Genomic DNA, 115,038 nt, shown 5'->3' on the forward strand with positions numbered 1-115,038 from the left:
ACGAGCAGGGGCGCCGCGGTGAGGATGAACAGCGCCGAGGCCAGTGCCGCGAACTTGGCGCGGACGTAGTCGGCGGTCTCGATGGGTCGCGAGAAGTACAGCGGCACGGTCTTGAAGCGCAGGTCCCGCGAGACCGACTGGGGTGCCTGCGAGGCGACATAGAGGCTGATGACCGCCTGCATGACGATCGCGTTGCGCGTGTAGTCCAGCGGGAGGGCGTTGGCCTTGGTGGCGACCGCGACGGCGACGATGATGGCCGCGGGCACGCACATCACCACGAAGAGCAGCATCGGCAGCACCTTGGACTTCACCGAGCGGCCGAGGCCGTAGGAGCCGCGCAGGGACTGCGAGTACAGGGAGCGGCGGGCGTAGGCGCGGCCGAGGCGCGGGCCGTCGTAATTGCGGTAGCCGATGTTGTGGATGCGGGTCTGGTCGCCCGGTGCCGGGGCGGATGTCCCCGTGGAGTGCTCAACCGCCATGGCCGACCGCCTCCTTCCGCTGCTCGCGCTCGTCGCTGCTGGTGAAGACCTCGGAGATGTGGTGGCGGCGCTGCTCCATGCGCACCAGGCCGAGTCCGAGGTCCGCGATCACGTCCCGGACGAGGTCGTACGTCTCCTCGCCCTGCGCGGTGAGCAGCAGGACGTGGCCGGCGCCCGGCAGGCCGCTGCCGTCCTCGACGGTCACTCCGCGCGCGTGCAGCGCCTCGCGGACCGCTCGGGTGCCGTCCGGGTGCTCGTCGGTGTCGGTGACCTCGATCGCGAGGGTCGTGGTGGTCTGCGTGAAGTCCGTGGTGGAGCTGGAGCGCAGGAGCTTGCCGCCGTCGACGACGACGACGTGGTCGCAGGTGCGCTCCAGTTCGCCCAGGAGGTGGGAGGTGACCAGGACCGAGATGCCGAAGTCGGTGTGGATGCGGCGGATCAGGCCGAGCATCTCGTCGCGTCCGACCGGGTCGAGGCCGTTGGTCGGCTCGTCCAGGAAGACCAGCTGCGGGTCGTGGACGAGGGCCTGCGCGAGCTTGACGCGCTGTTTCATGCCGGTCGAGTAGCCGCCGATGGGCCGGTAGCGCTCCTCGTACAGGCCGACGTGGCGCAGGGTGTCGGCGGTGCGCTCGCGCGCGGCGGTGGGCGGCAGGCCCGACATGCGCGCCATGTGGACGACGAACTCGGTGGCCGAGACGTCCGGCGGCAGGCAGTCGTGCTCGGGCATGTAGCCGACCCGCTCGCGGATGGCGGCGCCCTTGGTGGCGACATCGAGACCGAGCACTTCGGCGCGGCCCTCGGTGGCGGGGGACAGACCCAGCAGGATCTTGATCAGTGTGGACTTGCCGGCTCCGTTGGCTCCGACGAGTCCGGTCACACCGGGTCCGACGTCCACGGAGAGCCGGTCAAGCGCGGTCACCCGGGGGAACCGCTTGCTCAGGCTTTCGGTCGCGATCACAGTCACCCCTCGAAGGTAGGGGCCGTGCGCGTGGCGGTCGTCACTCCGCAGAGCTGTATTGGGATCAGCCCTGAGTATTACGGGCCCCTAGGGGAGCTGGTTCTCGGGAGTTACCACGCCCGGGAAGACCCTATTGACGAACTCTCTAACAACTGCAAGATTCGCCGGATGACGTTGCTGACGGGCGCGCGGGAGCGCTGGGTGCGGACCGGCGAAGTCGAGCTGTGTGTGGCCGAGATGGGTGACCCCGGGCGGCCGACGGTCGTCCTGGTGCACGGCTACCCCGACAGCAAGGAGGTGTGGTCCGAGGTCGCCGGGCGGCTCGCCGGACGCTTCCACGTGGTCGCCTACGACGTCCGCGGCCACGGCCGGTCGACGGCGCCGCGGCCGCTGCGGGGCGGGTTCACCCTGGAGAAGCTGACGGACGACTTCCTGGCCGTCGTGGACGCGGTGAGTCCGGACGCGCCGGTGCACCTGGTGGGGCACGACTGGGGCTCGGTGCAGGCCTGGGAGTTCACCACCGTGCAGCGCACCAAGGGGCGCATCGCCTCCTTCACCTCGATGTCCGGGCCGTCCCTCGACCACTTCGGCCACTGGATCGCCCAGCGCGTGAAGCGGCCCACCCCGCGCCGGGTCGGTCAGCTCCTCGGGCAGGGCGCCCGGTCCTGGTACGTGTACCTGCTGCACACGCCCGCGCTGCCCGAGCTCGCCTGGCGCGGCCCGCTCGGCACGCGCTGGCCGCGGATGCTGGAGCGCGTCGAGAAGGTGCCCCGGGGCGACTACCCCACCGCGTCCCTCCCGTCGGACGCGGCCCACGGGGCCTGGCTGTACCGGGACAACGTCCGGCCCCGGCTGCGCGCGCCACGCCCGGACGCGCACGCCCACGCGCCCGTGCAGGTCATCACGCCCCTGGAGGACCGGTTCCTCTCACAACGGCTGGACGATCAGCTGGAGCAGTGGGTTCCGCACCTGACCCGCAGGACGATCCAGGCGGGGCACTGGATCCCGCGCACCCGCCCGGACCACCTGGCCTCCTGGGTCGAGGAGTTCGTGGCGTCCGTCGAGAGCGGGCGGTCCCCGGTGGTGGCGAGCGGTGAGCACGCCGAACGCTTCGGCGGGCAGCTGGTGCTGGTCACGGGGGCGGGCAGCGGCATCGGGCGGGCGACGGCGCTCGCGTTCGCCGAGGCCGGCGCGCGCGTCGTGGCCGTCGACCGGAACGCCGAGGCGGCGGTCCGCACCGCCGAGAAGGCCCGCGCGCTGGGCGCCCCCGAGGCCTGGGCGGAGACCGTCGACGTCTCCGACGAGCAGGCCATGGAGAAGCTCGCCGAGAAGGTCACCACCGCATACGGAGTGGTGGACGTCCTCGTGAACAACGCCGGGATCGGACTGTCCGGTTCCTTCTTCGACACCACGACGGAGGACTGGAAGCAGGTCCTCGACGTCAACCTGTGGGGTGTCATCCACGGCTGCCGGCTCTTCGGCCGGCGGATGGCCGGACGCGGGCAGGGGGGCCACATCGTCAACGTGGCATCGGCCGCGGCGTACCAGCCGTCCCGGGCGCTGCCCGCCTACAGCACCTCCAAGGCGGCCGTGCTGATGCTCAGTGAATGCCTGCGGGCGGAGCTGGCGGGCCGGGGGATCGGTGTGACGGCGGTGTGCCCCGGGTTCGTCAACACGGCCATCACCTCGACGGCGCACTTCGCCGGGGTCGACGCCCAGGAGGAGAAGCGGCTGCAGAAGCGCGCCGCCCGTTTGTACGGGCTGCGCAACTACCCCCCGGAGAAGGTCGCCCGTGCGATCCTGCGGGCGGTGACGCGCAACGAGGCGGTGGTGCCGGTGACACCGGAGGCGCGGGGTGCGCGCTGGCTGTCACGGTGGGCGCCGGGGGCGCTGCGGGGCCTGGCACGGGTGAAACCGCCGGTGTGAAATGAGGCCCAAACTCCCTGCGAGGGCGGCCAGTTGTCCACAGAACCGCCAATTCCGCTGTGGATAACCATACTTGGCTGTGGATCAAACCTCCGAGGTGAAACTCGATCGCGTGATGCGCATCTCTCCCGCACCCTGGGGGCATGGACGAAAGACGCACCGTGAAGGTGTCGAAGTACCTGTCGAAGCATCTGCGCCACCAGCCGGAACGCATCGGACTCGCGCTCGACGAGGCCGGCTGGGTCGAGATCGACACATTGATCGCCGCGGCCGCCGCGCACGGCTTCCGGTTCACCCGCGACGAACTGGACCATGTCGTCGCCACCAACGACAAGCGGCGTTTCGCCGTCGAGGGCTCCCGGATCCGCGCCAGCCAGGGCCACAGCGTGGACGTCGACCTCGGACTGGCGCCGGCCACCCCGCCCGCGCACCTCTACCACGGCACAGTCGCCCGCAACCTGGATGCGATCCGGGCCGAGGGACTCCGTCCGATGAACCGGCACGCCGTCCACCTCTCACCCGACCGGGAGACGGCGACCCGTGTCGGAGCCCGCCGGGGGCAGCCGGTCGTGCTCGGAGTGGACGCGACCGCCATGCACGCCGCCGGCCACGTCTTCCACGTCAGCGCCAACGGGGTGTGGCTCACCGAGGCCGTGCCGCCGCGCTACCTGCGCTTTCCAGGACCGCACTGACCTGGTGGTGTGAGCAGACACTCAGGGTGACTGGTTTCACGTGAAACACGGGTGACCCACCGGGCTCCCTTAGGCTCGATCTCATGAGTCTGCGCCTGAGCACCGTGATCCTCCCGTACCGCCGCTGGCACGAAGGCGGCCGCGCGGCCTGGACGCGCGCCGAGCAGCTCGGCTTCCACACCGCATACACCTACGACCACCTGTCCTGGCGCACCTTCCGGGACGGCCCGTGGTTCGGCGCTGTGCCGACCCTCACGGCCGCCGCCGGCGTCACCGACCGGCTGCGGCTGGGCACCCTGGTGACCTCCCCGAACTTCCGGCACCCCGTGACACTCGCCAAGGAACTGATCTCCCTCGACGACATCTCCGGAGGTCGGGTCACGCTGGGTATCGGCGCGGGTGGTTCGGGCTTCGACGCCACCGCGCTCGGCCAGGAACCGTGGACACCGCGCGAGCGCGCCGACCGTTTCGCCGAGTTCGTCCCGCTGCTCGACCGGCTGCTCAGCGAGGACGCCGTCTCGTACGAGGGTGACTTCTACTCCGCCCACGAGGCCCGGAACATCCCCGGCTGTGTACAGCGGCCCCGGCTGCCGTTCGCGGTGGCCGCGACCGGGCCGCGTGGCATGCGGCTCGCCGCCCGGTTCGGCCAGGCGTGGGTGACCACCGGCGACCCGAAACTGTTCGACAACGGCACGCCTGAACAGTCGATTCAGGCCATTCGCGGGCAGGCGGAGAGGCTCGACGACATCTGCGCCGAGGTCGGCCGGGACATGACCGGCCTCGACCGGGTCCTGCTCACCGGCTTCACACCGGACCGCAACGGCCCGCTCCAGTCCCTGGACGCGTTCGTGGACTTCGCCGGACGGCATGCGGAGCTGGGATTCACGGAGATCGTGATCCACTGGCCGATCCCCGACTCGCCGTTCGCGGCGGAGGAGAAGGTCTTCGAGCAGATCGCGATGGAGGCGCCGGCGCAGCTGCGCTGAGCGTCGGCGGACGGGCCGGGGATCCTCTGGTCAGGGCGGTATCCACTCACCTGTGCGGAGCCCCGCACGCCCGTGCAGGCATGTGCGGGACAATGGCCGGGTGACCTCAGCGACCCGACAGCCCGAGACCGCGGCCGAGACCCTCCCGCCGCGGCTGATCGCCACCGACCTCGACGGCACCCTGCTGCGCGACGACAAGTCGGTGTCCCCGCGTACGGTCGCCGCGCTGGCCGCCGCCGAGGAGGCGGGCATCGAGGTCTTCTTCGTCACGGGCCGCCCGGCCCGCTGGATGGACGTCGTCAGCGACCACGTGCACGGCCACGGCCTGGCCATCTGCGGCAACGGCGCCGCCGTGGTCGACCTGCACGGCGGCCCCGGCGCCCACCGGTTCGTGAAGGTGCGGGAACTGGCGCGGGAGAACGCCATGGACGCCGTACGGCTGCTGCGCGACGCGGCGCCGGGCACGGTGTACGCGGTGGAGCAGACGTACGGCTTCTACCAGGAGCCGGCGTACCCGAAGCTGCACATGGAGATCCCGGACAGCCTCGCCCCGGCCGAGGAACTGCTGGGCCCGGACCACCCGGCCGCCGCGGAGCCGGTGCTGAAGATCCTCGCCTACCACCCCGAGATCGACCCGGACGCCTTCCTGACCCTGGCCCGCCTCGCCATCGGCGACCGTGCCAACGTCACCCGCTCCAGCCCCAGCGCCCTGCTCGAGATCAGCGGCCCGGGCGTGTCCAAGGCCAGCACCCTCGCCCTGTGCTGCGCCGAGCGCGGCATCTCGCACGAGCAGGTCGTCGCCTTCGGCGACATGCCGAACGACGTCGAGATGCTGACCTGGGCGGGCCGGTCGTACGCGATGGGCAACGCGCACCCGGACGTGATCGCCGCCGCCTCGGGGCGGACGGTCGCGAACAACGAGGACGGGGTGGCCCTCGTGATCGAGCAGCTGCTGACGGAACTGCCGTAGCCGCCGGGGCCGGGGTGTCTCAGAGAGACACCCCGCGCGCCGCAAGCCACGACACCGGGTTCACCGCCGAGCCCGTCTCCGGCGTGACCCGGGCCTCGAAGTGCAGGTGCGGCCCGGTCGAGTTGCCGGTGGTGCCCGACTGACCGATCCACTGCCCCGGGCTGACGTGCTCTCCCTGGTCGACCGTGAGGGAAGCGAGGTGGGCGTACTGCGTGTAGTAGCCGCCGGCGTGCTTGAGCACGATCTCCATGCCGAAGGGGCCGCCGCAGGACACCTTCACCACCCGGCCCGCGCCCACGGCCCGTACCGGCGTGCCGATCGGCACCGCGAAGTCCTGCCCGGTGTGCCTGCTGGACCACCGCGCACCACCGCTGCCGTAGGACGCGGACAGCTCGTACGTCTCGACCGGCGCGACCCACTCGCCGTCGCTGAGCCCCGTCTCCGGCTGGTCGAGCCGGACGGCTCCGCGGCACGCCCCGGCGGCGACCGCGGCGTCCGCCTCTCCCTGGAGCCGCGAGCTGGCCGCCTCCAGCGTCTGCTCGATGTCCGCCTTGAGAGCGGCGAGTTGCGTGTTGCGTCTCTCCAGCGCCTGCCACTGGTCGGCGGCCCTGGCCTCGTCCGCCGCGAGCCGCGCCTCGGCGCGCTGGTTCTTGGTGATCGCGTTGTTCACGGCGAGATGCGCCTGCGAGAAGGCGTGCTGACCGCGCATCAGGCCTTCGGGGCTGTCGGCGAGGATCATGTGCGCGGCCACCGGCAGGCCACCGCTGGTGCGGTACTGGGCCCGGGCGATCCGGCCCAGGTCCTCGTGCAGGGCGGCGATGTGCCGCCGCTGCGCGTCCAGGAGCGCCTCCGCCCGCTGGGCTTCGGACCGCTGCTTCTCGGCCTCCTCGCGCCCTGCCTCGTACTGCCGTGTCGCCACCGCGGCCTCCTCGTACAGCCGCGCCACCTCGGCGCTGAGGCTCGTGTCCGCGCCGCTCCCGGTGCCGCTGCCGGATTCTTCGGGCGCCGCCGTCGGCCGGGCCGCGAGCACGGTCAGCGCGCACAGCAGGACCGAAACGAGCAGCCGATGACGGCGAAATGAGCGCATGTCAGCGATCGTCGCCCAGCACCGCGGGCCCGGTCCTGTTCACGTCGTACGGCTGGGGGACCGGCTGCGCCGAACGGCCCAGTGGCCCCGGCCCCGGCCGCTACCGCGCGCCCGCCGGCGCCTCCGCCGCCGCCTCCCGCCCGGCCATCTCCCGCAACGGCCCGTCCGTCGCCAGCAGCTCCGCGTAGGGACCGCGCTGGACCACCCGCCCCCTGTCCAGCACGAGCACCTCGTCGACCGCTTCGAGGCCCGCCAGCCGGTGCGTGATGAGCAGCGTCGTCCGGCCCTCGGTCGCGGCCAGCAGATCAGCGGTGAGCGCGTCGGCGGTCGGCAGGTCGAGGTGCTCCGCGGGCTCGTCCAGCACCAGGACGGGGAAGTCGGCCAGGAGTGCCCGGGCCAGCGCCAGGCGCTGCCGCTGACCTCCCGACAGACGCGCCCCGTGCTCCCCCACGAGCGTGTCGAGGCCGTCGGGCAGGCCGTCGGCCCACTCCAGCAGCCGGGCGCGGTGCAGCACGGCCCGCAGGTGGTCCTCGGTGGCGTCCTTCCTGGCGAGCAGCAGGTTCTCCCGCAGCGAGCTGTCGAAGAGATGCGCGTCCTGCGCACACAGCCCGACGAGCCCCCGCACGTCGTCACTGTCGAGCGCGCAGGCGTCCACGCCGGCCAGCGCGTACGAGCCGGCCTGCGCGTCGAGGAAGCGCAGCAGCACCTGCGCCAGCGTGGTCTTGCCGGAGCCGGAGGGTCCGACCACGGCGATCCTGCGGCCCTCGTCGAGGGTCAGGTCGAGCCCGGTGAGCGCGTCCCGCTCCTGGCCGGCGTACCGGGCGGTGAGCCCCTTGAGCACGACCGGGAACGGTGAGGCGGGCGCCTGCCGGGGCCGCTCCGGCTCCCCCACGGGCTCCGGGGCGTCCAGCACCTCGTACACCCGCTCCGCGCTCCGGTGTACGCGCTGCCGGTACTGCACGGCCAGCGGCAGCCCGAGCACGGCCTCGAAGGCGGCGAGAGGCGTCAGGACGACGACGGCCATGGTCACGCCGTCCAGCCGCCCGGCGGCGACCGCTTGCGCACCGGCCAGGGCGGCGGCCGTGACGGTCAGTCCGGAGACCAGCGCGGTGAGACCGTCGCCGAGGGCCGTGGCGGTGGCGGCGCGCGAGGCGATCCGGGTGAGCACCCGGTCGGCCTCGCGGGCCTGGGCGGTCCGTGCGGGCAGGGCACCGGCGACGGTCAGTTCCGCGGTGCCGGTGAGCAGATCGGCCACCCGCGTCGCGAGCACCCCGCGGGCGGGCGCCAGCCGGTGCTCGGCCCGCCGGGCCACCGCGCCGGTGATCAGCGGCACGCCGACCCCCGCCGCCAGGAGCCCGGCCGCGAGGACCGCACCGGCCTCGGGCAGCAGCCAAGCCGTGAAGCCGACCGACGCGGCCGACACAACGACGGCCGCCCCGGCCGGCAGCAGCCACCGCAGCCAGTAGTCCTGCAGCGCGTCCACGTCCGCGACCAGCCGGGAGAGCAGATCGCCCCGGCGGACCCGGCTCAGCCCGGCCGGCGCCAGCCGCTCCAGCCTGCGGAACACCGCGACCCGGGTGTCCGCCAGCATCCGCAGCACGGCGTCGTGCGACACCAGTCGCTCGGCGTAGCGGAACACGGCCCGCCCGATCCCGAACGCCCGCGTCGCGGTGACGGCCATCATCAGATACAGCACGGGCGGCTGCTGCGAGGCCCGTGAGATCAGCCAGCCTGAGGTGGCCATGAGCCCCACGGCACTCCCCAGCGCGAGGCTCCCGAGCAGCAGCGCGAGTCCCAGCCGCCCACGCCGGGCACCGGACAGGGCGCGGACCCGGGCGAGGACGCCGCCCGAAGCCGGCTGCCCGACGGTCTCGGCCGGGGCGGGCGGCCCGGCCTCGACGGGCCGCGATCCGGCGCTCCGGGCCATGGCGGACGCCACGGGCGTCCCGGCGGCGGTCTCGGGCTCCGCCAGCCGCACGACCCGGTCCGCGACGTCCAGCAGTGCCGGCCGGTGCACCACCAGCAGCACCGTCCGGCCGGCCGCGAGGCGCCGCACCGCCGCGACGACCTCGGCCTCGGTGGCCCCGTCCAGCGCCGCCGTCGGCTCGTCGAGCAGCAGCACGGGCCGGTCGGCGAGGAACGCCCTGGCCAGCGCGAGCCGCTGCCGCTGCCCGGCGGACAGCCCGGTGCCGTCCTCACCGAGCACGGTGTCCACGCCCGCGGGCAGCGCGTCGACGAACTCCAGCGCCCCGGCGTCCCGCAGTGCCTGCCGTACGGCGTCGTCACCGGCGTCGGGCCGGGCCAGCCGTACGTTCTCGGCGATCGTCCCGGCGTACAGATGCGGCCGCTGCGGAACCCAGGCGATCCGGGAACGCCACGCCTCCAGGTCGGCACCGGCGAGATCGACTCCCCCGGCCAGCACCCGGCCCTCGTCCGGTCGCACGAACCCCAGCAGGACGCTCAGCAGCGTCGACTTGCCGGCGCCGCTCGGTCCGACCAGCGCGACCGTCTCCCCGGGCTCGACGCTGAACGTCACGTCCGAGACGGCGTCCACCGACCGCCCCGGGTACCGGAGGGTCACGCCCTCGAAGGACAGCGCACCCTCCGGCACGGCCGCGGAACCGGACGCCGGGACGGGCGTCTCCAGGACGTCGAAGATCTCCTCGGCTGCGGCGAGCCCCTCGGCCGCCGCGTGGTACTGCGCCCCGACCTGCCGCAACGGCAGGTACGCCTCAGGCGCGAGGATCAGGATGACGAGGCCGATGTACAGGTCCATCTCTCCGTGCACGAGCCGCATGCCGATCGTCACGGCGACCAGCGCCACCGAGATCGTCGCGAGCAGTTCCAGGGCGAAGGAGGAGATGAAGGCGATCCGCAGCGTCCGCATGGTCGCCCGCCGGTACTCGCCGGTGATCCGCCGGATCGACTCGGCCTGCGCCTTGGCCCGGCCGAAGACCTTCAGCGTCGGCAGCCCCGCGACGACGTCCAGGAAGTGCCCGGACAGCCGCGACAGCAGCTGCCACTGACGGTCCATCCGGGACTGGGTCGCCCAGCCGATGAGCACCATGAAGACCGGGATGAGCGGGAGGGTGCCCACGATGATGGCCGCGGAGACCCAGTCCTCGGTGACGATCCGCGCCAGTACCGCCACCGGAACGACCACCGCGAGACCCAGCTGCGGCAGATATCGCGAGAAGTAGTCGTCGAGGGCGTCCACGCCCCGGGTGGCCAGGGCGACCAGCGAACCGGTCCGCTGGCCGCTCAGCCAGCCCGGCCCCAGCTCGGCGGAACGCTCCAGCAACCGCCCCCGCAGCTCGGACTTCACCGCCGCGCTCGCCCGGTGCGCGGCGAGCTCGGTGAGCCAGCCGACCAGCGCCCGGCCGACCGCGACGGCGGCCAACAGCAGCAGGGGAGTGCCGAGTTCGGACACCGCCATGCGGTGCTGGAACGCACCGACCACCACCTCGGCGATGAGCATCGCCTGCGCGATGACCAGCCCCGCCCCGACGGCCCCCAGAGCCACGACCGCCGTCAGGAAACCTCGGGTGGCACGGGCGTACCGGAGCAAGCGCGGATCGATTGGTTTCACGTGAAACACACCTCAGTGCACGGTCTCGGCGATGTGCTGAGTGCCGATCCGCTTGCGGAACACCCAGTACGTCCAGCCCTGGTAGAGCAGGACGACCGGGGTGGCGATCCCGGCACACCACGTCATGATCTTCAGTGTGTACGGGCTGGACGAGGCGTTGGTGACCGTCAGGCTCCAGTCCGGGTTCAGCGTCGACGGCATGACGTTCGGGAAGAGCGTCAGGAAGAGCATCGCCACCGTGGCCACGATGGTGAGTCCCGACAGGGCGAACGCCCAGCCCTCGCGCCCGGCCCGTGCCGCGGCCAGGGCGACGAGGAGCGACGCCACGGCCGCGACCATGGCCACCAGCGACGAACCGTCACCCCGGTCGGCCTGTGTCCACAGCAGGAAGGCGAGCGCCAGCAGGGCGGTCACCAGCCCGACGCGCAGCGCCAGCTTCCGCGCCCGCTCCCGGATCTCTCCGACCGTCTTCAGCCCGACGAACACCGTCCCGTGGAAGGTGAACAGCGACAGCGTGACCAGCCCGCCCAGCAGCGCGTACGGGTTGAGCAGGTCCAGGACGCCGCCGGCGTAGTTGAAGTCCTGGTCGATCTTCACGCCCCGGACGATGTTCGCGAAGGCCACACCCCACAGAAACGCGGGCAGCAGTGAGGCCCAGAAGATCGCCGTCTCCCAGTTGCGCTGCCACTTCTCCTCGGGCCGCTTCACGCGGTACTCGAAGGCCACACCCCGGACGATCAGGCAGACCAGGATGAGCAGCAGGGGCAGGTAGAAGCCGGAGAAGAGCGTGGCGTACCACTCGGGGAAGGCGGCGAAGGTCGCGCCGCCCGCCGAGAGCAGCCACACCTCGTTGCCGTCCCAGACGGGGCCGATGGTGTTGATCAGCACCCGCTTCTCGGGCCGGTTGCGGGCGAGCAGCTTCGTGAGCACGCCCACCCCGAAGTCGAAGCCCTCCAGGAAGAAGTAGCCGGTCCACAGGACGGCGATCAGGACGAACCAGACGTCGTGCAGTTCCATGACTGTGCAGCTCCCTCGGCCTAGTACGAGAAGGCCATCGGCTTGTCGGCGTCACGGGAGTCGCCGCCGATCTTCGTGGGCGGGTTGAGGTCGGCCTCGGTGAGCTCCGGCGGGCCCGCCTTGACGTACTTGACCAGCAGCTTGACCTCGACGACGGCGAGGATCGCGTACAACGTGGTGAAGACGACCATCGAGGTGATGACCTCGGCCTGGGAGACACCGGGGGAGACCGCGTCACGCGTCTGGAACAGGCCGTAGACGACCCACGGCTGGCGGCCCATCTCGGTGAAGATCCAGCCCCACGAGCTGGCGATCAACGGGAAGCCCAGGGTGAGGATCGCGATGCGCCAGTACCACTTGGTGAGGGTCGGGCCGAGCGCCTTCTTCGGCAGCAGCACCAGATGCGGCACCTCGTCGTCGCCCACCCTCAGGTGCTGCGGCAGCATGAACTTCTTGCGGGTCAGCCACAGCCCGGCCAGGCCGATGGCGAACGACGTCATGCCGAAGCCGATCATCCACCGGAAGCCCCAGTAGGCGACGGGGATGTTGGGCCGGTAGTCACCGGGCCCGTACTTCTCCTGCTCGGCCTTGTTGACGTCGTTGATGCCGGGCACGTACGAGGTGAAGTCGTCCTTTGCGAGGAAGGACAGCAGGCCGGGGATCTCGATGGCGACCTTGTTGTGACCCTTGTCGACGTCGCCGACGGCGAAGACCGAGAAGGGAGCCGGCTTCTCGCCGTCCCACAGCGCCTCGGCCGCGGCCATCTTCATCGGCTGCTGCTCGTACATGATCTTGCCGAGCACGTCGCCGCTGATCGCGGTGAGGAGGCCGCCGATGACGACGGTGACGAGGCCCAGCCGCAGCGAGGTCTTCATCACGGGGACGTGCTTCTTGCGGACCAGGTGGAAGGCGGCGATGCCGACCATGAAGGCGCCACCGGTCAGGAAGGCCGCGGTGAGCGTGTGAAAGACCTGGGCGAGTGCGGTGTTCTGGGTCAGCACCAGCCAGAAGTCGGTGAGCTCGGCCCGGCCCTTCGCCTCGTTGATCCGGTAGCCGACCGGGTGCTGCATCCAGGAGTTGGCCGCGAGGATGAAGTAGGCCGACAGGATCGTGCCGATCGAGACCATCCATATACAGGCCAGGTGGATCTTCTTCGGCAGCTTGTCCCAGCCGAAGATCCACAGGCCGATGAAGGTCGACTCGAAGAAGAAGGCGATCAGGGCCTCGAAGGCCAGCGGCGCACCGAACACGTCACCGACGAAGCGCGAGTAGTCGGACCAGTTCATGCCGAACTGGAACTCCTGCACGATGCCGGTGACCACGCCCATCGCGATGTTGATCAGGAAGAGCTTGCCCCAGAACTTCGTCGCCCGGAGGTACTTCTCCTTCTCCGTCCGCACCCACGCCGTCTGCAGACCGGCCGTGAGCGCGGCCAGCGAGATCGTCAGGGGGACGAACAGAAAGTGGTAGACGGTGGTGATGCCGAACTGCCATCGCGCCAGGGTCTCCGGCGCCAAAGCCAGGTCCACGTCGCCGCTCCTTACCTACGCTTGTGAAAGCGTTCACATTCACAAGCCATTATGCAGCACGCACTTTCGAGCCCCGGAGGGGACCCCCTGTCGCGCCGGTCACAGCCGACCCCTTGGCTCGAACTTCAACATCTTGTTGAATCGACGGCATGCAGACACCGACACCGCTACGGATACGGATCTCCTGGCCCGCCGGCCATCTCACGGCATCGCTCGACGACACCCCGACCGGTCAGGCCCTCGCCACAGCGCTGCCCTTCGTCTCGACAGCGCGCACCTGGGGTGAGGAGGTGTACTTCGACACAGGGGTGTCGGTTTCACGTGAAACAGGCGCACGCGAGGTCGTCGAGCCGGGCACCGTCGCCTTCTGGACCGACGGCGACGCCCTCGCCCTCCCCTACGGGCCCACCCCGATCTCACAGGGCGACGAGTGCCGCCTCGCAAGTCCGTGCAACGTCCTCGGCCGTCTCGACGGCGACCCCGGTGTGCTCGCGACTGTGCGGGACGGCGACCCCGTACGCGTGGAACTGCTGGACGTCTGATCTGACTCTCGGAGACGAGGGCTACAGCTCCTTACGGAACCCTTCCGTCACCTTCAGGAAGATGTCGTTCGCCTCGGTCTCCCCGACCGTCACCCGCACACCCTCACCCGGGAACGGCCGGATCACCACCCCCGCCTGCTCGCATGCCTGCGCGAACGCGACCGTACTCTCCCCCAGCCGCAGCCACACGAAGTTGGCCTGCGTCTCGGGCACCGTCCAGCCCTGCGAGCGCAGCCCGTCGACCACGCGCGTGCGCTCGCACACCAGCGAGCCGACCCGGCCGAACAGTTCGTCCTCGGCCCGCATCGAGGCGATCGCCGCCTCCTGGGCGAGCTGGCTCACGCCGAACGGCACCGCCGTCTTGCGCAGCGCCGCGGCCACCGGTTCGTGGGCGATGGCGAAACCGACGCGCAGGCCGGCCAGGCCGTACGCCTTGGAGAAGGTCCGCAGCACACAGACGTTGGGCCGGTCGCGGTAGAGCTCGACGCCGTCCGGCACCTCGGGGTCGCGGATGAACTCGCGGTAGGCCTCGTCGAGGACCACCAGCACATCACGCGGGACCCGGTCCAGGAAACGCTCCAGCTCCGCCCTGCGCACCACCGTGCCCGTGGGGTTGTTGGGGTTGCAGACGAAGATCAGCCGCGTCCGGTCGGTGATCGCGTCGGCCATCGCGTCGAGGTCGTGCACATCCCCGGGCGTCAGCGGCACCTGGACCGACGTCGCGCCGCTGATCTGCGTGATGATCGGGTACGCCTCGAACGACCGCCAGGCGTAGATCACCTCGTCCCCCGGACCGGAGGTGGCCTGGATCAGCTGCTGGGCGACACCGACCGAACCGGTACCGGTGGCCAGGTGGGAGAGAGGCACGCCGAACCGCTCGGACAGCTCGTTCATCAGCGCCGTACAGGCCATGTCCGGGTAGCGGTTGAAATTGCCGGCCGCCGCCGTGACGGTCTCCATCACGCCGGGCAGCGGCGGATACGGGTTCTCGTTGGAGGACAGCTTGTAGGCCACCGGGCCACCCGCCGCAGCGGGCTTGCCCGGCTTGTAGGTGGGGATCCCCTCCAGCTCGGCGCGCAGCTTGGGGCTCGTCTCGCTCACCGCAGTCCTCCTCGTGAAGACCGGCGGCCCATGACCGCCGCCGACATCCAATACTCCTCACCTTATGAGGATTCGGCGCCGCTGCGTATAGCCACGACCGAGCGGACTGACCCGGCCTCCCCCGTCCCACCGGCATCAGGGGCATCGCCGCCCCAAGGCGTACGAATCCGGGGGCGCGCCTCACATATATCTACGCGCCGGTGGTGCACGCCGTGGCGCGCATCCCTCGTGCAGGTGAGTTGAGACCTCTTCGCAACATCACCCACTTGGCAGGCCCGTACGCGCCGACAAGACACGTACTGCCATGAGAGCGCTCAACGCCCTTGTTTTCCACGGCAATTGCCAGTAAATGATCATGCAGAAACGTGCCTGTCAACGCGTGCATATGCGTCCGCACTACCCCACCGCATGAGCCCTACTATCGGCTCGCCATGACAGCAGCAGGGAAGCACCAGGTGAGCCGCGCGGAAACCTCACGGCGAGGCAGCAGGCCGGGTCGGGCCGGCATCAGAGACGTGGCCGCCGCAGCCGGAGTCTCCATCACGACCGTCTCCGACGCCCTCAACGGCAAGGGCCGGCTCCCGGACGCCACCCGGCGCCATGTCCGCGAGGTCGCCGACCGGCTGGGCTATCGCCCCTCGGCCGCCGCCCGGACCCTCCGTACCGGCAAGTCGGGACTCATCGGCCTGACCGTGACCACATACGGGGATGAACCTTTCACCTTCACGGAGTTCGCGTACTTCGCGGAGATGGCGCGGGCCGCCACCTCCGCCGCGCTCGCCCGCGGCTACGCCCTCGTCATCCTGCCCGCGACCTCCCGCCACGACGTGTGGTCGAACGTCGCCCTGGACGGCACCGTCGTCATCGACCCCTCCGACCAGGACCCGGTCGTCAGCGAACTCGTCCGGCAGGGTCTGCCGGTCGTCTCCGACGGCCGCCCGGCCGGCGCGCTCCCGGTCACCGCCTGGGTCGACAACGACCACGAGGCCGCCGTCCTCGGCATCCTCGACCACCTGGCCGGCGCCGGCGCCCGCCGCATCGGCCTGCTGACCGGCACGTCGACGGACACATACACCCACCTGTCGACCACGGCGTACCTGCGCTGGTGCGAGCGGGTGGGCCAGGATCCGGTGTACGAGGCCTACCCGGCGCACGATCCGTGCGCGGGAGCCGTGGCCGCCGACCGGCTGCTCGCCCGGCCCGACCGGCCCGACGCGGTCTACGGACTGTTCGACCCGAACGGCACCGACCTGCTCGCCGCGGCCCGCCGCTACGGCCTGCGCGTCCCGGACGACCTGCTGCTGGTCTGCTGCAGCGAATCCACCGTGTACGCCAACACCGAGCCGCCGATCACCACGCTCTCCCTGAAGCCGCGCCGCATCGGAACGGCGGTGGTGCAGCTCCTCATCGACGCCATCGAGGGAGTGGAATCCGACCGGCCGGTCGAGCAGGTGATACCGACGGAGCTGATCGTGCGCACCTCGTCCCAGCGACGCTCGCCGCGCACGACGGTCAGCCCGCCGCGATCATCCGAGCAGACGTAGGCCCCGCACCCGGGTAAAGGGAAGGTCGTACTCCTGGGGAGAAACGGGGCCGGTCCCCCGGAGAGAAGGGATCGTTCTCGCGAAGAGCAGAAGAGCGAGGACGGTCACACGGTGGTCAAAGCCCGGCCCAATCGGGGCGAAAGCCGCGGCGAACTGGACTCTTGCTCTGATTCACCACCCCTGGGTCATCACATGGCGCGATCCGCATTCCTATGATGGGCCCACGACACCCGCGGGCCGCTACGACCAGGCAGTCCGATGCGGTGCAATGCGGCGCGATGGTGGAGGGGTCGATGACTCAGGGGGCCGGTCAGGGACCCGAGGTGGAGCGGACGGCGACGTTGCGCGACTTCCGGGTGCCCGCGTACGTCCACGAGACCGGTCCGTACGTCCACAGCGTCCACCCCGGTGACGTCGCCCCGCCGCCCGAGGATGCCTACCCCGAGGGGTACACGCCGACCGAGCGCGACCTCCCCGTCATCAACCGGGGTGACACTGTCCAGGTGACCGTGGACCCCGAGAACGCCGCCGCCCCGCAGGCCACCACCGGGCAGGGCCCGCTGTACGTCGTGGGTGACGTGCACGGCTACCTCGACCAGCTGGTGTCGGCCCTCCAGGAGAAGGGCCTGCTCGACGCCGCCGGAAACTGGTGCGCGGGCACCGCCCGGCTGTGGTTCCTCGGCGACTTCACCGACCGCGGGCCGGACGGCATCGGCGTCATCGACCTCGTGATGCGGCTGTCCGCCGAGGCCGCCGCGGCCGGCGGGTACTGCAAAGCGCTCATGGGCAACCACGAGCTGCTGCTGCTCGGCGCCAAGCGGTTCGGCGACACCCCCGTCAACTCCGGCGCGGGCACCGCCACCTTCCAGGCGGCGTGGCTCCTCAACGGCGGTCAGAAGACCGACATGGACCGCCTCCAGGACCACCACCTGCAGTGGATGTCGCGTCTGGACGCCATCGAGGAGGTCGACGGCCACCTGCTCGTCCACTCCGACACCACCGCCTACCTCGACTACGGCCGCTCCATCGAAGAGGTCAACGACACCGTCCGCGAGACGATCACCCGCAACGACGCGGACGAGGTCTGGGACCTTTTCCGCAAGTTCACCAAGCGGTTCTCCTTCCGCGACGAGGGCGGCGCGGACGCCGTGCGCTCCCTGCTCGATACGTACGGGGGCACCCGCATCGTTCACGGGCACAGCCCGATTCCGTATCTGCTGGGCGAGGTCGGCTCCGAGGACGACGAGGACAACCGCGACCCAGTGATCGAGGGACCGCACGTCTATGCCGACGGACTCGCCATCGCGATGGACGGTGGCGTGACCATGGCCGGAAAGCTACTGGTCCAGCAACTGCCGCTGGATACGTGAACGTTCACCGGGCAGGCGTTCCCCTTCGGAGGACTGGGCCGGTGAGGGGTCAATTTCGGTAAACCCCCTGTCACCGCATACCGTCACCGCTCTACCATCGGCTTATCCGTAGCAGGCTCCCCTCCGTTTCTGCCCGACGGCTCGTCAGCATGCCGAGCCCCAAGCCCTACGGAGCATCGGGGGATGCACATGAACAGCGTTCCGCAGCACCTGCTGAGCGAGGACCGCCAGGAGTACGAGCGGATCCTCGATGAGGCGCTGCGCTCCGCACCACACCGTCCCGAACTGGCCGCTGTCGGTCAGCGGCTCGACCCCGAACAACTGCGCACCATGGCGCTGAACGCGACCGCGCTCATCACGGCGGCCGCGTCGACCGAGTACCAGCACTACGTCAAGGTCCGCGACGAACTGCGGCAGCCGGCGTCGGCCGGCCCATCGGCCGTGCGCGAGTCCGCTTCCGCCGAGCCGGGTACGGGCGCGTCGGGGCTCGCCGCCACCATGGGTGGGGTCGCCGAGACCGCCGGCGCGGGCGCCGTCGCCGTCGTCGCCGTCCTCGCACCCGTCCTGGCCGGAACCGCAGCGGCGATCTTCCTGCTCGTCGGCTACATCCTGCGGATGCTCGACCCGGAGCAGGGATTCGCCCGGACCATGCTCACCACGGGCTGGGTGTTCGGCGCCGTGACCGCGGTCGCGATCCTCGTCGCCGCGGTGGGACTGCTGCTCACGGCTCTGCGGAACAAGCCCACGGCCGAAGGCGGACCGTACGGCGAACTGCAGGGCGAAGTCGCCCAGGCCAAGGAGGCCTGGCACGAGGCCCTGCTGGAACGCGGCATCCTGCCCTTCCTGCGGGAGGCCCTCGTCGACCCCGACGCGGCGGCCGCGCTGCACCACACGCCCTCGTCCACGCCGGTCAGCCGCATGCCGCACCTCGGCTACGGCCGCCCGGGGTTCACCAGCCCGGACGACGGCGACCGCGGCTCGCGCCCCAGCTTCAGCAGCCCGGACTACACCAGCCCGGACTTCGGAGGGCCGGAGCACCAGCCGGAGTAGCACCCATCGGAAGAGCACCCGTCAGAGCCCGTCCGAGCGGGCGGATCCGAGCGGGCGGACCCACAGGCCGGGGGACCATCGGCCCCCGGGCCTGTGCGCGGCGGGCTCAGTCCGCGATGGGCAGGTACACGCGGTTCCCGCTCGCCGCGAACTCCTTCGACTTCAGGGCCATGCCCTCCTCGATCTCGGTCCGTGTGCCGCCGTGTTCACGGCGGATGTCCTGCGAGATCTTCATGCTGTAGAGCATTACTAGAACCTCCACATGCGCTACGGTCGTTCCAGCAGCCCAGACATGACCGAGGGGGAACACGTGGGCAAGCGCGAGGAGTTGGTCAGCAAGCTGCGAGGTACGCCCGAGGGGCTGCCGTCCGTCGAGGAAGTGCGCGCCATGCTGGCTTCCGACCCGGAGCTGAAGTGCGTCGTCTGCTACGCACGGATCTCGTTCGACGGCCGGGTGAAGGACGCCCACGGCGTCGAGGACCAGCACCGGGACATGACCGAGACCGCCCGCAGGTTCGGATGGCTCGTCGTCTACCGCTACACGGACAACGACAGGAGCGCGAGCAAGGAGAACATCGTTCGCGATGACTTCGAGCAGTTGCTCGCCGATCTTGCTGCCGGGACGACGCCTGACGGGTACCCGATCCACGGCGTCATGGCAGTCAACGACGACCGGCTGTACCGGCGCCCGAGTGACTGGGAGCGGTACCTGAAGGCGTTCACCACGCAAGAAGGACGCGTCTACCACGACTCGAACGGCATCCAGGACCTCTACGCCGAAGGCTTCGAGATCAAGGGGCTTCTGGGAGTCGCCATGTCTCTCAGCGAAACGAGGAAGAAGGAGCGTCGGAGCAGGAACAGCCACCGCAGCCGGGCGATCCGTGGGCAGTCGGTGGCAGCATGGCGCCCCTTCGGATGGGAGGACGACAAGGTCTCGTTGCGCCTGGACGAGGCAGAAGCCATCCGTCAGGCGGTGAAGGACGTGATCGCAGGTGCCTCCATTTCCGAGATCACGCGCCGGTGGAAGGAGGCCGGGTTCATCACGAGTCGCGGGAACGCCTTCCAGTACCAGACCGTCAAGCAGGTCCTGGTGAACGCGCGGCTGTGCGGATATCGCGAGATCAAGGGCGAGCTCGTACGTGACGGCGACGATCAGCCCATCGTGGGCGAGTGGGAGCCGATCATCACTCCGAAGGAGTGGTTCGCGGTCACGGCCAAGATCAGGGAGCGTGGCCGCGGAACCGGGATGCCGCGCGGTGGCCTGGTCCACAAGTACCTGCTGACCGGCATCCTGCGATGTGGCCACGTGCTGGAGGACGGCACGGTCTGCAACAACAAGATGATCGGAATCAAGGCGAACGACTGGCTCAAGTACCGGCACGCCTACATGTGCAAGAAGACCGTGGACGGCGGCTGCAACAAGACCTACAAGCGGGGCGACAAGACGGACATGGCCATCGAGGAACTTGTCATCGCCAAGCTGGAGCGCGATGCGGCGAGCAAGGCCCAGGACGTTCCGGACTGGGACAAGGCCGATGCCCTGGAGCGAGCCGTCAGGAGCCGCAACGAGCTGGAGCGGCGTTGGCACGACGACGAGGACACGGACATCGACGATGAGACGTTCTTCCGTAATCTCCCGGTCCTCGAACGGCGGATCAAGGAGCTTCGTGCGGATCAGCGGGCGCACGAAGCTCTGAAGGCGGAGGCCGAGGAGGCCAAGGAAGACGTCAGGAACTCGTGGGGGTCGAAGACGCTCACGCAGAAGCGCGAGGCGATCAAGAAGGTTCTGAGCGCCGTGATCGCAGTGCCGGGTGGCAAGGGCAACAAAACATTCGACCCTGAGCTACTCAAGCCTGTGTGGCGGGACTTCCGAATGAGCTGAAGTCCGAGGATCTCCCCCACGCTCCGCAGCTGGTCATCGGAGAGTGGGTAAGAGTCGCGCCACTTCCAGCAAGAGCCAGCTCCTGAACGGAGAGTTGGAAGCCGCCGTCACCACAGCCAGCCTTGCCGTGGACGGCGGCGACTCCCTCCAGTCCTCCCGCTTCCAGCGCTATGTAACCGACTTTCGGGCGGAGGTCAGTGCGTACGCGGCCAACCCCGCCGTCGTGGCCTTCAACGAGCAGGTGAACGAAGCGCTCGCCCGTCTGGACGAGGACGAGTAGCAGCTAACAAGGACGCCAGTCGCGCGGTGCATCATCGTTCCGCAAGGCAGCAATGAGCCGGCGGTACTCGGCCGCCGTCCCTTCGTCCTCCTGCACGTTCTGCATCAGCCACGTGGTCATGCCGAACTCTTGGAGCCGCCGGAGCGTGTCGTAGCCGTGCCAGTCGTGCAGGTCCCGCCCGTACGCCCGCACGAAGTCGGCGTATTGCTCGTCGGTCTGCCACCCCAGGCTGTGGTGCTCCACCGACATGACCATCAGGTCCCACTCAGGGTGATCGAAGCAGAATGCCTCGAAGTCGATCAGGATGACTTCCTCTCGGTCGTTCACCATGAGGTTCTGGACGTGAGCGTCACCGTGAGCCGGCCCCTTGGGCGTCTCGAACCGCAAGTCCTCGAACTGGTCGCGCAGCTCACCCCACCGCTTGCGGAGGAAGACCCTGTCATCTTCCGGGATCGCTGCCTGGGTGATCTGTCGTCCAACCCGGCCGCCCGACATGCCGCCCTCATGACCTGCACGGCCCTAGTCGATGTGAACCCCTCTTGCGACCGAGCAGGGCAGAGCTGATCCGTCTGGGAGAGAACGCGCTCTTCCGCCTGGAAGCAGAGCCAGTGATCGTACGAGTGGCGCGGGGCGAGCCGTGGCTGCCCAAGGCTCGCGTCGAGGTGGCCGTATCAGAGTGGTTGGCCGAGGAGGGGTTCCCTGCTGCGCGCCTGGCCGACGGGCTGGAGCAGCCGTTCCTGATCGATGGCCACCCGGTGACCTTCTGGCGGCTCATCGTCGAGGGCAGCCGTAAGGCCACGTATGGGGAACTCGGCGGCATCCTGCGGGACTTGCACTCCATGACGTTGCCCGTTGGCTTGGAGCTGCCCTCGTTCAACCCCGTCGACAAGCAGGAACTGCGGTCAAGCGCCATGCCCGTACCAGCTCCCCTAGTCGCGTGCGATCAACCAGTGCACGCCTATGGGTGACCAACCCGACGTGCGCCAGACACGACCATGACCGTACCGAAGGCGCAGTTACTTGTGCGATAGGTGATGGCGTGCAACGTCCTGGATCTACGGCCCCCGCCGCCTGAGAGGGGAACCCCGAGACGACATGTGCGGCGCCTTTCTCTAACTGAACTACTGCACACCCCGCCTCCAGGAGGCCAGCGCGAGAATCCTTGGCAACGCTTCTCATCACTGCAATGCATTTGCGCCAATGGCTGAATTCCCTTTACGAGACAGGAGAACCTCAAATGATCCTCAACTTTCGAGTATGTCGATTGACGTGCTCTTCATTCACCTCATAGCTTGAGCATGTCAACGCAAAACCAGGGAAGCGAATCCTAAAGAGCGGAGATCCGAGTGCGCACAGCAGCGAGAATTATGCTTGCAGGATCCGCAATGTTCGGCCTTATGCTCTCGGCGCCCGCCACGGCGTCAGCAGCCGCCCAGGCGCATCCGTCGGGATGCACGTTCGAGGTCGTTGACTCGAAGATGACTGTGGCACGGTGCAGCAAGTCGAATGGCGGCCACTACCGCGCCCAAGCGATGTGCAAGGACACAGACACTGGCGCCATCAAGTTCTTCGACGGCGACTGGCGGAATAATGGCTCACACTCCAGGGCCTATTGCCAGGGCTCGACTAGAACTGTGTCCGCTGGCATCACGACCAAGGCATCCTGAATTCCGGGGCTCCAGCCCCATGGAAACAGCACACCTCTAATCACTGCGCAGCGGAGGGATCTACGTTGATGAAGAAATGGTCAATTATCGCCGCAGGTGGCGCAGTAGCCGCCTTCACGCTCGGCTTTCAAGGGACGGCCTCTTCAGCGCCCACGGGACCACAGGGTCACCCGACCGGCTGCACCTTCCAGAGCAACTTCAACAACGGTGCGATGGCCAAATGCGAGAACAGTAACGGCGGCCACTACAAGGCCGCCGTCGACTGCACACGCTGGGACGGGGGCGGCGTTGTCACCATCGAGGCTCCCAGGTGGCGCACCAGCGGCTGGTCGCAGGTCTACTGCCCGGCACAGACGACGTTCCGCTCTGCGGGGATCACCACCAAGTCCACCTAAGGGCGACTGCCTGGGGCGCGTGGGCCGACTTCCCTGCAGATGCCTTCCCAGGACAACCACCTGCACCAGCTAGCCGGGGCAGAACTGGAAGCTGGTCAACAAGATCAAGTGCAAGCCCAAGGGGAAGTGCGTGCAGCGGGGCAGATCCTTGGATCTGCCCCGCTGCCCTGTCAGTCGGCGATCGGCAAGTACACCCGGTTCCCGCTCGCCGCGAACTCCTTCGACTTCTGGAGCATCCCCTCGGCGATCTCCTCGGACGAGGCTCCCTCAGCCACCGCACCACCGAACCGCTCTGTGATGCTTTGACTAATCTTCATGCTGCAGAACTTGGGACCGCACATCGAGCAGAAGTGAGCCGTCTTGGCGGGCTCGGCGGGCAGGGTCTCGTCGTGGAACTCCCGGGCCGTGTCCGGGTCGAGGGCCAGGTTGAACTGGTCCTCCCACCGGAACTCGAAGCGGGCGTCGGACAGGGCGTCGTCCCACTCCTGCGCACCCGGGTGTCCCTTGGCGAGGTCGGCTGCGTGGGCGGCGATCTTGTAGGTGATGACGCCGGTCTTGACGTCGTCACGGTTCGGCAGGCCCAGGTGTTCCTTGGGCGTGACGTAGCAGAGCATCGCCGTGCCCCACCAGGCGATCATCGCGGCACCGATGCCGGAGGTGATGTGGTCGTACGCCGGCGCGACGTCCGTGGTCAGCGGGCCGAGCGTATAGAACGGAGCTTCATCGCAGATCTCCTGCTGAAGGTCGATGTTCTCCTTGATCTTGTGCATCGGGACGTGGCCCGGGCCCTCGATCATGGTCTGTACGTTGAAACGCTTCGCGATCCGGTTGAGTTCCCCGAGCGTGCGCAGCTCCGCGAACTGTGCCTCGTCGTTGGCGTCCGCGATCGATCCGGGCCTGAGGCCGTCTCCGAGCGAGTACGTGACGTCGTACGCGGCGAGGATCTCGCAGAGCTCCTCGAAGTTCTCGTACAGGAACGACTCCTTGTGGTGCGCGAGGCACCAGGCGGCCATGATCGAGCCGCCGCGGGAGACGATGCCGGTCTTGCGGTTCGCGGTCAGCGGCACGTATGCCAGGCGCACGCCCGCGTGGACCGTCATGTAGTCCACGCCTTGCTCGGCCTGCTCGATGACCGTGTCCTTGTAGATCTCCCAGGTCAGCTCCTCGGCCCGGCCGTCGACCTTCTCCAGGGCCTGGTAGAGCGGCACGGTGCCGATGGGGACGGGGGAGTTGCGCAGGACCCACTCACGCGTGGTGTGGATGTTGCGGCCGGTGGAGAGGTCCATGACCGTGTCGGCGCCCCAGCGGGTCGCCCAGGTCATCTTCTCGACTTCCTCCTCGATGGAGGACGTCACGGCCGAGTTGCCGATGTTGGCGTTGACCTTCACCAGGAACCGCTTGCCGATGATCATCGGCTCGATCTCGGGGTGGTTGACGTTGGCCGGCAGCACGGCCCGGCCTGCGGCGATCTCGTCGCGCACGACCTCGGGCGCCACGTTCTCCCTGATGGCGACGTACTCCATCTCGGGCGTGATCTCTCCCCTGCGGGCGTACGCGAGCTGCGTGACCGCCTGCCCCGGCCTGCCGCGGCGCGGCTGGCGCGGCCGGCCGGGGAAGACGGCGTCCAGGTTGCGGAGGCCGCCACGGGGCGAGGTGTGCTTGATGCCGTCGTCCTCGGGGCGGACGGGGCGGCCCGCGTACTCCTCGGTGTCGCCGCGGGCGATGATCCAGTTCTCGCGCAGCGGGGAGAGGCCCCTGCGGACGTCGGTGTCGACGAGTGGATCGGTGTACGGGCCCGACGTGTCGTACAGCGTGACCGACTGGCCGTTGGTGAGGTGCACCTGACGGACCGGCACGCGCAGGTCGGGGCGGGTGCCCTCGATGTACGCCTTGTGCCAGCCGATGGACTTCCCGGCCTCCTCGGACTTCTCGTCCTGAACGGAGGCAGGCGTGCGTGCGTCCTTGTTGGTCATCAGACCTACTCCCTACGCCGGCATTACCCGGTAACAGGTTCGGCGGTCGACGCAGCGGTTTCCGTCCGGCGACGTTCCGTGTGAAACATCACTCGACTCCGGCGATGTTTCATGTGAAACATCGCTGGGACGGAGGTCAGCGCCCTCTCAGCCCGGTGCTCCGAGCTCCCGCGTGTGCAAAAGGTGCCTCCACGCTAGCGGCAATTCTGGCGCGGTGAACAGAGGGCCCCCCTCGTTCTTGCGATGATCGGTCGGTGACCACGACGCAGCGTCCCTCCTACCCACCGCCCGAGCCGCCCCGCGGATCCGGCGCCGGAAACGGCAACGGCCGTGGTGACGGCCATGATTTCGCCGCCGGAGGCGGGCAGGGTCAAGCCAGGCGGCAGGGCCCCGGGCCCGGATACGGCCGTGACGGACGTTTCGGCCCTTCGGGCGGCGGTGAGTACGGACCGGGCGTCGGTGATGGCCAGGCTGCCGGTTCTCACGGTGGTCATGGTGCTCCCACGGGCGGGCCGGGCCCCGGCTACGGCCCCGCTGGTGGGCCCGGTGGCGGCGACGGGTCTGGCCATGGTCACGGCGGTGGGCACGGCCCCGGTCACGGTTCCGGTGGCGGCAATGGACGTGGCGGCGGTGACGGTCACGGTTCCGGTGGGGGCAATGGACGTGGCGGCGGTGACGGTCACGGTTCCGGTGGGGGCAATGGACGTGGCGGCGGTGACGGGCACGGTCACGGCTCCGCCCCGGGCGGCGGGCACGGCCATTCGCACAGCCACGGTCCGGCCACGCCGGTCTCCATGCATCTGCGCAAGGTCATCGCGGCGGTCCTGATCCCGTTCGCCGCGGCCGTGCTGGTCGGTCTCGTCGTGCTGTGGCCGGGCGGCGCCCCGGCTCACGAGCGCACCGGCGTCGGATTCGACCGGCAGACGCAGGATGCCACGGTCACCAAGGTGGTCGAGGTGAGCTGCAAGGAGGCCGGCGCTTCGGGCGTTCCGCCGACCGGTGACACCTCCACCGCGGAGGGTTCCTCCGCGGTGCAGCAGGAGCAGGGCACCTGCAAGCGGGCGACGATCCGGGTCGACAGCGGCGACGACAAGGGCCGTACGTTCACCGAGATCGTCCAGCCCGACCAGTCCCGCCAGCTGCACGAGGGCCAGAAGGTCGTCGTCGCGTACGAGCCGTCGGCGCCGAAGGACCTGCAGTACTCGGTCACCGACGTCAACCGCCGGCTTCCCATGGCTCTGCTCGCCGGCATCTTCGCCGTAGCCGTCGTGGTCGTCGGGCGGCTGCGGGGTGTCATGGCACTGATCTCGCTGGCCATCAGCTTCATGGTGCTGAACTTCTTCATCCTGCCCGCGATCCTGCAGGGCTCGAACCCGCTGGTTGTGGCGGTGGTGGGCGCGAGCGCCATCATGCTCATCGCTCTGTACCTCTGTCATGGGCTGTCCGCCCGGACATCCGTGGCGGTGCTGGGGACCCTCATCTCGCTGCTGCTGATCGGCATCCTCGGCTCGGTGTTCATCGACTGGGCCGCGCTCACCGGCAACACCGACGACAACACCGGCCTGATTCACGGCCTCTACCCGACGATCGACATGAGCGGTCTGCTGCTCGCGGGCATCATCATCGGCTCGCTGGGCGTGCTCGACGACGTGACGGTCACCCAGACTTCGGCGGTCTGGGAGCTGCACGAGGCCAATCCGTCGATGGGCTGGCGCGGGCTCTACCGCGCGGGCATCCGGATCGGCCGCGACCACATCGCCTCGGTCGTCAACACGCTCGTCCTCGCTTACGCGGGTGCCGCGCTGCCGCTGCTGCTGCTGTTCTCGATCGCGCAGAGCAGTGTGGGGACGGTCGCCAACAGCGAGCTGGTCGCGGAGGAGATCGTGCGCACGCTGGTCGGTTCCATCGGCTTGGTCGCCTCCGTGCCGGTCACCACGGCCCTGGCGGCGCTGGTGGTCTCGGCCGACCGGTCCGCCACGGAGCCCGCCCTGGAGGCCTCTGCGGTCCCCGCACGCGGGGGGAGGGGCCGGCGCCGCAAGCGCTGACGCCTCCGCTGCTCTGCGGGCGCCTGCGAAGGCCTGGACCCCCGGCGTCCGGCGCAGGGCCTGGTCGGCATGACGCCTGGCCTCCGGCGCGTTGACCCCGAGCTTCTCGGCGTGGGCCGCCTCCGAGCGCGAGAAGATCGCCCGGTCATACGAAGATCGCAGAAAGAAGCGTTCCTGCACAGCTCGACGGCATCCGGTGAAGCGTTACTCCACCGTGCCGCCGGGCCATGTCTCAACCAGCGCTCTGCTCGGCGAGGATGCGGTCCAGGGCCTCGTCGAGGTGCGCGTCGAAGTCGGCGAGCGAGCCCTCCTGGCCCAGCGGCACCAGCTTGTCCGTACGGTCCAGGAAAGCGACGAGCGGTGCCGTCGATGACCGGAACAACGCCTGGTCGCTGCCCACCTGAAGCCGGATCAACACCTCGCCCAGCGCATCGGGTTCCACGGGCGTGACCCGCACATCGCCCTCCCCGCACGGCCGGCCGACTCCGTCGATCAGCAACTCCCGCCCGAAAGCCCACGTCACCGGGGCATCACCGGGCAAGTGGAACGTCAGCCGGACGGCATAGGGATCACTGGACTCATAGCGCAGCTCCACCGGAATGCGGAAGGAGAGCTCCTCGGACACGAGAAAGCTCATCATGACCTCTGCTTGTACGGACTCGCGCATCGATAACCCCGTCATTCGCCGTTACTGGCCGGGTACGAACCTCTGACACTTGGTGGAATCTTGCTGAACGTACACAGCAGATCACAAGGAGTGAGTTTTCACATACTGATAGAGAGTGCGAGCGAGCCGAGCAGCCGCCCGATCTCGGTCTGCAACTGACGGGCTGCGGGGAGCAGTCGGTCGGCCTGGTGTGCGGGCAAGGAGATGGCCATCGTCGCGGCCGTGGTGCCGAGGGTGAGCGGAATGGCGGCGCACACCGCACCCAGGGCGTACTCCTGACGCTCGGTCACGGGTTCCATCCGGCGGATCCGCTCCAGGCGCCGGAGCAGACTGTGGTTGTCGCGCACCGTGTACGGCGTGAGGGGCTGCACCGGGTAGCGGTCGAGGTGGTCACGGCGTGCGTCCTCGTCCAGCTGGGACAGCAGGCACTGCCCGACGGCGTGCGCGTGCCCGGTCTCGCGGAAGTCCGCCCACTCCTCGACCGCCGGGTTGCCCGGGGTGTCGGAGACGCACATGACCTCGATCTCGCCCTCGCGGTACACCGCGTAGTACACGGGCACGCCCAGGACATCCCGCCAGTGCGCGAGGGCGTCGACGACGGTGCTGCGACGTTTCTGCCGCGCCCCGCTGCTGCTCAGCCGCTCGGCCGCCTCGCCGAGGAAGAACAGACCCTTGTCCCGGCGCAGATAGCCCTCGTGCACGAGTGTGCGCAGCAGGTGATACGTCGTGGGCAGCGCCAGCCCGGTCTCACGGGCCAGCTGTTTGGCGGGGGCGCCGTACTCGTGTACGGCGACGGTCTCCAGCAGGCGCATCGCGCGCTGCACGGACCCGATGAGGGTCGGCGGAGGCGGCGGTGTGGAGGGGGGCGGTGGTCCGGACGGTGCCGCCGAGCGCGGTTGCGCGGGAACGGTGTGGAGCTGGACGGGTGCGGTGTCAGCCGGGACCAAGGGTCTCTCTCCCGAAGCGCGAGGGGGCAGACCGTGCGGGGGAACACGGGTGGAGGTGAATGCCGCCCGCGGGGAAGTCCCCGCGTCGAGTTCCGGACTCTATTCGTCTGCCACCGCACGCAGACCGCCCGGACGGGAAACTTCCCTCGGCCGAGGGAACGGGTGATTCCCGGTGTTTCCCGCTACCCCCACCGGTTTCCCACCGGTCTCACCAGTCGCTGCGCGACGAGGAGCTCGACGTGAACTTCCGTACGACGTAAATCAGTCCACCGACCAGCGCCACGAAGACCAGCACCTTGAAGAGCAGTCCGATGACGAAGCCGACCACACTGGCGATCAGCCCGCCGAACACGACCAGGGCGATGACCGGCACCGCGATCCACTTCACCCACCACGGCAGTCCCGTGAAGATCTCTCGCATCGCCCTCGTCCTTACCTTCCCACCCGTTCGAGTGCCGGGCCCTGTCGGTCCTTCTGGATCTCTGATGTCCTGCACTCGATGCTAGGTCCGGGAGGGGGTCGAACGGGGGCCTCGCACCCCTTGTCCTCCCCTGACCGATCCCCTAGGGAACCCTGAGGCGGTCCGTCAGCTCTCGGGCGGAGAGAAGACCACCAGCACCCTCAGGTCCTCGGTGATGTGGTGGAACTTGTGCGCGACGCCCGCCGGCACGTAGATCACGCTGCCGCGCGCCACCTGGGTCGTCTCCAGGCCGACGGTGATCGCGGCACGGCCGCTCACAACGAAGTAGACCTCGTCCTGATTGTGCGGCTTCTGTGGATCCTGTTCGCCCGCGTCCAGGGCGTACAGACCGACCGACATGTTCTGCTCCCGCAGAAACTGCAGGTAGGCGCCCTCGTTGGCGGCGCGCTCCGCCTCCAGTTCATCCAGCCGGAATGCTTTCATCGCCTTGTCCGCCCCTGCCTCTTGTGCCCGTGTCCGATCAGGTCTGCCACGATCAGACACATGATGAATTTCGTAGTCAAGACGATCGCCAACGCGGGCGCCCTGGCGGTCGCCGTATGGCTGCTCGACAAGATCACCCTGACCGGTGACAGCACGGGCAAGAAGATCGGCACCCTGATCATCGTGGCGCTGCTCTTCGGCCTGGTGAACTTCCTGGTCAAGCCGCTGGTGAAGCTTCTCAGCCTGCCGCTTCTGATACTGACGCTCGGCCTGTTCACGCTGGTCGTCAACGCGCTGATGCTGCTGCTCACCTCGTGGCTGGCGGACAAGCTCGACCTGAGCTTCCACGTGGATGGCTTCTGGACGGCCGTCCTGGGCGGCCTGATCATCTCGGTCGTCTCCTGGGCGCTGCACGTCGTCCTGCCCGACGGGGACTGAGCAGACATGACGTACCGCGTCTGCTTCGTCTGCACGGGCAACATCTGCCGGTCCCCGATGGCCGAGATCGTCTTCCGCGCACGCGTGGCGGAGGCCGGTCTGGACGGGCAGGTGGAGGTCGACAGCGCCGGCACGGGCGGCTGGCACGAGGGCGACGGCGCCGACCCGCGCACGGTGGCCGTCCTGGAGGACAACGGCTACGCCGGCGGCCACACGGCCCGGCAGTTCCAGCCGTCCTGGTTCTCCCGCCTCGACCTGGTGATCGCCCTCGACTCCGGCCACCTCGGGGCGTTGCGCCGCCTCGCGCCGACCGAGCAGGACGCCCAGAAGGTACGGCTGCTCCGCTCGTTCGATCCTGCCGCCGGCGACCACCTCGACGTACCGGACCCCTACTACGGGGGCATGGACGGCTTCGAGGAGTGCCTTGAGATGGTGGAGGCAGCGAGCACCGGTCTGCTCGCCGCCGTACGCAAGGACCTGGAAGGACGGGCGGCATGAGCGATTCCGCGACGGATGGCGCGGGCGGGGCGACGGGCGAGCCGGCCCGGGCGGCGGCCGAGGCGGAGAAGACGAAGGACGTGGCGGGCCGGGTGACCAGGGCTGCGGGCCGGACGGCAGATGCCGTGGACGAGGTGGCGAACGCCGTGGACAAGGCGGCCGGCGCCGTCGACGAGGTGACGGATGCCGCGGGACGGACAAGCGCGGGCGCCGGTGACGGCACGCGCGCGGTGCGGGCCGGGCTGCCCGAGCCGGTCAAGTACGAGCCCACCCTGCCCGGCCCGGTGTTCGCCGCCCACTTCCACCTGCCGGGCGACCCGACCGGCCCCTACACCTACGGCCGCGACGAGAACCCGACCTGGACGCTGCTGGAGCGCGCCGTCGGCGAGCTGGAGGCACCCGGCCGGGCCGATGCCGAGACGCTCGTCTTCGCCTCGGGCATGGCCGCGATCTCGGCGGTGCTCTTCTCCCAGCTGCGCACCGGCGACGTGTGCGTCCTGCCCGACGACGGCTACCAGGCGCTGCCGCTGGTCCGCGCCCAGCTGGAGGCGTACGGCATCGAGGTGCGCACCGCGCCGACGGGCGGCGACGCCCAGCTCGACGTCCTCGACGGCGCCAGGTTGCTGTGGATCGAGACACCCTCGAACCCCGGCCTCGACGTGTGCGACGTGAGGCGGCTCGCTGAGGCGGCACACGCGCGTGGTGCCCTGGTGGCCGTCGACAACACCCTCGCCACGCCGCTCGGCCAGCGTCCGCTGGAGCTCGGGGCCGATTTCGCGGTGGCCAGCGGCACGAAGCAGCTCACCGGCCACGGTGACGTCCTCCTGGGCTATGTCGTCGGCCGGGACCCCGAGGCCATGGCGGCCGTGCGGCGCTGGCGCAAGATCGTCGGTGCGATCCCGGGGCCCATGGAGGCCTGGCTGGCGCACCGCTCGATCGCGACGCTCCAGATGCGGGTCGACCGGCAGAGCGCGACGGCCCTGGCGGTCGCCGAGGCGCTGCGCGAGCGGCCCGAGGTGACGGGGCTGCGCTACCCGGGGCTCCCCGGCGACCCCTCGCACGAGATCGCCGCGCGGCAGATGCGGCGCTTCGGGTGCGTGGTGTCGTTCACGCTGCCCACGCGCGCGCGTGCCGACCGGTTCCTCGACGCGCTGCGGCTCGTGGACGACGCGACGAGCTTCGGCGGGGTGCGGTCCACGGCCGAACGGCGGGGACGCTGGGGCGGGGACGCGGTGCCCGAGGGCTTCATCCGGCTGTCGGCCGGTGCCGAGGACCCGGAGGACCTGGTCGCGGACGTGCTGCGCGCGCTCGACGCGTCGGCCGTCTGACCACCCCCACGGACGGTCCGAGCCTCCCCCCTCGTGGCTCGGACCGTCCCCCGGTTCCGCGCGCAAGAACCGCGCGACCAAGGCTAGTTGACTCTCTGTCAGTGTCCAATCACGGTAGCGACAGAGACCTATCGACTTATTTATAGTTGGGCACGGCCATGGGCGGGTAGCAAGGGCCGAAGAGGGGAGTGTGCGCGGTGGATCTGGCCTTGCTGCGGACCTTCGTGACCGTGCACCGGGCCGGCTCCTTCACCCGCGCCGCCGCTCTGCTCGGTCTCTCCCAGCCCGCCGTCACCTCGCAGATACGGACGCTGGAACGGCAACTGGGCCGCCCCCTGTTCCTGCGGCAGGCCCGCGGCGTGACCCCGACGAGCATCGGCGACGAACTCGCCCACAAGGCCGCGCCCCATCTCGACGCCCTGGTGGAGATCACCGAGACCGGCCTGGACGACGACTCCTCCTTACGGACGCTGCACCTCGCAGGCCCTCCGGAGTTCACCGCCGAACGAGCCCTGCCCGCCCTCACGGAACTGACCGGTGAGGACGGCCAGGGCTTCGCCTTGCGCGCTTCCTTCGGAACGGCCGAGGAAACCCTGGAAGGGCTTTCCGCCGGGCATCATGATCTGGCCATCAGCACGGCCCAGCCGCGCGGCGCCCTGCTCACGGCGACTGCGCTCTGCGACGAGGAGCACGTCCTGGTCGCCGCCCCGCGCTGGGCCGAGCAGTTGGGCACCGAGCGGCCTGATCGCAAGCCGGAACCGGCCCTTGAGAAGGTGCCCGTGGTGGAGGTGCACGAGTCGCTGCCCTTCGTCTCCCGCTACTGGGCCTCCGTTTTCGACTCGCACCCGGCTGCCCCGGGCACCGTGATCGTCCCCGACCTGCGCGCGGTCCTGGCCTGCGCGGCCGCCGGCGCCGGCCTGGCGGTGCTGCCCCGCTATCTGTGTGCGCCGGCGCTGGAGCGGGGCGATGTCGTCGCCCTGCACGAGCCGACGGTGCCACCGCTGCGGACGTACTTCCTGGTGGTCCGTACCGGGACGCTGGCGATGCCCCACATCGCTCGGGCCCACGAGTGGTTGCAGCGGGCTTCGGCCGACTGGTGCTGAGGCCCTCCTGGGCAGGCGCGGGGCTGCCGTGACGTCGGTTTCGAGGACGCTTCGGCGGGGCGCCGGGGGTGACTGGCGCGGGTGCCGGGGGCGCTTCGGCGCGGCCTCAGGGGCGCTCGGGACCGTGCCTCACTCTGGGAGCTCGGCCGGTGACGATTCGCGATGTTTCACGTGGAACCAGCCGGGCCACATTTCACTCATGACCGTCCGACCCGTGGTCAAGCGCACCGCCCGCGCCGTTCTGCTGGACGGTGCCGACCTGATCTTGATCAAGCGCACCAAGCCGGGCGTGGATCCCTACTGGCTCACCCCCGGCGGCGGGGTCGAGCCCAGCGACTCGACCGTGATCGACGCCCTGCACCGCGAGGTGTACGAGGAACTCGGCGCGAAGATCACCGATGTGGTGCCCTGCTTCGTGGACACCATGGAGCACATCGGAGAGGACGGCGGCGCTACCGGTGTGAAGGTGCAGCACTTCTTCGTCTGCCGTCTGGAGTCCATGGACCCCTCCCTGCGTCACGGCCCCGAGGTGGACGAGCCGGTCGGCGAGTACGAGATCGTGCGCGTGCCCTTCACCCGGGTCGGGATCGCCTCCGTCCATCTCGTGCCGCTGTCGCTGCGCCACTACCTGGACGGCAACATCGAGGGCGTACTCGCCATGCACGCGCCCGACCTGGGCTGAGACGCCCGGTCAGCTTCCGGCCGCGACCAGTTCCTCCACGGAGTCGTGCCGAATGCGGTCCGACGGGATGCCGATGTCCCTCAGGGCGTCCACACTGCTGCGGATCATCCCGGGCGGCCCCGAGAGGTAGGCGTCGAACTCGTTCCACGGCCCATAGGCGCGTATCGCGTCCGGCAACTGCTGGTTCGCCTGCTGGTCGATGATGGCCCGGACCGAGAGCCAGGGGTGGCTCTGCTGCAGGCGGAGCATGGTGTCGATGTCGTACAGGTCGTGGTCCGTTCGGGCGCCGTAGAAGACCTCGACCGGCCGGCGGTCCCCGTGCTCGGCGACATCCTCGACCAGGGCCTTGATGGGCGCTATGCCCGTGCCGCCGCCCAGGCAGAGCAGACCGCTGTCGGTGGTGTGGTCGACGGTCATGGAACCGGCGGGCGGGCCGAGCCGGATGATGTCGCCGGGGCGGGCGCGGTGCACCAGGGCATTGGAGACCCAGCCCGCCGGAACGGCCTTCACGTGGAACGACAGCAGACCATCGGACCGGGGTGCCGAAGCGAAGGAGTAGTGCCGCCATATCCGCGGCCACCAGGGCGTCTCCACACTCGTGTACTGCCCGGCGAGGAAGGGGTACGGCTGGTCGGGCCGGATGGTGACGACCGCGACGTCCGGGGTTCTCAGGTCGTGCGTGACGATCTCGGCGTACCACCAGGCCGGGGCGCGCAGTTCGTCCGCGGCCGCCGCGTCGATCATGACCTGGGAGATCGTGGTGTAGGCCCTGACCCAGGCCGCCTCCATCTCCGCGTTCCAGACACCGGCGGCGTATTTGCTCAGCGCACCGATGAGGCACTCGCCGACGGCCGGGTAGTGCTCGGCCCGCGTCCCGTACTTCCGGTGCCCCCGGCCGAGATTTTGCAGGTAGTCGACGAGGACTTCCTTGTTGTCGATGTGCTCGGCGGCCGTGAGCAGCGCTCTGAGCAGCCGGTCCCGCTGGGTGTCCATCGCGGCCGGGAACAGCGACCGCAGGTCGGGGTGGCGGACGAAGAGCAGAGCGTAGAAGTACGACGTGACCTTGTCGGCGACCGGCCCCACCTCGGCCATGGCGCGGCGGATGAGGAGGGCGTCCGGGGAACCGGCTTCGGCCGGGGCGGTGGCGGCCCCTTCCGGGGGCGACACCGGCTCCTGCCGCTGGGCGGGGACCTGCTGCTCGGCAGCGGCAGTCGAGGGCGGAGCCAGGGTGGAGGCGAAAGGCGCGGGGGTCAGCGCGGTCGGTGCGGGACCCGGCGACGCTGCGGTGGCGAGGCTCGAGACCGTGGGGGAAGGGGCGTGCTGCGCGGCTTGAGGGGCGGGCGGGGGTATCGGCCCCGGGGCCTCACGCCCTTGCTCCGGCCCACCGGTGCTCACCCTGCCGGGCGTCGAGTCGGGCGGCGCGGATGTGCCCTCTGGCGGCGCTTCCGGGATGGTTCCGGGCCTGCCCACCGGGCGTATCGCGGCCGGTCGACGTCCTTCCGCCGTCCTGTCGGGCGTTCTGGCGTCGCTGTCCGGCGGCGTCGTCGGGTCCTTGCGGGGTGTGAACCAGCCGCCCCCGCCGCCAGAAGTGCCGTTGTCGGCCGACGTGGTGGTCGGAGCGTCCATGGTGTGCCTCGCCTCGAGCATCTTTCGGTCGGTCTGCGCACTTCCCAGTCGGAAGGTGCCTGCTTTCCCCCGTGGACGGTCTGCGTTCCCATCCTTGTCGTGGCCAATGCGGCCACATTCAACCCGTATTCCGCTTCCGTACGGACAAGTAAGGCGAGAGTGTGACATTGGCCGCAGTAACTCTCATCGAGCTTCTCACCCGCCTGGACGCTTCCGACACATAACCGGAAACGCGGGTCTTCGATCTCTCCGTCCCGTTAGGCTGCATTGCCCTGCACTGAGCCCACGCGGGGCGGGTCGTGCCGTCCCGGATGCGAACCGGAGTCGACCCTACCGGCCACCGCCGTGCACACAAGTCCCCCCTTCCCTCGCCACGAATGCGGGCACCCCGCGAACCATCACGTCGGTCAACTACGGTGCGGTACAACCCCGTTCCCCTCCTGGATCGAACACGCAGTGTTCTTACGCGTTTCACGTGAAACATCCAGCACCGGCCCGCGCCGTGTACGGGTGGCGACAACTGGCCAAAAGCTCGTATGTCTCCGCTGAAAGAGGTGGACGTCAGGGGCCCGCGTCGGACAGCCTGACCTGCGTGCCGACTCCTTCTCTTACCTCCCTGCCCATTCGCCGTCTGACGCTCCGCGATCTCACCGCTTGCGCCGACTTGTCCGAGGACCGGGGGTGGCCACGGGAGGAGCACAAGTGGGGCTTCCTCCTCACAGCCGGGAAGGGCTACGGCATCGACGACCCCGACGGCGGTCTGGTCAGCGCCTGCGTCGTCACCGAGTACGGACCGCATGACCCCGCCCTCGCCGCGATCGGCATGGTTCTGGTCGCCGGACGGCATGCTCGTCAGGGCGTGGGACGCCGGCTGATGCGCCATGTCATCTCGGCGATGGGCACCACCCCTCTCACCCTTCATGCCACGCCGTACGGCCGCCCCCTCTACGAAGAACTCGGCTTCAAAGTCACCGGGCGGGCCGAGATGGTCTGTGGGCACTTCACTCCCGGCGGGCCGGAGCCGAGGATCGCCACTCGCGCAGCCACCGCCGAGGACCTCACCGCGATCCTCCGTCTCGACGAGCAGGTGTTCGGGGCCGATCGCACCCACATCGTCACCCGCCTCCCCGCTTTCGCCGACCAGTTGCGTGTGGCCGAGGAGAGCGGGCGGATCATCGGGTACGCGGGCGCCTGGCCCAACATGGACACCCACGTCGTGGGCCCGCTCATCGCACGCGACACCTCGGTGGCGCAGGCGCTCATCACCTCGCTTGCCGCTCACACCGACCGTCCGCTGCGCACCGACATCGATGTGCGGCACGAAGAACTCCTCACGTGGGTGAAGGAACGTGGCCTGGAATCCATCGCCTTCAACTCGGTGATGTCGAACGGGATCACCGAGTTGCCCGGAGACTGGAGCCGGCGGTTCGCGCCGGTCACGGTCGCGGCGGGCTGAAGAGCCTCGACACGACGATGCGGCTCCCCGGAAGACCGGGGAGCCGCACGTCATGTTGGAGAGGCCTGGTCAGGCGAGGGTCTCCAGGGCGGCCGTGGCGAAGCCGTGGTCCTGCTCCGGGGCACCGCCGCCGACGCCGATCGCACCGATCAGACGGCCGTCGCGGTGCACTGGAACACCGCCGGCGATGAACAGAAGCGGCCGGTCGAGCGCGGTCGGCAGCGTGTGGAAGAGGCCTCCGGGCTGCACCGCGTCGACCAGGTCGGCGGTGGGCGCGTTCAGCTGGAGAGCCGTGTAGGCCTTGCGGGTGCTGGTCTCGCCGGAGATCAGCACGGCGCGGTCGTCCCGCCGGAAGGCGAGCAGATGACCGCCCGCGTCCAGGACGGTGACGCTGACGTGGACACCTGCGGCCGCGGCGGCACCCTGGGCCGCGGCGACGAGCGCGTCGGCGTCCTGGGTGGCCAGCGGGGCGACAGTGGTGGCGGTGTTCATGAGGGAGTTCTCCTGGACGTGCTGGTGGTGCCGGGTCATGAGGTCGGTCGGGGTGGTGCGGCTGGTCAGTGGTGGACGGCGGCCCGCTGCTCGGCCGGTGTGCCGCCCGTGACGACGATGCTGGGCTCACCGGTACGGCGCTCCAGGGCTGCCGAGAGAAGGGCCAGGGCCAGGGCTCCGGCTGCCAGAGCGGCACCGACCCAGTTGGGGGCGGTGTAGCCGAGGCCCGCCGCGATGACGAGGCCGCCGAGCCAGGCGGACAACGCGTTGCCGAGGTTGAAGGCACCGATGTTCACGGCGGAGGCCAGGGTCGGAGCGCCGTGCGCCTGGTCGAGGACCCGCTTCTGGAGCGGCGGCACGGTGGCGAAGCCCAGGGCACCGATCAGCGCGATGGTGATCGCCGACAGCAGCTTGTGGTGGGCGGTGAAGGTGAACAGCGCCAGGACGACGGCCAGGGCGCCCAGGGAGACGTACAGCATGGGCATCAGGGCGCGGTCGGCGAACTTGCCGCCGACGAGGTTGCCGCCGACCATGCCGACGCCGAAGAGGACCAGCAGCCAGGTGACCGAGCCGTCGGCGAAGCCTGCGACGTGGGTCATCATCGGCGCGATGTAGGTGATGGCCGCGAAGACACCGCCGAAGCCGAGGACGGTCATGGCCATCGCGAGCAGCACCTGCACGTTCTTGAAGGCGGCCAGTTCGTGGCGCAGGCGCACGCCTTCTGCCTTGGGCATGTCGGGAACGAGCCGGGCGATGCCGCCCAGGCCGACGACGCCGAGTGCGGCGACGATGGCGAAGGTCACCCGCCAGCCGACGGACTGCCCGACGAGCGTGCCCAGCGGGACACCGACCACGTTGGCGACGGTCAGGCCGGTGAACATCATCGCGATGGCTCCGGCCTTCTTGTCCGGGGCGACGAGGTCGGCCGCGACGACCGAGCCGATGCCGAAGAAGGCACCGTGGGCCAGTGAAGCGACGATCCGGCCGATCAGCATGACGGAGAAGGCCGGGGCGAGTGCCGAGAGCAGGTTGCCGACGATGAACAGGCCCATGAGCAGCATCAGCATCCGCTTGCGGGAGATCTTGGTGCCGAGCACGGTCATCAGCGGGGCGCCGAACATGACGCCGAGCGCGTAGCCGGTCACCAGGTATCCGGCGGTGGGGATGGAGACCCCGTAGTCGCCCGCGACCTCGGGCAGCAAGCCCATGATCACGAATTCCGTCGTTCCGATCCCGAAGGCCCCGATCGCGAGGGCCAGAAGCGCGAGAGGCATGGAGGGGTTACCTTCCCAGACGATTGCAGGAGCGCTTTGCGTGCGTCCACAATAGTTGCAGACGCGGGCTATATGCAACCGCCGTCAATTGCGCATCTGCTCTATCCTGGGGTGGCAGCCGCTCCGGGACGGAGGAAACGCCAATGACAGCGACGGACCCCGCGCTCACCGCTCTCGCCCAGAGCTGGTGCGCCCTCTCCCTGCTCCACGGGAGGATCGAGGCCCACATCGAGCGCGCCCTACAGGCGGGGCACGACCTCAGCGCGCGCGAGTACTCCCTGCTGGACGTGCTCAGCCGACAGCACGACGGGGACGGCGGCCATCTGCAGATGAAGCAGGTCGCCGACGCGGTCGTCCTCAGCCAGAGCGCCACCACACGTCTGGTCACCCGCCTGGAAGACCGCGGGCTCCTGGAGCGCTACCTGTGCCCCACGGATCGCCGGGGCATCTACACGAACGTCACCGAAACGGGCCTCGAGCTGCTGGAAGCCGCGCGGCCGACCAACGACGCCGCCCTGCGCGAAGCCCTCGACGAAGCGGCGAAGAACCCCGAACTGGCTCCGCTGGTCCGGGTCGTGGAGACGCTGAAGGCTCCGGTGCCCGCCTAGGGCACACCCGCACAGGACGTGCGCCGCGCGGCATCTGCACCGGCCGGCTCTGCGTAGGGTGCAGCCATGGGAGATCTTGAGATACGTGCCGCCATCGCCGACGACGTCCCGGCGATCGTCGCCATGCTCGCTGACGACCCGTTGGGCGCACAGCGCGAGTCGCCGGACGATCTCGCCCCTTACCTGGCCGCACTGGAGCGGCTCAGCGCCGACCCGAACCAGCGTCTGGTCGTGGCGGTACGGCAGGGCCGGGTCGTGGGCACGCTCCAGCTCACGATCATTCCCGGGCTCTCCCGGCGGGGTGCCACCAGGTCGATCATCGAAGGGGTGCGTATCCATGCGGACGAGCGCGGCAGCGGCCTGGGAACACAGCTCATCGAGTGGGCGATCGACGCATCTCGGGAGGAAGGGTGCCAGTTGGTCCAGCTGACCTCCGACAGGACGCGCACCAACGCCCACCGCTTCTACGAGCGGCTCGGGTTCACGGCCTCCCACACCGGCTTCAAGCTCCAGCTGTAACCGGCATGCGTGGGCGCCGTGTTTCACGTGAAACACGGCGCCCACGCATGTCACCGCCTAACCGATGCCACGCCATCCCTCCGGAGCGACTCCACCCGGCACAGGAGCCCCCTCGTCGTACGGCTGACGCGTGAACACGAACGAGCCGAGGTCCAGATGGCTCACGGATCCGTCCGGCCGCCGTACGGCCTTCAGGAGCTCGCCGGCGTAGTACCCTTCCAGCCCCGTCCATGTGCCGTCGCCGTTCGGGCGGAACCGAGAGCGGCGCCCGGCACCGGAGAGCGGCCCCAGTGCGATGAGTCCGTCCGCCGTCACCCGCAGGGCGAAGGCGTGCGTCCCCCAGTACCACTGGCCCGTCAGCTCCAGGAGCGACTGGTCGAGATCAGCCAAGGGCTTCCACGGTGCCGGGATGCGCGGCTCCGCCTCGGCGACGATGCTGACCAGGTCGGCGGCGACCGCGAACAGCAGCGGCCCGGACGTGGAGTTGGCCATGGCGATCGCCGCCACGTCGTCATCCACGCTGATCATGAGGCAGGCGAGGAACCCGGGCAGCGAGCCGGTGTGGCCGACGAGGGACCGGCCGTTCCGCCGCCGGATCTCCATGCCCAGACAGTAGGCGTAACCGCTCGCCACATCCGCAGACTCGTGGGCGGCGGCCGGTGTCCTCATCTCCCGGAGCGACTCGGCGCTCAGCACCCGCTCGTCGCCCTGAACCAAGAACACCGCGAACCGCGCCAAGTCGCCAGTCGTCGACCAGAGCTGACCGGCCGGCGCCATGCGCCCCAGATCCTCGATGGGCTCGGGAAGCATCACATCGGCCCACGGATGCACGGCCCAGCCACCCGCATGGGGCGCCTGAGGAAGCACACTCGTACGATGCAGGCCCAGGGGTTCGAGCACTTCACGCCGAAGGACCTCCTCCCAGGGGGCCCCACGGAGCTTCTCGATGAGTGCGCCGAGCAGTGCGTATCCCGGGTTCGAGTAGTGGAATCGGCGACCGGGCGGGGCCAGCAGGGGCCGCTCACCCAGCACGTCGGCGAGTTCGGGCCGCAGGGCCCCGGGGCTCCGCTCCCACCACGGTCCCGGAGTCTCGGCTGCCAGCCCGCCTGTGTGCGCCAGGAGTTCGGCGACGGTGGCCTCCCCCACGCCGGTGCCCGGCAGATGCTTCTCGAGCGGATCCCCGAGATCCAGTGCACCCTCGTCGCGGAGCCGCAGTACGAGGACGGCCGTGAAGGTCTTGGTGATCGAGCCGATCCGGTACTGCACGTTCTCGTCCGGCGCGTGCCCTTCCACCGAAGTCCGCGCACCCGTCCACACCGTTGTGCCGTCCCGCACGACGGCCGCCACGAGCGACGGAGCCCGCCCTTCGGCCTGCGCGACGGCGATCCGGTGCAGAAGAGCGCGGCGGGTGCCGGGAAGCAGTTCTCCCTGAGATGTCGTCATGGACCCAGTCCACCCGGCCGGGCATCACCTCGTCGAGCACATTTGGAGGCCGGCGCCTGTGAAGATGAGGCCGTGCTGACCTACGTGTACCGCATCACCAAGTACGACCACGCCCACCGCGACGAACAGGGCCGCTACACCGGCCCTGATGACACCGTCAGCGACCACGGCGAGGTCGAGGCGGCATATCTGCACAGGTAGTACCCCTCGACGGTGCGCTTCCTACGCCTTCGAAGCCGAGGAGAACGAGCAGTACGCCCAGCGGCCGGCAGATGACGACTTCCGGGCCGACCTGCACCGGGCAGTCGTCGCCGGCCAGGCGGGGGTCCTGGAAGGGACATACCTCGAAGGCGCCTCACGATGGCACCATCTCACCAGCGATACCCTCGACCCGGTCCGCGCCGGGCTGCTCCCCCGGGCCCGACTCGCGGTCTGGCCACTCCTGTCGTCCGACATCGCCGCCGTCCTCAGGGACCTTCCCGCTGATGGCCTCGTCGAAGGGGTGTGGCAGGACGAGGAGGGCCTCATCAGCAGCGCCGTAGTCGACGACGCGTGCCCCTGCACCGCAGTCATGACCGACGACGGAGTCCTGCGGGCACGTCGGCGGGCGGAGCCCACGCCGAGTGACCGGGACTGGGCACGCCGTCAGTCCTGACGGGTGGATCAGGTCTGCGCCATGTCCACGAATCGTGAGTAGTGCCCCTGGAAGGCGACCGTGATCGTGGCCGTCGGGCCGTTGCGGTGCTTGCCCACGATGATGTCCGCCTCGCCCGCGCGCGGCGACTCCTTCTCGTACGCGTCCTCGCGGTGCAGAAGGATCACCATGTCGGCGTCCTGCTCGATGGAGCCCGACTCACGCAGGTCGGACACCATCGGTTTCTTGTCCGTGCGCTGTTCGGGACCACGGTTGAGCTGGGAGAGCGCGATCACGGGAACCTCCAGCTCCTTGGCGAGGAGCTTGAGATTCCGGGACATGTCCGAGACCTCCTGCTGCCGGCTCTCGGAGCGCTTGGAACCTCCGGCCTGCATCAGCTGCAGATAGTCGATGATCACGAGCTTGATGTCGTTTCGCTGTTTCAGCCGACGGCACTTCGCGCGAATCTCCATCATCGACAGGTTGGGGGAGTCGTCGATGTAGAGCGGTGCGGACGAGACCTCGGGCATCCGGCGCGCCAGGCGCGTCCAGTCATCGTCCGTCATGGTGCCGGACCGCATGTGGTGCAGGGCGACGCGGGCCTCCGCGGACAGCAGACGCATGGCGATCTCGTTGCGCCCCATTTCCAGGGAGAAGATGACGCTCGGCAGGTTGTGCTTGATCGACGCGGCCCGGGCGAAGTCCAGGGCGAGCGTCGACTTGCCCATGGCGGGACGAGCCGCGATGACGATCATCTGCCCCGGGTGCAGACCGTTGGTGAGGGAGTCGAGGTCGGTGAACCCGGTGGGAACGCCCGTCATTTCGCCACTGCGCGAGCCGATCGCCTCGATCTCGTCGAGCGCGCCCTCCATGATGTCGCCGAGCGGCAGGTAGTCCTCGCTGGTGCGCTGCTCGGTGACCGCGTAGACCTCTGCCTGGGCGCGGTTGACGATCTCGTCGACGTCGTCGTCGGCCGCGTACCCCATCTGCGTGATGCGTGTCCCGGCCTCGACCAGGCGGCGCAGCACGGCCCGCTCGTGCACGATCTCCGCGTAGTACGCCGCGTTGGCCGCCGTGGGGACCGTCTGGACGAGGGTGTGCAGATACGAGGCCCCGCCGACCTTGTTGATCTCGCCGCGCTTGGTGAGCTCGGCCGCGATCGTGATGGGGTCGGCCGGCTCGCCCTTGGCGTAGACGTCGAGGACGGCCTGGTAGATCGTCTCGTGGGCCGGCTTGTAGAAGTCGTGACCCTTGAGGATCTCGACGACGTCTGCGATGGCGTCCTTGGAGAGGAGCATGCCGCCGAGGACGGACTGCTCGGCATCGATGTCCTGCGGCGGTACCCGCTCGAAGGACGGGGCCGATCCGTCCCACGCCCCGTTGTCCCTGCCACGCTCGTGCTGTTCGTCACGGCCCCGGGCTCCGTCACCACGTCGGCGGGAGGCGGGCAGACGATCACTGGGACCGCTGTCGGCCCACGGATCGTCCAAGGGCTCGGAAATGCTCACCGAGCCACCTCCTCCCGTCCGCCGAAGCAGACCTAGCCGTGCCCCTCTGTTCTACGGCACGGCACTGACAAATAAGAGGCCCAACTCCGGTTGGCACGCGCCGGTTTTGTGGCGTTTTGAAAACCGGCGGGACGGAGCGGGCGCCGGACCACCGTAGGCCTGTCGGCACCGTCAGCCAATCTGGTTATCCACAGGCCATGTGGACGACGGCCGAGATGCTGTGGAGAACTCCGCAAAACCTGTGCACGACCCGGTGGACAGCCCTGTGAACAAGCAGCGACCCCCACCACGAAAATCCCTCCGACCTGCATCTTTGTCGTCCACCGGCTGTGCAGAAGAAAAACTTCCCCAAGCAGCCCAAGTTCGCCTCGAACAGGGCACAGCAGTGCGCACCCCAGGACGGACAGTAAGGGTCACAAAAGCTTTGCATCTCTTACCTGTGGACGATTAGATTGGTGCACATGACACAGGCCCCCGTGCGAAGCCGAACCGGCAGGAGACAGCACGACCGAGAGATCGTCGCGCTGGCCGTGCCGGCCTTCGGCGCCCTCGTCGCCGAGCCCCTCTTCCTCTTGGCCGACACCGCCATCGTGGGCCACCTGGGCACAGCCCAACTCGCCGGTCTCGGCGTCGCCTCGGCCCTGCTGATGACCGCCGTGAGCGTCTTCGTCTTCCTCGCCTACGCCACGACGGCCGCGGTTGCCCGTCGCGTCGGAGCGGGCGACCTCCCGGCCGCCATCCGGCAAGGCATGGACGGTATCTGGCTGGCACTGCTTCTCGGCGCTGCCGTCGTCGCCGTCGCGCTGCCGACGGCACCCCACATCGTGGACCTCTTCGGCGCCTCGGACGCGGCAGCCCCCTACGCGATCACCTATCTGCGCATCTCGGTGCTCGGCATACCGGCCATGCTCGTGGTCCTCGCGGCGACCGGTGTCCTGCGCGGCCTACAGGACACCAGGACCCCGCTCTACGTCGCCATCGCCGGCTTCGTCGCCAACGGCGCCCTCAACGCCGGTCTTGTCTACGGCGCCGATCTGGGGATCGCCGGTTCCGCGTGGGGCACCGTGATCGCCCAGTGCGGCATGGCCGCGGTCTATCTCGTGGTGGTTCTGCGAGGAGCACGCAAGCATGGTGCCTCGCTGCGCCCGGATGCCGCCGGGATCAGGGCCTCCGCGCAAGCCGGTGTGCCGCTGCTGGTGCGCACCCTCTCGCTGCGGGCGATCCTGATGATCGCCACGGCGGTCGCCGCCCGCCTCGGGGATGCCGACATCGCCGCTCACCAGATCATCCTCTCCCTGTGGAGCCTTCTGGCGTTCGCACTCGACGCCATCGCCATCGCGGGACAGGCCATCATCGGTCGCTACCTCGGAGCCGGTGACGCCCAGGGCGCCCGGGACGCCTGCCGCCGCATGGTCGAGTGGGGTATCGCCGTCGGAGTCGTCCTCGGAATCCTGGTGGTCGTCGCCCGACCGGTGTTCCTGCCCCTGTTCACCAGCGACCCGGCAGTCAAGGATGTGGCGCTGCCCGCCCTGATCATCGTCGCCCTCTCCCAGCCCATCTCCGGCATCGTCTTCGTCCTGGACGGCGTCCTGATGGGTGCCGGCGACGGCCCTTACCTGGCCTGGGCGATGCTGATCACCCTGGCCGTCTTCACGCCGGCCGCTCTGCTGGTCCCGGTGCTGGGCGGCGGGCTGACCGCTCTCTGGGCCACGATGACGCTGATGATGACCGTTCGGATGCTGACCCTGTGGCTTCGCACTCGCTCGGGCCGCTGGATGGTGACGGGCGCGACCCGCTGACCGTTTCACGTGAAACGCTGCCTGTTTCACGTGAAACACGACGTACCTGTTTCTCTGGCAGACACGAGCTTGGCGAACACGAATGGGGCCGCACCCCGCAGGGTGCGGCCCCATCGCTTACTGCTTCAGCACACGCGGCACTCAGGCCGCGACGACCTCGATGTTGACCTTGGCGGCAACCTCGGGGTGCAGACGCACGGACGTCTCGTGAGCGCCCAGCGTCTTGATCGGCGAGCCGAGCTCGATGCGGCGCTTGTCGACCTCGGGACCGCCGGAGGCCTTGATCGCGGAAGCGATGTCGGCCGGGGTGACGGAACCGAAGAGACGACCGGCGTCGCCGGAGCGGACGGCCAGACGGACCTTGACGCCCTCGAGCTGGGCCTTCACAGCGTTGGCCTGCTCGATGGTCTGAATCTCGTGGATCTTGCGAGCACGACGGATCTGCTCGACGTCCTTCTCGCCACCCTTGGTCCAGCGGATAGCGAACTTCCGCGGGATCAGGTAGTTGCGAGCGTAACCGTCCTTGACGTCGACGACGTCGCCCGCGGCACCGAGGCCGGAGACCTCGTGGGTGAGGATGATCTTCATGAGTCGGTCACCCTTCCCTTATCGCGCGGTGGAGGTGTAGGGCAGCAGCGCCATCTCACGGCTGTTCTTCACGGCCGTGGCGACGTCACGCTGGTGCTGCGTGCAGTTGCCGGTCACGCGGCGGGCACGGATCTTGCCGCGGTCGGAAATGAACTTCCGCAGCATGTTCGTGTCCTTGTAGTCCACGTACGTGACCTTGTCCTTGCAGAATGCGCAGACCTTCTTCTTCGGCTTGCGCACAGGCGGCTTAGCCATGGTGTTTCTCCTGTGTGATCAAGAAGTGTGAGTGCGAACCCGCCCTTAGAAGGGGGGCTCGTCCGAGTAGCCGCCGCCACCGCCGCCGGAGTTTCCACCCCAGCCGCCGCCACCGCCCTGGTTGCCACCGGCGGGAGCGCCGGTCGCCCACGGGTCGTCGGCGGGAGCGCCGCCGCCCTGCTGGCCACCGCCGGGGCCGCCGCCCCAGCCGCCGCCACCCTGGCTGCCGCCGCCACCGCCGCCGTAGCCGCCCTGGCCACCGCGGCCGGTGGTCTTGGTGACCTTGGCCGTGGCGTTGCGCAGGCTGGCGCCGACTTCCTCGACGTCCAGCTCGTAGACCGTGCGCTTGACACCCTCACGGTCCTCGTAAGACCGCTGCTTCAGCCGGCCCTGCACGATGACGCGCATGCCTCGCTGGAGCGACTCAGCGACGTTCTCCGCCGCCTGACGCCAGACCGAGCAGGTCAGGAAGAGGCTTTCGCCGTCCTTCCACTCGTTCGTCTGGCGGTCGAAGGTGCGGGGGGTGGACGCGACACGGAACTTCGCGACCGCCGCACCGGAGGGGGTGAAGCGCAGCTCGGGGTCGTCGACAAGATTGCCGACGACCGTGATGACGGTCTCGCCTGCCATGGGGGAACCTCTCGGCGGGTTTGCTCTGGCTGCTTGCTACTCGAATCCCGGGATCAGCTGAGCTGGGAAGCTCAGTGGGTCTCGGGGCGGAGGACCTTGGTCCGGAGGACCGACTCGTTCAGGTTCATCTGGCGGTCGAGCTCCTTGACGACCGCAGGCTCGGCCTGCAGGTCGATGACCGAGTAGATGCCCTCGGGCTTCTTCTTGATCTCGTACGCGAGACGACGACGGCCCCAGGTGTCGACCTTCTCGACCTTTCCGCCGCCGTCACGGACGACAGAGAGGAAGTTCTCGATCAACGGAGAGACAGCGCGCTCCTCGACCTCGGGGTCGAGGATGACCATCACCTCGTAGTGACGCATGTGGAACCCACCTCCTTTGGACTCAGCGGCCACGGTCGTTCCGTGGCAGGAGGGTTGTGATGCGTAGGCAACGGTATCGGCCACCACTGACAATCGGGGGTTCTGGCGAGAAGCCCCTGCCGTGACATGGGCAGACACCGGTGCGGACGGTACAGAGTACCCTCACAGCGGCTTGCGGTTGAAATCCGGGCGCCGGGGCAGCCAATCTGTACACATCGGGTGTGTATGGCGCTACGATGCGCCGCCTTTCGCAGGAGGTGCCCTATGGCACAGGCATTGCGACCCAACACCGCCGGCGGTCTCTTCGCCACGGACGGCAAACCCCATCCCCTCCAGGACACCCTGCTCGCGGTGACCCTGGTGCTGGGCCTCTTGTCGTTCCTCACGGCGATCATCGACGAAGACCTGCACCTGCTCAGCTCCTGGGCCGGCCTGGTGGGCATCCTCACGGGTGCCTACGGCCAGTGGATCTCGGAGACGACCCGGGAGCGCTTCGGCCTGATCCTGGGCCTGGGTGCATCGGGAGTCGGGTTCTTCCTGGGCATGGCGCACGGCGGCCTGATCGGCTGACGCCAGGACACCCCCTCAGCTGAACACCGGATCACGCCCCGGCCGGCCTCTGGCCGGGGCGAAGGTCCCGTACGCCCAACCGGCGCGCTTCCAAGGCGCAGTAGGCTTCGCGCGAGAGCCGGAGCCCCTGTACCCATGGGGACACACCAGCCCGAGGAGCGCCCCTAAATGAGCCTGACCCTGAGGACCATCAGTCGCGAGCAGCATCTGGCCTACATCCAGAGCCTGCCGTCGGCGAGCCACATGCAGGTCCCGGCCTGGGCTGACGTCAAGGCGGAGTGGCGCTCCGAGAACCTCGGCTGGTTCGACGACCGCACCGGCGAGATGGTCGGTGCCGGTCTGGTTCTCTACCGGCAGCTTCCCAAGATCAAGCGCTACCTCGCCTACCTGCCCGAGGGCCCGGTCATCAACTGGTTCGCGCCGAATCTGCAGGAGTGGCTCGAGCCGATGCTGGCGCACCTGAAGCAGCAGGGCGCCTTCTCCGTGAAGATGGGCCCGCCGGTGATCATCCGGCGCTGGGAAGCCCCCTCCATCAAGCAGGGCATCCAGAACCCGGACGTCAAGCGCCTGCGCGACATCGAGGCCGACCACATCGAGCCGCGCGCCTTCGAGGTGGCCGACAAGCTGCGCCGCATGGGCTGGCAGCAGGGCGAGGACGGCGGCGCCGGCTTCGGCGACGTCCAGCCACGCTACGTGTACCAGGTGCCGCTGGCGAACCGCTCCCTGGAAGAGGTCCACAAGAACTTCAACCAGCTGTGGCGCCGCAACATCAAGAAGGCCGAGAAGGCCGGCGTCGAGGTCGTCCAGGGCGGCTACCAGGACCTCGAGGAATGGCAGCGACTGTACGAGATCACGGCCGTGCGCGACCACTTCCGGCCACGCCCGCTGTCGTACTTCCAGCGCATGTGGACGGCCCTCAACACCGAGGACCCCAACCGCATGCGGCTGTACTTCGCCCGGCACAACGGCGTGAACCTGTCGGCCGCCACGATGCTGATCGTCGGCGGGCACGTGTGGTACTCCTACGGCGCCTCCGACAACATCGGCCGCGAGGTCCGGCCCTCGAACGCGATGCAGTGGCGGATGCTGCGCGACGCCTACGCGCTCGGCGCCACCGTCTACGACCTGCGCGGCATTTCCGACTCGCTGGACGAGACCGACCACCTCTTCGGCCTGATCCAGTTCAAGGTGGGTACCGGCGGCCAGGCGGCCGAATACCTCGGCGAGTGGGACTTCCCTCTGAACAAGCTGCTGCACAAGGCGCTCGACATCTACATGTCGCGCCGCTGATGTCCCGTTCAGTGCTTCTATACCCCTGATACACGGCAAACCGCCGCTACACGGCACCGCGAGAAAGGTCCCAGGTCCGGTCATGGCGCTCACGCTCTACGTCGACACCGCGCGCTGGCGTGCGCACCACAAGCACGTGCAGGAGCAGTTCCCGGGCCTCGTGCCGGTCTGCAAGGGCAACGGCTACGGCTTCGGGCACGAGCGGCTGGCGGAGGAGGCCACACGGCTGGGCTCGGACGTCCTCGCCGTCGGCACGACGTACGAGGCCGCCCGGATCAAGGACTGGTTCGGCGGGGACCTGCTGGTGCTGACGCCGTACCGGCGGGGTGAGGAGCCGGTGCCGCTGCCGGACCGGGTCATCCGCTCCGTCTCCTCGATAGACGGCGTGTACGGCCTGGTCGGTGCCCGTGTGGTGATCGAGGTGATGTCCTCGATGAAGCGGCACGGCATCAGCGAGCAGGACCTGGCCCAGTTGCACGCCGCCATCGAGAACGTCCGCCTGGAGGGCTTCGCCATTCACCTGCCGCTGGACCGCACCGACGGCTCGGACGCCGTCGAGGAGGTCATCGGCTGGATGGACCGGCTGCGTGCCGCCCGGCTCCCCCTGCACACGATGTTCGTCAGCCACCTCAAGGCCGAGGAACTCGCCCGGCTTCAGCAGCAGTTCCCGCAGACCCGTTTCCGGGCCCGCATCGGCACGCGGCTGTGGCTGGGGGACCACGACGCCACGGAGTACCGTGGCGCGGTCCTGGACGTCACCCGCGTCGCCAAGGGCGACCGCTTCGGCTACCGGCAGCAAAAGGCGGCCTCGGACGGCTTCCTGGTCGTCGTGGCGGGCGGTACGTCGCACGGGGTGGGGCTGGAGGCTCCCAAGGCGCTGCACGGCGTCATGCCGCGCGCCAAGGGCGTCGCCCGTGCCGGCCTCGCGACGGTGAACCGGAACCTTTCTCCCTTCGTCTGGGGCGGCAAGCAGCGCTGGTTCGCGGAGCCGCCGCACATGCAGGTCTCGATCCTGTTCGTGCCGGCGGACGCACCCGAGCCGAAGGTCGGCGACGAGTTGGTGGCCCATCTGCGGCACACCACCACGCAGTTCGACCGGATCATGGACCGCTGACCGTCACAGCACCCACCCGCACAGCGCGACAAGAAGGCCGTACACGATTCGTGTACGGCCTTCTGTGTGTCCGGCTACGGCATCTGGCGCCGTTCGCTCAGAGCGAACCGCCCGTGGCGCCCGGCTTTCCCCACTCGACCGATGGGCCCTCGAACTGGGCGGTCATCTGCCGTCGGGGGCGAGCGGCCGGACCGAGAACGAAGACGTCCTCGGCGCCGTCGAGCACTCCGCCCGAGGGATCATCGTCACCGGCCCGCCGCACCGGATCCCGCTCCGGCAGGAAGATGTCCCGCACGACCATCACGCACAGGTACAGCGTCCCCAGCAGATGCAGGGCGATGGCCCAGTGGTACCCGTCGGTGGGCAGCCCTTTGTGAGCGTCTCCGCTGGTCGTGTACGCGAGGTACAGCCAGATCCCCAGGAAGTACGCCACCTCGCAGGCCTGCCAGATCAGGTAGTCCCGCCACTTCGGCCGGGCGAGGGCGGCCAGGGGTACCAGCCACAGGACGTACTGCGGCGAGTAGACCTTGTTGGTGAGGATGAACGCCGCGACGATCAGGAACGCGAGCTGGGCGAACCGCGGGCGGCGCGGGGCGGTCAGTGCGAGCGCCGCGACAGCCGCGCAGCACGCCAGCATCAGCAGCGTGGCCAGTGTGTTGACCGTGTCGGTGCTGAGCGGGTCGTCCGAGTTCTGGGCCATGATCAGCCAGAAGGAGCCGAAGTCGACGCCCCGTTCCTGGCTGAACGTGTAGAACTTCGACCAGCCCTCGAACGCGAAGAGCATCACCGGCCCGTTCACGACGACCCAGGCGGCGGCCGCGCCGCCCAGAGCCGTCCCGAACGCGCGCCACCTGCCCGTGCGCCAGCACAGCACCATCAGCGGCCCGAGGAGCAGGAACGGGTAGAGCTTGGCGGCCGTGGCGAGCCCCAGCAGTACGCCGAAGGCGAGGGAGCGGCCACGTGACCACATCAGCATCGCGGCGGCCGTCAGAGCGACCGCGAGCAGGTCCCAGTTGATGGTGGCCGTCAGCGCGGCGGCGGGCGCCAGGGCGACAAGCAGGCCGTCCCAGGGACGCCGGGCGTGGGTACGGGTCACGCAGACGGCGATGACCGCAGCACACACCATGAGCATTCCAGCGTTGACCATCCAGTACCACTGCTCCTGGTACTGGATGGTGCCGCTGCCGGGCGTGAGCCAGGAGGCGACCTCCATGAAGACACCGGTGAGCACCGGGTACTCCAGGTACTGCATGTCGCCGGGGAGTCTGTCGAAGTACGGCACGAGCCCGTCGGCGAAGCCGCGCCCCTGGTAGAGGTGCGGGATGTCCGAGTAGCAGGCATGCGTGTACTGGGAGCTGGCGCCGAAGAACCAGGCGCCGTTGTAGCAGGGCGCCTTCTGGACCAGTCCGAGAGCGAACATGCCGATCGCCACCAGCGCGATCACCCGCACGGGAGTCCACCAGGACGCCCCGAGCAGGGCACGCCGCCCGAGCGGTCCGCCGATCAGCTCGCTGCCGGCCGCGGCGACCTCGTCCTCCTTGGTCGGCCGCACCAGGTCCGGCTCATGGACGCTCGCTGGCGTCGATTCTGCACTGGGCATGCCGCACATCCTGCCGTACGAGTCTGGGAACACGCCGAGGGCCGCCGCACCCAAAGGGGACGGCGGCCCTTGTTCCACGTGAAACACCCTCGCGTTTCACGTGAAACACCCAAGCCGGGCGATCTGTCAGCGGCGGCTATCCCTCGGGACCTCCGAAGATGCCTCCGTTGCCGTTGCCTCTGCTGTTGCCGCCATCCAGGTTCGTATCGGTTGGCGTGGGCTCGGTGGACGCTCCTCCGTCTGTGCCTCCGTTGCCGGTGCCGCCGTTCTGCGCGCCACCGTCTTCCTCACAGCCGAAGAACCCGCAGGTGTCGCTCGGCGACGGCGACGGAGTCGAGCTCTCCGTGGGCGTGGGGCTCGGCGACTCGGTCACGGTCTCGCTGGGCTCCACACTGGGCGTCGGGGTCGGCGACGGAGCACCCACCGCGTCCTGGATCTCACCGATCTTCTCGGCCTCCGGGAAGCCGAGGTCGGGCTTGCCCTTCAGCGCGGCCTTCATGTACTCGGTCCACACCAGCGTGGGGACGTCACCACCGTGGATGGACTTCTCACCGGCGGTGCCGTTCATGGAGAGCAGCTTGGCGCTCTTGGGGTCCTCACGGAACATCGCGACCGAGGTCGACAGCTGCTGGGTGTAGCCGACGAACCAGGCCGACTTGTTCTCGTCGGTGGTACCGGTCTTGCCGGCCGCCGTACGGCCCAGGGCGAGCGCCTTCTTGCCCGTACCGTTCTCGATGACGTTCTCCAGAACGTTCGTGACGTTGTTGGCCACGTTCTCCGGCATCGCCTGCGTGACCCTCGGCTTGTCGAAGCCTTCGACTTCCTGACCGTTGAACTTGACGCTGGTCACCGAGTACGGGGCGGCCTGCTTGCCCGCGGCGGCGAATGTCGCGTAGGCGTCGGCCATACGGATCGCACTGGGAGTCGAGGTACCGAGCGCGAACGACGGGTTGAGCGTGGCGAAGCTGCCGTCCAGGATGCCGGACTTCTCGGCCACGTCCCGCACGTTCCTCATCCCCACATCCATGCCGAGCTGCACGAACGGGGTGTTGACCGACTGTTCCATCGCCTTGTACAGGGAGATGTAGCCCCAGGGGCGGTCGCTCTCGTTCTCCTGGAAGAACGGGGTGTTGTCCTTCTTCAGCACGTAGGTGCCGTCGTTGTTCTTGACCTTGAGGTGGTCGTTGCCGTTGTACTTGCTCAGCGGCGAGAGGGGACCGTCGCTGCGGTAGGTGCCGTGCTCCATCGCGGCGGCGAGCACGAACGGCTTCCACGTCGACCCGACGGGGACACCCGAGGTGTCCGCGTTGTTGTTGAAGTGGCCGTTCTCGTAACCCGCACCGCCGTAGAGCGCGACGATCGCGCCGTCCTTGGGCTTCACCGACGCCGCACCGAACTGGACGTGCTTGTCCAGCTCGCGGTTCTTCGGGTCGAGCTTCTCCTTCTCGACCTTCTTGACGGCCTTCGCCAGTGCCTCGACGTTGGCCTTCTTGAACGTCGTCCGGATCTGGTAGCCGCCCTGGTCGAACTGCTTCTCGGAGATGTTGGAGTGGTTCAGGACGTACTTCTTGGCCGTGTCCGCCAGGTACCCGATCTGGCCGGTCATGCCCTTGGACGCCTTGCGGGGATCGGGCATGGGGTACTTCTTGATCGCGTCCTGGTATTGCTTGTCCGTGATCCTCTTGTCGTTGTGCATCTGCTCGAGGATCCAGCTCCAACGCGCCTCAGAACGCTTGCGGTTGGCCTTGGCGGTCGCCGTCGTGTCGATGCCGTCGTTACCCGCGGGGTCGTAGTACGTCGGGCCCTTGAGCAGGGCGGCGAGGAAGGCGCACTCACTGGGCGTGAGCTGGTACGCCTCCTTGCCGTAGTAGGTCTGCGCGGCGGCCTGGATGCCGTAGGCGCCGCGGCCGTAGTACGAGGTGTTGAGGTAGCCCTGGAGGATCTCGCCCTTGGTGAGCTTGGTGCCCACCTTGATCGAGATGAACATCTCCTTGAACTTGCGACTGAGTGACTGCTCCTGGCTCAGGTAGGTGTTCTTGACGAACTGCTGGGTGATCGTCGAACCACCTTGCGTGTCACCGCCCCGCGCCATGTTCGCCACGGCCCGGGCGATACCCATGGGGTCGACACCGGAGTCCTGGTAGAAGCTCTTGTTCTCGGCCGAGATCACCGCCCACTGCATGGCTTTGGGGATCCGGTCGATCGTGACGTTCTGCCGGTTCTGACCGCTGCCCGCCGCGACCATCTGGCTGCCGTCGGCCCAGTAGTAGACGTTGTTCTGCGACAGTGCCGCAGCGTTCTCCTCATTGGGGACGCCCACCATGGCGTAGCCGATGCCCGCCACGGCCACCAGGCTGCCGAAGAAGCCGATGCACAGGCCGGAGACGAGCTTCCAGGACGGCATCCAGCGCTGCCAGCCGTACTTGCCGGCGCGCGGATAGTCGATCAGCCGATTCTTGTCGGGGACCGCGGCCACGCGTCCTCGGCCCCGGCCGGGCCCGGCCGGGCCACCAGGAGCGGCACGCCGGCCACCCCGGGGCGGTTCGGCCGCTCTCCGGCGGCCGCCACCCGTACTTCTCTGCGCCGCACGCCGGGCCTCGGCACGGCCGCCGTACTGACGCTCCTCACCCCCAGAGCCGTAGGAGTCCGACCCATAGGACTCGGACGGAGACCCGGTGGCGCCTCGCGGTGCCGCGCGGCGGCCGGAGGACGAGCCGGACTGGCCGCGTCGGGCCGCGGCACGTCCGCCTCCCTGCGGCTGCGGCGGTTTGCGACGGTGCTCGCTCATCGAACGACTACTCCTCGGGCAGGCGCACCCCTGCGCGCCTGGAAACGGCGGCTAGTTTCCGGTCCCCCCGAAGTACGGATGCGGTCGGCTCCGCATTCATCGGTCCCGCATGCACCCGTACTACACCGAAGACGACGACGCTCTCGGGCGTCACTCGGTTCCCGGTGATGTGCATGGCGCACAGACTACGCACCGCCAAAACCTGCCGAGCCCTGAAGTTCACCTCAAATCAGGCAACTCGCATCCGATGAATCGGTGATGTGACCCCGTTCACCCGCCCCCCTCTTGTCGCATCCGGAAGGCCGTTCTATCGTCGTGATGTATCGAGTCGATACATCAGCTCGACACATCGGCCCGACACATCGGACTGATACATGCGCACCGCGGCGAGAGGAGGCGACGATGAGCCGGCGTTCCGGGATCCTCGAGTTCGCCGTACTCGGCCTGCTCCGCGAATCTCCGATGCACGGCTATGAGCTGCGCAAACGGCTCAACACATCACTGGGCGTCTTCCGTGCCTTCAGCTACGGGACGCTCTACCCCTGCCTCAAGACGCTGGTCGCCAACGGCTGGCTGATCGAGGAAACGGGGAACACCACCGAGGACGCCCTCGCCGCCCCCCTCGCGGGGCGCCGCGCCAAGATCGTCTACCGGTTGACAGCGGAGGGCAAGGAGCACTTCGAGCAGCTGCTCTCACAGACCGGGCCCGACGCGTACGAGGACGAAACCTTCGCAGCCCGTTTCGCCTTCTTCGGCCAAACCTCACGCGATGTCCGCATGCGCGTACTGGAAGGCCGCCGCAGCCGGCTGGAGGAGCGGCTCGAGAAGATGAGCGCTTCCCTGGCCCGTACCCGGGAGCGCCTCGACGACTACACGCTCGAGCTCCAGCGCCACGGGATGGAGTCCGTGGAGCGCGAGGTGCGCTGGCTGAACGAGCTCATCGAGAGCGAGCGGGCGGGGCGGGACCTCAAGGGTCCGGCCAGCGGGGAGCCCGCTTCGCGCGACACCACATATGGAGCGTCGGGCGACCTGCCCCGGCCGGGGGGCGACCCCCGTCCGGATTCGCCCGACGACACCGCCACGTGAGAGCCCACTCAGGGCCTCACTCGTACACACAGGGAGCAACCGGAATGGGTTCGGTTCGCGTAGCCATCGTCGGTGTGGGCAACTGCGCCGCATCGCTGGTACAGGGAGTCGAGTACTACAAGGACGCCGACCCGGCGTCCAAGGTGCCGGGCCTGATGCACGTCCAGTTCGGCGACTACCACGTCAGCGACGTCGAGTTCGTCGCCGCGTTCGACGTGGACGCCAAGAAGGTCGGCCTCGACCTGGCGGACGCCATCGGCGCCTCCGAGAACAACACCATCAAGATCTGCGACGTACCCAGCACCGGTGTGACGGTCCAGCGCGGCCACACCCTCGACGGCCTCGGCAAGTACTACCGCGAGACCATCGAGGAGTCCGCCGAGGAGCCGGTCGACGTCGTCCAGGCCCTCAAGGACCAGCAGGTCGACGTCCTCGTCTGCTACCTGCCCGTCGGCTCCGAGGACGCGGCGAAGTTCTACGCCCAGTGCGCCATCGACGCCAAGGTCGCCTTCGTCAACGCCCTTCCGGTCTTCATCGCCGGCACCAAGGAGTGGGCGGACAAGTTCACCGAGGCGGGCGTCCCGATCGTCGGTGACGACATCAAGTCCCAGGTGGGCGCCACCATCACGCACCGCGTGATGGCGAAGCTGTTCGAGGACCGGGGCGTCGTCCTGGACCGCACGATGCAGCTGAACGTCGGCGGCAACATGGACTTCAAGAACATGCTCGAGCGCGACCGCCTCGAGTCGAAGAAGATCTCCAAGACGCAGGCCGTCACCTCCCAGATCCGCGACCGCGAGCTGGGCGAGGGCAATGTCCACATCGGCCCGTCCGACTACGTCGCCTGGCTGGACGACCGCAAGTGGGCCTACGTCCGCCTCGAGGGCCGCGCCTTCGGTGACGTCCCGCTGAACCTGGAGTACAAGCTCGAGGTCTGGGACTCCCCGAACTCCGCCGGCGTCATCATCGACGCCCTGCGCGCCGCGAAGATCGCCAAGGACCGCGGCATCGGCGGTCCGATCCTGTCGGCGTCGAGCTACTTCATGAAGTCCCCGCCCGTGCAGTACTTCGACGACGAGGCCCGCGAGAACGTCGAGAAGTTCATCAAGGGTGAGGTCGAGCGCTGACGCGCCGCAACCAGTCGCTCCTGCCAGGGCTGTGAGGGTCCCCGGGTCGCACGACCCGGGGACCCTTCCCATATGTGAGGCTGTGCCGCATGGCCGTCGTCCGTGACCTGCGCGTCCTCCTGCGCTTCCAGGGCTTCCGGCGCCTGCTCGCCGTACGTCTGCTCTCCCAGGGTGCCGACGGCGTCTACCAGGTCGCGCTCGCCGCGTACGTGGTCTTCTCGCCGGAGAAGCAGACCTCGGCGGCCGCGGTCGCCTCCGCGATGGCGGTGCTGCTGCTCCCGTACTCCCTCGTCGGCCCCTTCGCCGGTGTCCTGCTGGACCGCTGGCGGCGCCGCCAGGTCCTGCTGTTCGGCAGCCTGTTGCGGGCCCTGCTGGCGTCCGCGACGGCCCTGCTGATCCTCAGCCCGGCTCCGGACTGGCTCTTCTACGTCTCGGCTCTGTGCGTCACCGCGGTCAACCGCTTCGTCCTGTCGGGCCTGTCCGCCGCCCTGCCGCGCGTGGTCGACGCCGACCGCCTGGTCATCGCCAACTCCCTCTCTCCGACGGCCGGAACACTGGCGGCGACTGCGGGCGGCGGCCTCGCCTTCGCCGTGCGCCTGGTGGTGGCGGACTCGGACGCCGCTGTGGTGCTGGTGGGGGCCGGGCTGTACCTGTGCGCGGCCCTGGCATCGCTGAGCATGGCGCGGGAACTCCTCGGCCCAGACCGGCCCTTGGCGCGCGAGCGGATCGGGACGGCTCTCACCGGCACTGCCCGCGACTTGGCGGCAGGTGTGCGCCATCTGGCCGCTCCGCAGCGCAGGGAGGCAGCCTGGGCGCTCGTGGCGATGTCCCTGATGCGGTTCTGCTACGGCGCCCTGCTGGTCATGCTGCTGATGCTGTGCCGGTACGCCCTCACCTCGACCACGGACGACGGACTCGCCCTGCTGGGCCTGGCGTTGGGCGTCTCCGGAGCCGGGTTCTTCGCTGCGGCCGTGGTGACGCCCTGGAGCGCGGGGCGGCTCGGGCCCGGCCGCTGGATCGTCGTGTGTGCCGGGGCCGCGGCGCTGCTGGAGCCCGCTCTCGGGCTGCCGTTCGCCACTGCCCCGCTGCTGGCCGCGGCCTTCGTCCTGGGGCTGACCACCCAGGGCGCGAAGATCGCCACGGACACCATCGTCCAGTCCACCGTCGAGGACGGCTTCCGTGGCCGGATCTTCTCTGTCTACGACGTCCTCTTCAACGTTTCCTTCGTCGGCGCGGCCGCCGTGGCCGCCCTGATGCTGCCGCCGGACGGCCGATCCGTGCCGCTGGTGATCACAATCGCCGTTACCTACGCAGCAGTAGCTGTAGCTATGGCCCGGTTTGGCCGTCAGTAAGTGTCACATCAATGACACAGAGCCACTTCTGGCTACTGCGGTGTCAGTGGGGACCGCTACCTTACGTGGGTCTTATCTCGCGACATGTTCGCGTCACTCACCATGTTCTAGGGGGACCCCCAAGTGACTACTCCGCCGCCCCAGGGCAATCCATTCGCACAGGGCCAGCCCGCGGCTGCACCCCAGGCTCCGTTCCCGCCCCAGGGCGGTTACCCGCAGCAGCCTGGTCAGCCCGGCTTCCCGCCCCAGGGCGGTCCGTATGCTCCGGTTCCCCCGCAGCCGTCCGGCCGCAAGCTCAGCTTCAAGACGATCAAGAACATCGTCATCGTCATCGCTGTGGCGGGCGTGGCCATCGGCGGCTACATAGCCAGCCGGGACGACGCCAATACGGCCGCTGTCGGTGACTGCATGCACCGCGGCAGCACCAGCGACAACAACCCGGACCTGGAAGTCGTCAAGTGTGACGACGCCAAGGCCCAGTTCAAGGTGCTCGCCAAGATCGAGGGCTCGTACCTCACGCAGACGCTGGCCTCCAGCAAGTGCGAGGCCGAGGCCAAGGACTTCCAGTACACGTACACCGAGAGCGGTGACGGCAAGGACTTCCTGCTCTGCCTGAAGGACTACAAGAAGTAGGCAGACACGAGACGAGGGGCGGTGTTTCACGTGAAACACCGCCCCTCGGTCGGTCTCCAGCGGGGTCATGTTTCACGTGAAACATGACCCCGTTTCACAGCCTCAGCTCCCCTGCCCGGCCCACCACTCCTTGAGCGCGGCCACCGCAGCGTCCTGCTCCATCGGCCCGTTCTCCAGGCGCAGCTCCAGCATGTGCTGGTAGGCGCGGCCGATGACCGGGCCGGGGCCGACACCGAGGATCTCCATGATCTGGTTGCCGTCGAGGTCCGGGCGGATCGAGTCCAGCTCCTCCTGCTCCTCCAGCTTGGCGATCCGCTCCTCCAGCCCGTCGTACGCACGTGAGAGAGCCGCCGCCTTGCGCTTGTTGCGGGTCGTGCAGTCCGAGCGGGTCAGCTTGTGGAGGCGGTCCAGGAGCGGGCCGGCGTCACGGACGTAACGACGGACTGCCGAGTCCGTCCACTCACCCGTGCCGTAGCCGTGAAAGCGCAGGTGGAGTTCGACCAGACGTGAGACGTCCTTCACCAGCTCGTTGGAGTACTTCAGAGCCGTCATGCGCTTCTTGGTCATCTTGGCCCCGACCACTTCGTGGTGGTGGAACGAGACCCGGCCGTCCTTCTCGAAGCGGCGCGTGCGCGGCTTGCCGATGTCATGCAGCAGGGCAGCCAGGCGGAGGGTGAGGTCGGGGCCGTCCTCCTCCAGTGCCATCGCCTGCTCCAGGACGATCAGCGAGTGGTCGTAGACGTCCTTGTGGCGGTGGTGCTCGTCACGCTCCAGCCGCAGAGCCGGCAGCTCGGGAACCACGCGTTCGGCGAGGCCCGTCTCGACGAGCAGCGTCAGGCCCTTGCGCGGCTGCTGGGAGAGGATCAGCTTGTTCAGCTCGTCCCGCACCCGCTCGGCCGAGACGATCTCGATGCGCTCGGCCATCTCCGTCATCGCCGTGACGACCTCGGGCGCGACCTCGAAGTCGAGCTGAGCCGCGAACCGCGCGGCCCTCATCATCCGCAGCGGGTCGTCAGAGAACGACTCCTCCGGGGTGCCGGGCGTGCGCAGCACACGGGCCGCGAGATCCTCGAGCCCGCCGTGCGGGTCGACGAACTCCTTCTCCGGCAGCGCCACCGCCATGGCGTTCACCGTGAAGTCACGGCGGACGAGATCCTGCTCGATGGAGTCGCCGTACGACACCTCGGGCTTGCGCGAAGTGCGGTCGTAGGCCTCCGAGCGGTAGGTGGTCACCTCGATCTGGTAGCCGCCCTTGTGGGCGCCCACCGTGCCGAACGCGATCCCGACTTCCCAGACGGAGTCCGCCCACGGGCGCACGATCTTGAGAACGTCCTCGGGACGGGCATCGGTCGTGAAGTCCAGGTCGTTGCCGAGCCGTCCCAGCAGCGCATCCCGTACCGAGCCGCCGACCAGGGCGAGTGAGAACCCGGCCTCCTGAAAGCGGCGGGCGAGGTCGTCGGCGACAGGAGCGACCCGCAGCAGTTCACTCACCGCGCGGTGCTGCACCTGGCTCAGGGCACTGGACATTTCTTCGTTGGCGTTCGGCACAACAGAAGAGGGTACGTGGCCCGGGCCAACGCGGGCTCCTCCTATTCCGCATGCACAGGCATGGGGACACGTCCGTTATAAGCTCACAAGCCGAGCTCTCGGGCCGTAAAGAGCCGCTCTCTTCCATAGAGCCGCATACCGGACAGCACGGTGTCGGACCGCGATCTTGTGGAGCGGACCGCGGCACTTCCCCTCAGCGCGCATCGTTACCATGCCTGGACGCACATTCCGACGACCACTGACGACGACGAGGGACGGACGAGCGCGTGGCCGAGGCGGCAGACTTCCAGGGGACCAGTGCCTCACCTGCCCGCCGCTGGCTGCGGCGCACCGGGGCACTGCTCGCCGGTGCGCCCCTGCTGGCCGGACTCCTCCAGTTGCCCGCCGCGACGCCGGCGGACGCGGCCGGGCAGGAGTCCCCGAGGGCTGCCTCCAGCGCGGGCTCGGTGTCGGTCGCGGTCGACTCGCTCAGCCCCAGCGCCCCCTCCGAGGGGGACACCATCACCGTGTCGGGCACGGTGACCAACAACGGCAAGCAGACGGTCACGGGCGCCCACGTCGACCTGCAGGTGGGGCCCCCTCTCGAAACCCGCTCGGCGATCGACACCCTCGCCAAGAAGAGCGATGACATCCAGGGGCCCTCCGGCGAGAAGGTCGGCGGCAAGTACACCGAGAAGTTCTCCGCGCTCACCCCCGGCGTCGCGGAGCCCTTCAGCATCTCCGTGCCGGCCGACAAGCTGGAGCTCGGAGGCGACGGTGTCTACCAGCTGGCCGTCGCGCTCTCCGGGGAGACCTCGGCGCAGCCCTGGGACCAGGTTCTCGGCATCCAGCGCACTTTCCTGCCGTGGCAGCCGGAGGATGCGGGCACGACGACGAAGACCACCTTCCTGTGGCCGCTGATCTCCAGCGCCCACATGGCGGCCGAGACGGGGTCGAACGAGCAGCAGACGCCGGTGTTCCGCGACGACGAGCTCGCCGAGGAGATCGCCCCGGGCGGCCGCCTCGACCAGATGGTGTCGCTGGGCAAGGGCCTCGACGTCACGTGGGTGGTCGACCCGGACCTGCTGGCCTCCGTCGACGCGATGACGGGGAGCTACGAGGTCCGCGACGCGGACGGCGGCACCACACCCGGCAAGAACCAGGAAGTCGCCAAGAACTGGCTGGCCGAGCTCCAGCAGGCGGTCACCGGCGAAGAGGTGGCCGCCCTGCCCTTCGGCGACCCCGACCTCGCCTCCCTCGCCCACAACGGCACGAACGTCACCGGCTCGCTGAACCACCTCAAGGAGGCCACCGACGCCGCCGACGAGACGGTGGACACGATCCTCCACGTGAAACCGTCCACGGACTTCGTCTGGCCGGTGGACGGCGCCGTCGACCCGTCGATCGTGAAGGTCGCCACATCCGCGGGCGCCGACAAGGTGATCACCCGCAGCGACAGCCTCCAGGACAACCTCTCGTACACACCCTCCGCGGCCCGGCCCATCGGTGGTGGCACGACGGCGGTCGTCGCGGACTCCCGGATGTCCACGGCGTTCCGGGGCAACCTCACCAAGGCCTCCGCCTCCACGCTCGCCGTGCAGCGCTTCCTGGCCCAGAGCCTCACGCTCGGCCTGCAGACCGGCAAGCAGCGCAGCGTCGTCGTCGCCCCGCAGCGCATGCCGTCCGTGAGCCAGGCGCAGGCCATGGCCGAGGCGCTGGCGGCCCTCCAGGGCGGGAACTGGTCCGAGTCGCAGGACCTCACGGCCGCCGCCAAGGCCAAGCCGGATCCTGCTGCCAACACGAAGGTGCCGCCGGCCTCCGCGTACCCCTCTTCGCTGCGCAAGCAGGAGCTGCCCCGGGCGGCCTTCGAGCAGATCGCCAGCACCCAGAACAAGCTCGACAAGTTCAAGGTGATCCTCACCCGCCAGTCCCGGGTGGTAACCCCCTTCGGGCGGGCCATGAACCGTGAGATGTCCACGTCGTGGCGCGGCCAGGACGCCGCGGCGTTGGCATACCGCAACGGCATCGAGTCGTACCTCGACGGGCTCATCGACAGCGTCAAGCTGATCGAGAAGTCGGAGACCAAGCTCTCCGGCCGCAGCGCCACGATCCCCGTGACCGTCCAGAACAACCTCGTCCAGGGTGTCGAGCACCTGCAACTGCGGCTCACGTCGAAGAACCCCACGCGACTCAAGATCGGCGGAGATGCCTACGAGGAGCAGCCCGTCACCGTCAACGGCGGCCACGCCCAGTCGGTGAAGTTCACCACGTCGGCCAACGCCAACGGCCAGGCGGAAGTAGTCGCCCAGCTGTACACGGAGGACGGCCAGAAGTACGGTGCCCCGGTCACCTTCGACGTGAGGGTCACCGAGGTCACACCCACGGTGATGCTGGTCATCGGCGGTGGCGTCCTGCTCCTGGTCCTCGCGGGCTTCCGGATGTACACCCAGCGCAAGCGCGCTGCCGCCCGTGAGGCCGCCGAGGACGACGCGGCCGAAGCGGACGCCGAGACCGACGGCCCGCCGAGCCAGGCCGACGCCCCGCAGAACCCCGAGGCCTCCGGCGCACGTCTTGAGCAGGAGAACTGGGCCGGCTCCCGGGCGGACGGCCCGGAGCAGCCGAGTGACTCGGCCCCGGACACCGCAGCGGAAAGCGCCGACCCGTCCGGCACGGGTGAGAGAGTGGACCGTTGAGAAGTCGTGGCCGGTGGGCCCGGGACGATGAGGTGGGGTAACCATGAACGCGCCGTACGACGGTGACCGCGGCCGCGCCGCGGGCAGCCCGGGCTACCCCGACGCGGGCGGGCCCGAGGATTCACCGCCCGAGCACGGCCAGGTGCCGCCGCAGCCGCCCGCGGACATGTACCTCCAGGACGGCTACGGGCAGGACGGCTACGGCCAGGACCCCTACCGGGCCCAGGACCTCTCCGCCCAGGACCCTGCCGGCGAGGCACTGTACGACCGTGCCGCGCACCCGCCACCCGCTCCCGGCACGTACCAGCCGCAGCAGCAGCTGTACGGCCAGCCGCCGCAGTCGCCCTACGCGCCCGACCCGCAGGTGTGGGCACAGACGCCCGCGCCGGAGCCGGAGGGCCCCACGCGGCACCTGCCGTACGGCGACGACCCCCGCACCACCCAGTTCGTCGGCGTGGACGACCTCGTCTCCCAGGCGGGCGAGCCGCGCCAGGAGCCGGACGCCTTCGCGCATCTCTTCCGGGACCAGCAGCAGAGCAGCGGCCACCCGTCGTACGAGACGCCTTCGGTGCCCGGCCCGGCCCCGGCCCCGAGTCAGATCGGACAGGGCCAGTACGGGGCGCAGGGTCCGTACGGGGCGCCCGGCCAGACCGCACCGACGCCGCCCCTCGGCGACGAGCCCCCCGCCCCGGAGCCCGCTGCCCCACCGGCCCCCAAGAAGGGCGGCCGCGCCGCCGGGCTCATGAAGTCCAGCGCCGTGATGGCGGCGGGCACGATGGTCTCCCGCCTCACCGGCTTCATCCGCTCCGCGCTGATCGTGTCGGCCATCGGCGTCGGCTTCCTCGGTGACACCTTCCAGATCGCCTACCAGCTGCCGACGATGCTCTACATCCTCACGGTCGGCGGCGGTCTCAACTCCGTCTTCGTGCCGCAACTCGTGCGCGCCATGAAGGACGACGAGGACGGCGGCGAGGCGTACGCCAACCGCCTGCTGACCCTCGTCATGGTGGCACTCGGCACACTCACCGCGCTCGCGGTCTTCGGCGCGCCGCTACTGATCCGCATGATGTCCCCCTCGATCGCCAGCGACCCCGCGGCGAATCAGGTCGCCATTACTTTCGCCCAGTACTTCCTGCCCTCGATCTTCTTCATGGGCGTCCACGTGGTGATGGGCCAGATCCTCAACGCCCGCGGGAAGTTCGGCGCGATGATGTGGACCCCGGTCCTGAACAACATCGTCATCATCGTGACGCTGGGCATGTTCATCTACGTCTATGGCACGGCTGCCGACTCCGAGATGAATGTCTCGACCATCCCGCCGGAGGGCCAGCGCCTCCTCGGCATCGGCGTCCTGCTCGGCCTCGTGGTCCAGGCTCTGGCGATGATCCCCTATCTGCGCGAGACCGGCTTCCGGCTGCGGCTGCGCTTCGACTGGAAGGGCCAGGGCCTCGGCAAGGCCATCACGCTCGCCAAGTGGACGGTCCTGTTCGTCCTCGCCAACCAGGCGGGCGCCATGGTCGTCGTCTGGCTGTCCACCGCGGCGGGCAAGGACTCGCCCGTCGACGGCACCGGCTTCGCCGCCTACGCCAACGCCCAGCTGATCTGGGGCCTGCCGCAGGCCATCATCACGGTCTCCCTCATGGCCGCCCTGCTGCCGCGCCTGTCACGCTCGGCGGCCGAGGGCGACGGGGGCGCCGTCCGCGACGACATCTCCCAGGGCTTGCGCACCACGGCGGTCGCGATCGTGCCGATCGCGTTCGGGTTCCTCTCCCTCGGTATCCCGATGTGCACGCTGATGTTCGGCTCTTCCGGCACCAGCGAGGCCACCAACATGGGCTTCATGCTGATGGCCTTCGGACTCGGCCTGATCCCGTACTCCGTGCAGTACGTGGTCCTGCGCGCCTTCTACGCCTATGAGGACACCCGAACTCCCTTCTACAACACGGTCATCGTGGCCGCGGTCAACGCGGGCGCCTCGGCGATCTGCTACTTCGTCATCCCGTCCCGCTGGGCCGTGGTCGGCATGGCCGCCTCGTACGGCCTGGCCTACGCGATCGGCGTCGGCGTCGCCTGGCGCCGGCTGCGCAAGCGCCTCGGCGGAGACCTCGACGGCGCCCGTGTCCTGCGGACTTACGCCCGGCTGTGCATCGCTTCGGTTCCGGCCGCGCTGCTCAGCGGCGCGGCCTGCTACGGCATCGGACAGTCGCTCGGCCAAGGCCCCGCGGGCTCGCTCGCCGCGGTCCTGGCAGGCGGCGCCGTACTGCTCGGAATCTTCTTCGTCGCCGCCCGGCGCATGCGCATCGAGGAACTCAACTCGCTGGTCGGCATGGTCCGCGGACGCCTGGGACGCTGAGTCGGGGGGTAGGCGCACAACCATCGTCAGCCACCGCGTGTCGTGCATAGCGGCGGACTGTGGGCACAATTGGTTTCGGCTTCGGACGGCACGCAACGGATGCCGGCCGGCGCGCAATGGATGGGGAGGCAGGAACGACGGTGGCGGAACGGAGTACGGCTGCCGTCGACGTGGCAGACAACAGCGGCGAGACGTCGCTGACCGCGCAGGCGGACCAGTCCACGGCCGACGGGGTGGCCAAGAACCGGGAGCGGGACACGGACAGCGACGAGGTACAGGAGAGCACCCGGACCGACGGTGCCGGAACGACCTCGCCGCCCGAACTGCACAGTGGTCACAAACTCGCCAGACGCTACCGCCTTGAGGAGTGCGTCACCCGTCTGGACGGTTTCAGCAGTTGGCGTGCCGTGGACGAGAAGCTCCGCCGTGCCGTCGGCGTGCACATCCTGCCCGCCGACCACTCGCGAGCCCGCTCCGTCCTGGCGGCCGCCCGCTCCTCCGCCCTCCTGGGTGACCCTCGCTTCGTCCAGGTGCTGGACGCGGTGGAGGAGAACGACGTCGTCTACGTCGTCCACGAGTGGCTTCCCGACGCGACGGAACTGACCACGCTCCTCGCCTCCGGGCCCCTGGAGCCCTACGACGCCTACCAGATGGTCAGTCAGGTCTCCTCCGCCATGGCCGCCGCCCATCGTGAGGGCCTCGCCCATCTGCGGCTGAACCCCAACGCCGTACTGCGCGCCTCGACCGGCCAGTGGCGCATCCGCGGCCTCGCCGTGAACGCCGCCCTGCGCGGTGTCGCGTCCGACACCCCGCAGCGCACCGACACCGAGGCCATCGGCGCCCTGCTGTACGCGGCGCTCACGCAGCGCTGGCCCTACGAGAGCGACGCCTACGGGCTGTCGGGCCTGCCGAAGGACATCGGCCTGATCGCGCCCGACCAGGTGCGGGCCGGCGTGCACCGCGGACTGTCCGAACTCTCGATGCGCGCGCTCGCCAACGACGGTGCCACCGCCTCCCGGCACGAGTCGCCGTGCACCACGCCCGAGGAGTTGGTGAAGGCGATCGGCGAGATGCCCCGCATCCGTCCGCCGGAGCCGGCGTTCACCGCCCCGCCCGAGTACCAGCGCACGACGTATCAGCAGGGCACCTACGGCCGTCAGAGCCCCCGTCCCGGCGTCACCCAGCCGATCGCCTCCCCTCCGCCTCCGCTCCAGAGCCGCACGGGCAAGGCCCTGAAGTGGGCCGTCTCCGCACTCCTGATCGCTGCTCTGGGCCTCGGCAGCTGGCAGCTGGCGGACGCGCTGATGGACCAAGGCGGCAAGAACGAGGACCCGGGCCAGACCCAGACGAACGACGGGAACGACAAGAGCCCGAAGAAGCCGGCCGGCGGCAAGCCCATCGCCATCAGCGGTGCCCGCGACTTCGATCCTCTCGGAGATCAGTCGGAGAAGCCATCGGACATAGGGAAGGTCTACGACAACAGCACGGCCACCTACTGGCAGACGGACTTCTACCTGAGCGCGGACTTCGGCCGTCTGAAGTCGGGCGTCGGCATCATCCTCGACCTCGGCAAGACCCAGCAGGTGGGGAAGGTGACCGTCACCTTCGTGGGGGACACCTCGGTCGAACTGCGGAGCGCGGGCCCCGACGCGGGCGCGGAGCCGACGTCCCTCGACGCCTACTCCAAGGTCGCCCAAGGTTCGGGAACGACCGTCCAGCTCAAGCCTGACAAGTCACTCAAGAGCCGGTACCTCCTGGTGTGGCTGACGAAGCTGCCCATACAGGCCGACGACGGCAAGTGGCGCGGCAGGGTGGCGGACATCAAGGTGACCAGCTGACGGCATCTGCCTCGAGGAAGGAGGCCGATGGCAGACGGCACCGGATGTGACGGAGTGAGCGATCAGGATCTGCTCGCCCGCCATGTCGAAGGCGACCCCGATGCCTTCGGTGAGATCGTGCGCCGGCATCGCGACCGGCTCTGGGCCGTGGCCCTGCGGACGCTCGGCGACCGCGAGGAGGCCGCTGACGCCGTTCAGGACGCCCTCGTGTCCGCCTACCGGGCCGCCCACACCTTCCGGGGCCAGTCGGCCGTCACAACGTGGCTGCACAGGATCACGGTGAACGCCTGCCTGGACCGCGCCCGCAAGGCGGCCTCCCGGAAGACCTCTCCCGTCGACGACACCGAGCGCCTGGAGCAACTGCTGGAGCCGCACGAGTCGGCCGCGGCCCCCGCCGAGCGCAATGATCTCCACCGGCAGCTCATCGAGGCCCTGGGAACCCTGCCGACCGACCAGCGCGCCGCGCTCGTCCTGGTGGACATGCAGGGCTACCCGGTCGCGGAGGCGGCCCGCATCCTCGACGTGCCCACCGGCACGGTGAAGAGCAGATGCGCCCGCGGAAGAGCCAGACTCCTGCCGCTGCTCACCCATCTACGGCAGGACGGCAGCGGTGCGGGCAAGAACCCGGGCGGAGAACGGAACCGGACGCAGGGCCCGGCCGTCCCACCCGCAGCGGGCCCGCCCCGAGCGGGATCCCCGGACACAGGACCGAGCGACTCAGCTGCAGTGAAGGGCGGAGGTGGACGAGCGTGACGTCGACGACAGACATGGCCGGGCACCCGGACGTCGCGGAGATCTCCGACCTCGCCGAGGGGCTCCTCCCGCCGGACAGGACCACCGACCTGCGTCGCCACCTGGACGAGTGTGGGCTCTGCGCGGATGTGTACGCCTCCCTGGAGGAGATCCGCGGGCTGCTCGGCACCCTGCCGGGGCCGCCCCGTATGCCCGCCGATGTCGCGGGCCGCATCGATGCCGCTCTCGCCGCCGAGGCTCTGCTGAACGCCAGCGGTCCTGACTCCGAGGAGAGCCCGGAGCCGGTGAGTACTGCCGGTTCCGGCGCTGTCGATGCCCCGGCCGGGCACGACAGCGGTTCTCATGTTTCACGTGAAACATCGGTACCGGTCGACCGGCCTGCCGACCGGCCGGCAGGCCGTCCCCGCTCCTCCACCACCGGTCCTGGCCGCAAGGGCCGCACGCAGATCGGCCGCCGCAGGATCGCCGTCCTGGGGACCGTCTTCACGGTGGCCGCCCTGGGACTGGGCTCCGTCCTCCTGTCATCGCTCGGAGACAACAAGCCGCCCCATGACACGGCCGGCGAAGGGCAGACCACTGCCGCGGACACCTTCTCCGAAGGAAAGCTGCAGAAGCAGGTCACGGACCTCCTGTCCGAGAACAAGACCAAGGGCGGCGGCTCCCGCACCCCCTTCGGCGCAGCGACGGCCCCCGGCACGAATCAGCACAGGGTCTTCAAGGAACCGGTGGTTCCCGGCTGCGTCCGCGACGGCATCGGACGCGACGATGCGGCCCTCGCCACCGAGAACGGCACCTATCAAGGGAAGAAGGCCATGCTCGTGCTGCTTCCCGACGCCTCCGACGCCACTCGGGTCACCGCCTACATCGTCGACGCGACCTGTGTGGATCAAGCGGCGTCCGCTGCCGCCGGCAAGGTGCTCCTGGAGCGCACGTACCCGTCCGCCTGAGCGAGCGCTTCTTCTTCGCCCTGCGGCTTGGCCGTAGTTTCATCGCAGGGCCGCCCCAGGGTGCCGGTTCTCCGTGTGCCCGGACACAGCGGGAATGCGCGCCCCTTAGGATCCGTTGGGTGGGGTGAGAGGTCCCAGAGAATCTCCCCCGGTCGAACGACGCAGTCCAGAGACGAGGAATCAAGCCGTGAGCGACGTCCGTAACGTGATCATCATCGGCTCCGGGCCCGCCGGCTACACGGCGGCGCTCTACACCGCGCGCGCGTCGCTGAAGCCGCTGGTGTTCGAGGGTGCCGTCACCGCCGGTGGCGCGCTCATGAACACCACGGACGTCGAGAACTTCCCGGGCTTCCGGGACGGCATCATGGGCCCTGAGCTCATGGACAACATGCGCGCCCAGGCCGAGCGCTTCGGAGCCGAACTCGTCCCGGACGACATCGTGGCTGTGGATCTGAGCGGTGAGATCAAGACCGTCACCGACACGGCCGGCACCGTCCACCAGGCCAAGGCCGTCATCGTCACCACCGGCTCCCAGCACCGCAAGCTGGGTCTGCCCAACGAGGACGCCCTCTCCGGTCGCGGTGTGTCGTGGTGTGCCACCTGTGACGGGTTCTTCTTCAAGGACCAGGACATCGCCGTGATCGGTGGTGGTGACACCGCGATGGAGGAGGCCACCTTCCTCTCGCGGTTCGCCAAGTCCGTGACCGTCGTCCACCGTCGTGACACCCTGCGCGCTTCCAAGGCCATGCAGGAGCGTGCCTTCGCCGACCCGAAGATCAACTTTGTGTGGGACAGCGAGGTCGCCGAGATCCAGGGCGACCCGAAGCTCTCGGGTCTGAAGCTGCGCAACCTCAAGACCGGTGAGATCTCGGACCTGCCGGTGACCGGGCTGTTCATCGCCATCGGCCACGACCCGCGCACCGAGCTCTTCAAGGGTCAGCTGGACCTGGATGAAGAGGGCTACCTGAAGGTGGAAGCGCCGTCGACGCGCACGAACCTGACCGGCGTCTTCGGTGCCGGCGACGTGGTCGACCACACCTACCGTCAGGCGATCACCGCTGCCGGGACCGGCTGCTCCGCAGCTCTCGACGCCGAGCGCTACCTCGCCGCCCTGGCGGACGAGGAGCAGCCCGAGCCCGAGAAGACCTCTGTCTGACCTCTCTCTACCCGCCCCACGCACCAACCAGTTAAGGAGCCCTCCGTGGCCGGCACCCTGAAGAACGTGACCGACGACTCCTTCGAGCAGGACGTCCTGAAGAGCGACAAGCCTGTTCTGGTGGACTTCTGGGCCGCCTGGTGCGGTCCGTGCCGCCAGATCGCGCCGTCCCTCGAGGCGATCGCCTCCGAGTACGGCGACAAGATCGAGATCGTCAAGCTGAACATCGACGAGAACCCGGGGACGGCCGCCAAGTACGGCGTCATGTCGATCCCGACCCTGAACGTCTACCAGGGTGGCGAGGTCGCCAAGACCATCGTGGGTGCGAAGCCGAAGGCCGCGATCGTTCGCGACCTCGAGGAGTTCATCGCCGAGTGAATCGGCTGAACCGTCGCACAGACGATGCATGTTTCACGTGAAACACGAATGGGCCAACCCAGAAGGGTTGGCCCATTCGTTTGACTGCCCTGCGTATGGTTGCCCTACAGCGGCCGCAACGCCGGCTCCTTCTGCACGGCGCCCAGCAGCCGATCCAGCGCCATCTCGACGTCTTCCTTCCAGGAGAGCGTCGACCTCAGTTCCAGCCTCAGCCGGGGATGGGCGGGGTGCTGGCGGACGGTCTTGAAGCCGACCGCCAGAAGGTGATCGGCGGGCAGCACGCAGGCGGGTTCCTTCCAGCGCGCATCTCCGAAGGCCTCGATCGCCTTGAACCCTCGCCGCAGCAGATCCTTGGCAACCGTCTGCACCATCACCCGGCCCAGCCCCTGCCCTTGGTAGCCCGGCACGATGAACGCGGTGATCAGCTGCACCGCATCAGGCGAGACGGGACTTGTGGGAAACGCAGTGGAGCGAGGGACGTAGGCAGGCGGGGCGTAGAGCACAAAGCCCACCGGCACCTCGTCGACGTACACGACCCGCCCGCAGGACCCCCAGTCCAGCAGAACCGCAGAGATCCAGGCTTCCTTCTCCGCAGCCGCTGTGTCCGCCTTTACCGCGGCCTCACCGCTGACTGGGTCGAGTTCCCAGAAGACGCACGAGCGACAACGCTTGGGCAAGTCCTGGAGGTTGTCCAGCGTGAGCGGTACGAGCCGGCGGCCCATGAAGGCTGATCCTCGCTTCCTTCGCCCGCCGCCGCATCGCGGGCGGCTGTCAGAGCGCTCCGTTCCCTGAGAAGACTGCCGATGAACCCACCGACCGCCCCCAGCCCCAAACCGGTGCTCACCAGTCCGGTGCGGCTCATGGTTCGCATGGCCCCTGCCTCCCTCTCAGAGGTGCTGCCAAATCGTTGCGCCGTACCCGAACGCATCGTATCGACGATGCGATTCCATCGATACCGCCAGAAAGGAAAGAGCGGGCCACGTTCCGGCACACACCGGACACGGCCCGCCCTGTCTCCTGCACCGCAGATGCTCCTTATCGGAGGTTCAGGACTCGCTCTCCTCGGAGTCGCCCTCCAGCAGACTCTTCTGAAGAACCGGCCCTTCGCCAGGAGCGAGTGAGCCGAGGATCCGCTCAAGATCCTCCATCGAGGCGAACTCGACGGTGATCTTGCCCTTCTTCTGCCCCAGGTCGACCTTCACGCGTGTCTCAAAGCGGTCGGACAGCCGCGTCGCGAGGTCGGACAGCGCAGGGGAGACCCGAGCACCGGCACGCGGGCCCTTGGACCTCTGAGCCTTCTGGGGCCGCGATCCCATCAGGGTCACGATCTCCTCGACGGCTCGCACCGAGAGGCCTTCGGCCACGATGCGGTGGGCCAGCCGGTCCTGCTCCTCCGAATCCTCGACGGAGATCAGTGCACGGGCGTGACCGGCGGAGAGCACGCCGGCGGCGACCCGACGCTGCACGGCCGGCGAGAGCTTCAGCAGACGCAGGGTGTTGGAGACCTGCGGACGCGACCGGCCGATGCGGTCCGCCAGCTGGTCGTGCGTGCAGCTGAAGTCCCTCAGCAGCTGGTCGTAGGCGGCTGCCTCTTCCAAGGGGTTCAGCTGGGCGCGGTGCAGGTTTTCCAGAAGAGCGTCCAGGAGGAGCTTCTCGTCCTCCGTGGCTCGCACGATCGCCGGGATCGCCTCCAGCCCCGCCTCACGGCAGGCGCGCCAGCGACGCTCGCCCATGATGAGCTCATAGCGAGCGGGACCCACCTGACGTACGACAACCGGCTGGAGGAGCCCCACTTCCTTGATGGAGGTGATGAGCTCGTGCAGCGCGTCCTCGTCGAATACCTCACGCGGCTGGCGCGGGTTGGGCGTGATGGAGTCGAGAGGGATCTCGGCAAAGTGCGCACCGATGGGCGCCGCAGGTGCGGCGGGAGCAGTCGGCTGCACCGGCTCCTCTGTTTCACGTGAAACAGCCGGCAGCGTCGCTACCTTCGCCGCGGCCACCCCACGATCGTTCGGCAGTGCAGGCACTGCCGCGGGGGATGTGGAAGCAGCGTTCCCCGCCGCAGCCTGGGCCACCGACTTCTCCGTCGGCGCAGCAGGGATCAGCGCGCCGAGACCACGGCCCAGCCCCCTTCGTCGCTCGCTCACTGATTGCCCTCCACCATGCTCGGGTCGTTCTGCTGTACGCCGATATGGGCGTGCGTCGCGTCATAGCTGATGCCGACGCCCTTCAGCGCGATCTCTCGTGCCGCCTCAAGGTAGGAGAGGGCACCACTCGATCCAGGATCGTAAGTCAGTACCGTCTGCCCATAACTCGGCGCCTCCGAAATGCGGACGGAGCGGGGGATGCTCGTCCGCAGCACCTCGTCACCGAAGTGGGTGCGCACCTCTTCCGCGACCTGAGACGCGAGCCGCGTCCGGCCGTCGTACATGGTGAGCAGAATGGTCGACACATGAAGGGCGGGGTTGAGGTGCCCCCGCACCAGGTCGACGTTGCGTAGCAGCTGCCCGAGGCCTTCCAGTGCGTAGTACTCACACTGGATGGGGATCAGAACTTCCTGCCCCGCCACCAGCGCGTTGACCGTCAGGAGACCGAGGGAGGGCGGGCAGTCGATGAGGATGTAGTCCAACGGCTGCTCGTACGCCTGGATCGCGCGCTGCAGCCTGCTCTCCCGAGCCACCAGGGACACCAGCTCGATCTCCGCACCGGCGAGATCGATGGTGGCGGGGGCGCAGAAGAGCCCCTCGACGTCGGGGACCGGCTGGACCACCTCGGAGAGCGGCCTGCTGTCGACCAACACGTCGTAGATGGACGGGACTTCGGCGTGGTGGTCGATGCCCAGTGCAGTGGACGCATTGCCCTGGGGGTCGAGGTCGACGACAAGGACCCGGCCACCGTGCAGCGCCAGGGAGGCGGCCAGGTTGACGGTCGTCGTTGTCTTGCCCACACCGCCCTTCTGGTTGGCGACCACGATGATTCGGGTCTGCTCGGGCCGTGGCAGACCCTCGCCCGCCCGACCCAGAGCCTCCACCGCCAGTTGGGCAGCACGACCGATGGGAGTGTCGTCCATCGGAGGCGGTGTTTCACGTGAAACATCCGCCCCCATCGACTCGGTACGGGGACCGGGGACCGGATCGGTCATCGGTCCCGCGATGTTGGCGTCGGACCGCACGGATTCACTCTCCTCGACTTCAGGCTCGCAATGAACAGAGCCTCCCATGTCTTCGGGGTCATGAACCAGTGAGGCCTGGCGTTCTGTGGAGAAATCCACCTCTGTGGATACCTCAGGTCCCTCATCGAGTGAACCTAGTGGCTTGCGGTCGCGGGGTTCGGCCGCAGCGCGGCCACGACTGATGATGCCGTGCAGCAGTGAGCGACGTTTCACGTGAAACACGATGCACAGCAGCCGAGGCCGGACTGTCGCGACACTCCGGCTTGCACAGGTTTGGCAGCTTGTGTGGAGTACGTCTCGTCGTCAGGACGGATCAGCGTCGTCAGGTAACTCGCCAAGTTGGATCAGTACCGGACGGCCGGATAGCGCCTGGAAGACGGATCGACTCAACGCCGTCGGCGCGTCCGCCCCGTGCGAGCCGCCTTGGCGCGCTTCGCGGCAAAGCGCACCCCGCCGGGGCTCTCCCCGACCTCGACCCGTACGACGGTGGACATCGGATCGACCACGCCCTCACCCACATGCAGGATGGATGTCTCCACCGCGCCCAGCTTGCTGAGCGCGGTCGACGCGCTCTTCAGCTCCTCCTCGGCGGTGTCACCCTTGAGCGCGAGCATCTCCCCGTACGGCCTCAGCAGCGGGATACCCCAGGTGGCGAGCCGGTCGAGCGGCGCGACGGCCCGGGCCGTCACCACGTGGACGGGCTGGATCTTCCCCATGACCTCTTCGGCCCGGCCGCGCATGACGGTCACATGGTCGAGGCCGAGCAGTTCCACGACCTCCGTGAGGAAGTTGGTGCGCCGCAGCAGCGGCTCCAGAAGCGTGATCTTCAGGTCGGTGCGGACCAGCGCCAGCGGAATGCCGGGAAGACCGGCACCGGAGCCGACATCGCACACCGTCACGCCGTCGGGCACGACCTCCGAGAGCACCGCGCAGTTCAGCAGGTGCCGCTCCCACAGGCGGGGCACCTCCCGCGGGCCGATGAGACCGCGCTTCACGCCCGCCTCGGCGAGCAGCTCGGCGTACCGCACCGCATCCGCGAAGCGATCACCGAACACCTCGCGCGCCTGCTCGGGCGCGGGGGGAAGCTCCGCTGCCTCCGTCACGGGGGACCGTCCTTCCGTACCGCGTCAGCGCACCCGGCGCCGACATCAGAACCACCAGAACTATCAGGCTGACAAAGTTCGGCCCCGCCTGCGCTACAGACGGGGCCGGAGAACGTAGGGGCCGATCAGGCAGGCAGCACGACGACGAAGCGCTGCGGCTCCTCGCCCTCGGACTCGCTGCGCAGACCCGCGGCCTTGACCGCGTCGTGCACGACCTTGCGCTCGAAGGGCGTCATCGGCTTCAGCTTGACGGCCTCACCGCTGCTCTTGGCCTCCGCGGCGGCCTTGGCGCCCAGCTCGGACAGCTCCGAGCGCTTCTGCGCCCGGTAGCCGGCGATGTCGAGCATCAGACGGCTGCGGTCACCGGTCTCCCGGTGCACGGCCAGACGAGTGAGCTCCTGGAGCGCCTCCAGCACCTCGCCGTCGCGGCCGACCAGCTTCTGCAGATCACGGCCGCCCGCGTCACTGATGATCGAGACGGAGGCGCGGTCGGCCTCGACGTCCATGTCGATATCGCCGTCGAGGTCGGCGATGTCGAGCAGACCCTCCAGGTAGTCCGCCGCGATCTCGCCCTCCTGCTCCAGGCGAGTCAGGGTGTCTGCACCCTCGGCAGCGGCGGAGGTGGTGCCTTCCGTCACGGGATGGACTCCTTCTTACTTCTTGGACGGGGACTTGGGCCGCTGCGGACCCTTGCGCTGTCCGGACTGGGCCTTGCTGCGGGTACCGCCGGCGGGCTTTGCGCCACCCTTCTTGGCGGCGGGCTTGGCGTCCTCGGGCTCGTCGGACTTGGTCAGCGACGTCTTCGGCTCGTTCTCACCCGCAGCCTTGGCACCGGCGGCTCCGCCGTGCTGACGCTGCGACTTGCTCTGCCGCTTGGGCTGCTGGCGCTTCGGGGCACCGGTGGCGGTGGTCGGCGTACCGTCCCCGGCGTCAACCGCGACCGCGGTGTCGCTCTTGATCACGGTGCCATCGGCCTGGGCGGCGAGGTTGGCCTTGCTCAGGCCGTTGATGAACTTGCGCTCGAACTCATTGCGGTCGCGGCCCTTGGCGACGATGGCCTTGACGATGGCCCGGTCGCGTCGCTTGCTGACCTTGTCGTGCTGCGTGACGTACTTGGTCAGGCGCTCCAGGTACTCGGCCTGAGCCTTGGAACCCGGAGTCGGGTTGTTGCGGATGACGTACATCTGCTGACCCATGGTCCACACGTTGGTGGTCAGCCAGTAGACGAGGACACCGACCGGGAAGTTGATGCCGAAGACGGCGAACATGACCGGGAAGACGTACATCAGCATCTTCTGCTGCTGCATGAACGGCGTCTTCACCGTGGTGTCGACGTTCTTCGTCATCAGCTGGCGCTGGGTGAAGAACTGCGACGCCGACATCAGGACGATCATGACGGCGGTGACCACACGCACATCGGTGAGCGAGGCACCGAGCGCTTCCACCTTCGACGAGCTGTCGGTGAACTTCACTGCCAGGGGCGCGCCGACGATGTGCGCCTTCTGCGCGCTCTGCAGCAGGTTCTCGTTGATCACACCGATGGTGTCGTTCGACGCGATGCTGTTGAGCACGTGGTACAGGGCGAAGAAGAACGGGGACTGCGCCAGGATGGGAAGGCACGAGGAGAGCGGGTTGGTGCCCGTCTCCTTGTACAGCTTCATCATCTCTTCGGACTGACGCTGCTTGTCGTTCTTGTAGCGCTCCTGGATCTTCTTCATCTCGGGCTGGAGCGTCTGCATCGCCCGGGTGGCCTTGATCTGCTTCACGAAGAGCGGGATCAGGCAGATACGGATCAGGATCACCAGGGACACGATCGACAGGCCCCAGGCCCACCCGGTGTCAGGGCCGAAGATGGCGCCGTACACCGTGTGGAACTGGACGATGACCCAGGAGACGGGTGTGGTGATGAAGCTGAAGAGGCTGGCAATCGTGTCCACTAATCATGCTCCTTGGGCATGGGACGGTGTCTCTGCGGCCGGGCTCGAAGGACTCGACGGACTTGTGGGAGAAGTCTGTCCCTCGGTGGCCGGTCCGGCGGCGGAGGGCCCGCCCTTGCGTGCACGCCACGCGTTACGCAGCATTTCGTGCCACCGCGGGCGCTTGCGCGGCGGGACATGGTCCACACCGCCCAGCGACCACGGATTGCACCGCAGGATGCGCCATGCCGTGAGTGCCGTTCCCTTGATGGCACCATGCCGGTCGATGGCCGTGTAGCCGTAGTGGGAACACGACGGGTAGTACTTGCAGACCGGCCCGAGCAGCGGACTGATCGTCCACTGGTAGAGCTTGATCAGAGCCAGCAGCGGGTACTTCATCGCGCGCCCCCTCCCAGCAACCGCTGGAGAGCGGCATCCAGGTCTCGGGCCAGCTGTGCATGGTCGGCGTCGCCCGATCCGGGCAGCGCTCGTACGACTACCAGGCTACCGGGGGGCAGCTGGGCGACTCGCTCGCGCATCAGGTGGCGAAGCCTGCGCTTCACTTTGTTGCGCACGACCGCGCCACCCACTGCTTTGCTCACGACGAAACCCGCACGCGTCGGGGGAGCGCTCTCCCCAGGCGCATGCGGGTCCGTGGCACCGCTTCGAAGGTGGACGACGAGGTGCGGGCGTCCTGCCCGACGGCCTCGCCGTACCGCGGTCGCGAAGTCCTCGCGCCGCCTCAGCCGGTTCTCGGTGGGCAGCACGACGTCATGACCTGATCGGAATCAGGCGGACAGACGGGCGCGACCCTTGCTACGGCGGGACGCGAGAATCGCGCGGCCGGCACGGGTGCGCATACGCAGCCGGAAGCCGTGGGTCTTCGCGCGACGACGGTTGTTCGGCTGGAAGGTGCGCTTGCTCACTCGGGGGCTCCAGAAAGAATCGGTGGTTGCGGGGTGCCGTCCTGGCTGTCACCGTGCGCCCACGAGTAGCTCGCAGTTACGCCCGAGTGCACCGCTGACCGATCACCCAAATGATCTGTGCCCATCGGAGGCAGGCGGCAGCAGCCATCGACAACTCGACCTGGTTACGGTACGCGCGGCTACGCCATCCGGTCAAACCAGGAGTCGTCGGGAGACACTTGTCCACAGGCTGGGGACAACAACTTGAACCCTACCGGCCGCCCTGACTACCGTGACGGAACTCCGATTCGTTCCCTTATCCCTGCCCCACCCGATTTACATCCCGAGCCGTCCCAGAACCACACGTTCGTGGGACCTGTGAGAGAGCGTGCCCTGTGGCTGACGTACCTGCCGATCTTGCCGCAGTGTGGCCACGCGTATTGGAGCAGCTCCTCGGGGAGGGCCGCGGTCAGGGAGTCGAAGGGAAGGACGAGCACTGGATCCGGCGCTGCCAGCCGCTCGCGCTGGTCGCGGACACCGCCCTGCTCGCCGTACCGAACGAGTTCGCGAAAGGCGTACTGGAGGGCCGGCTGGCGCCGGTCGTCAGCGAGACGCTGAGCCGCGAGTGCGGCCGTCCGATCCGGATCGCGATCACCGTCGACGACTCCGCGGGCGAACCTCCCACCGCGCCGGCGCCTCCTGCCCGCCCCCAGCCGCGCTACGAGGAGCCCGAGCTCCCGGCCGCCCGCAAGGACCGCGACGGCTACGACCGGCCGGAACGTGACGCATACGACCGTCCCGAGCGTGACGGATACGACCGCAAGGACCGCGACGGCTACGACCGGCCGGAACGTGACGGATATGACCGTCCCGACCGTGACGCCTATGACCGCAAGGACCGCCAGGACCGCCAGGACCGCGACGGGTACGAGGGATACGGCCGCCACCGCGCCGACCAGCTGCCCGGACCGGCCGCTGACCAGCTTCCGCCTACGCGCGCAGATCAACTTCCCACGGCCCGTCCCGCGTACCCGTCCGAGTACCAGCGCCCCGAGCCCGGCGCCTGGCCCCGGCCGTCTCAGCAGGACGAATACGGATGGCAGCAGCAGCGCCTCGGCTTCCCCGAGCGTGACCCGTACGCGTCACCCGGGCAGGACACGTACGGCTCACAGGACTCGTACACCCCGCAGGACTCCTACGGGTCCTCCTCGCAGGACTACCGCCCGCAGCCCATGGAGCGCCCCTCCTACGAGCAGCCGCGCTCCGAATACGAGGCGCCACGCCCCGACTACGACCAGCGCGATCCGGTGCGCCGGGAACTGCCCGAGCCGCCGGCCGGCTCCGGGCACGTGCACCGGGGCGGACCCGTCGGCCCGAACCTGCCCACGACGGGTGCGCCCGGGCCGCTGGCCGCGCAGCCCGCGCCGGCGACCGGCCCGGGGGAGCCCACCGCACGTCTGAACCCCAAGTACCTCTTCGACACGTTCGTGATCGGCGCCTCCAACCGCTTCGCGCACGCGGCCGCGGTCGCTGTGGCCGAGGCACCGGCGAAGGCGTACAACCCCTTGTTCATCTACGGGGAGTCCGGGCTCGGCAAGACGCACCTGCTGCACGCGATCGGGCACTACGCACGCAGCCTCTACCCGGGCACGCGGGTGCGGTACGTGAGCTCGGAGGAGTTCACCAACGAGTTCATCAACTCCATCCGCGACGGCAAGGGCGACAGCTTCCGCAAGCGGTACCGCGAGATGGACATCCTGCTCGTCGACGACATCCAGTTCCTGGCGGACAAGGAGTCGACGCAGGAGGAGTTCTTCCACACCTTCAACACGCTCCACAACGCCAACAAGCAGATCGTGCTGTCCTCCGACCGGCCGCCGAAGCAGCTGGTGACACTGGAGGACCGACTGCGGAACCGTTTCGAGTGGGGTCTGATCACGGACGTCCAGCCGCCCGAGCTGGAGACGCGGATCGCGATCCTCCGCAAGAAGGCGGTGCAGGAGCAGCTGAACGCTCCGCCCGAGGTGCTGGAGTTCATCGCGTCCCGGATCTCGCGCAACATCCGCGAGCTGGAAGGCGCGCTCATCCGGGTCACGGCGTTCGCGTCGCTCAACCGGCAGCCGGTGGATCTGGGCCTGACGGAGATCGTCCTCAAGGACCTCATCCCGGGCGGCGACGACTCGGCTCCCGAGATCACCTCGACGGCCATCATGGGCGCGACGGCGGACTACTTCGGACTGACCGTCGAGGACCTGTGCGGCACCTCGCGCGGCCGGGCTCTCGTCACCGCCCGGCAGATCGCCATGTACCTGTGCCGTGAGCTGACGGACCTGTCGTTGCCGAAGATCGGCGCGCTGTTCGGCGGCCGCGACCACACCACGGTGATGCACGCGGACCGCAAGATCCGCAACCTGATGGCCGAGCGCCGCTCCATCTACAACCAGGTCACCGAGCTGACCAACCGCATCAAGAACGGCTGACAGCGACGGCCGTCCGCCGCTGAGGGCGCCCCTGAGGCTTCGGGGGCGCCCTTTTTCCTTCACAGAAGCCCCTGGTGCGGCACAGGCAGGCTCAGCGGCCCCCTCCCTGCGGCCTCCCGAGCCTTCGGCGAGCCCTCATCGAGCCCTTCCAAGCCCCTCCGGACCCTGCTGGTGCGGATGTCTGCGCCCATCCCCAGGCACCTGATCGCAACCCGCTGTTCGAATAGTCGCCGGGTTACGGCCTCCCTCCACAGATTCGGGGACTTTCTGCCGTCCACATCCTGGGGACCGGGGAGTTGTCCAGATCGTGTCCACAGCAGCCCCTGTTGAAAGACCATCAGACCAGCTCAGGTGCTTGTGGATTCGTGGACGAAGGATCTCCACAGACTGTGGACGACGGGGTGATCCACAGGCTGTGCACCAAGTTGTCCACCGGCTACCCACAGGCTGGGGGCGGTTGTCCCCAGCGAACGGTCGCTTCTCCACATGCCTGTCCACTGTTCGGCAACGCGACGCGCCTCCTCACCGGGTCGAGTGAAAGGCGTCACACAAAGGTGCCGGGTTGGGCTGTGGGAAAGGTGGGTAAAGCTGGGGACAGCGCTGGGGAGAACTCGCCTCACCCTGTGCACGGCGTGTGCAGAACTTTCTGTTCTCCACAGATACGCCCGGTTGTCCACCGCCTCCACCCACAGGACCCGTGGACAAAATTCCTGCCCTGAGCTGGGCAAACGAGGTTATCCACGGTATCCACAGCCCCTACTACTACTCCCGACTAGAGAGAGCTGGGAATCCGTTTCGAAGGGGGCCCTGTGCACAACTCGCTCTTCGGTGCCCGGCTGCCCCTCGTCACGACTTGACCCCGAGAGGCACCTACTGTCAGTGCGGTGCGTCAGACTGGTCCCCGGTGTCCTCCCCGTCACAGGGACCGTCGACACCGAGACAGACGACGAGGGCCAGGCAGAGCGAGAAGCGCCGGCAACAGCAGGAGGCGGCAACAGTGAAGATCCGGGTGGAACGCGACGTACTCGCGGAGGCAGTGGCCTGGGCGGCACGCAGCCTCCCGGCCCGTCCGCCGGCGCCTGTCCTCGCCGGCCTGCTGCTGAAGGCCGAGGAGGGCCAGCTGAGCCTCTCCAGCTTCGACTACGAGGTCTCCGCGCGGGTGTCGGTCGAGGCCGAGGTCGACGAGGAGGGCACGGTCCTGGTCTCCGGCCGCCTGCTCGCGGACATCTGCCGCGCGCTCCCCAACCGGCCGGTGGAGATTTCCACAGACGGTGTACGGGCGACCGTGGTCTGCGGCTCGTCCCGGTTCACACTCCACACCTTGCCTGTGGAGGAGTACCCGGCCCTCCCGCAGATGCCGAACGCCACGGGCACGGTCCCCGGTGAGGTCTTCGCCTCCGCCGCCTCCCAGGTCGCCATCGCGGCCGGCCGTGACGACACGCTGCCGGTCCTGACGGGTGTCCGCATCGAGATCGAGGGCGACACCGTCACGCTGGCGTCCACTGACCGCTACCGCTTCGCGGTCCGCGAGTTCCTGTGGAAGCCGGAGAACCCGGAGGCGTCCGCGGTCGCCCTGGTGCCCGCCAAGACGCTCCTGGACACCGCCAAGGCTCTGACCAGCGGCGACCAGGTGATCCTGGCGCTGTCCGGCTCGGGCTCCGGTGAGGGCCTGATCGGCTTCGAGGGCGCCGGCCGCCGTACGACGACCCGCCTGCTGGAGGGCGACCTCCCGAAGTACCGCACGCTGTTCCCGACGGAGTTCAACAGCGTCGCCGTCATCGAGACCGCCCCCTTCGTGGAGGCCGTCAAGCGTGTGGCCCTGGTCGCCGAGCGCAACACCCCGGTGCGGCTCAGCTTCGAGCAGGGCGTGCTCATCCTGGAGGCGGGCTCCAGTGACGACGCACAGGCTGTGGAAAGGGTGGACGCCCAGCTCGAGGGCGACGACATCTCGATCGCCTTCAACCCCACGTTCCTGCTGGACGGCCTGAGCGCCATCGACTCCCCGGTGGCCCAGCTGTCGTTCACGACGTCCACCAAGCCCGCCCTGCTCAGCGGCAAGCCCGCGCTGGACGCCGAGGCGGACGACGCCTACAAGTACCTGATCATGCCGGTGCGCCTCAGCGGCTGAGCCCGCGCGAGGCAGCGGGCAGCGTCGGCGGCTGTCCACAGGCTGAGGGCAAACCTGCAGGTGAGGGCGTACGACTGAGCGCGTATGCCCACAGATGTGCGCGAGCGTCCGGGTTTAGGCTCGGACGCGGGTACGAAAGTGCCTCGCGGTACGCACGTGCCGCCACGCCACGTCGCAGAACCTAAGGAACACAACTGATGGAGCTCGGTCTCGTCGGCCTCGGCAAGATGGGCGGCAACATGCGCGAGCGGATCCGCCGCGCAGGTCACACCGTCCTCGGATACGACCGCAACCCGGACCTCGCCGATGTCCACAGCCTGGAAGAGCTTGTGGGCAAGCTCAGCGGCCCGCGCGTGATCTGGGTGATGGTCCCGGCCGGTGAGGCCACGCAGACCACGATCGACCAGCTTGCCGAGCTCCTGGAGCCCGGCGACGTCGTCGTGGACGGCGGCAACTCGCGCTGGACCGACGACGTGAAGCACGCCGAGGAGCTGGCGGCCAAGGGCATCGGCTTCGTCGACTGCGGTGTCTCCGGCGGCGTCTGGGGCCTGCAGAACGGCTACGCGCTGATGTACGGCGGCGACAAGGAGCACGTCGCCAAGGTGCAGCCGGTCTTCGACGCTCTCAAGCCGGAGGGTGACTCCGGCTCGGTGCACGCCGGCAAGGTCGGCGCGGGCCACTTCGCGAAGATGGTCCACAACGGCATCGAGTACGCGATGATGCAGGCCTACGCCGAGGGCTGGGAGCTCCTGGAGAAGGTCGACTCCGTGACCGACGTCCGGGAGGTCTTCCGCTCCTGGCAGGAGGGCACGGTCATCCGCTCCTGGCTGCTCGACCTGGCGGTCAACGCGCTCGACGAGGACGAGCACCTGGACGAGCTCCGGGGTTATGCACAGGACTCCGGCGAGGGACGCTGGACGGTGGAGGCCGCCATCGACAACGCGGTGCCGCTGCCGGCGATCACCGCGTCGCTGTTCGCGCGGTTCGCCTCCCGTCAGGAGGACTCGCCCCAGATGAAGATGATCGCGGCGCTGCGGAACCAGTTCGGCGGCCACGCGGTCGAGAAGAAGTAGTCCAGCCGAGAAGTAGTCCACAGGACCGCACCGCAGTCCACGAACGCCCGGGGAGGTCGGCGAAACGACCATGCACGTCACGCATCTGTCGCTGGCCGACTTCCGTTCGTACCCCCGGGTCGAGGTCCCGCTCGACCCCGGGGTGACGGCCTTCGTCGGGCCGAACGGGCAGGGCAAGACCAACCTCGTGGAAGCCGTCGGTTATCTGGCCACCCTCGGCAGCCACCGGGTCTCCTCCGACGCGCCCCTGGTCCGCATGGGCGCCGAGCGCGCGATCATCCGGGCGCAGGTCCGGCAGGGTGAGCGGCAGCAGCTGGTCGAGCTGGAGCTGAACCCGGGGCGTGCCAACCGGGCCCGGATCAACAGGTCCTCGCAGGTCAGGCCCCGGGATGTGCTGGGGATCGTGCGGACGGTGCTGTTCGCTCCGGAGGATCTCGCGCTGGTCAAGGGCGATCCCGGTGAGCGGCGTCGTTTCCTCGACGAGCTGATCACCGCGCGCTCTCCGCGCATGGCCGGGGTGCGTTCCGACTACGACCGGGTCCTCAAGCAGCGCAACACCCTGCTGAAGTCGGCCGCGCTGGCCCGCCGGCACGGCGGTCGCAGCATGGACATGTCCACTCTCGACGTGTGGGACCAGCATCTCGCGCGCGCGGGCGCCGAGTTGCTCGCCCAGCGTCTGGACCTGATCGCCACGATCCAGCCGCTGGCCGACAAGGCCTATGAGCAACTCGCGCCCGGCGGCGGCCCGGTCGCGCTGGAGTACAAGCCGTCCGCGCCGGGTGATGCGCACACCCGTGAGGACCTCTTCGAGCAGTTGACGGCCGCGCTCGCGGAGGCACGCAAGCAGGAGATCGAGCGTGGTGTCACCCTGATCGGCCCGCACCGGGACGACCTGGTGCTCAAGCTAGGTCAGCTTCCCGCCAAGGGCTACGCCTCGCACGGCGAGTCCTGGTCCTACGCGCTGGCGCTGCGTCTGGCCTCGTACGACCTCCTCCGGGCGGAGGGCAACGAGCCGGTGCTGGTGCTCGACGACGTCTTCGCCGAGCTGGACACCCGCCGCCGTGAGCGTCTCGCCGAGCTGGTCGCGCCGGGCGAGCAGGTTCTGGTGACGGCGGCGGTCGACGACGACGTACCGCATGTGCTGTCCGGGACGCGGTTCGCCGTGTCCGAGGGGACGGTGGAGCGCGTATGACGGAGAACACATCCGGCGGCGCCCCCGAGCCTCCCAAGTCCCCCAGGTCTCCCGAGCCTTCCGGCGTCGATCTCGCGCGCGTGGCGTTGCGCGCCGCGAAGGACGCCGCCCGCGCGCGTGGGGACGCGGCGCAGCAGAAGAAGCAGGCGCGCCGCGGTGGTCTGCGCTCCGGGGCGCGCGCCGACGGGCGCGATCCCATGGCGCTCGGCTCCGCGATCAACCGGCTGATCACCGAGCGCGGCTGGGAGGCGCCGGCCGCGGTGGGCGGTGTGATGGGCCGCTGGCCGCAGATCGTCGGTGAGGACGTGGCCAAGCACTGTGTGCCGGAGAGGTACGACGAGGACGAGCGGGTCCTGACGGTGCGCTGCGACTCGACGGCCTGGGCGACGAACCTCCGGCTGCTCGCGCCCACGCTGGTCGCGCGCCTCAACGAGGACCTTGGTCACGGCACGGTGAAGCTGATCAAGGTGCAGGGCCCCGGCGGCCCCGCGCGCCGCTACGGGCCGCTGCGCGCCCCCGGCAGCACCGGTCCGGGCGATACTTACGGCTGATCGGCACCGGTTTCCCACCCGTCGACAGCACGTGACCGACTTCACATCGATGGCTCCCGTCCGCCGTTTCGGAGGGCCGGCGGTGCTCCCGTCGTGTGCCCGCACACGGTTGCGAATCGCGACCTGACTCCGAAGTAGCCAAGGGTTGACGGTCGGAAGCGCTGAGTGCCTCCGTGAGCCTCTTGGAGCCCCCATCCGTATATCGGGAGTAGGACGAGACCCGTCGAGGGCGGCACATGCGGACTCAGGTACCGGCAAACCCCCATCAGTGTCAGTGCTACCGGTAGACTGGAAGCAATCCCGCCCCACTCGCTGGGGACCGTCCGGGAAAAGCTGAGCAACGCTGATCAAGGCTTACCAACGCAACATGCCGCAGCCGCTCCGGCAACCCGCCGACGAGCCTGGCTCGTGCTGTGCCAGAAAGGGCGCTTCGTGGCCGATTCCGGCAACCCCAACGAGAACATCCCGTCCACCGACGAAGGCGTGAGCAGCGAGGCGATCACCTCCAACAGCGAGGTCACCGCCTCGTACGACGCCAGTGCCATCACCGTCCTCGAGGGTCTGGACGCGGTCCGCAAGCGACCCGGCATGTACATCGGCTCGACCGGTGAGCGCGGTCTGCACCACCTCGTGTACGAGGTCGTCGACAACTCCGTCGACGAGGCGCTGGCCGGGCACGCGGACACGATCCAGGTGACGATCCTCGCCGACGGCGGTGTCCGCGTCGTCGACAACGGCCGTGGCATCCCGGTGGGCATCGTCCCGTCCGAGGGCAAGCCGGCCGTCGAGGTCGTGCTGACCGTGCTCCACGCGGGCGGCAAGTTCGGCGGCGGCGGCTACGCGGTCTCCGGTGGTCTGCACGGCGTCGGTGTCTCGGTCGTGAACGCCCTGTCCAGCAAGGTCTCCGTCGAGGTGAAGACCGACGGCCACCGCTGGACGCAGGACTACAAGATGGGCGTCCCGACGGCCCCGCTCGCCCAGCACGAGGCCACGGACGAGACCGGCACCTCGGTCACCTTCTGGGCCGACGGCGACATCTTCGAGACCACCGACTACTCCTTCGAGACGCTCTCGCGGCGCTTCCAGGAGATGGCGTTCCTCAACAAGGGCCTGCGCATCAACCTCACCGACGAGCGCGAGTCGGCGAAGGCCACGGCCGGCGCCGACGAGGCCGGTGCGGACGAGAAGGACGAGGTCAAGGCCGTCTCGTACTACTACGAGGGCGGCATCGTCGACTTCGTGAAGTACCTCAACTCCCGCAAGGGCGAGGCGGTCCACCCGACCGTCATCGACCTGGAGGCCGAGGACAAGGACAGGCAGCTGTCCCTCGAGATCGCCATGCAGTGGAACGGCGGCTACACCGAGGGCGTGTACTCCTTCGCGAACATCATCCACACCCACGAGGGCGGTACGCACGAAGAGGGCTTCCGGGCAGCGCTGACCTCGCTGATCAACAAGTACGCGCGCGACAAGAGGCTGCTGCGGGAGAAGGACGACAACCTCACGGGCGACGACATCCGCGAGGGTCTGACGGCGATCATCTCGGTCAAGCTGAGCGAGCCGCAGTTCGAGGGCCAGACGAAGACCAAGCTGGGCAACACCGAGGCCAAGACGTTCGTCCAGAAGGTCGTCTACGAGCACCTCGCGGACTGGCTGGACCGCAACCCGAACGAGGCCGCGGACATCATCCGCAAGGGCATCCAGGCGGCCACCGCGCGCGTGGCGGCCCGCAAGGCCCGTGACCTGACCCGCCGCAAGGGCCTGCTGGAGACCGCGTCCCTGCCGGGCAAGCTCTCCGACTGCCAGTCGAACGACCCCACCAAGTGCGAGATCTTCATCGTCGAGGGTGACTCCGCCGGCGGCTCGGCCAAGTCCGGCCGCAACCCGCAGTACCAGGCGATCCTCCCGATCCGCGGCAAGATCCTGAATGTCGAGAAGGCGCGGATCGACAAGATCCTTCAGAACCAGGAGATCCAGGCGCTGATCTCGGCCTTCGGCACCGGAGTCCACGAGGACTTCGACATCGAGAAGCTCCGCTATCACAAGATCATCCTGATGGCGGACGCCGACGTCGACGGCCAGCACATCAACACCCTGCTGCTGACCTTCCTGTTCCGCTTCATGCGGCCCCTGGTCGAGGCCGGGCACGTGTACCTCTCCCGCCCGCCGCTCTACAAGATCAAGTGGGGCAAGGACGACTTCGAGTACGCGTACTCCGACCGCGAGCGTGACGCCCTGATCGAGATGGGCCGCAACGCCGGCAAGCGCATCAAGGACGACTCCGTGCAGCGCTTCAAGGGTCTCGGTGAGATGAACGCCGAGGAACTGCGCGTCACGACCATGGACCAGGAGCACCGCGTCCTCGGTCAGGTCACCCTCGACGACGCCGCCCAGGCCGACGACCTGTTCTCGGTCCTCATGGGCGAGGACGTCGAGGCCCGCCGCGCGTTCATCCAGCGCAACGCCAAGGACGTCCGCTTCCTCGACATCTGAGTCGGTCTCAGCTGACCGCACCAGGAAGGATCTTCACCAGCAATGACCGACGAGAACACTCCCGTGACGACGCCCGAGGGTGACGCCCTGGCCATGCGCGTCGAGCCCGTCGGGCTCGAGACGGAGATGCAGCGCTCGTACCTCGACTACGCGATGTCCGTCATCGTCTCGCGTGCGCTGCCTGACGTCCGTGACGGCCTCAAGCCCGTCCACCGCCGTGTCCTGTACGCCATGTACGACGGCGGCTACCGCCCCGAGCGCGGCTTCTACAAGTGCGCCCGCGTCGTCGGCGACGTCATGGGCAACTACCACCCGCACGGCGACTCCTCCATCTACGACGCGCTGGTGCGCCTGGCCCAGCCGTGGTCGATGCGCATGCCGCTCGTCGACTCCAACGGCAACTTCGGCTCCCCGGGCAACGACCCGGCCGCGGCCATGCGGTACACCGAGTGCAAGATGGCGCCGCTGTCGATGGAGATGGTCCGTGACATCGACGAGGAGACCGTCGACTTCACGGACAACTACGACGGCCGCTCCCAGGAGCCGACCGTCCTGCCGGCCCGCTTCCCGAACCTGCTGATCAACGGTTCGGCCGGTATCGCGGTCGGTATGGCGACCAACATCCCGCCGCACAACCTGCGCGAGGTCGCCGCCGGCGCCCAGTGGTACCTGGAGAACCCCGAGGCCTCGCACGAGGAGCTGCTGGACGCCCTCATCGAGCGCATCAAGGGCCCGGACTTCCCGACCGGCGCGCTCGTCGTCGGCCGCAGGGGCATCGAGGAGGCGTACCGCACCGGCCGCGGCTCCATCACCATGCGCGCGGTCGTCGAGGTCGAGGAGATCCAGAACCGCCAGTGCCTGGTGGTCACGGAGCTGCCGTACCAGGTCAACCCGGACAACCTGGCCCAGAAGATCGCCGACCTGGTCAAGGACGGCAAGATCGGCGGCATCGCCGACGTCCGTGACGAGACGTCGTCGCGTACCGGCCAGCGCCTGGTCATCGTGCTGAAGCGGGACGCGGTCGCCAAGGTCGTGCTGAACAACCTCTACAAGCACACCGACCTGCAGACGAACTTCGGCGCCAACATGCTGGCGCTCGTGGACGGCGTGCCGCGCACGCTCTCGCTGGACGCGTTCATCCGCCACTGGGTGACGCACCAGATCGAGGTCATCGTCCGCCGGACGCGCTTCCGGCTGCGCAAGGCCGAGGAGCGGGCGCACATCCTGCGCGGCCTGCTGAAGGCCCTGGACGCCATCGACGAGGTCATCGCGCTGATCCGGCGCAGCGACACCGTCGAGATCGCCCGCGGCGGCCTGATGAGCCTGCTGGAGATCGACGAGATCCAGGCCAACGCCATCCTCGAGATGCAGCTGCGCCGACTGGCCGCCCTGGAGCGACAGAAGATCGTCCAGGAGCACGACGAACTCCAGGCGAAGATCAACGAGTACAACGAGATCCTCGCGTCCCCGGTCCGCCAGCGCGGCATCGTCAGCGCCGAGCTGGCCGCGATCGTCGAGAAGTTCGGCGACGACCGCAAGACGACACTGATCCCCTACGAGGGCGACATGTCCATCGAGGACCTGATCGCCGAGGAGGACATCGTCGTCACGGTCACCCGCGGCGGCTACATCAAGCGCACCAAGACCGACGACTACCGCGCCCAGAAGCGCGGCGGCAAGGGCGTGCGCGGCACGAAGCTCAAGGAAGACGACATCGTCGACCACTTCTTCGTGTCCACGACGCACCACTGGCTGCTGTTCTTCACCAACAAGGGCCGCGTCTACCGCGTCAAGGGCTACGAGCTGCCGGACGCCGGCCGGGACGCGCGGGGTCAGCACGTCGCGAACCTGCTCGCCTTCCAGCCGGACGAGGCGATCGCCGAGATCCTGGCGATCCGCGACTACGAGGCGGTTCCCTACCTCGTGCTCGCCACCAAGGCCGGACTTGTGAAGAAGACGCCTCTGAAGGATTACGATTCGCCCCGTTCCGGCGGTGTGATCGCGATCAACCTCCGGTCGATGGAGGACGGGTCGGACGATGAACTGATCGGAGCCGAGCTGGTCTCGGCAGACGACGATCTGCTTCTGATCAGCAAGAAGGCGCAGTCGATCAGGTTCACCGCCTCGGACGACACCCTGCGGCCCATGGGCCGTGCCACCTCGGGTGTCAAGGGCATGAGCTTCCGCGAGGGTGACGAGCTGCTCTCGATGAATGTTGTTCGACCCGGTACGTTCGTGTTCACTGCCACAGACGGCGGGTACGCGAAGCGGACCGCCGTCGACGAGTACCGCGTCCAGGGTCGCGGCGGCCTCGGCATCAAGGCTGCCAAGATCGTCGAGGACCGTGGGTCCCTCGTCGGCGCGCTGGTGGTCGAGGAGACCGACGAGATCCTCGCCATCACGCTGTCGGGCGGTGTGATTCGTACGCGAGTCAACGAGATCAGGGAAACCGGCCGTGACACCATGGGCGTCCAACTGATCAATTTGGGCAAGCGCGATGCCGTCGTGGGCATCGCTCGCAACGCCGAGGCGGGACGCGAGGCGGAGGAGGTCGACGGCGACGTGGTCGTCGACGAGTCCGCCGAGGGTGCCGTCACCGGCACGGACGAGGGTGAGGCGCCCTCGGCCGAGTAGGGACGAGGAGTGAGTCAGCGTGAGCGGAGCCACGGGCGCCGGACCGGCCGGTACCTCAAGGGGTACGGAAGCGGACGACGGCGGTCGTGGCTCCGCCGCGCGTGCGGCGGACCCGCACACGACCAACCTGAAGGCGATCAAGTCCCCGACCAAGGACGCGCCGTCGCCTGACTCGCATGAATCACAGGGGGGAACTGTGACGGACACCCGAGGTCCGAAAACCAAGCAGCCCAAGGCCGGCACGGGCGCGTCCGCCTCCGGCGCGCAGCCGCAGCCGGCCGCGCAGGAGCCGGGCACGGCCTCGCCGCTGCCCGGGGAACGGCAGACGCAGCAGCAGGCCGGGCCGTACCACCCGCCGCAGGCCTACCCGGCGCAGCAGGCGGCGGCCGCGGGGGGAGCGGGCGCCGCGACCAGTGCCGTACGGCGTCCCCGCACGGGGGCCAGCACCACGCCGCGGGTCCGCAAGGCGCGGCTGCGGGTGGCCAAGGCCGACCCGTGGTCGGTGATGAAGGTCAGCTTCCTGCTCTCCATCGCCCTGGGCATCTGCACGATCGTCGCGGCCGCCGTCCTGTGGATGGTCATGGACGCGATGGGCGTCTTCTCGTCGGTCGGCGGCACGATCTCCGAGGCCACCGGCTCGAACGAGTCCAACGGCTTCGACCTGCAGGCCTTCCTGTCGCTGCCCAACGTCCTGCTGTTCACGTCGGTCATCGCGGTCATCGACGTCGTCCTGGCGACGGCCCTCGCGACCCTGGGCGCGTTCATCTACAACCTGTCCGCGGGCTTCGTGGGCGGCGTCGAGCTGACCCTCGCCGAGGACGAGTGACGTCACCGGTGCCGCTGTCCTGACGTAGTCCCGACAACCGATTTTGGGACTGCCCATGTCGTGCGCTAATCTTCAGGAGTCAGCGCGCGGGAGACACCCCGCAGAGCGCGGCGGGGCTATAGCTCAGTTGGTTAGAGCGCATCCCTGATAAGGATGAGGCCACAGGTTCAAATCCTGTTAGCCCCACCAGCGAAAAGACCCCCAGTCGATACCGGCTGGGGGTCTTTGACATGCATGGCTTACTGGGCCGTGCACGTAGGCCACACTCTGCGACATGGCGCATGACCACTCGGACGCCACAGTGAGCGTCGGGCACCGCGATGCGGAGCTCAACGAGCGTTTGTCCAGTGGGCTGGACGAGGTCAACTTTCCCGCAACCGGGACCACTGCCGCCGACCAGGGCGCACTGTCGGTGAAGGCCGTTGATGACACCGGGGAACTGCTCGGGGGCCTGTCCGCCTGGACATGGGGCGGGCTGCTCGGCATCGAGATGCTCTGGGTCCGGGAGGACAGCCGCAGGGACGGCTGGGGAGGCAAACTCCTGCTGGCCGCGGAGGAGGAGGCACGGCTGCGTGGCTGCGATCGTGCCTGCGTGTCGTCGTTCACCTTCCAGGCCCCGGCGTTCTACCAGCGCCACGGATACATCTAGACCGGCAGAACCCTGGGGTTCCCCGGTGGTGCCGAGGATGTCCACATGTACAAGAAGCTGTCGTAATTTCCTGCATGACCCCGAGAGCCGCCGCACGAGCGACCGGCGCGCGGTTGCGGCGGTGGCTGGGCCGGGACATGCGTAAGCCCGGCCGCTCTGCCGAGCTGCCGGGCTGTGTACGCAGGATCGCCGGGGCGTTGTTCCGGGGGTTCAGCGCTGGAGGGGCGTGAGATGGTCCGCTTCCGCGTCGGGGTCCTCGTCGGTGCAGTCGGGGACGGGGGCGGCCTGTGTGTCCGCGGGCGAGCGGTGCCGGCAGCGGGGGGTCTTGCCGTGCGCCTCGGCGCGGATGCGCTGCTTCATCGTGGGGGGCAGGGCCCTGGGTGAGGACCAGGGGAACGTCGCCGGTGCCGCCGTCCGCTGCTGCGGGATGCTCGCGCCGTTGCTGTTGCTCTTCTGCTCGGTCTGCGGTACGGCCGCGGCGGCGGTCGTGGTGATCAGGCCGAGCGCCGTGCAGAGCGCGAGGAAGGCGGTGACGATGGCGGTCCACAGGTTCATGACCTTGTTGCGGGCCATAACCCCTCACTTTCGGGTTGGGCGATTTGCGTACTTCCCTCATGATGTGTATGGGGGTCGAGAAGTGGGGGATCTCCGCCCGTGGCGCGTCGATGTTCAGATGAACACCACCCGGATGGGTGCAAAGAGGTCGAAAAGGTGAAGAAAAGGGCGAAGTGAGGTCAAAGTAACCGTCCGTCGGGGTGTGATCACCCTCCGATCGGAGCGGTGAACTCCGCTTCTATCCCGGTTCCCGGGATGGGAGTTGAGGGCCGACTCAGGTCACCGATCGGTATCGGTCGGTGTGTATAGTCGGGCGGCAGAGGTCCCCTACGTCAACGAAAGACGAGGTCGCGCGGTGAAGAAGCTTCTCCTGGTCGCACTGGCCGCCATCGGCGGGCTCCTCGTGTACCGCCAGATCCAGGCGGATCGCGCCGAGCAGGACCTGTGGACGGAGGCGACTGACTCCGTGCCCACGGGTTCGTGAGTCACGACAACCCATACCGAGCACACCCCGGCCGCCTCGCGGTCGGGGTTTTGTGTGCCGAGAGCCGGTCGTGAACCCGGCCGGCGCGGCAGGATGGGCCACGGTTATACGGCTCTTTGGTCCGGCGACGGTGAGGGGTGACGCGTGAGGGGACGGTGCCGTACGGCGTGGGAACGGCGCGCGGGGGCGTGGCGCCACCGGCCGGCGGCGGCCGTGCGCCTGGGAGCCGCGGCCATGATCCTGGGGGCGGCCGCGGTGCCCGGACCGGCCGCCGCAGCCGCAGTGGCCTCCGGAACGCCCGGCCCGTACACCTTCGCCGACGGCGCGCAGAGCATCGAGGGAGCGAGGAGCACCGGCGACGCCGCCCTCCTGAAGCTCGGCGAAACCTACAAGAGCTCCCTGCCGAGCAGCGGCAAGGTCAACTACCGCCTCGACCTCGACGCCGCGACGAACGCCTACGTCTCCGCCACCGCCGTCCCCTCCCCCGACAGCACCGTCTCCGTCATCGACGGAGTCAAGGTCACCGTGCAGGACGCCGAGGGCAACACCTGCTCCGTCGACAACACGAGCTTCGGAGTCGCACGCAGCCCCCACCCCATCGCGGCATGGGGCATGCGCGAGATCTCGCCCAGTAAAGCGCTGTGCCGGAAGGCCGGCGCGTACTACGTGTCCGTCGAGCGCGTCGACCCCGACGGCGAGGGCTCCTCACCGGACGCCTGGGATCTGGAACTCGTCGCCATGACGGAACCACGGACGGCGAAGACCGGGCCGACCAGTGCGCCCGAGGTGTGGAACTCCGCCACTCCTCAGCCGCTCCAGGGAGACGCCGAGCGCCGCGAGGGCGGCGCCGGGTTCACCAGGGCGACCCCCCTCGACCAGGGCGTCTGGCAGGACGACATCCGGCCCGGCCAGACCCTCTTCTACGAGGTGCCGGTCGACTGGGGACAGCAGATCTCCGTCACCGCGGAACTCGGCAGCACCGAAACCGACGGCCCCGGCTACACCTCCGACGCGCTCGACCTGGCCCTCTACAACCCCGCGCGCGGTGAGGTCGCCGATGTCGGCGTGGGCTACAACGGCGGCCAGAAGTCCGGAAGCCTGCCACCCCTGCCACCGGTCGACCACGCCAACCGCTACGCCGCCACCGCACAGGTGAGCGCGCTGCGCTTCGCCGGCTCCTACTACCTCGTCGCCCATCTCTCGGAGGGCGTCGCCGACACCTTCGGAGACGGGCCGTTCCGGATGACACTGCGCGTCCGGGTGAGCGGGCAGCCACAGGGCGGACCCGAGTACGCGGGGGAGTCCGACCCGGAGGGCGTCTTCGAGGTCTCGGACCAGGACCGGGAGGCGGCCGCGGAAGGCGTGGCCGCGGGCGACGACACCGCCATGAGGGCACTCGCCGTGGGTGGCATCGGCACCGGGAGCGCACTGCTGGTGGGACTCGGCGTGTGGACCGTGGTCGCCCGGCGGGGAACCGCCGCGTAGGGCGGCCGCCGGGCCCTGCAACGGCCTCAGATCCGGGCCAGTGCCCAGAAGCCCACGGCGTAACAGGCGAGCGCGAGAAGCAGGACCGGAATCGCCACCTTGGCCGGAGGGCCGGGGCGGGAAGGCCGTCGTGCCCGGTGCCGTGACGGCGCCTGGCCGCTCGGCGGGGACTGCGGGGTCCGGGCGGTGTACGAGGCTGTCGAGGCGTCCGTGCGGTACTGCTCCGCAGGAGGCAGGGGAGGGCCGGAGTACACCGGCGGGAGCGGCTGTGCGGGCGACAGCCGGTGCGTGGGGTCGTAGGGGGACACGGGCGGCTGCTGGTGCGGTACAGCCGCCTGGTGCCCGGGAACCGGAGACGAGGTGACCGTGACCTGCGGAGGCGGCAGATGGAAGCTGCCGGTGTCCGACATGGAGGGCGGCTGGGCGGAGCCGCCCGACGGGTCGGCGGCACGCCGCGGGTCGGTGGGTGCCTCCCGCGCTTGAGGCCGCTGAGTCTCGGCGGACTGCCCCCCGGACACCGGCAGCGCGCCCACGCCCTCTCCCTGCCCGGACCGCTCCTCGCCCGTCCCCGGGAAACCGGACCGCTCCTCACCCGGACCCAGCCCCTTCGCCCGCTCCAGAGGCCCTTCAGGGGCGAACCCCCTTGGCAGTGGGCCGAGTTGGTCGAAGATCTCGATCAGCTCGTCGTCCGGCCCCGGCTCCGGAAGGAGCTCCGCGGCGGCCGCGAGCGCCTTGCGCGCCCCCGTGGCCGTACGGAACCGCGCCTCCGGATCCGGCTGCAGCAGCGTGGCCACCACCTGCCACAGCGGCTCAGGAATGCCCTGGGGCGCGCCCGGCGTCCCGTGCTCGGCGAAGTACTGGATGAGCGCCTTGCTGTCCGGCTTGGCGCCCTCCAGCAGGTACAGCGCGACCAGCCCCACGGCGAACAGGTCGGCGGTGAAGTCCGGATCGGCGCCCATCATCTGCTCGGGCGCGAGATAACCGGGCGTCCCCACCACGAGGTTGGTCTCCGTCAGGCGGGGCTCACCCAGCCGCATCGCGATGCCGAAGTCGGACAGCCGCAGCCGCGGCCGGCCCGTGCCGGTGGCCTCCAGCAGCACGTTGGCCGGCTTGACGTCACGGTGCACCACGTCCTCCGCGTGCACCGCCGCCAGACCCGCCAGCAGCTGGTCGAGCAGCGTGCACACGAAGGCCGGCGGCAGGGGACCGTAATCCCCCACGAGGTGGACGAGTGACCCGCCCGCGACCAGGTCCATGGTGAACAGGACCTTGTCGTCGTCGGCGGCCCAGCTGGTGGGGGCGAGCACATGAGGATGGTCGATCCGCAGAGCCTGCTCCCTCACGAAACGCAGCAGCGAGTGCGCGTCGCTCTGAAGCAGGACCTTCGCGGCAACGTAGCGACGCCGGCGATGGTCCCAAGCACGCCACACGGCGCCGACCCCTCCGCGCCCGATCGGGTCGACCAGTTCGTACCGGCCGGCGAAGACCTCACCCATGGCTGTACGTCGCTCCTCCCCCTGCGGCTTCCCCCCTTGCTTCCCCCCGGCGAGCGCTACGACTCCCCGACGGACGAAACAGCTCCCCCGAGCCCCCCGAGCCCCCCGACACTCCCCCGATGAGCGATACATCCCCCTCGCGTCAAAACGGTCCCCCGTACGGAACACGCCCCCACGTGCCCGTCCGTACCGTGACGCATCCCCCGTCACCTCACCTGCCGCCCCCCGCCGAACCCCCTCCGGCGACCGGGCGGCAGGATCAGTTCTGGTGGGACTGGTAGTGCGAGACCGCGTCCGAGGTGCGGCCGGCCCCGTAGACCCGGAGGAACTCTGCCAGCTCCGGATGGGTCGGGGCGAGGGTGTCGGCGGCGTCGATGATGTCACCCGCCGCCGCCACCGACCGCAGCAGCGACTGGATCTCGCGCACGACCCGCTTGACCGTGGGCGCCCCCGAACTGCTCGTCGTCTGCGTGGTGTTGCTGAGCACCGACCCCCCTTGTGACTTCTTGATCTCCTCCATGCGCTCGGTGGCCTCGGCGGCGCTCACACTGCCGTCCGCGACCTGCCCCGCCAGGTCCTGCAGCAGCTGAACCCGCTGCACCACAGCCGGGTTGCCGATCTTCGCCCGCTGACCGCTCATCAGCTGCGACAGCATCGGCGCGGACAGTCCCAGAACCCCCGCGAGACGAGCCTGGTTGAGACCAAGATCGTCGATAAGCCTACGGAAGAGCGCCCCCAAAGGCTCCCCGTACCAGTTCCGCTGCAGTTCCCGCGCTCTTGCGGTCGCTTCCTGCTGTGCGGCGTCCATTGCGTCTCCCCATCGCTTCCCCATGTACGGCGGTTCGCGGTAGCGAACCACGCCGAGCATCTTACGGAGAGTGGTCGTCGACGGGGACCCCCAATCTTTTTGCGGAACCACGGGGGTGACCCGGTACTCTGGTCTCCGACGCCCGCCGGGACGCGGTTTCTCCGGCCGGACGTCCCCTCACGGGGCCTTAGCTCAGTTGGTAGAGCGCTGTCTTTGCATGGCAGATGTCAGGGGTTCGACTCCCCTAGGCTCCACTCGGAAAACGCCCTCCGAACTGCGAAAACGCGGTCCCGGAGGGCATTTTTGCGCACCCCGTCGCACACCGGCGGCGAGTGTTTCACGTGAAACAGCACGGCGGGGCGGGAGACCCTCAAGTCTCCCGCCCCGCCGTGCTGTTGAATCCGGTGCGCCCTCAGGAACGATCGTCGCGCCGACCGGCCTCGTCCTCCGCCTGCTTGGCCTCGACCTCCGGGTCCAGGACCGCCGGACCCGTGCCGTCCACGGACGACAGGCGCCCCGACTCCGGGACCTCCGTCGCGGCCGGTGGCTCCACCAGCCAGTCCGGGTTGGCCTGCTTGTCCCACCACTTCCACGCGGCGAAAGCCCCGCCCGCGAGGACACCCAGAAGCAGCAGCGACTTCCCAGCCTTGCCGGCCTTGGCCCGCCGTTCGTGCTTGCGGACCAGCTTCTGGATCTCCTTGGACGTGACCTGGCCGCGCAGCGCGGCCATGGCGGCCGCACTCCGGGCCGCGGCCTCGGCCGTGACGGGCACGGCCGCGGCCACCGCCTGCTCGATCCTCGGCCTGGAGAACTCCGCCGCCTGACGGGCGGCCTTCCGGGTGCGTTCGGCGGCTTCCTGGGCGGCCTGGTCGACCTTCGGCGGCACATGCGTGCGGGCCTGCTCCAGATACGGCTGCACCAGAGTGCCGTACTGGACACGTGCCTGCCCTGCGGCCTGCGTCACCTTGGGCGCTAGCCGTACGCGTGCCTCGTTTGCGTAGTGCGCGGCCCTGTCCTTGGCCGTGTCGGCGTAGGGCGCCACCACTTCCGCGGCGTGCAGCACGCTGTCCTTCGCCGAACCAGTCGCGGCGCGCACGCTGTCGATGCGGGTCACGGGTTCCTCCTCCTCGGTGGCGTACGGTATTTCGACTTTCCACCCTTTTACGGATCATGCCTCCCGGCGCACGACCAGGCATGCGCGGAAGGGCATCCGGGTCACGGAAACCGGCATCCAACGCCGATCACGTGCGATAGCGGATGAATAAGGGGCAACAGGAGCTTGTCGTCGACAATGCCACGGATCGCTGCCGAGCGCCCCCGCCCCGGGACTACTCGACTGGTTTTCTGTGAAGCCCGCCGAGGGTTTCCCCCCGGCGGGCTTCAGGTCGGACGACGCCAAGGCCCGTCCGTGCGAGGATCAGGGAGTCACAGAAAGACAACGGAAGGCAGATCGTGGCTGAGCAGCTCTACGCCACCCTGAAGACCAATCACGGCGACATCGAAGTCCGGCTCCTGCCGAACCACGCGCCCAAGACGGTCAAGAACTTCGTCGAGCTCGCCCAGGGCGAGCGGGAGTGGACCCACCCGGAGACGGGCAAGAAGTCCACGGACAGGCTCTACGACGGCACGGTCTTCCACCGGGTGATCAGTGGCTTCATGATCCAGGGCGGTGACCCGCTGGGCAACGGCACCGGCGGCCCCGGCTACCAGTTCGAGGACGAGTTCCACCCGGACCTGCGCTTCGACAAGCCCTACCTGCTGGCGATGGCCAACGCCGGCCCGGGCACCAACGGCTCGCAGTTCTTCGTCACCGTCTCCCCGACCGCGTGGCTGAACCGCAAGCACACCATCTTCGGCGAGGTCACCGACGCGGCCAGCCAGAAGGTCGTGGACACCATCGCCACGACCCAGACCAACCCGCGCACCGACCGCCCACTGAACGACGTGGTCATCGAGTCGGTCGTCATCGAGACCCGCTGAGCGCGAAGGCTCCCGCAGGGAACCAATCGCCCCGCCCGTCCGTAAGGATGAGCGGGGCGGGCTTTTCTCACACGACCTAGGGGAGACCATGGACGACCAGGCTGCGAGCAGCCCGCAGGACGCCCACAGCGTCCCCATGTGCTACCGCCACCCGGACCGCGAGACAGGCATCCGCTGCACACGCTGCGAGCGCCCGATCTGCCCGGAATGCATGGTCAACGCCTCCGTCGGCTTCCAGTGCCCCGAGTGCGTCCGCACCGGCTCCGGCACAGGCCACTCGCCCACGGCCGCCATGCCCCGGACCATCGCCGGCGGCTCCATCGCCGCCGACCCCCGGCTGCTGACCAAGATCCTCATCGGGATCAACCTGGCCGTCTTCATCGCCGTACAGGTCCACGAGTCACTGCTGAACGACATCGTCCTGCTCGGCGCCTGGCCACCCGCACCCTTCACGCCCACCCAAGGCGTGGCCGGAGGCGAGTGGTACCGCATGGTGACGTCGATGTTCACCCACCAGGAAATCTGGCACATCGCGTTCAACATGCTCAGCCTGTGGTGGCTCGGAGGCCCCCTCGAAGCGGCACTGGGCCGCGCCCGCTACCTCGCGCTCTACTTCATCTCCGGACTCGCGGGCAGCGCGCTGGCCTACCTGCTGGCGTCCCCCAACACGGCGACCCTCGGAGCGTCGGGCGCGATCTTCGGCCTCTTCGGCGCGACGGCCGTGCTGATGCGCCGGCTCAACTACGACATGCGGCCGATCATCGCGCTGCTGGCGATCAACCTGATCTTCACCTTCAGCCCGGGCTTCAACATCTCCTGGCAGGCCCACATCGGCGGCCTCGTCGCCGGTGTCGTCGTCGGATACGCCATGGTCCACGCCCCGCGAGAGCGCCGGGCACTGGTCCAGTACGGCGCCTGCGCCCTGGTTCTGGGAGTGGTCGTGCTCATGACCGTACTGAGGACGGCGCAGCTCACCTGAGCAGGCGTTGTCCACAGCGGGTGCCGGATCTTGTGCACACGGTGCGGGAACACATGTGCCCCCTGTCACCGACCTGCGTCTCCGCAGGTCAGGCAGGGGGCGAACAAGTTTTCGAGTGCCGGTACTTCCGTCATACCGGCGTCAACGCCCAGCGGGTTATCCACAGATCGTCTTCATTATCCCCATGTGGATAACCGCTGTGGATAACTCAGCGAACACCCCTGGGCAGAACTGCGTTCACCGTGCGGTGACCGCTACTTCCACTGGGTCGAGACACCGAATCCGGCCGCGATGAAGCCGAAGCCCACCACGATGTTCCAGTTGCCCAGCGAGTCGATGGGCAGCGAGCCGTCGGTGACGTAGAAGACGACGATCCAGGCCAGGCCGATGAGGAACATGGCCAGCATGACCGGCGCGACCCAGGCACGGTTGCTCAGCTTGATGGCGGTCGTCTGCTTGGCAGGCGGCGGCGTGTAGTCGGCCTTCTTGCGGATACGTGACTTCGGCACGAGGGTCTCTCCTGTCGATGCGCTGCGTGGCCGCGCAGGTAACTGGGTCGGTCTCGGGGCAGCGTAAGGGGACTCCGATTGCTCCCCCGGGCGTCCGTTAGCGTAGTGCTTCCGCCGCGCCGAAGGAGATAAGGGTACGTTGAGCAATTCTGCCGACTCCCCCGGGACGGGATCCACCCCTGAGCGCGCGCGGCGTTTCCGGCCTGTGCGCGTCCTCACGGCGGCCGTGTTCGCGCTCGCGGGTCTCATTTTCTTCACCAGCTTCAACACCGCCAAGGGCACCAACATCCGCACGGACACCTCCCTGCTGAAGCTGTCCGATCTCATCCACGAGCGCAGCCAGGAGAACGGCGAGCTGGATGAGACGAACGGGGCCCTGCGCAAGGACATAGAGGCCCTCGCCGAGCGCGACGACGGCAGCACCAAGGCGGAGGACGACAAGCTCTCGGCCCTGGAGAAGCGCGCGGGCACGCAGAAGCTCAAGGGTGACTCGCTCACGGTCACGCTCAACGACGCTCCGCCGGACGCCACCGCCAAGCTCCCCGGTTATCCGGAGCCGCAGCCCGACTACCTGGTCATCCACCAGCAGGATCTGCAGGCGGTGGTGAACGCGCTGTGGCAGGGCGGGGCCAAGGGCATCAAGGTCATGGACCAGCGGCTGATCTCCACCAGCGCGGTGCGCTGCGTGGGCAACACCCTGATCCTCCAGGGCCGCGTCTACTCGCCGCCGTACAAGATCACGGCGGTCGGGGACCCGGGCAAGCTGCAGAAGGCACTCGCGGCCTCGCCGGCGATCCAGAACTACATGGTCTACGTCAATGTCTACGGGCTCGGATGGAAAGTCGAGGAGAACGGCCCGGTGACTCTGCCCGGCTACTCGGGCACAGTGGATCTGCATTACGCGAAGCCCGTGGAGCAGTAGCCGGACCGGGGGAGCTGCCGGTGCGCGTGATCGTCAGGACCGTCAGCGAACTGTGCATCACCGTCGGCAGCGTGATCGTGCTGTTCGTCGTGTACGTGCTCTTCTGGACCGGTGTGCGGGCCGACGGCGTCATGGACGACCAGATCGACCTGCTCCGCAAGGAGTGGTCGAAGCCCCGTCCGCCGGCCGGCGGTGCCCCAGCGGGCCCTGTGAAGCCCGCGCCCTATGCCAAGGGCAGGCCTTTCGCGATCATGTACATCCCGCGGCTTGGTTTCACGTGGAACAAGCCCGTGCTCGAAGGCACCGCGACCGGCACGCTGAAGAAGGGCCTCGGGCACTACGCGGAGACCGCCCGGCTCGGGCAGAGGGGTAATTTCGCGGTCGCCGGTCACCGCCGCACCCACGGCGACCCCTTCAAGGACTTTCCCGAGCTCAGGCGGGGTGACGCCGTGGTGCTGACCGACGGTACGACCTGGTTCACGTATCGGGTCGACAAAGGCCCGTACAAAACAGTGCCGTCGGACATCGAGGTGATCGACCCTGTCCCACGTACATCCGGGTACACGCGTTCGGGCCGGTATCTGACGCTGACCACGTGCGAACCGGAGTGGGGGCACAGTCACCGGCTGATCGTCTGGGCGCACCTGGACTCGACCCAGCCTGTGGAGGCCGGGAAACCAGAGGCGCTGCGCCGTTAGTCTGGTGGCTGTACGGCGTGGGTCTGGTGCCGTGGTACGACGGAAGGGACGGCATGTACGGCTGGATCTGGCGGCATCTGCCGGGGAACACGTGGGTGAAGGCAGTGATCTCGCTCGTCCTGGTCGTGGCCGTGGTCTACGTCCTCTTCCAGTACGTCTTCCCGTGGGCGGAGCCGCTGCTGCCCTTCAACGATGTGACGGTGGACAATCAGTGAGCGCGCGCATTCTCGTCGTCGACAACTACGACAGCTTCGTCTTCAACCTGGTCCAGTACCTGTATCAGCTGGGTGCCGAGTGTGAGGTCCTGCGCAACGACGAGGTGTCGACGGCGCATGCCCAGGACGGTTTCGACGGGGTTCTGCTCTCCCCGGGGCCCGGCACGCCGGAGCAGGCCGGCGTCTGCGTGGACATGGTCCGGCACTGTGCCGGCACGGGCGTCCCGGTCTTCGGTGTCTGCCTGGGCATGCAGTCCATGCAGGTGGCGTACGGCGGTGTGGTGGACCGTGCGCCGGAGCTGCTGCACGGCAAGACGTCGCTGGTGGAGCACGGCGGCGGTGGTGTCTTCGCGGGTCTGCCGTCGCCGTTCACGGCGACGCGTTACCACTCGCTGGCCGCGGAGCCGGCAACGGTGCCGGCGGAGCTGGAGGTCACGGCCCGTACGCACGACGGCATCGTGATGGGCCTCAGGCACCGGGAACTGCCGGTGGAGGGTGTGCAGTTCCATCCCGAGTCGGTGCTGACGGAGCACGGGCACCGGATGCTGGCCAACTGGCTGGTGGAGTGCGGCGATCAGGGTGCGGTGGCGAGGTCGGCGGGGCTCGCCCCGGTGGTGGGCAGGGCCTCGGCGTGACCGCGCTGCGCCCCGAGCGCGAGTCCGACACCTCGTACGGGCAGCAGTCGTACGGGGTGTCGGGCGCGTTCGAGGACTGGTCGGGTGGAGGGGGGTACGGTGCGTCCCCGCAGGGGGAGCCGTATCCGCCGGGACCGGGGCCGGGAGCGCAGTCGCAGTCCGGTCCGCGGCATCCGGGGCAGTACGCGTCGTACGAGCCCGTCCCGGAGGAGTCGTATCTGCCGCCCGTCGACGAGGAGACGGTGGCGCTGCGGATTCCGGATCCACCGATGGAGTCCGGCGACCCCGTGGCGGGCTCTGCGGCGTCTTCGGGTGCGCGGCGGGACGGATCCCCCCAGGGCGGGCGTGCGGCCCGCAGGAAGGCCGCCAAACGCCGTCATGGGCGCCATGGCGGTGCGCCGGACACCTCTTCGGCTGCTCAGGCCGACGACGGGGGCCGCTCGCGGGCGCCGTTGTCGCGGGTCGAGGCGCGGCGGCAGGCACGGGCGGGCAAGCCCGGCCCGGCGGTCGTCGCGAGCCGGGCGATAGGCGAGGTGTTCATCACCACCGGCGTGCTGATGCTGCTGTTCGTCACCTACCAGCTGTGGTGGACGAACGTCCGGGCGCATGCCCAGGCGGGCAAGGAGGCCAGCAGCCTGCAGAACGACTGGGCGAGCGGCAAGCGCAACCCTGGGGCTTTCGAGCCGGGGCAGGGCTTCGCCATTCTGCACATCCCCAAGCTGGACGTGGTGGTCCCGATCGCCGAGGGCACCAACAGCAAGGGTGTGCTCGACCGCGGCATGGTCGGCCACTACGCCGAGGGTGCGCTGAAGACGGCGATGCCCGGTGACAAGACCGGGAACTTCGGGCTCGCGGGCCACCGCAACACCCACGGAGAACCGTTCCGGTACATCAACAGGCTCGCTCCGGGCGATCCGATCGTCGTGGAGACGCAGGACGAGTACTTCGTCTACAAGATGGCGTCGATCCTGCCGGTGACGCCGCCGAGCAACACGAGCGTTCTGAATCCGGTGCCCGCGGGGTCCGGATTCACCAAGCCCGGCCGCTACATCACGCTGACCACGTGCACGCCGGAGTTCACCAGCAAGTACCGGATGATCGTCTGGGGCAAGATGGTCGAGGAACGGCCGCGCAGCAAGGGCAAGCCGGATGCGCTCGTCAGTTAAGGGCAGATGACCAGTGGCAGCGACCACCGACACGGATCACGAGAAGCACACCGGCGGGGCGTCCCGGCCGCCTGCGCAACGGCGCAGGCCCGGCCCGTTCGCGATGGCGGTCAGCTTCTTCGGGGAACTCCTCATCACCGCGGGCCTGGTCCTCGGGCTGTTCGTCGTCTACTCGTTGTGGTGGACGAACGTGGTCGCCGACCGTGCGGCGGGCAAGCAGGCGGACAAGGTCCGTGAGGACTGGGCGCAGGGCCGGGGCGGGCCCGGTGCGCTGAACACTAAGAGCGGCATCGGCTTCCTGCACGTGCCGGCGATGGCGAACGGCGAGGTCCTGGTCGAGAAGGGCACGTCGAACAAGATCCTCAACGACGGTGTGGCCGGCTACTACACGGACCCCGTCAAGGCGACCCTGCCGATGTCGGGCAAGGACGGCAACTTCTCCCTCGCCGCCCACCGGGACGGCCACGGTGCCAAGTTCCACAACATCGACAAGATCAAGAAGGGCGACCCGATCGTCTTCGAGACGAAGGACAAGTGGTACGTCTACAAGGTCTACGACATCCTTCCCGAGACCTCGAAGTACAACGTCAAGGTCCTCTCGCAGGTCCCGAAGGAGTCCGGCAGGAAGAAGCCGGGCCACTACATCACGCTGACGACCTGTACGCCGGTGTACACGAGCACGTACCGGTACGTGGTGTGGGGTGAGCTGGAGCGGGTGGAGAAGGTGAACGCGGACCGGACACCGCCGAAGGAACTGGGCTGACCGTCTTCTTCGGGGGAGGCGGGCCGCTAGCATGACGGAGGCCCGAAGCCGCAACCAACTCTTGCGGCTTCGGGCCTCCGTTGCGGTCGGGCCGTCGTCACTCCAGGACGGTCAGGGCCGCCCCGGCGCTCCATTCCTCCAGCAGCCCACGGTGTACGGCGGTGATGCCGTTCTCGGCCGCGATGTTGAGGGCGTCGCGGGTGAAGGGGCAGGTCGCCACGAACAGGGCCACTTCGGAGTGGTGCAGGACCTTGGCCGCCCCGAGGAACTTCTGGATTTCGGGGCTGGTGATGGAGAGGTGGGGCGCGAACCTCTTGCACTGGACGACGATGCGCCGCCCGTCGGCTGTGTGCGCGGTGATGTCGATGCCCCGGTCCCTTCCGCCGCCTTGCACGACGACGTTGGTGCAGCCGTCGCGGCGCAGCAGTTCGGCGACGTGTTCTTCGAACTCGCGCCCGTTCATGGCGTCCATGGCGGCCATGACTCCGGCGAGGGGGCGGCCCTCCCGGGGGGCTTCCAGCCGCTGCAGCCGGGTGTGGTGCTGCCGGAGCCGCTTCTCGATGCGCTGGACGCCTGCCCGGAGGGCGGTCAGCTCTCGCCGGTGCTCGCCCGAGGTTTCGATCAGGGCGTTGAACAGGGGGACGACTGTCCTCCCCAGGATGTGGGTGATGCGCTGGTCGATGCGGGCGTCCAGGGAGGCGGCGTCGGCCGGGACAAAGTTTTCCACAGGCTGTGTGCGCGCCAGGTACTCCATGTCGAGGAGGTACACACGCACCTGACGTGCGACGTCGCTGTCCCGGAGCAGCATGGCGATGTTGAGGACGGCGCGCCGGGGGAAGAGGGCCAGGGATCGGGTGCGTGACTGGATTCCACTGAGTTGCTTAAAGTTACTCAGTTCCGTCCCGGTCAGGACTCGGTATCCGCTCGCTTCGAGTTCCGCACGGTGGTCGTGCACGAGAGCCCGGATGACTTCCACCGTCACCGAGAAGTAGGACGCCACCATCGCGGTCGTCACATGCATCCCGTCCGGCAGCAGCGACAGGGCCTTGACCCTGTCGAGTACGTCCGTGCGGTCGAGCACGCTGCCGCGCAGGGTCTGTGATTCCAGCAAGGCCGTTTCGTTGATCACGTTCTGTCCTCCGGCTCGTATGGCCGGGGCAGGGTTCCGATGCCCCACCCCACCCGGTGAACGAGTCGGGACATATGAAGACACGATCGATGGACGCACGCTCTTGCGAGATGCCGTCGGCGGTGCACCACAGAGCCCCCGGCCTCTGGGAGGCCGGGGGCTCTGTGATGTGACGGTGTGGCGGGGCGGGGTCAGTCGTCCTCGTTGCTGCCGTTGAGGCCGCCGAAGATGCCGCCGTTGCCGTTGCCGCCGTTGTTGTTGCCGCCTCCGACGCCGACGGTCTGAAGGATGATCGTCGTCGCCGCCGGGTCGTCGACCTCCTGGTTGGGACCCGGGTTCTGGCCGGCGACGAGGGCGTTGTCGCTCTGGTCGCTGCCACCCGCGAACTGGATATTGGTGAAGCCGGCCTGCGCGAGGATCTGCTTGGCCTGGCCGACCGTCTGACCGACGACCTGCGGGACCTTGACCTTCTCCTGCTTCTTCTTCTTGCCGATCTGGATGTTGACCGACGAGTTCGGGTCGACGGCCGTGCCGGCCTGCGGCGTGGTCTGGATGACCTTGCCGACCTGGTTGTCGTCGTCGGTCTCCACCTCGGTGCAGTTGCCGACCAGGTTGCTGGCCTGCATCTGCTGCTTGGCCGCGTCACAGCTCTGGCCGAGCACGTCCGGGACGGTGGACTTCTCCGCCTCCTTGGCGACGGTCAGGGTGATCGTGGAGCCCTTCTCCTGCTCCGTGTCGCCGTCGGGGTCCTGCCTGATGACCACGCCGGGGGTGCGGTCGGACTCCTCGGTCTTCTGCTCGACCTTGAAGCCCTTCGCATCGAGTTGGGCCGCGGCCTTGTCGTAGGTCAGGCCCGTGACGTCCGGCACGGTCACCTTCGGTGCCCCGGTCGACACGACCAGGGGATGGTGTCGCCCTTGTTGACCTTCGCCTGGAACTTGGGGTTCTGGGAGCAGATCCTGCCCTCGGGCTGGCTGTCGCAGGGCTTGTTGGAGAAGCTCAGTTTGAGGTCGGAGTTGACGGCCAGCTTCTCGGCGCTGTTCTTCGTCTCGCCGACGAAGTTTGGCGCCTCGAGGGTGTCGTTGCTCGCGCCGCCGTCGCCGCTGAACGCCCACCGGCCGATCAGGATCGCCCCGACCAGGACGAGGATGCCCGCCACCACCAGCAGGATCGTGGAGGTGTTGGACTTGCGCTGCTGCCCGCGGCGCCGGTCGGGGCGGTCGTCGTAGCCGAAGCCGCCGTCGTCGGGGTTCATGGGGGGCAGCATGGACGTGGCGCCGGCGCCGGAGTCGGCGCGCAGGGCCGTCGTCGGCTGGTCGTCGGGGTAACCGCCGTAACCCACCGCGCCCATCGCGGCCGTGGCGGCGACGGGCTGGCCGTCGAGGCAGGCCTCGATGTCGGCGCGCATCTCGTCGGCCGACTGGTAGCGGTAGTCCGGGTCCTTGACGAGCGCCTTCAGCACGATCGCGTCCATCTCGGGCGTGATCTCGGGGTCGAAGACGCTCGGCGACTGCGGCTCCTCGCGCACGTGCTGGTAGGCCACGGCCACCGGGGAGTCGCCGACGAACGGCGGGCGGACGGTCAGCAGTTCGTAGAGGAGACAGCCGGTGGAGTACAGGTCGGAGCGGGCGTCGACCTGCTCGCCCTTGGCCTGCTCCGGGGAGAGGTACTGGGCGGTGCCGATCACCGCTGAGGTCTGCGTCATCGTCATGCCGGAGTCGCCCATGGCGCGGGCGATGCCGAAGTCCATGACCTTGACCTGGCCGTTGCGCGTCAGCATGACGTTCGCCGGCTTGATGTCGCGGTGGACGATGCCGGCGCGGTGGGAGTACTCCAGGGCCTGGAGGATGCCGATGGTCATCTCCATGGCCCGCTCCGGCAGCAGCTTGCGGCCGGAGTGCAGCAGTTCACGCAGGGTCGAGCCGTCCACGTACTCCATGACGATGTACGGGATCGACACGTTGTCGATGTAGTCCTCGCCCGTGTCGTAGACCGCGACGATCGCGGGATGGTTGAGCGAGGCGGCCGACTGGGCCTCCCGGCGGAACCGGGCCTGGAAGGAAGGGTCACGCGCGAGATCCGCGCGCAGCGTCTTCACCGCCACGGTGCGGCCGAGGCGGGTGTCATGCGCGAGGTATACCTCCGCCATGCCACCACGCCCGAGCACCTGGCCCAGTTCGTACCGGCCGCCGAGGCGACGCGGCTCTTCCATAGCTACCTACCAGCCCTCTCCGTCGGTCCCGACCGGCATGCTTGTAACGGTCGGAGGCTGCCGTCCGGGCCTACCGTACCCGGCTCGCTTTGTGTGACCTGGCCAAGCCCGTCAGCCGATACAGGACCGGTATCGCAACGTGCACCGATGTGAAGCAGGCGTGAGCGGGGTCACTTCTTGCTGTCGATGACCGCCTCCATCACGTTCCTCGCGATCGGTGCCGCGAGGCCGCCGCCGGAGATGTCGTCGCGGACGGCGTTGTCGTCCTCGACGACGACCGCCACGGCGACCGGCGCGCTGCCGTCCTCGCCCTTGGCGTAGGAGATGAACCACGCGTAGGGGTTCTCGCTGTTGTCGACGCCGTGCTGGGCGGTACCGGTCTTGCCGCCCACCTTGACGCCGGGGATCTTGGCGTTCGAGCCGGTGCCCTTGTCGACGACCGTCTCCATCATCGACTGGAGGATCTGGGCGTTCTCCGCCGACAGCGGCTGGCTCAGCTCTTCGGGGTCGGTCTTCTGGATCGGGTCGAGGCCGGGCGACTGGAGCTCGTCGACCATGTACGGCTTCATCAGCTTGCCGTCGTTGGCGACGGCCGAGGCGACCATGGCCATCTGCAGCGGCGTCGCGGCGGTGTTGAACTGGCCGATGGAGGACAGCGCGGTCTGCGACGGGTTCATCTTGTCGGAGAAGACCGAGGCGTTGGCGCGGACCGGCGTGAACTGCTCCTCGTCGAAGCCGAACTTCTTGGCCATGTCCAGCATCTTGTCGTTGCCGAGGTCGGAGCCGATCTTGCCGAAGACGGTGTTGCAGGAGTACTGGAGGGCCACCCGCAGCGTCGCGTTCTTGCAGGGGATGTTGCCCTCGTTGGGCAGCTTGGTGGTGGTGCCCTTCATGATCCACGGGTCCGGCGAGTCCGTCTTTGCGTCGGCGGACGTGTACAGCCCGTCCTCCAGCGCCGCGGCCGCGGTGACCACCTTGAAGGTGGAGCCGGGCGGGTAGGTCTCGCGCAGCGCCCGGTTGAGCATCGGGTCGTTCGGGTTGTTCTTCTTCTGCAGCTTCTGCCAGGCCTTGGTGTCCGTCGTGGTGGAGTTCCCGGCGAAGGACGACGGGTCGTACGACGGGAAGGAGGCGAGCGCCAGGATCTTGCCCGTGGACGGCTCCAGGGCGACGACGGAGCCCTTGCCGCCCTGCCTCTTCAGGCCGTTGTACGCGGCCTTCTGGGCGGCGGCGTTCAGGGTGGTGACGACGTTGCCGCCCTGCTGCTTCTTGCCCGTGAGCATGTCGAGGGTGTTGCGGAAGAACAGCCGGTCGTCGTTGCCGGTGAGGATGCCGTCCTCGATGCTCTCGAGCTGCGTGGCACCGAAGGCCTGCGAGGCGTAGCCGGTGACCGGCGCCCACATGGCGCCGTCCTTGTAGGTGCGCTTGAACTTGAAGTCGCTGTCCGACGACTCGGCGGAGCCGGTGATCGGCTCCCCGCCGACGATGATGTTGCCGCGGGGCGAGGCGTAGCGCTCGATGGTGACGCGACGGTTCTTCTTGTCGCTGCGGAGCTCGTCGGCCTGGACGTACTGGATCCAGTTGTCGCGGATCAGCAGTGCCAGAACGAGCAGGCCGCAGAAGATCGCGATCCGGCGCAGGGGCTTGTTCATGACGGGCGGACCACCTGGGTCATCTCGGCGTCGGGGTTGGCGGCGGGAGCGGGGGCCGGGCGGCGGGCGGTGTCGCTGATGCGCAGCAGGATGCCGATCAGGGCCCAGTTGGCGATCACGGAGGAACCGCCGTACGCCACGAACGGCAGGGTCATACCGGTCAGCGGGATGAGGCCCATCACACCGCCGGCCACGACGAAGACCTGGAGGGCGAAGGCGCCGGACAGGCCGACGGCCAGCAGCTTGCCGAACGGGTCGCGGGCCGCGAGGGCGGTGCGCACACCCCGCTCGATGATCAGGCCGTACAGGAGCAGGATCGCCATGACGCCGGCCAGCCCGAGTTCCTCGCCGAAGGTGGCGAGGATGAAGTCGGAGTTGGCGGCGAAGCCGATGAGGTCGGAGTTGCCCTGCCCGAGACCGGTACCGAGGGTGCCACCGGAGCCGAAGGCCCACAGGGCCTGCATGGCCTGCTCGGAGTGGACGATGCCGTCCTGGACGCCTGCGCGGGAGAGGTCGAACTCGCGCATCGGGTCGAGCCAGGCCTGCACACGCGTCTGGATGTGCGGCTCGAAGCTCGCCACGCCGACGGCGCCGACCGCGGACATCAGCAGACCGAAGACGATCCAGCTGGTCCGCTCGGTGGCGACGTACAGCATGATGACGAACATCCCGAAGAACAGCAGGGACGTACCGAGGTCGGTCTCGAAGACCAGGATGAGGATCGAGATGACCCAGACGACGAGGATCGGGCCGAGGTCGCGGCCTCGCGGCAGGTACAGGCCCATGAAGCGGCGGCTGGCCAGGGCCAGGGCGTCTCTCTTGACCATGAGGTAGCCGGCGAAGAACACCGCGAGGGCGATCTTCGCGAACTCACCGGGCTGCAGCGTGCCGAGGCCGGGGATCTTGATCCAGATCTTGGCGCCGTAGATGTTCGCGCCGAGCCCGGGCACGAGCGGCAGGATCAGCAGGAACAGCGCGCCGGCCATGGAGATGTACGTGTAGCGCTGTAGGACGCGGTGGTCCTTGAGGAAGATCAGCACGACCGCCAGCAGGGCGACGCCCATCGCCGAGTACAGCAGCTGACGCGGTGCGGCCTCGGCGTAGTTGCTGAGTCGCTTGGACTGGTCCAGGCGCCAGATGACCACCAGACCGAGCCCGTTGAGCAGCGTCGCCAGCGGCAGCATCAACGGGTCGGCGTACGGGGCGAACTTCCGTACGACGAGGTGGCCGACGCCCGCGAGCAGGCCGAGCCCGAGGCCGTAGCTCAGCAGACCCGGCGGCACCGAGTCGTTGAGGGCCAGGCCGACGTTGGCGTAGGCGAACACCGGGATGACGACGGCGAACACCAGCAGCGCGAGCTCGGTGTTGCGCCGGCTCGGCGCGCCGATGGCGCCGATCGTGGACGTGTGGTGCGTCGGCGAGTGCGACGTATTCGTACCGCTCATCGTGTGACAGGGCCTCTCACGGCTACTGCTTACCGCACAGCGAGACGACCTTCTGCTCTTCCTCCGAGAGGCTGGGGCCGGGGCTGGGAGTGGGTGCGGTCGTGGTCGGGGGCGTGGACTTCTCCGGTGCCGACGGTGAACCCGACGGGTTGGACGGGTTCGGCGTCGGTGTGGCCTTGGACGTGAAGGAGGCGGGAGTGGTTCCCGTGGTGCCCCCGGCCTCGCCTTCGCCGGTCTTGGAGTTGTTCTTGCTCTCGGCTTCGCGCCGCTGCGCTTCCTTCTTGCACGCGGAGGCCTGCACCGACAGTTCCTGGATCTTCGCCTGGGCGTTCTTCAGACCGCCCTCGGGGATGGTGGCCTTGACCTGCTTCTGCTGGTAGGGCGGCAGGTACTTGAGTTCGATCTCGGGGTGGTCCTTCTCGACCTTCGAGAGCGAGACCCAGGCCAGGTCCTGGCTGATGCCCCGGTACAGCGCGACGTGCTCGTCCTCGGCGCCGACGTAGTACTGCGTCTGTGTCCAGCGGTACCCGCCGTACAGGCCGCCGCCGATGAGGGCCAGCGCGAGGACGCCGTAGAAGGATCTCTTCAGCCACCGGCCCTTCTTGCGGGGCTTGGCGAAGTCGTCGTCGCCGTAGTCGAAGCCGGAGGCCGGGATGTAGCCGGTGGTGTCGCCGGAGCCGGGCGGGCCGAACTCGCCGCCTCCGCCGCCCTGGCCGTGTCCGTGGCGGCCGAGCCCGGAGGCGCGGCCGGCGGGGGTCTGCATGATGCCGTTGTCGTGCAGCTGGTGCTGGTTCTCGGCGACGGCGCCGACCACGACGGGGGTGTCGGACAGCTGGCCCGCGAGGGTGTCGCCGGTGTCGAGGTCGAGGACGTCGGCGATGATGACGGTGATGTTGTCGGGGCCGCCGCCGCGCAGTGCCAGCTCGATCAGGTTCTGGACGGTCTCCTGGGGGCCCTGGTAGCTGGCGAGGGTGTCCTCGAGGGTCTGGTGGGAGACCACGCCGGACAGGCCGTCGGAGCAGATGAGGTAGCGGTCGCCGGCCCGGACCTCGCGGATGGACAGGTCGGGCTCGACGTGGTCGCCGGATCCGAGGGCGCGCATCAGCAGCGAGCGCTGCGGGTGCGTGGTGGCTTCTTCCTCGGTGATACGGCCCTCGTCGACCAGGCGCTGCACCCAGGTGTGGTCCTGGGTGATCTGGGTGAGGACGCCGTCGCGGAGCAGGTAGGCGCGGGAGTCGCCGACGTGGACCAGGCCGAGGCGCTGGCCCGTCCACAGCAGGGCGGTCAGGGTGGTCCCCATGCCTTCCAGCTGGGGGTCGTCCTCGACCATCGAGCGCAGCTGGTCGTTGGCGCGCTGGACCGCCGTGCCGAGGGAGGTGAGGATGTCGGAGCCGGGGACGTCGTCGTCGAGGGCGACGATGGTGGAGATGGCCTCGGAGGAGGCGACCTCACCGGCCGCCGCGCCGCCCATGCCGTCGGCGATGGCGAGCAGGCGCGGGCCGGCGTATCCGGAGTCCTCGTTGCCCTCCCGGATCATGCCCTTGTGCGATCCGGCCGCGAAGCGCAGTGACAGACTCATGCGCACCTCGCCTGTCGGCTCCGGGTACAGCCGGTCGTGTCGAGCCACACTGCCCACCCTCCGGTCGGGAGCGCGCGGGGGGCCGGGGTGGGGCCCGCCACTGCGTGCTCGCTCCGCTCGCGCCTATCCATGATGTAGCACTACTTCCGCAGCTCGATGACGGTCTTGCCGATGCGGATCGGCGCGCCCAGCGCAATCGGTGTGGGAGTCGTCAGCCGGGACCGGTCCAGGTACGTGCCATTGGTGGAGCCGAGGTCCTCGACGATCCACTGGCCGTCGCGGTCCGGGTAGATCCTGGCATGGCGGCTGGAGGCGTAGTCGTCGTCCAGCACGATCGTCGAGTCGTGCGCGCGGCCCAGGGTGATGGTCTGGCCCTGGAGCGCGACCGTGGTGCCGGTGAGGGTGCCCTCGGTCACGACCAGCTTGGTGGGGGCGTTACGGCCGCGCCGGCCGCCGGCGGGCTGCTGGCGCTGCTGCGGCGGCGCCTGGCGGGCGGCGGCGGCCTGCTGCTGCTGGCGGCCCGCCTCCCGGCGCGAGCCGCGCTGGGTGACGCGCGTACCGAAGAGGTCGCTGCGGATGACCTGCACGGCCACGATCACGAACAGCCACAGTACGGCCAGGAAACCCAGCCGCATGACCGTGAGGGTCAGCTCTGACATTGCCCCCGCTTCACCCTTCGGCTTGCCGGTAAATGATGGTGGTGCTGCCCACGACGATCCGCGAGCCGTCGCGGAGCGTAGCGCGGGTGGTGTGCTGCCCGTCCACCACGATGCCGTTGGTGGATCCGAGATCCTGGATCGTCGAGGGCGTTCCGGTCCGGATCTCGCAGTGCCGGCGGGAGACGCCGGGGTCGTCGATCCGCACGTCGGCGTCGGTGCTGCGGCCCATCACCAGCGTCGCGCGGGAGATCTGATGGCGGGTGCCGTTGATCTCGATCCAGTGGCGGGTGCGTCCGCCGGCGGCCGGGGCGGCCGGGGGCCGCTGGCCGCTCGCGGCGGGCGGGTAGCCGTAGCCGCCGGGGCGGCCGCCGGGCGGCGGCGCGGACGGCATGGGCGGGGCGCCGGAGGGTGCCGCGGACGGCGGGTAGCCGTAGCCGCCGGGGCGTCCGCCCTGCGGGGCGGCGGGTGCGGCGCCGCCGCCTCCCGGGCCGCCCTGCTGGCTGCTGGAGGAGGCGAGCGTGCGGCTGCGCACCCGGTACAGGCCGGTGTCGAGGTCGTCCGCCTTCTCCAGGTGCACCTTGATCGGGCCCATGAAGGTGTAGCGCTGCTGCTTGGCGTAGTCGCGCACCATGCCGGCGAGCTCGTCGCCGAGCTGGCCGGAGTAGGGGCTGAGCCGCTCGAAGTCGGGCGTGCTCAGTTCGACGATGAAGTCGTTGGGCACGACCGTGCGGTCGCGGTTCCAGATGGTGGCGTTGTTGTCGCACTCGCGCTGGAGCGCTCCCGCGATCTCCACGGGCTGGACCTCGGACTTGAACACCTTGGCGAAGGTGCCGTTGACCAGACCTTCGAGACGTTGCTCGAACTTCTTCAGGACTCCCATGGGGCACCTCCTCCTTGGCTGCCGTCCTGTGTGCTGCCCTGCGGGCCGCTTGGCTGGTACTGCTTACTGATCGTATCCACGCGCCGCTCGATCGGCTGGTTCCCCCTGTCAGCACCGCCGACGGTGTCGACGCATGACGAAGTTCCCTGTGGAGCTCCCCTTCGAACTCCTCCGGTGGTACTGCTGCGCGTAACCGCCTCGTGTATGCCTGCCAAGGATCGTAGAGGCGGTGGAAGACCAGTGTCCCGCACCTGACTGTGGACCCCGACCCCCTCCTGCGGAGACGGCCGGGACCGGTACGAGGTTGATACGTGAACCGGTACGCCTTGATACGTGGCAGGGGCATCGATGGTTCGTCGAGGTGTCTGCCTGCGGGGATAAGGGATGTGAACCCACCCCTTCCAGCGTGCTAATGTTCTGGGTGTCGGAAGGCGCCGGCCCCCAAGGGGAAGACGCCCAGGACACACCCAATGCGCGGGTGGCGGAATAGGCAGACGCGCTGGATTCAGGTTCCAGTGCCCGCAAGGGCGTGGGGGTTCAACTCCCCCCTCGCGCACCATGAGACTCGGGTCTCTGCAGGTGACGGAAGTCACCGCAGGGGCCCGTTTCTCGTTTCCGGGACCGTTGTGAAACATCACACAGCCCGGCCAGGTCGTACGGCGGGCCCCGCCTGTGAGCTAACTCACGGGCGGGGCCTGCTCGCGTCCGCAGGGCCATGGGCGGTGCCGTTACCGGGGTTCAGAAGGCGTAGCGCACGCGCAGCCAGGGCGCGTGGTGGGCGATCAGGGCGCGCAGGGCGTGCACGGCCTCCGCCTTGACCGTGTTGCGGTAGCGGATGTTCAGGGCACCGTTCTCGGAGCGCTTGGCCTGCTGGAGCTCCGGCCGCCACAGGGCTTCCTCGGCCCGGGGGTGCCAGCCGAGGTTGACCTCGTGCAGTTCCCTGTTGTGGGTGAGCATGATCACTTCCGCGGCGGCCTGCTGTTTCACCCGCGGGGGCAGGACGTCGTCGAGGTGGACGAGCAGCTCGGCCCAGGCGTCCTGCCAGCCGGGGCGCACGACCACGGGCGAGAGGTTGAAGTGCACCTCGTATCCCGCGTCCAGGAAGTCCGCGGCGGCGCCGATCCGCTCGGCGACGGGCGAGGTGCGCACGTCGAGCAGCCGGGCGTCGTGCGGCGGCATCAGCGAGAAGCGGACGCGGGTGCGGCCACGCGGGTCGAGGGCGAGGAGGCCGGGGTTGACGAACTTGGTGGCGAAGGACGCCTTGGCGGTGGGCCACTGCCGGAAGGCGTGCACCAGGTCCGCGGTGTTGTCGCAGATCAGGGCGTCCACCGAGCAGTCGCCGTTCTCACCGATGTCGTACACCCACGCCTCGGGGGCGCACTGGTTCGGCTCGGGCTTGGGCCCCTGCCGGGCGATGTGTCTCGCGAGGTGGGCGATGATCCGGTCGATGTTCGTGAAGACGGTGATGGGGTTGGCGTATCCCTTGCGCCGGGGCACGTAGCAGTAGGCGCAGGCCATGGCGCAGCCGTTGGAGGTGCCGGGGGCGATCCAGTCCGCGGACCGGCCGTTGGGGCGTGTGGTGAGGGTCTTCTTCTCGCCCAGGACCAGCGTCTCTCCCTT

Annotated in this window: 102 protein-coding genes, 3 tRNA genes and 2 pseudogenes (2 of these 107 cut by a window edge); 59 read left to right on the forward strand and 48 right to left on the reverse strand. The window is 68.8% G+C overall.

The window, feature by feature from the left end; translation table 11 throughout:
* Positions 1-479 carry the 5' portion of an ABC transporter permease gene (locus HNR57_RS14730; protein WP_184560477.1) on the reverse strand. The gene continues 439 nt to the left of window position 1, outside the view, so the window shows 479 of its 918 coding nt (coding positions 1-479); its start codon is at positions 477-479; its stop codon lies off the left edge, out of view.
* Positions 469-1,437, reverse strand: a complete 969-nt coding sequence (locus tag HNR57_RS14735; protein ID WP_184560920.1) for an ABC transporter ATP-binding protein — start codon at positions 1,435-1,437, stop codon at positions 469-471. The genes HNR57_RS14730 and HNR57_RS14735 overlap by 11 nt, the downstream gene beginning before the upstream one ends.
* A 168-nt stretch (positions 1,438-1,605) precedes the next feature.
* Between HNR57_RS14735 and HNR57_RS14740 the strand changes: the two genes are divergently transcribed.
* The 4 genes from HNR57_RS14740 (at position 1,606) to HNR57_RS14755 (ending at position 6,011) form a co-directional block, all read left to right on the forward strand.
* Positions 1,606-3,363: an SDR family oxidoreductase gene (locus tag HNR57_RS14740; RefSeq protein ID WP_184560478.1), complete on the forward strand. Its 1,758-nt coding sequence runs from the start codon at positions 1,606-1,608 to the stop codon at positions 3,361-3,363.
* Between the two features lie 143 nt (positions 3,364-3,506).
* Positions 3,507-4,055, forward strand: a complete 549-nt coding sequence (locus HNR57_RS14745) for an RNA 2'-phosphotransferase (RefSeq protein WP_184560479.1) — start codon at positions 3,507-3,509, stop codon at positions 4,053-4,055.
* 83 nt (positions 4,056-4,138) lie between these two features.
* Entirely contained in the window at positions 4,139-5,041 is a 903-nt protein-coding gene (locus HNR57_RS14750) for an LLM class flavin-dependent oxidoreductase (RefSeq protein WP_184560480.1), read from the forward strand.
* A gap of 100 nt (positions 5,042-5,141) precedes the next feature.
* Positions 5,142-6,011 carry a Cof-type HAD-IIB family hydrolase gene (locus tag HNR57_RS14755; protein ID WP_313673727.1) on the forward strand — a complete coding sequence of 290 codons (870 nt, stop codon included), beginning with the start codon at positions 5,142-5,144 and terminating at the stop codon, positions 6,009-6,011.
* 19 nt (positions 6,012-6,030) lie between these two features.
* Here the strand turns inward: HNR57_RS14755 and HNR57_RS14760 are convergent, their stop codons facing one another.
* From HNR57_RS14760 to HNR57_RS14775, 4 genes are all read right to left on the reverse strand, one after another.
* A complete protein-coding gene (locus HNR57_RS14760; protein ID WP_184560482.1) occupies positions 6,031-7,098 on the reverse strand; it encodes a M23 family metallopeptidase in 1,068 nt (355 codons plus the stop codon).
* 100 nt (positions 7,099-7,198) lie between these two features.
* Positions 7,199-10,687, reverse strand: a complete 3,489-nt coding sequence (gene cydD / locus HNR57_RS14765) for a thiol reductant ABC exporter subunit CydD (RefSeq protein WP_184560483.1) — start codon at positions 10,685-10,687, stop codon at positions 7,199-7,201.
* Between the two features lie 12 nt (positions 10,688-10,699).
* Positions 10,700-11,704, reverse strand: a complete 1,005-nt coding sequence (gene cydB / locus HNR57_RS14770; RefSeq protein WP_184560484.1) for a cytochrome d ubiquinol oxidase subunit II — start codon at positions 11,702-11,704, stop codon at positions 10,700-10,702.
* 20 nt (positions 11,705-11,724) lie between these two features.
* Positions 11,725-13,233 carry a cytochrome ubiquinol oxidase subunit I gene (locus HNR57_RS14775; RefSeq protein WP_184560485.1) on the reverse strand — a complete coding sequence of 503 codons (1,509 nt, stop codon included), beginning with the start codon at positions 13,231-13,233 and terminating at the stop codon, positions 11,725-11,727.
* Between the two features lie 149 nt (positions 13,234-13,382).
* On the opposite strand from HNR57_RS14775, the gene HNR57_RS14780 reads away from it, so the two are divergent.
* On the forward strand, positions 13,383-13,775 hold the full coding sequence (locus HNR57_RS14780; RefSeq protein WP_184560486.1) for a cyclophilin-like fold protein: 393 nt from the start codon (positions 13,383-13,385) through the stop codon (positions 13,773-13,775).
* Positions 13,776-13,796: 21 nt separating this feature from the next.
* Here the strand turns inward: HNR57_RS14780 and hisC are convergent, their stop codons facing one another.
* Positions 13,797-14,876, reverse strand: a complete 1,080-nt coding sequence (hisC, locus tag HNR57_RS14785) for a histidinol-phosphate transaminase (RefSeq protein ID WP_184560487.1) — start codon at positions 14,874-14,876, stop codon at positions 13,797-13,799.
* Positions 14,877-15,307: 431 nt separating this feature from the next.
* Here hisC and HNR57_RS14790 point away from each other — a divergent pair, with 431 nt between their 5' ends.
* From HNR57_RS14790 to HNR57_RS14800, 3 genes are all read left to right on the forward strand, one after another.
* A complete protein-coding gene (locus HNR57_RS14790; protein ID WP_184560488.1) occupies positions 15,308-16,420 on the forward strand; it encodes a LacI family DNA-binding transcriptional regulator in 1,113 nt (370 codons plus the stop codon).
* Positions 16,421-16,698: 278 nt separating this feature from the next.
* Positions 16,699-17,790, forward strand: coding sequence for a metallophosphoesterase (locus HNR57_RS14795; protein WP_246554624.1), 1,092 nt, complete (start codon positions 16,699-16,701; stop codon positions 17,788-17,790).
* Positions 17,791-17,973: 183 nt separating this feature from the next.
* The gene (locus tag HNR57_RS14800) at positions 17,974-18,840 is read left to right on the forward strand and encodes a hypothetical protein (protein ID WP_184560490.1); all 867 of its coding nucleotides are present in this window, start codon (positions 17,974-17,976) and stop codon (positions 18,838-18,840) included.
* 106 nt (positions 18,841-18,946) lie between these two features.
* Here the strand turns inward: HNR57_RS14800 and HNR57_RS40270 are convergent, their stop codons facing one another.
* Entirely contained in the window at positions 18,947-19,075 is a 129-nt protein-coding gene (locus tag HNR57_RS40270; protein ID WP_272923355.1) for a hypothetical protein, read from the reverse strand.
* A 57-nt stretch (positions 19,076-19,132) separates the two neighbouring features.
* Here HNR57_RS40270 and HNR57_RS14805 point away from each other — a divergent pair, with 57 nt between their 5' ends.
* Together HNR57_RS14805 and HNR57_RS14810 are read left to right on the forward strand one after the other, a co-directional pair.
* Positions 19,133-20,722 carry a recombinase family protein gene (locus tag HNR57_RS14805; protein ID WP_246554627.1) on the forward strand — a complete coding sequence of 530 codons (1,590 nt, stop codon included), beginning with the start codon at positions 19,133-19,135 and terminating at the stop codon, positions 20,720-20,722.
* Between the two features lie 43 nt (positions 20,723-20,765).
* On the forward strand, positions 20,766-21,002 hold the full coding sequence (locus HNR57_RS14810) for a hypothetical protein (RefSeq protein ID WP_246554628.1): 237 nt from the start codon (positions 20,766-20,768) through the stop codon (positions 21,000-21,002).
* 3 nt (positions 21,003-21,005) lie between these two features.
* Here HNR57_RS14810 and HNR57_RS14815 read toward each other — a convergent pair.
* Positions 21,006-21,473: pseudogene (locus HNR57_RS14815) on the reverse strand (phosphotransferase family protein); the annotation flags it as partial.
* 137 nt (positions 21,474-21,610) lie between these two features.
* On the opposite strand from HNR57_RS14815, the gene HNR57_RS14820 reads away from it, so the two are divergent.
* Together HNR57_RS14820 and HNR57_RS14825 are read left to right on the forward strand one after the other, a co-directional pair.
* Positions 21,611-21,970, forward strand: coding sequence for an aminoglycoside phosphotransferase family protein (locus tag HNR57_RS14820; protein ID WP_246554629.1), 360 nt, complete (start codon positions 21,611-21,613; stop codon positions 21,968-21,970).
* A gap of 911 nt (positions 21,971-22,881) precedes the next feature.
* Positions 22,882-23,064, forward strand: a complete 183-nt coding sequence (locus tag HNR57_RS14825) for a hypothetical protein (RefSeq protein WP_184560491.1) — start codon at positions 22,882-22,884, stop codon at positions 23,062-23,064.
* A gap of 170 nt (positions 23,065-23,234) precedes the next feature.
* On the opposite strand, the gene thiC is transcribed toward HNR57_RS14825, so the two are convergent.
* Positions 23,235-25,037, reverse strand: a complete 1,803-nt coding sequence (thiC, locus tag HNR57_RS14830; RefSeq protein WP_221342556.1) for a phosphomethylpyrimidine synthase ThiC — start codon at positions 25,035-25,037, stop codon at positions 23,235-23,237.
* 254 nt (positions 25,038-25,291) lie between these two features.
* On the opposite strand from thiC, the gene HNR57_RS14835 reads away from it, so the two are divergent.
* The gene (locus tag HNR57_RS14835) at positions 25,292-27,082 is read left to right on the forward strand and encodes a YibE/F family protein (protein ID WP_184560492.1); all 1,791 of its coding nucleotides are present in this window, start codon (positions 25,292-25,294) and stop codon (positions 27,080-27,082) included.
* Between the two features lie 232 nt (positions 27,083-27,314).
* Here the strand turns inward: HNR57_RS14835 and HNR57_RS14840 are convergent, their stop codons facing one another.
* The 4 genes from HNR57_RS14840 to HNR57_RS14855 form a co-directional block, all read right to left on the reverse strand.
* Positions 27,315-27,749 carry an SsgA family sporulation/cell division regulator gene (locus HNR57_RS14840; RefSeq protein WP_104779090.1) on the reverse strand — a complete coding sequence of 145 codons (435 nt, stop codon included), beginning with the start codon at positions 27,747-27,749 and terminating at the stop codon, positions 27,315-27,317.
* A gap of 98 nt (positions 27,750-27,847) precedes the next feature.
* The gene (locus tag HNR57_RS14845; RefSeq protein WP_376772257.1) at positions 27,848-28,582 is read right to left on the reverse strand and encodes an IclR family transcriptional regulator; all 735 of its coding nucleotides are present in this window, start codon (positions 28,580-28,582) and stop codon (positions 27,848-27,850) included.
* 322 nt (positions 28,583-28,904) lie between these two features.
* Positions 28,905-29,117: a DUF5326 family protein gene (locus HNR57_RS14850; protein ID WP_020271174.1), complete on the reverse strand. Its 213-nt coding sequence runs from the start codon at positions 29,115-29,117 to the stop codon at positions 28,905-28,907.
* A gap of 165 nt (positions 29,118-29,282) precedes the next feature.
* Entirely contained in the window at positions 29,283-29,600 is a 318-nt protein-coding gene (locus HNR57_RS14855; protein WP_184560493.1) for a cupin domain-containing protein, read from the reverse strand.
* 60 nt (positions 29,601-29,660) lie between these two features.
* Here HNR57_RS14855 and HNR57_RS14860 point away from each other — a divergent pair, with 60 nt between their 5' ends.
* The 5 genes from HNR57_RS14860 to HNR57_RS14880 all read left to right on the forward strand — a co-directional run bounded on the left by HNR57_RS14860 (position 29,661) and on the right by HNR57_RS14880 (position 33,649).
* Complete coding sequence (locus HNR57_RS14860) at positions 29,661-30,038, forward strand: phage holin family protein (RefSeq protein WP_184560494.1); 378 nt, start codon at positions 29,661-29,663, stop codon at positions 30,036-30,038.
* A 6-nt stretch (positions 30,039-30,044) separates the two neighbouring features.
* The gene (locus HNR57_RS14865; protein ID WP_184560495.1) at positions 30,045-30,536 is read left to right on the forward strand and encodes a low molecular weight protein-tyrosine-phosphatase; all 492 of its coding nucleotides are present in this window, start codon (positions 30,045-30,047) and stop codon (positions 30,534-30,536) included.
* Positions 30,533-31,864 carry a cystathionine gamma-lyase gene (locus HNR57_RS14870; protein ID WP_246554631.1) on the forward strand — a complete coding sequence of 444 codons (1,332 nt, stop codon included), beginning with the start codon at positions 30,533-30,535 and terminating at the stop codon, positions 31,862-31,864. The genes HNR57_RS14865 and HNR57_RS14870 overlap by 4 nt, the downstream gene beginning before the upstream one ends.
* A gap of 197 nt (positions 31,865-32,061) precedes the next feature.
* The gene (locus tag HNR57_RS14875) at positions 32,062-32,967 is read left to right on the forward strand and encodes a LysR family transcriptional regulator (RefSeq protein WP_184560496.1); all 906 of its coding nucleotides are present in this window, start codon (positions 32,062-32,064) and stop codon (positions 32,965-32,967) included.
* 199 nt (positions 32,968-33,166) lie between these two features.
* Positions 33,167-33,649 (forward strand): NUDIX domain-containing protein, encoded by a 483-nt coding sequence (locus tag HNR57_RS14880; RefSeq protein ID WP_102913681.1) that lies wholly within the window; start codon positions 33,167-33,169, stop codon positions 33,647-33,649.
* 9 nt (positions 33,650-33,658) lie between these two features.
* Here the strand turns inward: HNR57_RS14880 and HNR57_RS14885 are convergent, their stop codons facing one another.
* Positions 33,659-35,275: a globin domain-containing protein gene (locus HNR57_RS14885; protein WP_184560497.1), complete on the reverse strand. Its 1,617-nt coding sequence runs from the start codon at positions 35,273-35,275 to the stop codon at positions 33,659-33,661.
* Positions 35,276-35,867: 592 nt separating this feature from the next.
* Between HNR57_RS14885 and HNR57_RS14890 the strand changes: the two genes are divergently transcribed.
* Entirely contained in the window at positions 35,868-36,731 is an 864-nt protein-coding gene (locus HNR57_RS14890; protein WP_184560498.1) for a GNAT family N-acetyltransferase, read from the forward strand.
* 69 nt (positions 36,732-36,800) lie between these two features.
* On the opposite strand, the gene HNR57_RS14895 is transcribed toward HNR57_RS14890, so the two are convergent.
* Together HNR57_RS14895 and HNR57_RS14900 are read right to left on the reverse strand one after the other, a co-directional pair.
* Positions 36,801-37,223 carry a GlcG/HbpS family heme-binding protein gene (locus HNR57_RS14895; protein WP_184560499.1) on the reverse strand — a complete coding sequence of 141 codons (423 nt, stop codon included), beginning with the start codon at positions 37,221-37,223 and terminating at the stop codon, positions 36,801-36,803.
* A gap of 65 nt (positions 37,224-37,288) precedes the next feature.
* Positions 37,289-38,497, reverse strand: a complete 1,209-nt coding sequence (locus HNR57_RS14900) for an MFS transporter (RefSeq protein ID WP_184560500.1) — start codon at positions 38,495-38,497, stop codon at positions 37,289-37,291.
* Between the two features lie 143 nt (positions 38,498-38,640).
* Here HNR57_RS14900 and HNR57_RS14905 point away from each other — a divergent pair, with 143 nt between their 5' ends.
* Both HNR57_RS14905 and HNR57_RS14910 read left to right on the forward strand, forming a co-directional pair.
* Positions 38,641-39,105: a MarR family winged helix-turn-helix transcriptional regulator gene (locus HNR57_RS14905; RefSeq protein ID WP_184560501.1), complete on the forward strand. Its 465-nt coding sequence runs from the start codon at positions 38,641-38,643 to the stop codon at positions 39,103-39,105.
* A 66-nt stretch (positions 39,106-39,171) separates the two neighbouring features.
* Positions 39,172-39,624 carry a GNAT family N-acetyltransferase gene (locus HNR57_RS14910; RefSeq protein ID WP_184560502.1) on the forward strand — a complete coding sequence of 151 codons (453 nt, stop codon included), beginning with the start codon at positions 39,172-39,174 and terminating at the stop codon, positions 39,622-39,624.
* A 57-nt stretch (positions 39,625-39,681) separates the two neighbouring features.
* Here HNR57_RS14910 and HNR57_RS14915 read toward each other — a convergent pair whose 3' ends face one another.
* Positions 39,682-41,067, reverse strand: coding sequence for a serine hydrolase domain-containing protein (locus HNR57_RS14915; protein ID WP_184560503.1), 1,386 nt, complete (start codon positions 41,065-41,067; stop codon positions 39,682-39,684).
* A gap of 72 nt (positions 41,068-41,139) precedes the next feature.
* Between HNR57_RS14915 and HNR57_RS40275 the strand changes: the two genes are divergently transcribed.
* Positions 41,140-41,268, forward strand: coding sequence for a hypothetical protein (locus tag HNR57_RS40275; RefSeq protein ID WP_281403889.1), 129 nt, complete (start codon positions 41,140-41,142; stop codon positions 41,266-41,268).
* A 462-nt stretch (positions 41,269-41,730) separates the two neighbouring features.
* On the opposite strand, the gene dnaB is transcribed toward HNR57_RS40275, so the two are convergent.
* Positions 41,731-43,209 (reverse strand): replicative DNA helicase, encoded by a 1,479-nt coding sequence (gene dnaB, locus HNR57_RS14920; protein WP_184560504.1) that lies wholly within the window; start codon positions 43,207-43,209, stop codon positions 41,731-41,733.
* 461 nt (positions 43,210-43,670) lie between these two features.
* On the opposite strand from dnaB, the gene HNR57_RS14925 reads away from it, so the two are divergent.
* Positions 43,671-45,008 carry an MATE family efflux transporter gene (locus HNR57_RS14925; protein ID WP_184560505.1) on the forward strand — a complete coding sequence of 446 codons (1,338 nt, stop codon included), beginning with the start codon at positions 43,671-43,673 and terminating at the stop codon, positions 45,006-45,008.
* A gap of 141 nt (positions 45,009-45,149) precedes the next feature.
* Here the strand turns inward: HNR57_RS14925 and rplI are convergent, their stop codons facing one another.
* The 4 genes from rplI to rpsF form a co-directional block, all read right to left on the reverse strand.
* Positions 45,150-45,596, reverse strand: coding sequence for a 50S ribosomal protein L9 (gene rplI, locus HNR57_RS14930; protein WP_033309881.1), 447 nt, complete (start codon positions 45,594-45,596; stop codon positions 45,150-45,152).
* Between the two features lie 18 nt (positions 45,597-45,614).
* Positions 45,615-45,851 carry a 30S ribosomal protein S18 gene (gene rpsR / locus HNR57_RS14935; protein ID WP_003949403.1) on the reverse strand — a complete coding sequence of 79 codons (237 nt, stop codon included), beginning with the start codon at positions 45,849-45,851 and terminating at the stop codon, positions 45,615-45,617.
* Between the two features lie 45 nt (positions 45,852-45,896).
* A complete protein-coding gene (locus HNR57_RS14940) occupies positions 45,897-46,481 on the reverse strand; it encodes a single-stranded DNA-binding protein (protein WP_184560506.1) in 585 nt (194 codons plus the stop codon).
* Positions 46,482-46,552: 71 nt separating this feature from the next.
* Positions 46,553-46,843 carry a 30S ribosomal protein S6 gene (rpsF, locus tag HNR57_RS14945; RefSeq protein WP_030847098.1) on the reverse strand — a complete coding sequence of 97 codons (291 nt, stop codon included), beginning with the start codon at positions 46,841-46,843 and terminating at the stop codon, positions 46,553-46,555.
* Between the two features lie 264 nt (positions 46,844-47,107).
* Between rpsF and HNR57_RS14950 the strand changes: the two genes are divergently transcribed.
* From HNR57_RS14950 to HNR57_RS14960, 3 genes are all read left to right on the forward strand, one after another.
* Positions 47,108-47,413, forward strand: a complete 306-nt coding sequence (locus HNR57_RS14950) for a hypothetical protein (protein ID WP_107456497.1) — start codon at positions 47,108-47,110, stop codon at positions 47,411-47,413.
* Between the two features lie 168 nt (positions 47,414-47,581).
* The gene (femX, locus tag HNR57_RS14955; RefSeq protein WP_031137685.1) at positions 47,582-48,703 is read left to right on the forward strand and encodes a peptidoglycan bridge formation glycyltransferase FemX; all 1,122 of its coding nucleotides are present in this window, start codon (positions 47,582-47,584) and stop codon (positions 48,701-48,703) included.
* A gap of 82 nt (positions 48,704-48,785) precedes the next feature.
* The gene (locus HNR57_RS14960; RefSeq protein WP_030847092.1) at positions 48,786-49,817 is read left to right on the forward strand and encodes an alanine racemase; all 1,032 of its coding nucleotides are present in this window, start codon (positions 48,786-48,788) and stop codon (positions 49,815-49,817) included.
* 97 nt (positions 49,818-49,914) lie between these two features.
* On the opposite strand, the gene HNR57_RS14965 is transcribed toward HNR57_RS14960, so the two are convergent.
* Complete coding sequence (locus HNR57_RS14965; protein ID WP_184560925.1) at positions 49,915-51,426, reverse strand: glycosyltransferase family 87 protein; 1,512 nt, start codon at positions 51,424-51,426, stop codon at positions 49,915-49,917.
* A 127-nt stretch (positions 51,427-51,553) separates the two neighbouring features.
* Positions 51,554-53,821, reverse strand: a complete 2,268-nt coding sequence (locus tag HNR57_RS14970; protein WP_184560926.1) for a transglycosylase domain-containing protein — start codon at positions 53,819-53,821, stop codon at positions 51,554-51,556.
* A 786-nt stretch (positions 53,822-54,607) separates the two neighbouring features.
* Between HNR57_RS14970 and HNR57_RS14975 the strand changes: the two genes are divergently transcribed.
* The 4 genes from HNR57_RS14975 (at position 54,608) to HNR57_RS14990 (ending at position 58,403) form a co-directional block, all read left to right on the forward strand.
* Complete coding sequence (locus HNR57_RS14975) at positions 54,608-55,291, forward strand: PadR family transcriptional regulator (RefSeq protein ID WP_184560507.1); 684 nt, start codon at positions 54,608-54,610, stop codon at positions 55,289-55,291.
* A 44-nt stretch (positions 55,292-55,335) separates the two neighbouring features.
* A complete protein-coding gene (locus HNR57_RS14980) occupies positions 55,336-56,418 on the forward strand; it encodes an inositol-3-phosphate synthase (RefSeq protein ID WP_184560508.1) in 1,083 nt (360 codons plus the stop codon).
* 89 nt (positions 56,419-56,507) lie between these two features.
* Positions 56,508-57,770 carry an MFS transporter gene (locus HNR57_RS14985; protein ID WP_184560509.1) on the forward strand — a complete coding sequence of 421 codons (1,263 nt, stop codon included), beginning with the start codon at positions 56,508-56,510 and terminating at the stop codon, positions 57,768-57,770.
* Positions 57,771-57,893: 123 nt separating this feature from the next.
* Positions 57,894-58,403 (forward strand): LppU/SCO3897 family protein, encoded by a 510-nt coding sequence (locus HNR57_RS14990; RefSeq protein ID WP_184560510.1) that lies wholly within the window; start codon positions 57,894-57,896, stop codon positions 58,401-58,403.
* A 102-nt stretch (positions 58,404-58,505) separates the two neighbouring features.
* Here HNR57_RS14990 and HNR57_RS14995 read toward each other — a convergent pair whose 3' ends face one another.
* Entirely contained in the window at positions 58,506-59,951 is a 1,446-nt protein-coding gene (locus HNR57_RS14995; RefSeq protein WP_184560511.1) for a CCA tRNA nucleotidyltransferase, read from the reverse strand.
* Between the two features lie 266 nt (positions 59,952-60,217).
* Between HNR57_RS14995 and HNR57_RS15000 the strand changes: the two genes are divergently transcribed.
* The 7 genes from HNR57_RS15000 (at position 60,218) to trxA (ending at position 70,048) form a co-directional block, all read left to right on the forward strand.
* Positions 60,218-62,623, forward strand: a complete 2,406-nt coding sequence (locus HNR57_RS15000; RefSeq protein WP_184560512.1) for a DUF6049 family protein — start codon at positions 60,218-60,220, stop codon at positions 62,621-62,623.
* Positions 62,624-62,666: 43 nt separating this feature from the next.
* Entirely contained in the window at positions 62,667-64,976 is a 2,310-nt protein-coding gene (gene murJ / locus HNR57_RS15005) for a murein biosynthesis integral membrane protein MurJ (protein ID WP_184560513.1), read from the forward strand.
* A 140-nt stretch (positions 64,977-65,116) separates the two neighbouring features.
* Positions 65,117-66,814 (forward strand): protein kinase family protein, encoded by a 1,698-nt coding sequence (locus HNR57_RS15010; RefSeq protein ID WP_184560514.1) that lies wholly within the window; start codon positions 65,117-65,119, stop codon positions 66,812-66,814.
* 27 nt (positions 66,815-66,841) lie between these two features.
* Positions 66,842-67,567 (forward strand): RNA polymerase sigma factor SigM, encoded by a 726-nt coding sequence (sigM, locus tag HNR57_RS15015; RefSeq protein ID WP_184560515.1) that lies wholly within the window; start codon positions 66,842-66,844, stop codon positions 67,565-67,567.
* Positions 67,564-68,514, forward strand: a complete 951-nt coding sequence (locus HNR57_RS15020; RefSeq protein WP_184560516.1) for an anti-sigma factor family protein — start codon at positions 67,564-67,566, stop codon at positions 68,512-68,514. The genes sigM and HNR57_RS15020 overlap by 4 nt, the downstream gene beginning before the upstream one ends.
* 187 nt (positions 68,515-68,701) lie before the next feature.
* On the forward strand, positions 68,702-69,670 hold the full coding sequence (trxB, locus tag HNR57_RS15025) for a thioredoxin-disulfide reductase (RefSeq protein WP_184560517.1): 969 nt from the start codon (positions 68,702-68,704) through the stop codon (positions 69,668-69,670).
* 45 nt (positions 69,671-69,715) lie between these two features.
* Positions 69,716-70,048 (forward strand): thioredoxin, encoded by a 333-nt coding sequence (gene trxA / locus HNR57_RS15030; RefSeq protein ID WP_030847066.1) that lies wholly within the window; start codon positions 69,716-69,718, stop codon positions 70,046-70,048.
* A 104-nt stretch (positions 70,049-70,152) separates the two neighbouring features.
* Here the strand turns inward: trxA and HNR57_RS15035 are convergent, their stop codons facing one another.
* The 9 genes from HNR57_RS15035 to rpmH form a co-directional block, all read right to left on the reverse strand.
* On the reverse strand, positions 70,153-70,770 hold the full coding sequence (locus HNR57_RS15035; RefSeq protein ID WP_184560518.1) for a GNAT family N-acetyltransferase: 618 nt from the start codon (positions 70,768-70,770) through the stop codon (positions 70,153-70,155).
* Between the two features lie 324 nt (positions 70,771-71,094).
* On the reverse strand, positions 71,095-72,195 hold the full coding sequence (locus tag HNR57_RS15040; RefSeq protein WP_184560519.1) for a ParB/RepB/Spo0J family partition protein: 1,101 nt from the start codon (positions 72,193-72,195) through the stop codon (positions 71,095-71,097).
* The gene (locus HNR57_RS15045; RefSeq protein WP_184560927.1) at positions 72,192-73,268 is read right to left on the reverse strand and encodes a ParA family protein; all 1,077 of its coding nucleotides are present in this window, start codon (positions 73,266-73,268) and stop codon (positions 72,192-72,194) included. The genes HNR57_RS15040 and HNR57_RS15045 overlap by 4 nt, the downstream gene beginning before the upstream one ends.
* A gap of 338 nt (positions 73,269-73,606) precedes the next feature.
* The gene (rsmG, locus tag HNR57_RS15050) at positions 73,607-74,323 is read right to left on the reverse strand and encodes a 16S rRNA (guanine(527)-N(7))-methyltransferase RsmG (RefSeq protein WP_033309899.1); all 717 of its coding nucleotides are present in this window, start codon (positions 74,321-74,323) and stop codon (positions 73,607-73,609) included.
* 125 nt (positions 74,324-74,448) lie between these two features.
* Positions 74,449-74,961, reverse strand: coding sequence for a Jag family protein (locus HNR57_RS15055; RefSeq protein WP_033309900.1), 513 nt, complete (start codon positions 74,959-74,961; stop codon positions 74,449-74,451).
* 15 nt (positions 74,962-74,976) lie between these two features.
* Positions 74,977-76,260, reverse strand: coding sequence for a membrane protein insertase YidC (yidC, locus tag HNR57_RS15060; RefSeq protein ID WP_184560520.1), 1,284 nt, complete (start codon positions 76,258-76,260; stop codon positions 74,977-74,979).
* A 3-nt stretch (positions 76,261-76,263) separates the two neighbouring features.
* Positions 76,264-76,638 carry a membrane protein insertion efficiency factor YidD gene (yidD, locus tag HNR57_RS15065; protein WP_078625382.1) on the reverse strand — a complete coding sequence of 125 codons (375 nt, stop codon included), beginning with the start codon at positions 76,636-76,638 and terminating at the stop codon, positions 76,264-76,266.
* Entirely contained in the window at positions 76,635-77,006 is a 372-nt protein-coding gene (rnpA, locus tag HNR57_RS15070; protein WP_078625383.1) for a ribonuclease P protein component, read from the reverse strand. The genes yidD and rnpA overlap by 4 nt, the downstream gene beginning before the upstream one ends.
* A 21-nt stretch (positions 77,007-77,027) precedes the next feature.
* Positions 77,028-77,165 carry a 50S ribosomal protein L34 gene (gene rpmH / locus HNR57_RS15075; RefSeq protein ID WP_003956500.1) on the reverse strand — a complete coding sequence of 46 codons (138 nt, stop codon included), beginning with the start codon at positions 77,163-77,165 and terminating at the stop codon, positions 77,028-77,030.
* Positions 77,166-77,539: 374 nt separating this feature from the next.
* Between rpmH and dnaA the strand changes: the two genes are divergently transcribed.
* From dnaA to HNR57_RS15125, 10 genes are all read left to right on the forward strand, one after another.
* Positions 77,540-79,624 carry a chromosomal replication initiator protein DnaA gene (gene dnaA / locus HNR57_RS15080; protein ID WP_184560521.1) on the forward strand — a complete coding sequence of 695 codons (2,085 nt, stop codon included), beginning with the start codon at positions 77,540-77,542 and terminating at the stop codon, positions 79,622-79,624.
* A 997-nt stretch (positions 79,625-80,621) separates the two neighbouring features.
* Positions 80,622-81,752 carry a DNA polymerase III subunit beta gene (gene dnaN, locus HNR57_RS15085; protein WP_033309904.1) on the forward strand — a complete coding sequence of 377 codons (1,131 nt, stop codon included), beginning with the start codon at positions 80,622-80,624 and terminating at the stop codon, positions 81,750-81,752.
* Between the two features lie 197 nt (positions 81,753-81,949).
* Entirely contained in the window at positions 81,950-82,825 is an 876-nt protein-coding gene (gene gnd, locus HNR57_RS15090) for a phosphogluconate dehydrogenase (NAD(+)-dependent, decarboxylating) (protein ID WP_184560522.1), read from the forward strand.
* A gap of 70 nt (positions 82,826-82,895) precedes the next feature.
* Positions 82,896-84,017: a DNA replication/repair protein RecF gene (gene recF, locus HNR57_RS15095; protein WP_184560523.1), complete on the forward strand. Its 1,122-nt coding sequence runs from the start codon at positions 82,896-82,898 to the stop codon at positions 84,015-84,017.
* On the forward strand, positions 84,014-84,568 hold the full coding sequence (locus HNR57_RS15100) for a DciA family protein (protein WP_184560524.1): 555 nt from the start codon (positions 84,014-84,016) through the stop codon (positions 84,566-84,568). Before recF ends, HNR57_RS15100 begins: the two co-directional genes overlap by 4 nt.
* A 432-nt stretch (positions 84,569-85,000) precedes the next feature.
* A complete protein-coding gene (gene gyrB / locus HNR57_RS15105) occupies positions 85,001-87,061 on the forward strand; it encodes a DNA topoisomerase (ATP-hydrolyzing) subunit B (RefSeq protein WP_184560525.1) in 2,061 nt (686 codons plus the stop codon).
* A 42-nt stretch (positions 87,062-87,103) separates the two neighbouring features.
* Complete coding sequence (gyrA, locus tag HNR57_RS15110; protein ID WP_184560526.1) at positions 87,104-89,695, forward strand: DNA gyrase subunit A; 2,592 nt, start codon at positions 87,104-87,106, stop codon at positions 89,693-89,695.
* Between the two features lie 19 nt (positions 89,696-89,714).
* Entirely contained in the window at positions 89,715-90,521 is an 807-nt protein-coding gene (locus tag HNR57_RS15115; protein WP_184560527.1) for a DUF3566 domain-containing protein, read from the forward strand.
* A 112-nt stretch (positions 90,522-90,633) separates the two neighbouring features.
* Positions 90,634-90,710 (forward strand) — tRNA-Ile (locus HNR57_RS15120).
* Between the two features lie 85 nt (positions 90,711-90,795).
* Positions 90,796-91,170: a GNAT family N-acetyltransferase gene (locus HNR57_RS15125; RefSeq protein WP_246554633.1), complete on the forward strand. Its 375-nt coding sequence runs from the start codon at positions 90,796-90,798 to the stop codon at positions 91,168-91,170.
* 210 nt (positions 91,171-91,380) lie between these two features.
* Here HNR57_RS15125 and HNR57_RS15130 read toward each other — a convergent pair whose 3' ends face one another.
* A complete protein-coding gene (locus HNR57_RS15130) occupies positions 91,381-91,743 on the reverse strand; it encodes a DUF6344 domain-containing protein (RefSeq protein ID WP_184560528.1) in 363 nt (120 codons plus the stop codon).
* A gap of 337 nt (positions 91,744-92,080) precedes the next feature.
* Between HNR57_RS15130 and HNR57_RS39175 the strand changes: the two genes are divergently transcribed.
* Positions 92,081-92,209, forward strand: a complete 129-nt coding sequence (locus HNR57_RS39175; protein ID WP_003999697.1) for a DLW-39 family protein — start codon at positions 92,081-92,083, stop codon at positions 92,207-92,209.
* A 234-nt stretch (positions 92,210-92,443) separates the two neighbouring features.
* On the forward strand, positions 92,444-93,694 hold the full coding sequence (locus tag HNR57_RS15140) for a hypothetical protein (RefSeq protein WP_221342559.1): 1,251 nt from the start codon (positions 92,444-92,446) through the stop codon (positions 93,692-93,694).
* A 26-nt stretch (positions 93,695-93,720) separates the two neighbouring features.
* Here the strand turns inward: HNR57_RS15140 and HNR57_RS15145 are convergent, their stop codons facing one another.
* Together HNR57_RS15145 and HNR57_RS15150 are read right to left on the reverse strand one after the other, a co-directional pair.
* Positions 93,721-95,190 (reverse strand): protein kinase domain-containing protein, encoded by a 1,470-nt coding sequence (locus HNR57_RS15145; RefSeq protein ID WP_184560531.1) that lies wholly within the window; start codon positions 95,188-95,190, stop codon positions 93,721-93,723.
* A gap of 259 nt (positions 95,191-95,449) precedes the next feature.
* Positions 95,450-95,998, reverse strand: coding sequence for a helix-turn-helix domain-containing protein (locus HNR57_RS15150; RefSeq protein WP_033309914.1), 549 nt, complete (start codon positions 95,996-95,998; stop codon positions 95,450-95,452).
* Positions 95,999-96,179: 181 nt separating this feature from the next.
* Here HNR57_RS15150 and HNR57_RS15155 point away from each other — a divergent pair.
* Positions 96,180-96,252 (forward strand) — tRNA-Ala (locus HNR57_RS15155).
* Positions 96,253-96,410: 158 nt separating this feature from the next.
* Here the strand turns inward: HNR57_RS15155 and HNR57_RS15160 are convergent.
* Positions 96,411-97,112, reverse strand: a complete 702-nt coding sequence (locus HNR57_RS15160; protein ID WP_184560532.1) for a DUF5324 family protein — start codon at positions 97,110-97,112, stop codon at positions 96,411-96,413.
* 338 nt (positions 97,113-97,450) lie between these two features.
* Here HNR57_RS15160 and HNR57_RS15165 point away from each other — a divergent pair, with 338 nt between their 5' ends.
* The gene (locus HNR57_RS15165) at positions 97,451-97,978 is read left to right on the forward strand and encodes a peptidylprolyl isomerase (protein WP_184560533.1); all 528 of its coding nucleotides are present in this window, start codon (positions 97,451-97,453) and stop codon (positions 97,976-97,978) included.
* An 88-nt stretch (positions 97,979-98,066) separates the two neighbouring features.
* Positions 98,067-98,957, forward strand: coding sequence for a rhomboid family intramembrane serine protease (locus HNR57_RS15170; protein WP_184560534.1), 891 nt, complete (start codon positions 98,067-98,069; stop codon positions 98,955-98,957).
* A 254-nt stretch (positions 98,958-99,211) separates the two neighbouring features.
* Here the strand turns inward: HNR57_RS15170 and crgA are convergent, their stop codons facing one another.
* Positions 99,212-99,466, reverse strand: a complete 255-nt coding sequence (gene crgA / locus HNR57_RS39535; protein WP_030846986.1) for a cell division protein CrgA — start codon at positions 99,464-99,466, stop codon at positions 99,212-99,214.
* 139 nt (positions 99,467-99,605) lie between these two features.
* Here crgA and HNR57_RS15180 point away from each other — a divergent pair, with 139 nt between their 5' ends.
* The 6 genes from HNR57_RS15180 to HNR57_RS15205 are packed head-to-tail and all read left to right on the forward strand — an operon-like array spanning position 99,606 to position 103,865.
* Complete coding sequence (locus HNR57_RS15180; protein WP_184560535.1) at positions 99,606-100,388, forward strand: DUF881 domain-containing protein; 783 nt, start codon at positions 99,606-99,608, stop codon at positions 100,386-100,388.
* 20 nt (positions 100,389-100,408) lie between these two features.
* Positions 100,409-101,086, forward strand: a complete 678-nt coding sequence (locus HNR57_RS15185; RefSeq protein WP_184560536.1) for a class E sortase — start codon at positions 100,409-100,411, stop codon at positions 101,084-101,086.
* Between the two features lie 17 nt (positions 101,087-101,103).
* The gene (locus HNR57_RS15190; protein WP_033309918.1) at positions 101,104-101,301 is read left to right on the forward strand and encodes a hypothetical protein; all 198 of its coding nucleotides are present in this window, start codon (positions 101,104-101,106) and stop codon (positions 101,299-101,301) included.
* Entirely contained in the window at positions 101,298-101,936 is a 639-nt protein-coding gene (locus HNR57_RS15195; protein ID WP_031105357.1) for an aminodeoxychorismate/anthranilate synthase component II, read from the forward strand. The genes HNR57_RS15190 and HNR57_RS15195 overlap by 4 nt, the downstream gene beginning before the upstream one ends.
* The gene (locus HNR57_RS15200; protein WP_184560537.1) at positions 101,933-103,102 is read left to right on the forward strand and encodes a class E sortase; all 1,170 of its coding nucleotides are present in this window, start codon (positions 101,933-101,935) and stop codon (positions 103,100-103,102) included. The genes HNR57_RS15195 and HNR57_RS15200 overlap by 4 nt, the downstream gene beginning before the upstream one ends.
* Positions 103,103-103,115: 13 nt before the next feature.
* Positions 103,116-103,865, forward strand: coding sequence for a class E sortase (locus HNR57_RS15205; protein WP_184560538.1), 750 nt, complete (start codon positions 103,116-103,118; stop codon positions 103,863-103,865).
* A gap of 97 nt (positions 103,866-103,962) precedes the next feature.
* Here the strand turns inward: HNR57_RS15205 and HNR57_RS15210 are convergent, their stop codons facing one another.
* From HNR57_RS15210 to HNR57_RS15240, 7 genes and pseudogenes are all read right to left on the reverse strand, one after another.
* A complete protein-coding gene (locus tag HNR57_RS15210) occupies positions 103,963-104,994 on the reverse strand; it encodes a restriction endonuclease (RefSeq protein ID WP_184560539.1) in 1,032 nt (343 codons plus the stop codon).
* Positions 104,995-105,185: 191 nt separating this feature from the next.
* Positions 105,186-107,206, reverse strand: a pseudogene (gene pknB, locus HNR57_RS15215) (Stk1 family PASTA domain-containing Ser/Thr kinase).
* 170 nt (positions 107,207-107,376) lie between these two features.
* Positions 107,377-108,855 carry a peptidoglycan D,D-transpeptidase FtsI family protein gene (locus HNR57_RS15220; RefSeq protein ID WP_184560540.1) on the reverse strand — a complete coding sequence of 493 codons (1,479 nt, stop codon included), beginning with the start codon at positions 108,853-108,855 and terminating at the stop codon, positions 107,377-107,379.
* A complete protein-coding gene (locus HNR57_RS15225) occupies positions 108,852-110,300 on the reverse strand; it encodes an FtsW/RodA/SpoVE family cell cycle protein (protein WP_184560541.1) in 1,449 nt (482 codons plus the stop codon). The genes HNR57_RS15220 and HNR57_RS15225 overlap by 4 nt, the downstream gene beginning before the upstream one ends.
* Positions 110,301-110,322: 22 nt before the next feature.
* The gene (locus HNR57_RS15230) at positions 110,323-111,879 is read right to left on the reverse strand and encodes a Stp1/IreP family PP2C-type Ser/Thr phosphatase (protein WP_184560542.1); all 1,557 of its coding nucleotides are present in this window, start codon (positions 111,877-111,879) and stop codon (positions 110,323-110,325) included.
* A gap of 140 nt (positions 111,880-112,019) precedes the next feature.
* A complete protein-coding gene (locus HNR57_RS15235) occupies positions 112,020-112,538 on the reverse strand; it encodes an FHA domain-containing protein FhaB/FipA (RefSeq protein WP_184560543.1) in 519 nt (172 codons plus the stop codon).
* 10 nt (positions 112,539-112,548) lie between these two features.
* Complete coding sequence (locus tag HNR57_RS15240) at positions 112,549-113,418, reverse strand: FHA domain-containing protein (protein WP_184560544.1); 870 nt, start codon at positions 113,416-113,418, stop codon at positions 112,549-112,551.
* 472 nt (positions 113,419-113,890) lie between these two features.
* On the opposite strand from HNR57_RS15240, the gene HNR57_RS15245 reads away from it, so the two are divergent.
* A tRNA-Leu gene (locus HNR57_RS15245) sits at positions 113,891-113,977 on the forward strand.
* 179 nt (positions 113,978-114,156) lie between these two features.
* Here the strand turns inward: HNR57_RS15245 and HNR57_RS15250 are convergent.
* Positions 114,157-115,038 carry the 3' portion of a spore photoproduct lyase family protein gene (locus tag HNR57_RS15250; RefSeq protein WP_184560545.1) on the reverse strand. Its footprint extends 303 nt past the window's final position, so 882 of the gene's 1,185 nt are visible here — the last part of the coding sequence; its start codon lies off the right edge, out of view; the stop codon is at positions 114,157-114,159.

The sequence above is a fragment of the Streptomyces paradoxus genome (genome assembly GCF_014202475.1).
In the GTDB taxonomy this organism is placed as follows: Bacteria; Actinomycetota; Actinomycetes; order Streptomycetales; family Streptomycetaceae; genus Streptomyces; species Streptomyces paradoxus.

What these genes read in the sequence shown, in the direction of transcription:
- HNR57_RS14740 (WP_184560478.1), top strand. Translation starts at nt 1,606, where the DNA reads ATGACGTTGCTGACGGGCGCGCGGGAGCGCTGGGTGCGGACCGGCGAA.
- HNR57_RS14745 (WP_184560479.1), top strand. Translation starts at nt 3,507, where the DNA reads ATGGACGAAAGACGCACCGTGAAGGTGTCGAAGTACCTGTCGAAGCAT.
- HNR57_RS14750 (WP_184560480.1), top strand. Translation starts at nt 4,139, where the DNA reads ATGAGTCTGCGCCTGAGCACCGTGATCCTCCCGTACCGCCGCTGGCAC.
- HNR57_RS14760 (WP_184560482.1), bottom strand. Translation starts at nt 7,098, where the DNA reads ATGCGCTCATTTCGCCGTCATCGGCTGCTCGTTTCGGTCCTGCTGTGC.
- cydB (WP_184560484.1), bottom strand. Translation starts at nt 11,704, where the DNA reads ATGGAACTGCACGACGTCTGGTTCGTCCTGATCGCCGTCCTGTGGACC.
- HNR57_RS14780 (WP_184560486.1), top strand. Translation starts at nt 13,383, where the DNA reads ATGCAGACACCGACACCGCTACGGATACGGATCTCCTGGCCCGCCGGC.
- HNR57_RS14790 (WP_184560488.1), top strand. Translation starts at nt 15,308, where the DNA reads ATGACAGCAGCAGGGAAGCACCAGGTGAGCCGCGCGGAAACCTCACGG.
- HNR57_RS14795 (WP_246554624.1), top strand. Translation starts at nt 16,699, where the DNA reads ATGGTGGAGGGGTCGATGACTCAGGGGGCCGGTCAGGGACCCGAGGTG.
- HNR57_RS14800 (WP_184560490.1), top strand. Translation starts at nt 17,974, where the DNA reads ATGCACATGAACAGCGTTCCGCAGCACCTGCTGAGCGAGGACCGCCAG.
- HNR57_RS40270 (WP_272923355.1), bottom strand. Translation starts at nt 19,075, where the DNA reads ATGAAGATCTCGCAGGACATCCGCCGTGAACACGGCGGCACACGGACC.
- HNR57_RS14805 (WP_246554627.1), top strand. Translation starts at nt 19,133, where the DNA reads ATGACCGAGGGGGAACACGTGGGCAAGCGCGAGGAGTTGGTCAGCAAG.
- HNR57_RS14825 (WP_184560491.1), top strand. Translation starts at nt 22,882, where the DNA reads ATGGCCAAATGCGAGAACAGTAACGGCGGCCACTACAAGGCCGCCGTC.
- thiC (WP_221342556.1), bottom strand. Translation starts at nt 25,037, where the DNA reads ATGACCAACAAGGACGCACGCACGCCTGCCTCCGTTCAGGACGAGAAG.
- HNR57_RS14840 (WP_104779090.1), bottom strand. Translation starts at nt 27,749, where the DNA reads ATGCGCGAGTCCGTACAAGCAGAGGTCATGATGAGCTTTCTCGTGTCC.
- HNR57_RS14850 (WP_020271174.1), bottom strand. Translation starts at nt 29,117, where the DNA reads ATGCGAGAGATCTTCACGGGACTGCCGTGGTGGGTGAAGTGGATCGCG.
- HNR57_RS14855 (WP_184560493.1), bottom strand. Translation starts at nt 29,600, where the DNA reads ATGAAAGCATTCCGGCTGGATGAACTGGAGGCGGAGCGCGCCGCCAAC.
- HNR57_RS14860 (WP_184560494.1), top strand. Translation starts at nt 29,661, where the DNA reads ATGATGAATTTCGTAGTCAAGACGATCGCCAACGCGGGCGCCCTGGCG.
- HNR57_RS14865 (WP_184560495.1), top strand. Translation starts at nt 30,045, where the DNA reads ATGACGTACCGCGTCTGCTTCGTCTGCACGGGCAACATCTGCCGGTCC.
- HNR57_RS14870 (WP_246554631.1), top strand. Translation starts at nt 30,533, where the DNA reads ATGAGCGATTCCGCGACGGATGGCGCGGGCGGGGCGACGGGCGAGCCG.
- HNR57_RS14880 (WP_102913681.1), top strand. Translation starts at nt 33,167, where the DNA reads ATGACCGTCCGACCCGTGGTCAAGCGCACCGCCCGCGCCGTTCTGCTG.
- HNR57_RS14885 (WP_184560497.1), bottom strand. Translation starts at nt 35,275, where the DNA reads ATGGACGCTCCGACCACCACGTCGGCCGACAACGGCACTTCTGGCGGC.
- HNR57_RS14895 (WP_184560499.1), bottom strand. Translation starts at nt 37,223, where the DNA reads ATGAACACCGCCACCACTGTCGCCCCGCTGGCCACCCAGGACGCCGAC.
- HNR57_RS14900 (WP_184560500.1), bottom strand. Translation starts at nt 38,497, where the DNA reads ATGCCTCTCGCGCTTCTGGCCCTCGCGATCGGGGCCTTCGGGATCGGA.
- HNR57_RS14905 (WP_184560501.1), top strand. Translation starts at nt 38,641, where the DNA reads ATGACAGCGACGGACCCCGCGCTCACCGCTCTCGCCCAGAGCTGGTGC.
- HNR57_RS14910 (WP_184560502.1), top strand. Translation starts at nt 39,172, where the DNA reads ATGGGAGATCTTGAGATACGTGCCGCCATCGCCGACGACGTCCCGGCG.
- HNR57_RS14915 (WP_184560503.1), bottom strand. Translation starts at nt 41,067, where the DNA reads ATGACGACATCTCAGGGAGAACTGCTTCCCGGCACCCGCCGCGCTCTT.
- HNR57_RS14925 (WP_184560505.1), top strand. Translation starts at nt 43,671, where the DNA reads ATGACACAGGCCCCCGTGCGAAGCCGAACCGGCAGGAGACAGCACGAC.
- rplI (WP_033309881.1), bottom strand. Translation starts at nt 45,596, where the DNA reads ATGAAGATCATCCTCACCCACGAGGTCTCCGGCCTCGGTGCCGCGGGC.
- rpsR (WP_003949403.1), bottom strand. Translation starts at nt 45,851, where the DNA reads ATGGCTAAGCCGCCTGTGCGCAAGCCGAAGAAGAAGGTCTGCGCATTC.
- HNR57_RS14940 (WP_184560506.1), bottom strand. Translation starts at nt 46,481, where the DNA reads ATGGCAGGCGAGACCGTCATCACGGTCGTCGGCAATCTTGTCGACGAC.
- rpsF (WP_030847098.1), bottom strand. Translation starts at nt 46,843, where the DNA reads ATGCGTCACTACGAGGTGATGGTCATCCTCGACCCCGAGGTCGAGGAG.
- HNR57_RS14950 (WP_107456497.1), top strand. Translation starts at nt 47,108, where the DNA reads ATGGCACAGGCATTGCGACCCAACACCGCCGGCGGTCTCTTCGCCACG.
- femX (WP_031137685.1), top strand. Translation starts at nt 47,582, where the DNA reads ATGAGCCTGACCCTGAGGACCATCAGTCGCGAGCAGCATCTGGCCTAC.
- HNR57_RS14960 (WP_030847092.1), top strand. Translation starts at nt 48,786, where the DNA reads ATGGCGCTCACGCTCTACGTCGACACCGCGCGCTGGCGTGCGCACCAC.
- HNR57_RS14965 (WP_184560925.1), bottom strand. Translation starts at nt 51,426, where the DNA reads ATGTGCGGCATGCCCAGTGCAGAATCGACGCCAGCGAGCGTCCATGAG.
- HNR57_RS14970 (WP_184560926.1), bottom strand. Translation starts at nt 53,821, where the DNA reads ATGCCGTCCTGGAAGCTCGTCTCCGGCCTGTGCATCGGCTTCTTCGGC.
- HNR57_RS14975 (WP_184560507.1), top strand. Translation starts at nt 54,608, where the DNA reads ATGAGCCGGCGTTCCGGGATCCTCGAGTTCGCCGTACTCGGCCTGCTC.
- HNR57_RS14980 (WP_184560508.1), top strand. Translation starts at nt 55,336, where the DNA reads ATGGGTTCGGTTCGCGTAGCCATCGTCGGTGTGGGCAACTGCGCCGCA.
- HNR57_RS14985 (WP_184560509.1), top strand. Translation starts at nt 56,508, where the DNA reads ATGGCCGTCGTCCGTGACCTGCGCGTCCTCCTGCGCTTCCAGGGCTTC.
- murJ (WP_184560513.1), top strand. Translation starts at nt 62,667, where the DNA reads ATGAACGCGCCGTACGACGGTGACCGCGGCCGCGCCGCGGGCAGCCCG.
- sigM (WP_184560515.1), top strand. Translation starts at nt 66,842, where the DNA reads ATGGCAGACGGCACCGGATGTGACGGAGTGAGCGATCAGGATCTGCTC.
- HNR57_RS15035 (WP_184560518.1), bottom strand. Translation starts at nt 70,770, where the DNA reads ATGGGCCGCCGGCTCGTACCGCTCACGCTGGACAACCTCCAGGACTTG.
- HNR57_RS15045 (WP_184560927.1), bottom strand. Translation starts at nt 73,268, where the DNA reads ATGGGAGGCTCTGTTCATTGCGAGCCTGAAGTCGAGGAGAGTGAATCC.
- yidD (WP_078625382.1), bottom strand. Translation starts at nt 76,638, where the DNA reads ATGAAGTACCCGCTGCTGGCTCTGATCAAGCTCTACCAGTGGACGATC.
- gnd (WP_184560522.1), top strand. Translation starts at nt 81,950, where the DNA reads ATGGAGCTCGGTCTCGTCGGCCTCGGCAAGATGGGCGGCAACATGCGC.
- recF (WP_184560523.1), top strand. Translation starts at nt 82,896, where the DNA reads ATGCACGTCACGCATCTGTCGCTGGCCGACTTCCGTTCGTACCCCCGG.
- HNR57_RS15100 (WP_184560524.1), top strand. Translation starts at nt 84,014, where the DNA reads ATGACGGAGAACACATCCGGCGGCGCCCCCGAGCCTCCCAAGTCCCCC.
- gyrA (WP_184560526.1), top strand. Translation starts at nt 87,104, where the DNA reads ATGACCGACGAGAACACTCCCGTGACGACGCCCGAGGGTGACGCCCTG.
- HNR57_RS15125 (WP_246554633.1), top strand. Translation starts at nt 90,796, where the DNA reads ATGGCGCATGACCACTCGGACGCCACAGTGAGCGTCGGGCACCGCGAT.
- HNR57_RS15130 (WP_184560528.1), bottom strand. Translation starts at nt 91,743, where the DNA reads ATGGCCCGCAACAAGGTCATGAACCTGTGGACCGCCATCGTCACCGCC.
- HNR57_RS15140 (WP_221342559.1), top strand. Translation starts at nt 92,444, where the DNA reads ATGATCCTGGGGGCGGCCGCGGTGCCCGGACCGGCCGCCGCAGCCGCA.
- HNR57_RS15145 (WP_184560531.1), bottom strand. Translation starts at nt 95,190, where the DNA reads ATGGGTGAGGTCTTCGCCGGCCGGTACGAACTGGTCGACCCGATCGGG.
- HNR57_RS15150 (WP_033309914.1), bottom strand. Translation starts at nt 95,998, where the DNA reads ATGGACGCCGCACAGCAGGAAGCGACCGCAAGAGCGCGGGAACTGCAG.
- HNR57_RS15170 (WP_184560534.1), top strand. Translation starts at nt 98,067, where the DNA reads ATGGACGACCAGGCTGCGAGCAGCCCGCAGGACGCCCACAGCGTCCCC.
- HNR57_RS15220 (WP_184560540.1), bottom strand. Translation starts at nt 108,855, where the DNA reads ATGAACAAGCCCCTGCGCCGGATCGCGATCTTCTGCGGCCTGCTCGTT.
- HNR57_RS15225 (WP_184560541.1), bottom strand. Translation starts at nt 110,300, where the DNA reads ATGAGCGGTACGAATACGTCGCACTCGCCGACGCACCACACGTCCACG.
- HNR57_RS15230 (WP_184560542.1), bottom strand. Translation starts at nt 111,879, where the DNA reads ATGAGTCTGTCACTGCGCTTCGCGGCCGGATCGCACAAGGGCATGATC.
- HNR57_RS15235 (WP_184560543.1), bottom strand. Translation starts at nt 112,538, where the DNA reads ATGTCAGAGCTGACCCTCACGGTCATGCGGCTGGGTTTCCTGGCCGTA.
- HNR57_RS15240 (WP_184560544.1), bottom strand. Translation starts at nt 113,418, where the DNA reads ATGGGAGTCCTGAAGAAGTTCGAGCAACGTCTCGAAGGTCTGGTCAAC.